Genomic DNA, 113,782 nt, shown 5'->3' on the forward strand with positions numbered 1-113,782 from the left:
GCGATCATCGCCGAGAGCAGACCGTCACGGTCGCCGAACCACTTGTAGAGGCTTTCCTTGGAGCAATTGGCGGCACGCGCCACCCCCGAGGTCGTCAGCGCCTTCTCGCCGCCATCGACAAGCAGCCGCAGCGCCTGCTCCAGAACGGCGTTCTGGCGCGGCGAAAATTCGCTCGGCTCTGCAGTATCCACAGACACGGTCACGGCTCCCATATACGTACCGTACGGTACGGTTCGTGAGCTTTATGCGGCAAATCGATCGGGCCGTCAAGCAGGCCCGGCAGATTTTTATACGGGAAAGGCGGGCGCCGCACCAGAATTGGATAGGCGGATACCGGGCGGAGACTGCATAATGTTGCAGAACCTCATTGCCGGAAGCCAGTCATGTCTCGCCTTTCTGCCGCCCTTCTCCTGGCCGGAGCAATGCTCCTGGCAACGGCGCCATTTACCGGCCGCGCCGCCGCGCAATCGGACAACGAGGTCTATGACCGCATCGAGGAATTGCACGGCGATGCCGCGGGCTTCGACCGGCCGCTGCGCCAGCTCGTTCTGGCGATGCGCTCCGGCGACGCCGAGACCGTCGCCGTCCTTGCCGAATATCCGCTGACCGTGAAGGCCAATGGCGAGACCTACGATGTCGAAAACGCCGAGGATTTCATCGAGAACTTCGGTGATTTGGTGACGCCGGAGACCCGCCGCGCCGTCAGCCGCCAGCAATATGAGGATCTCTTCGTCAGCAGCGAAGGCGTCATGCTCGCAAACGGCGCCGTATGGATGGGCGCGGTTTGCGACGACAACGCCTGCGACGAGAGCCATTGGGCGATCATCGCCATCAACAATTAGCCCGTCGCGCTTGTCGCGCAGCGAGGTCAGCCATCTCTGCGAAACTTGCGCGCCAGCGTCTGAAGCTCCTTGAACGCTTCGTAACGCTTGCGGTGGAGATCCGAAATCTCACCCTGCGACGGCTGAAAGCGTATTTCCACCCTGGTGAGTTCGCTCATCGCCGCGCGCACATCGGCAAATTGGCGGCCGGCGACAGCGCCGAGGATGGCCGCCCCGAGCAGCACCGGCTCCTCGGCCTTGGTGGCGACCACCGGCTTGCCGCTCGCATCGGCGAGCACCTGGCGGACGAAATCGTGCTGGCCGGCGCCGCCGCTGATGACGATGTTTTCGACGGTCACCCCCGCCCCTGCCTGCGTCTCGATGATCTGCCTGAGGCCGTAGCCGATGCCGCAAAGCCCGGCAATGTAGAGCGAGAGCAGGCTGTCGACGTCCCGCTCCATGCCGAGACCGGCGATGACAGCCCGGGCATGCGGATCGGCAAAGGGCGCGCGGTTGCCGAGGAACTCGGGAACGACATGCAGCCCGGCCGCCAGCTTGACGGCATCGGAAGCATGGCCCGCCTTGCCGGCGGCCAAGTCGGCGAGCAGCACCGGCAGCGCAACGCCTGCGCCCTTCGCAAGCTCCCTCGCCTCGCCGGCGGCTGGATGGAAGGAGAGGAGATGGTCGATCGCCGCGCCGGCGGCACTCTGGCCACCCTCGTTCAGCCAGAGGCCCGGCACCATCGCCGAATAGTAAGGACCCCAGACGCCGGAAACGAAAGACGGTTCCGCCGTCGAGGTCATCGTGCAGGAGGAAGTCCCGAAAACATAAGCAAGATTGGCCTGCGGATCGGCGCCGACGGTTCCGACGCCGCCGGCATGGGCATCGATCAGCCCGGCGGCGACGGCCGTGCCCGGTATCAGGCCGAGGTCCTCTGCCGCAGCAACGGTCAGTCCTTGACCAAGCGCTGAGCCGGGCTCGACGATGGAGGTGCCGATGCGAGCAAAACCTTCGTCTGCCAGCACGCCGAGGCCGATCTGATGGAAATAGCTGCTGTCCCAGCGCTTCTCATGGGCGAGATAGGTCCACTTGCAGGTGACCGTGCAGGTCGAGCGCGAAAGGTCGCCGGTCGCCCGCCAGGTCAGGAAATCCGCAAGGTCGAAGAATTGCCAGGCGGCATCGAACACCTGGGGGCGGTTTTCCCTGAGCCAGAGAAGCTTGGGCGTTTCCATCTCGGGCGAGATTCGGCCGCCGACATAGCGCAGCACGTCATGCCCGACGGCGTTAATGCGTTCCGCCTGCGGGACGGCGCGATGATCCATCCACACGATGATGTCCCGGTCCGGGTCTTCCGAAGGGCCGACGGGCAGCGGCTTGCCGCCTTCGCCGAGAACGACGAGCGAGCAGGTGGCGTCGAAGCCGAGCCCAACCACGGACGCCGGATCGACACCGGCTGCGGTAACCGCCTCCCGCACGGCCGCGCACACGGCGCGCCAGATTTCGCTGCTCGATTGCTCGACGATGGAACCGGCTTCATGAAACAGGCTGATATTGCGCTTGGCGGAAGCAAGCATGCTGCCGGCCATATCGAACAGGCCGGCCCGGGCGCTGCCGGTGCCGACATCGACGCCGATGACATATCTGGCATCCGCTTCCGGGGTGTGGAATATGTCGCTCATGGTCTCTCGCTTCAGATCGCCTGCGATCGGGTTGATGGGCAGTTTCAGCCGGATTTCAAACTCTATGTCTGGAAGGATCGCCTCCAGGGAGGCTGACATTACGCAGTCGCGGCGCCATGGCAAGGAGGCCAACGCGCCGGGCAGATGCCGTCACAGTCTCCCTCCGACATTTTCGAGAATGGCGGTGAGTTCCCCCGCCCCTGTCGCAACGGCGCCTGCTCCGGCGGCATCGAGCGCGGCGCGGCGACCGGGCCTCGGATCAGCCGGATCGACGAAACCGATGGCCGTCATGCCTGCGGCGATTGCCGCCGCCACGCCGTGAACGCTGTCGTCGATCATGACGCATTTGGACGGGCGGGCCTTGAAGCGCTCAGCGCAATGCAGCAGCAGGTCGGGCGCCGGCTTCGGCCGGGAGACGAATTCGGCGCTGAACACGGCCTCGCCGAAGGCACTCCAGAGATCGAGCTTGCCGAGGCTGTTGCGCAGCCGCTGCATCGTGCTGTTCGAGGCGACGCATTTCGGACGGTCGAGGCTGTTGACGACCTCGGCAATGCCGGCAATCGGCGTCAGTGATCGGGCGAATTCCTGGAACAGATGACGATGCCACCTCTCGAACAGCGTCTCGACATCACTGATTGCGTATTCGCGTCGACACATTTCGGCGATGATGCTTTCCGAATTGCCGGTGAATTTGACATGGGCCTCCGCAGCGCTGATCGCAATACCAGCGCCTTGCAGTGTTTCGGCGAGTGTGCGGCTGGCGATCGGCTCGCTGTCGATCAGCACGCCGTCGCAATCGAAGATCACGAGGTCGATGCTGTCCATGGCGCCTCGCGTGCCGGGATGATCGATGCGGCTATCGAGCATGTCTCACCCCCGCGCCTGCAGGGCGAGATCCGGCCGGTCCGTGGTGATCTGCCGGATAGGTTTGGCAAGCCAGTATTCGAGATCGCTCGTTTCGTTCGGAACCCAGGCGCCGAGCCGGTCGAGCGCCACGAGATCGGTGATCTCGTCCCACTTCGCCTGAAGCAGCGATTTTTCGATGGCGATGATATCCGAGCATTGCTTCATCAGGCGGAGACCGTCCGTCAGACCGAGGCGCTCGGCCGACTTGGCGTCGAAAGACGACAGGGTGCGAATCCCGGGCGCGGCCTTGCGGATATCGGCAAGCACCTCGGGATGAAAGCTCGTCAGGATCGAGCGCTCCATTAGACCAAGCCGCTCGACGGCGGCGAATGCCTTGGCCGCCAGCCCCTCGTAAGGCGTCCCATCGGCGTGCGTCTTCAGTTCGATATGAAGCTCGAGCGGCGTGTCCTTGAAGACGGCAAGCACTTCCTCCAGCGTCGGGATCGCCTCCGCCTCGCTCTCCTTGAGGCGGATTTCCCGATGTTTTCCCATGCCGAGGTCGGCGACCAGGCCGCGCGCATCCGTCGTGCGTTCGAGCGTCGGGTCATGAATGACGAGCATTTCGCCCGAGCGCGTCAGGTGGGTGTCGAACTCCACGCCATCGACCGGCATTTGCGCAAGTTTTCGGAAGCCCGAAAGACTGTTTTCAGGCCAGAGATTGCGGCCACCGCGGTGGCCGATGATATGCACCATCGTCTGAATTTCCTTGAGATCTTCGTGTTATTTTCCGGAGTCCACCAGCCCCTTGGTGAACCAGCGTTGCATGAAGAGAATGACGGCCGCCGGCGGCAGCATGACGAGCAGTGCGGCGCTCATCGCAATGTTCCAGGCAGGGGCGGAGTCGGAGACCGGAACGAGCTGCTTCAGCCCGAGGACCGCCGTTCCCATCTCCTTGTCGGTGGTAAAAAGCAGCGGCCACAAATACTGGTTCCAGCCATAGAGAAACAGGATGATCGACAGGGCCGCGATATTGGCGCTCGACAGCGGCAGCAGAATATCCTTGAAGAATTTCAAGGGGCCGGCGCCGTCGAGCTTGGCCGCCTCGCAAAGCTCGTCGGGAACGGTCAGGAAGAACTGCCGGAACAGGAAGGTCGCCGAGGCGGAGGCGATCAGCGGCAGGATCAGGCCGGCATAGCTGTTGACCATGTTCCATTTCAGCGAGGCTTCGATGCTGTATCCGGTCAACCCTTCGACGACGCCGGAAAGGCCGATCGTGCCGGCCAGCCAGCGGATCGGCCCGGCGGCATCGGCGACCGCTTCATAGGTCGGGATGATGCGGACCTCGACCGGAAGCATCAGCGACACGAAGATCAGCCAGAACGCCGACATACGGAACGGGAAGCGGAAATAGGTGACGCCGAACGCGGCAATCAGCGAGATCGCCAGCTTGCCGACGACAATGCCGGCGGTGACAATGATCGAATTCAGGAACAGCCGCGAGAATTCGCCCTGCTGCCAGGCGGCGGCCAAGTTTTCGAAGAAATGCGAGCCTGGCAGCACCGGAAACGGCGCCTGCTGAACCTCCTGCAAGGTCAGCGAGCCGGCGACGAAGGCGAAGTAGAGCGGCAGGCAGACGAAGACCGCGCCGATCAACAATATGGCATGGCAGAAGATCGAAAGACCGAGATGGCGTTCGGGCATGGCTACACCTGGTAATTGACCTTGCGCTCGAGCGCGCGGAATTGAACGATGGTGAAGAGGATGGCGATCAGCATCAGCAATACGGATTGCGCGGCCGACGAGCCGAGGTCGAGCTGCACGAAACCATCCTGATAGACCTTATAGACCAGGCTGTTCGTCGCCCCCGCCGGACCGCCGCGGGTGACCGCATCGATGATGCCGAAGGTTTCGAACAGGCCGTAGACGAAGTTCATCACCACGAGGAAGAAGATCGTCGGCGAGATCAGGGGAAGCGAAATGGTGAAGAATCGCCGGACAGGCCTTGCGCCGTCGAGCTTTGCCGCCTCCAGCAGCGAGGCAGGCACGGCCAGCAATGCGGCGACGAGGAAGATATAGTCGTAGCAGACATTCTTCCAGACCGAAGCAATCGTCACCAGAAGCTGCGCATCGAAAGGCCGGCGATTCGGGTCCCATTCAAAGCCGAACCCATGCAGAAGCTGCGCGATCGGCCCCACCGCCGGATTGAACAGGAAGGCCCAGATCACACCCGATATGACAGGCGCGATCGCATAGGGAAGCAGGATGATGCTCTTGTAGATCCCCCTGCCCCTGATCACGAAATCGGTCGCAAAGGCGAACAGGCCGGCAAGCAGAAGCGTTGCGGCGTTCTGTGCAACGGTAAACCAGAGCGTGAACAGCGCGCTACCGCGATATTCCGGACTGGCGAAGAGATTGTAGAAATTTGTGAGCCCGACGAAAATCTGAGTGCCGCCGAAGGGATCGACCTGAACGAAGGCCAGCGACAGAGCCTTGTAGGACGGGATGAAAAAGAAGAACAGCAGGATCAGCAGCTGCGGCGCTACCAGACCGAAGGCAAGCCACGGCCTGTTGAAATGGGCGGACTTCAACCCGGCCTCCGAAGGCTGCGCGATCGAGCGCCCCGTCGACAGAATATCCGGAATGCGAAGGCGCCGGGCGGCGCCTTCCATCTTTCCCATGGTTCTACTTTGCTGCATGAAGCTGCTCATACTGGCGAAGGATCTGGTTGCCGCGCGCCGCCGCCGCATCCAGTGCCTGCTGCGGGGTCTTCTGGCCGGTCCAAACGCCCTGGATCTCTTCCACCAGAAGCGCCATCGACTGGTTGTGATTGCCGAAGCGGAAGCCGCGAGAATTGTCGGTCGGCGTGCCGCGCGTCAGCTGGAGAATGGCGATCTCGCGGGTCGGGTGATCCTTGAAATAGCCCTCGGACTTGGCCTGTTCATAGGCGGCGTTGGTCACCGGGACATAGCCGGTCTGCTTGCTCCACCAGACCTGCGTCTTCGGTGAGGCGAGGAAGTTCAGGAAGGCGGCGGCGCCGGCATATTCTTCCTCCGACTTGCCCTTCAGGACCCAGAGTGCGCCGCCGCCGATCGTGCTGTTCTTCGGCTCGATGCCTTCCTCATGCGGCAGGAACGTCGCGCTCCAATTGAATTTCGCACCGCTTTCGACGGCAGCATGCGCCGCGGTGGAGGCCACATAGGTCGAGCAGGTTCCCGAGGTGAAGAGCTGGTCGGGCGAGAGGCCCTGCCCGGCGATCTGCAGGATGCCGGCGTCGAGCCAAGTCTTGAGGCGCGTTACCTGGCCGACCACCAGCGGACTCTTGTTGAAGATAAATTCGGTGTCGAGGCCGCCGAAGCCATTCGCCTTGGTGCCGTAGGGCTGGTCCTGGATCGCCGCGTAGTTCTCGATCAGGCTCCAGTAGAAGTCATTCGCCAGCGCCATCTGGCACTTCGAAACGCCCTTCTCCTTGATGGCACGCAGCTGCTTGTCGAGCTCCTGCCAGGTCTCGCCCGGCTTGTCAAAACCGGCTGCCTTGAAGTGATCGGCATTGTACCAGAAGATCGGCGTCGAGCTGTTGAAGGGCATCGCCGCCGGCTTGCCGTCGACCAGATAGAAACCGGCGACCGGCGCGACGAAATCGTTCCAGTCGATCTTGTAGCCTTCCTTTTCCATCAGATCAGGCACCGGAATGATGGCGCCGGAATTATACATGGTCAGAAAACCGCGCTCGGCCGCCTGGATCAGCACCGGCTGCTGGCGGACGCGATAGGCGGCCACCATCGCCGCCATGGTCTCCTCGTAGTTGCCCTTGCCGATGCCAACGACCTCGTATTTGTCCTGCGAGGCATTGAAGTCGGCGATCAGCTTGTTAGTGATTTCGGCCAGGCGCCCGCCTGCCGCGTTCCACCATTCGATCTTGACGCGATCGGCTGCACTGGCCTCACCGGCAGCTGCCAATCCAAGCGTCGCCAGTGCAGCACCCGCCGCGAATGAGCGGATCACCCGCCGGAATCGGGCGCCCATCGAAGATTTTGCCGTCATTTCGTTTTCCTCTCCATAGCCGTTTTCGCCGACCGGCGCGCTTGCGCCGATCAACCCCTCCCAGAGTGGCGATAAAACAAGGTTGGGGTTACTTGTTACAAATGTCAATAGCATGTTACAAATGTATGACGACGCCGAAGGAGGATGCCATGGCAGCGATCGAACTCATCGATTTGAAGAAGAATTACGGAGCGGTCCCCGCGGTGAGAGGGGTCAATCTCAGTGTCGCCGACGGCGAGATGATCGTGCTGGTCGGGCCTTCGGGATGCGGGAAATCGACCATGCTGCGGATGATCGCCGGCCTTGAAGCCATAAGCTCCGGGCACTTGAGGATCGCTGGAAACGACGTCGGCCATGTCGATCCGGCCGACCGCAACATCGCCATGGTCTTCCAGAACTACGCGCTCTATCCCCACATGACCGTCCGTCAAAATCTCGAATACGGGCTCAAGAACCGCCGCGTGCCGCGCGACGAGATCGACCGGCGTATCGCCAATGCCGCCGGCATTCTGGAGATCGGCGAGTTCCTCGAGCGGCGTCCTCGCCAGCTCTCGGGCGGCCAACGCCAGCGCGTCGCCATGGGCCGCGCCATCGTCCGCGATCCCGCCGCCTTCCTGTTCGATGAACCTCTGTCCAACCTCGATGCGAAGCTTCGCGTACAAATGCGAGTCGAAATCCGCAGGCTGCAGCGGCAGCTGAAGACGACGAGCCTCTACGTCACGCACGACCAGCTCGAGGCCATGACGCTCGCCGACCGGCTGGTCGTCATGAACGGCGGCCGGATCGAGCAGATCGGCACGCCGATCGAGGTCTATCGCCGCCCCGAAACCGTCTTCGTTGCCGGCTTCATCGGTTCTCCGCCGATGAACCTCATCGATCTCGATGAGCTCGGCCCCTGCGACTTCCCGCTGCCGAGAGATACGGATCTTATCGGCATCAGGCCGGGTGCGGTCGATCTCGGTGCCGGGTCGGCGCGAGATCTCCAGTTCAACGCCCATGTCGAATTGATCGAGACCGTTGGTGATGAGAACAACGTGCATCTGCGCATCGACGGCAGCGATAAGCGCATCGTTGCGAGCGTTTCCACCGATCAGCGGATGCAGGAGGGTGAGTGCATTTCCTGTCATGTGCGAAGGGATGATCTGCATCCCTTCAACCGGACGACGGGGCGGCGAACCGATTGACCGGCTGATGGCGGGCCCCTGCGATTGACAAGCGCCGGGGATTTGAGATCCATGGCGTCGAAGCGGAGGCGCAGTTTATCGCATGTCACAGAACAGAAGTGCTTCTCTTGCGCCCGCAGCACTGCCCGACGAGCAGATGCAGGTCCGCGTCGTCTGGCTCTATTATATGGAGGGACGCACGCAGGGCGAGATCGCCGAAGCGCTGTCGACCAACCGGCTTCGCGTCAACAAGATCATCGCCGAGGCGCGCCGCTCCGGCCTCGTGACGATCACGCTCAATTCCCGGCTCACCTCCTGCGTCGCCCTGGAGCAGCGGCTGGCGGCGGAATTCAACCTCAATCGGGCGATCATCGTACCGACGCCGGAGGATGCGGAACTCATCCCCGTTCTGCTCGGCCAGGCGGCCGCCGATTATCTCGTACAGCTGGTGAACGGCGGCAACATCCGCGGTGTCGGCGTCGGCTGGGGAGCCACACTGCGCGAAATGGTGCGTCACATGCCTTCGCTGAGACGGCCTGAGCTCTGCGTCAATTCGGTCATGGGCGGGCTGACGCACGGCATCGAGATCAATACGTTCGACATTGCGAGCGACCTCGCCCGCCAGCTCAACGCCGAATGCGCCTATCTCGCAGCGCCGATCTATGCCGGCAGCCCGGAATCGCGCACCGCCATCATCAAGCAGGACGTTTTTGAAACGGCCTTTCGCCAGATCGAGGCCAACGACGTTATCGTGCTCAGCATCGGCGACATGACCGAACGCTCGCTGCTGATGCGCTACGGCCTGCCGCGCAGCATCAACATCGAGGAACTGGTCGCAGCCGGCGCCTGCGGCGATGTTCTCGGCCAGTTCGTCGACAAGAAAGGGCGGCCGATCGAACATGCGATCAACAGATGCGCGATCGCGCCCGAGCTCGAAGCCCTGCGCGCCATTCCGAAGGTCATCTTCGCCTCTGGCGGCCTGAACAAGGCGCAGGCCATCGCCGCCGTGCTGCTGTCGGGTCTGGGCAACGTGCTGATCTGCGATGAGGACACGGCCCGCCAGGCGCGGCAGCTTGCGCTCGATCTCAGGGCTGGCAGCGGCTCATAGAGCCGCCGCGCAATCGGCAGGAACCGAAAGAGGTTCTCCCGGCGCCGCCTTGTCGATCGCGTAGAGCTTGGCGAAACCAGCATCCTCGACCAGCGTTAGGCCGGCCGGCATCAAGGCGCCGACATAACGGTCGGGAATATCGGCGTTCGCGACCAGGATGAAATCGAAGCGGCTGCGCCAGTCGGAGAGATAAGGCGCATAGGCTTTGTGAACCTGCATCATCTCAGGGCAGGAAAGCACGCCAATCGATTCCAGATTGCCCTCGGGAACCGCGATCTCCGACCAGGGCGGCAGAACGGATAGCGGCTGCTTGCCTTTTGCCGTGAACAGCGTCGGCACGAAAGCATGCGACAGGGGTACTGCGAGCGTCGGCAGGTGCCGGAAGGTATCCAGCCCCCAGGAAAAATGCCGGTTGGAGTGGGCAAGTCCGCCCACCGCCTCGGGTTCATGCCCCAGAGGCAGCACGGCCGCACCGGCCGGCACCCTCTTCAGCACGGTCTCGACGGCAGCAACGTCCTTCTGTGCCAGCCACCAGTTCCAGCCGATCCAGCAGGTCCTGCCAAAGACCGCAAGATTGATGACGAGCGCCAGCAACAGCGCCTGCCGGCGCGTAAGATGAGCAAACGGGCACATCATCGCCATGGCGACCAGTGCCGCCATGGTCGGAAAACGCCAGCTGATCCAGCCGGTGCCGAGCATATGGCGGGGTGCGACGCAGGAGAACAGCAGCAGGCCGCCGGCGGTGACCGCAAGCCCCGCATGCACGCGGATGTCGCTCGCCCGTACGGCGCGCGTGCAGATCAAGATCAGCGGCAGCACCAGCACGACGTCCACCACCGGGACATAGGTCGTGATGGCGGAGAGCAGATTGAGGGCGATCAGGACGAAGCCGTCGTTCCAGGCAAGGCCAAGGCCGTCTTCACCGGCGTTGGGCAGGGCCGCTGTATGAAGATAGAGCGCGAGCGGCGGCAGAATACAAGCCCCAAGCGCCATCGCCAGCCGGCCGGCGAGCCTGGCGAGACCCGCCTTCGATCGCAGGACATCGAAACGCCAGGAAAATTCGAGGCCGCAGACAACAGCCATATAGAAGCCGAGCGAGAAGATGTGCATCACCGTCAAGAGCAGCGCGGCGGCAAGCCTCCAGGCAAACAGCAGGGCGAAATTTCGGCGCTGCAGCCGCAGATCGGCACAGGCGAAGAACAAGGCCATGCCGAGGCCGATCTGGAAATTGATGAAGCCGCCGATCATCGTGGCGCACCAGCCAAGCGACAGCATGGCGATCTGCCAATGATGCCGGCCGCCGAAGAGCGTCCGATGCAGGCTGATCGCGCCAAGCGGCGGCAGCACGATCGCCAGGAAGAGCAAGGCGCGAGCCAGCCGGTCGGCGCCGACAAGCGGCCCTATCCAGGCCGCCAGAAGATCGATCCCGACATTGGTGAAGGTGCGGTTCCAGTCGATCGCGTAGATCTCGGGAAACGGCTGCTCGCCGATGCCGCCCGAAAGCAGCCAGATGCGGGCGTAATGATTGGCGTAATCGAGAACCGGCGGGAAGCGGAACAACACCACGAGCGCAGCGGCGAGTGCGACGAAAGCAACGATCGCAACCGTGGAGTCCTGCCGGGCGGTCAGATCCTCAGGCCCGGCTGCCGCATGAACAGGCGCAGCAATTCGGCCCATCATCCGGCCCGGCTGTTCTTTTTCGAGCGCGCTTCGCCTGGTGCAAAGGCCGCATCCAGCGCGGCGCGCTTGTCGCCGGCGCCCATCTCGGAAAAAGCGGTCGGCAGCTCGGCATGTTCGCTGCCGCGCACGATCGTCTCGATCATGAACATTGGCCGCCTCTTGCTCTCCTGCACGAGACGGCCGAGATATTCGCCGATGATGCCGATGCAGATAAGCTGGATGGCGCTGAAGGCGCTGACGGCGGCCATGATCGACGACCAGCCCGTGACCGTCTCGCCCTGCAGCCAGCGAACGAAGGTATAGACGAGCAGCGCCATCGCGACACCGGCGCTGATCATGCCGAGCCATGTGGCGATGCGCAGCGGCGTCGTCGAAAAGCTGGTGATCGCATCGAGCGCGAAATTGATCATCTTGCGCAGCGGATATTTTGTCGTGCCGGCAAAACGCGCATCCCGCTCATAGGGCAGAGCCACCTGCCGGCCGCCGATCCAACTCACCATGCCGCGGATGAAGCGGTCGCGCTCCGGCATTGCCAGCAGAATATCGACGACGCGCCGGCGCATTAGCCGGAAATCGCCGGTATCGCGCGGAATGGTCACGGAAGCGAGCCTGGAGAGCGTGCGATAGAACAGCGAAGCGGTGGCGAGCTTGAACCAGGTTTCGCCCTCGCGGCGCGTGCGCTGACCGTAGACGACGTCGGCGCCGCGCTCCATGATCGGCATCATCATCAAAAGCAGTTCGGGCGGATCCTGAAGATCTGCGTCGATCAAAAGAACGCGCTCGCCCCGCGAAGCGGAAAGGCCCGCCGTTGACGCCAGCTGGTGGCCGTGATTGCGCAACAGACGAACACCGAGCACCTGCGGCACCTTTGCCGCCAGTTCCGAAATGATCTCCCAGGTGCCGTCGGAGGAACCATCATCGACGAGGATGAGCTCGAAGGCATCGCCGGCAACGGTCTGCGCGGCAGCAGAGGCGCGGCGGCAGAATTCGCGCAGGCCCTCTTCCTCGTTGTGACAAGGCGCGACGATGGAAAGAAACGGTGCTTGCGTCATGCGGACGACGGTGCCTGCTTGATTGATGGCGCCAGCCTAGCCGGGAAACGTCAAACATCCTTTAATACCGCGCTTGGCCGGAGCCGCCGACGTCATTCGGCCGCCATCATCTCGCGCACGCCGTCGATGTCGCGGGCCGGCGACGCCCCGTAGAGGCGGCTGTATTCGCGGCTGAACTGGGACGGGCTCTGATAGCCGACGCGATGACCGGCGGTGCCGGCGTCGAGCCGCTCGATGAGCATCAGCCGGCGCGCCTCGTGCAGGCGAAGCTGCTTCTGGTATTGCACCGGCGTCATTGCCGTCACCGACTTGAAGTGGTGATGGAAGGAGGACACGCTCATATTGACGCGCTCGGCGAGGTCCTCGATGCGCAGCGGCCGGGCGAAATTCTCCTTCAACCAGGAGACGGCCCGCGCGATTCTGTTGCTATGGCTGTCCGATGTGGCGATGTTGATCAGTCGCGCACCGTGCGGCCCGGTCAGCACGCGATAGAGGATTTCCTGCTCGATCAGCGGTGCCATGGCGGGAATGTCGGCTGGACGATCGAGCAAACGCAGCAGGCGGACGGCGGCATCCATGAGCTCCGGCGGCGCGACGTTCACCACCATGCCGCGCTGCCCGTCGGTATCGGCGGCCGGGCGGGGAATATCGATGCGGCTGAGCAGTTCCAAGAGCTTTTCCGAATCGATCGCCAGCCCCAGGCAGAGATGAGGAACCTCGGGGCTTGCCTCCGTGACGCGCCAGGCGACCGGCAGATCGAGCGAGGTCAAAAGATAATCCCCGGTCCCGTAGCTGATGCGTTCTGTGCCGAGCTGGAGGCTCTTGGCTCCCTGCAGCACGAAAGCAAAACAGGGCCGGTAGCTGCTGTGCAAGGGATCGCTGGGCTTGGAGCGGCGGCTGACATGAAGATTGCCGATCGCAGTCGAGAACTCGCCGTCGCCAGGCGCGAAGCGCATCGCGATGTCGACGATTTCCTGGTAGGGGCTGAAAGGCAAAGTCATGCAGCAACTCTTTCTGTCTGACGCCTGCTGAACGGCTCATATCCGAAACGGCTTCTATCTAGGTTCGCCCTGGCATTTCGAAAACGGGCCGCCCGCTCATTTTTGCAGGATCGTGCAAGAAGCTTGGAGGATCACTCTACCTCCCTCGCTGCGATCGGGGCAATAGTGCGTCATCCCGCTCAACCCCCCACCTCAAAATCGAAAAGGAAGGTTTCCATGCCTATTGCGAGAGGCTATGCCGCCACCGACGCTTCCAAGCCGCTGACCCCTTTCACCTTCGAACGCCGCGAGCCGAACGCAGACGACGTCGTCATCGACATTAAGTTTGCCGGCATCTGCCATTCCGACATCCACACCGTCCGCAACGAGTGGAAAAACGCGGTCTATCCGATCGTGCCGGGCCATGAGATCGCCGGCATCGTTTCGGCTGTCGGCTCCGCCGTCACCAAGTTCAAGGTCGGCGACCGTGTCGGCGTCGGCTGCTTCGTCGATTCCTGCGTCGGCTGCGCCGAACGTGACCTCGACCGCGAACAGTATATGCCGGGCCTCTGCGGCACCTATAATGACTTCGAAGCCGATGGCAAGACGCGGACGCAGGGCGGTTATTCCGACTCGATCGTCGTCAGGGAAGGCTACGTCATGTCCATCCCTGATAATCTTCCGCTCGACGCCTCCGCGCCGCTGCTCTGCGCCGGTATCACGCTCTATTCGCCGCTGCGCCACTGGAATGCCGGCCCCGGCAAGAAGGTCGCGATCGTCGGCATGGGCGGCCTCGGCCATATGGGCGTCAAGCTGGGTTCGGCGATGGGCGCCGATATCACCGTTCTCTCCCAGAGCCTTTCCAAGAAGGAAGACGGGCTGAAGCTCGGCGCCAAGGAATATTACGCCACCAACGATCCGGAGACTTTCACGAAGCTCGCCGGCACCTTCGACCTCGTCATCTGCACCGTCAGCGCCGAAATCGACTGGAACGCCTATCTCGGCCTGCTGAAAGTCGACGGTTCCTTCGTGGTCGTCGGCGCGCCTGAGAATCCGATCCCGGTGCATGCCTTCTCGATCATCCCCGGCCGCAAGAGCATCTCCGGGTCGATGATCGGCTCGATCAAGGAAACCCAGGAAATGCTCGATTTCTGCGGCAAGCACAACATCGTCTCCGAGATCGAGAAGATCAACATCCAGCAAGTCAACGAAGCGTATGAACGCGTCCTGAAGAGCGACGTCCGCTACCGCTTCGTCATCGATATCGCCTCGCTGGAGGCTTGAGGAACAAAAGCGGCTCCTTCGGGAGCCGCTTTTTTATTGGTGGCCGGCATCCGCCCTCATGCTGAGGTGCGATCCACAGCATCGCCTCGAAGCATCACCCACCGACGCCGCTCCAATCCGCCGCCATCGGAGCGCCCGCCCCGTGCTTCGAGGCTCCGGCCTTCGGCCTGCGCACCTCAGCATGAGGCTCTCTTGGCCTGCAACCGCAGCAAATATTCCACCGGATTGAACGGATCAGGCCCCGAACGCGGCCGCAGACGCGGCGGCCCTGATATCGGGGCATAGTGATCGAAAGCCGTCTCCATCGTCCCTGCCCCGCTCGTTAGCCCCGGCAATTGCTGCTGGACGCTTTGAACCGTCCGAGACGCCAGAGTACCTTCGAGCCGCGCCACCCCATCGGCAATCACCGAATCCGTCGTCGCCGCCGCGGATTTCGCCAGCAGGGTCAGTACGCCGCCCAGGCTCTCGGCCGGCGTTTCGAGATGAAAGCGGTCGACCGGTTCGCAGAGCACGGTTTGCGCGGCCGAAAGCGCCGTTGCCAGCACCCAGGGCGTCAGCTGCCGGAAGTCGGCGGCAGTGCTGGCCGGCGAGCTGTGGCGCGCTGCCGTCATCGCCACGTGGCAATCGATGACCTGCCAGCCGAAGATGCCCTGCTTCAGCGTTTCGAACACGGTTTCCTCGACCGCCCGGTAAAAGGCGACCGGCATCTGGCCGACATCCACTTCGAGCGCGAAGCTGTTGCCCGTCCCGGCAGGACGCGGCTCGACCCGCAGGCCGACGGTGGCAAGAAACGGATTGGGCTCCTTGAAGAGGATCTGCAGGCCGCTTCCTGTTGCCGCCGGCCTCTCAGCCAAAATGACCGTGCTTTCCTCGAAGCTCGCATCGAGGCCGAAATCCGCCAGCAGGGTCGATTGGATAACCTCCTTCTGCACCTCGCCGTAGAGCGAGACGAAGACCTCGTCGACATCTTCGTTCCGGTGCAGGTTAATTAGCGGATCCTGTTCGGCCATCTGGCTCAGCGCCAGCCACAGCGCCGCCCTCTCCGAAGGCCGCCGGGCAAGCACGCGGGTTTCGAGCGTCGGCGGCGCGAAGTGAGCCCTTCCGGTCGCACCCCGATCGCCGCCCACCGCATCGCCGATCCGGGCGCCGGCAAGCCCGCTGACGCGCGCGATTTGTCCGGCGGCAAAGCTCTCGGCGCCATGGCTGCGCCCGACCTGAAAGAGCTGGATTGCGGTCACTCTCTCCGGGCCATTCGGCAGATCGAGATATTGCCGCAGCCGCACCGTGCCCGCCGTCAGATACACATAGCACAGCTTCTCGCCGCCCCAGCCGCGCTCGATCTTGAAGATCCTGCCGGCGACCGGCCCATCCGGGTCCGGGCGCCGCTCGGGCAAGATCGCCGCGATGGCCGAGGCCAGCGCCGGCACGCCGGCGCCGGTCATCGCCGCGCCCGCGAAGACGGGATGCACCAAGCCGCGCGCCACCTGATCGGCCAGAGCACGGCCGAGCCTTTCCCCGGTCAGGCGCTCGGGGGCGAGCACATAATCATCGAGCAGCACTTCGTCGTTTTCCCCGAGCGCCTCGCAAAGCGCCGAAAAAAGTGGCTCGCTTCCCGGATCCAGGGGTTCCACCCGGGAAATTTTGCTGCCGGAATCGATGACCGAAGACATGGGGATCGGCTGAACGGCCAGCTGCACGGCGAGCGCCTCCATCACGTCCTGATACCTGGCGCCGAGGCGATCGACCTTGTTGATGAAAAAGACGAAGGGAACGCCGAGCCGCCGCAACGCCCGCACCAGCACGCGCGTCTGCGCCTGGACGCCCTCGACCGCGGAGACGACGACCACCGCCGCATCCAGCAATCCCAGCACCCGTTCCACCTCGGCGATGAAATCCGGATGGCCGGGCGTATCGATCAGGTTGACGGTCCTGCCGCCGATCGCAAACGACACCACCGCGGCCCGGATCGTGATGCCGCGCTGTCGTTCGAGTTCGAGCGTATCCGTCTGCGTATCGCCGCTATCGACGCTGCCAGGCTTGTCGATGACGCCGGCGTTAAAAAGCAGTCTTTCGGTGAGGCTAGTCTTGCCTGCATCCACATGGGCGAGGATGCCCAGATTCATAGTGCGCATGAACCACCAACTTCTCAGAAATTCGGATGTGATTTTCGTGAGAAGTGACTCGGCGCATTGGAACCTCTGTCCGTTGTTACGGCTGGATGCGGCATCCCGGTGGCGGGGAGACGCGGGCGGAATGCTACGGGTGGGTGGGGAGATGAGTCAAGGTTTGGCGCGCGCGTCGGGCACAACGATCAGCCCTCATGGTGAGGAGGCCCATAGGCCGTCTCGAACCACGAGGGCGGATGGCTGGGCGGCACGCGATATCGCCGGTAGAGATTCGGTGCATTCCCCCGCCCTCATCCCTGTGCCCTCAGGGCTTCGCCCAAGGGATGTCACAGGGATCCAGCAAGCCCAAGTCCTTAGGCGCGAAAGACCTTCGTTCATGGAAGTCATTCACGGCGCGGACGCGCCGTGGCTGGATTCCTGTGACATCCCTTGGGCGAAGCCCTTTGGGCACAGGCATGATAGAGGAGAGGTACGCCGTGTGGCACCCCCTCTCCCCGCCGTCCTCCAACTTGAGCCTACCCATCCTCCCGCATCGTCTCCCGCTGCGTGATCAGCCGCGCGCTGTGCTGGCCGCTCAGATAGATCCACAGCCAGTTCCAGGCGACGGCAAAGCGCGAGCGGGTGCCGATCAGGAAGTAGATATGGGCGATGCCCCAGATCCACCAGGCGATCCAGCCCTTGAGCTTGACCTTGCCGAAATCGATGATTGCCGCACTCTGGCCGATCGTTGCCAGGCTCCCCTGGTGCCAATATTTGAAAGGTGCTGGCGCCGGCTTGCCGGCCAGGCGAGCGCGGACGACTTTTGCCACATAGCCGCCCTGCTGCTTGGCGGCGGGCGCTATGCCAGGCACCGGCTTGCCATCCTCCCGCATGACAGAGGCCGTATCACCGATAATGAATACATCAGGCAGGCCCGGCGCGCTCAGATCCTTCTCGACGATGGCGCGCCCTGCACGGTCGGCCGGAATATCGAGCCACCGCGCCGCCGGTGAGGCGGTGACGCCGGCCGCCCAGACGATCGTGCGGCTGGGCGTGAAAGTCTCACCGATTCGGACACCGTCGGCGCTGCACTCGGTGACCGGCTTGCCAAGAAGGACCTCGACCCCCAGTTTCTCCAGCGCCTTTTGCGCATAGGCCGAAAGCTCCTCCGCAAAGGTAGGCAGCACCCGCGGGCCGGCCTCGACGAGCACGACGCGGGTCTTGCGCGTATCGATATTGCGGAATTCCTTCGGCAGCGTGAAGTGCGCGAGCTCGGCGATGATGCCGGCGAGCTCGACCCCGGTCGGCCCGGCGCCGACAATGGTGAAGGTCAGAAGCGCGTCGCGCACGGCGGGATCGGCCTCCAGCTCCGCTTTCTCGAAAGCGAGCAATACGCGGCGGCGGATCGTCGTTGCATCCTCCAGCGTCTTCAGCCCCGGCGCCACCGGCTCCCATTCGTCACGGCCGAAATAGGCATGCGTTGCCCCGGTCGCCAACACCAGCGTGTCATAACCGAGAGTCATGCCGTTGCGTAACGACACCGTCTTGGCGCCGCTATCGACACCGGTGACCTCGCCGAGCAGCACCGTCACGTCGGGCCGGTCGGCATAGAGGCGGCGGATCGGCCAGGCGATCTCCGAAGTGGAGAGAATGGTCGTCGCCACCTGATAGAGCAGCGGCTGGAAGAGATGATGATTTCGCCGGTCGACGAGCGTAATCTTCACGCCCGCGCCCTTCAATCCGTTGACTAGCTGCAGCCCGCCGAAACCGCCGCCGACAACGACGACATGGTGATCGCTCATGCCCTGCCCCTTTGCGCCATCTTGCTGAAGTCAATGTGGCCCTCGCGGCAAAGGATGCAACCGCCGTTTCGGAATGGCTCCCCTGCACCGATCGCAGTCGACAGAGCGTGTCGCGCAAAATACGCTGCGATTTTCGGGCGAGCACCGCATGTCGGATATTAAAGATTTAATGCACGAGGTGCGCATCTGCGCTGCGCCGTAAAGCCGAGATTATCACACAAGCCTGCAATCCCAGCCAGCAAAGCTGGCCGAGCGGAAGTCACGCGTAGTGATCGCTTGTCCGGCCTCAACTCTGCAAGCCGACATTGGTCGGCTTGCAAGCAGTTCCGAGCGCCGATGCGCAAGCGCCCATCAATAAGGACTGATGCACTGGCGACGGGGTCCATAATAGGGCTGGAACGTGTTGTCGAAAGCCCTGTACGAACGATAACGCGCGTAGCACCAGTTCACATGGCTGCCGCCCCGCCCATAATAGACGGTCGAAGCATAGTTCCGATAGGGCGGGGCATAATACCGTCCATAATAGCGGTAGGGCGGGCCATAGTAGCGGTAAGGCGAGCCATAGTAGCGGTAGGGCGGGTCGTAATACCGATAGGGTGGGTCGTAATACCGGTAGGGCGAGCCGTAATAGGGCTGTGACAATGCGCTGCCAATGATGGTGCCGACGGCTAGACCACCCAAGGCCCAGCCCCAATTATCCCGCCGATGATGCCCGCCTCTGCCACGCCACCGTATCTGCTCTATCTGTTGCTGCTGCGCCTCGATCTTGGGTGGGGTGATAGCGGGAAACGCCTGAGCCGGCGTGATCCCAGGGGCACCTATGATCAAGCATAACGCGGCGACGGTTAGCTTTCTCATGACTGTTCTCCTCTGTCCTCCAACTGGAGAAATATCCTCCCCTCATCCTGAACCAAAGGTGAACGCATATGTCGAAAACCGTTCCATAAAGAGACGAAATTAATCATGATCGATAGCCCGGGTTGTCGGCTTTTCAGGCAACGAGCCTGGCTTTTTCCCAGGATATTATGGACTTGCCTTGCGCTGTCCGGGACGCCCGGACTAGAGCAGTCTTTCTCCTGGCGAAAATGGCTATGAATATCGCTATTGCGCATAATACACAGCCCTCAAAATACCGGCTTACCGTGCGTAACCCACGGGTATCGCCATTCCCTGTTTCAATTCTTCCATCGAGATCGACGCTGAAACGTCGAAGAGTTCTAGCTTGCGCACGATCTGCTTATAAATCACGTCGTAATGCTCGACGCGCGGCAGCACGATCTTCAGGATGTAATCGTGGTTTCCGGTCAGCCGGTGCGCCTCGACGATCTCGGGGACGTCGCTGATGATCCGGCGGAAGGCTTCCGTCCATTCGTCGGAATGGTGGGCCGTCTTGACGAGGGCGAAAACCGTCGTCGGCACGCCCATGCGTTCGCGGTCGAGCACGATGATGCGCCGGGCGATATGGCCGCTTTCTTCCAGCCGCTGAATGCGCCGCGAGCAGGCCGATACCGACAGCGCCACGCGCTCGGCAAGATCGGTGACGGATATGCCGGCATTCTTCTGCAGCATGTCGAGAATGCGTTTGTCGCGATCATCAAGCATTGTGTAAAATGAACCCCGCGCTCTCAGTTTGCGCCATTTGGCCAATTGATGCAAAATAATAGCACGTCTCCTTGATAAAGGACAAACAATGCAAACACGCCGCGTGACCATTGCGGCATCATTTTCGAAACTCGAACATGGGAGCACGAAGAGATGGAAACGATCGGCCTGATCGGCGGCATGAGTTTCGAAAGTTCGGCGGTTTACTATCGCCTGGTCAACGAGATGGTGCGCACGCGCCGCGGCGGCCTCGCCTCGGCCGAACTCATTCTGCATTCGGTCAATTTCGAGGAGATCGTCGCGCTTCAGAAGGCCGGCGATTGGGCTGGAGCGGCCCGCCGTCTCGGCGACGTGGCCGAGCGCCTCCAGGCTGGCGGCGCCGGCTGCATCTTAATCTGCACCAACACCATGCATCTGATCGCCGATAAGGTCGCGGCAAAAATCTCCGTGCCGCTGATCCATATCATCGACGAGACGGCGAAATCGCTGCATGCCGCTGGCCACAAGCGGCCGCTGTTGCTTGCGACCCGCTACACGATGGAGCACGGCTTCTATACCGAGCGGATGAAAAGCCTCGGCCTCGATATCATGGTGCCCGACGCTGCCGACCGCACCACCGTGCACGACATCATCTTCAATGAACTCTGCGCCGGCCAGGTGCGCGACAGCTCGCGCGAGAAGCTGATCGACATCATTGACCGCGCCGTGGAGCACGGCGCCGACAGCATCATCCTTGGCTGCACCGAGATCTGCCTGATCCTCGATCCCGACCGCCTGCCGCTGCCGGGCTTCGACACCACTGCAATCCACGCAAGGGCGGCGGTCGATTTCGCCCTTGGCACGGAGGACGCAGAGGCGGAAGAGGCTGCGTGAGGCGCCTATAATTTAGTTGACTCAGTCAACTAAATGCATGACATATGTCTTCATGGGAGTTCTTTTGTCAGTTTGTTGGCGCGTCGGCCGCTCCTTCCGTCATGCTCGGGCTCGTCCCGAACATCTGCCGCCGTTCGATAGGGCAGCAGCTCCTCGGCACAAGGCCGAGGATGACGGCGAGCGAGGAGCGGGCCTTTGTCAACAATCCGGCGAGGTCTCCCCCTGGAGATCACTATGTCCGACACCGCCCTCATCGAAACCGCCCGCGATTTTAACCGCTTCTATACGAATTTCCTCGGCCTGCTGAACAAGGCCTATCTCGGCTCGCCCTACACGCTGACGGATGCCCGCATTCTCTTCGAGATCGGCTCGCATCGGGGCGTCAGCGCCGTGGCGCTCGCTCGCGACCTGCATCTCGACCCGGCTTATCTCAGCCGCATACTCAAGCGCTTCCGCGCCGAGGGACTGATCGAAACCAACCCCGATCCGGCCGATCTGCGTAGCCAGATCATCACCGTCACCGAACGGGGACATGCGCAATTCGAGGAACTCGGCCGGCGCGCCAATGCGCAGATCGCCGCCCGTTTCGACACGCTTGCGACCGGCGAGCCGGAGGCGGTCGTCTCCGCCATGGACAAGATCCGCGCCCTGCTCGACCCCGCTGCCAAACCCGCGCCCGCCGTCATCCGCCCCCACCGCGCCGGCGATATTGGCTGGATCGTGCAGAGCCAGGGGCGCTTCTATGCCGAGGAATATGGCTGGGACTTGCGCTTCGAGGCGCTGGTCGCCGAGGTCGCCGGCAAATTCCTCGCCAACTTCGACCCCGCCATGGAATATTGCTGGATCGCCGAACGCGGCGGCGTCAATGTCGGTTCGGTCCTCGTCACCAATGGTGGCGATGGCATCGCCAAGCTGCGGCTGCTCTATGTCGACAAATCGGCCCGCGGCCTCGGGCTCGGCAAGCTGTTGGTCGACGAATGCATCCGCTTCTGCAGGCAGAAGCGCTACCGCGAGCTTTCGCTCTGGACCAACGACATGCTGGAGACGGCCCGCGCCATCTATATCAAGGCCGGCTTTCACCTTGTCTCCGAGGAGAGACATCGTATGTTCGGCCCTGAATCCAACGGCCAGACCTGGGTCCTCGCCCTCTGAATTTGCTGCGTCGCAAAAGTTTCGCTTGATTTGGAAACGATCATTTCCTAATTAGGCGGACATGACCGACGCCGGCCTCACACCAGATGAAACAACGCGCAGCCGTGGCCGGCCGCGCGAGTTCGATATGGACGCAGCGCTGGATTCGGCCCTGCGGGTGTTTTCAGAACGCGGCTACCACGCCACCTCGATCAGCGATCTGACCGAGGCAATGGGCCTCGCCTCCGGCAGTATCTACAAGGCGTTCAAAGACAAGCGCGGCGTCTTCCTCGCCGCTTTCGGCCGTTATCGTCAACTCGGTCGGCGGCGTCTGGAAGCGATGATTGCGTCCGCGGCGACGGGTCGCGAAAAAGTCTTCCAGATGGTGATGTATTATACGGAGCTCTCTTATGGCGATGCCGGCCGCAAAGGCTGCCTCGTCGTCGGCGGCGCCAATGATTTCGCCCTGTTGGATGAGGAAACCGCCGCCCATGTCGCGACCGCCTTTGCCGCGGACGAAAAGCTGATGGCCGATCTCATCCGCACCGGCCAGGCCGATGGCACGATCCCGCAAACGGTGGACGCGGATGCCGCCGCCCTCGCCTTCCTCTGCCTCACCAAGGGCCTGCGCGTCATCGGCAAGACGGGACGCACCCGTCAGGAAATGATGTCAGCGGCCGAAGCCGCGATGAAGCTCGTGAGCTGAAAACAGGCGAGCGAATACCGGCACCCGGTCGAGGATCGGGTGTTGCAACCAGCATTTTTGCATTCAATCTTCCCGATCTTCGAACAATACCGGAGTTTCAAATGAGCATTTCAGCCACTACGCCGGATGAGGCCGTCTCACGGGCCCTCTCCCCCTGGCTCACCTTCCTTTTCGCCACTGCCTGCGGGCTGGTGGCAGCCAATCTCTATTACGGCCAGCCGCTTGCCGGGCCGATCAGCGCCGATCTCGGCTTCACGCCGGCCGCGACCGGGCTGATCGTCACGCTGACGCAGATCGGCTACGGCCTCGGCCTGCTGCTGATCGTGCCGCTCGGCGACCTCACCGAAAACCGCCGGCTGGTGCTGGCGCTGGTCGCCGTCTCCGCACTCGCCTTGATCGGTGCCGCGCTGTCGACGACACCCGCCATGTTCCTCACCGCCTCGCTGTCGATCGGCCTTGCCTCGGTCGCCGTCCAGGTGCTCGTGCCTTTCGCCGCGAACATGGCGCCGGATGCGACGCGCGGTCAGGTCGTCGGCAATGTCATGAGCGGCCTGCTCTGCGGCATCATGCTGGCCCGCCCCTTTGCAAGCTTCGTCGCCGAGGCCTCCTCCTGGCACATGGTCTATTACGTCACCGCGGCGCTGATGCTGGTGCTCGCCGTCGTCCTGCGCGCCAACCTGCCGGTCCGCGTGCCGAAGACCAAGCTCGGCTATGGGGAACTGCTCGCCTCCATGGCGCATCTGGCGCTGACCTCGCGGGTGCTGCAGCGCCGTGCGCTCTATCAAGCCGGCATGTTCGGCGCCTTCAGCCTGTTCTGGACGACGACGCCTCTGCTGCTCGCAAGCCCGGCCTTCGGCCTGACGCAAAACGGCATCGCCCTATTCGCACTTGCCGGGGCGGCCGGCGCCGTCGCCTCGCCGATCGCCGGCCGGCTTGCCGATCGCGGTATGACCAAGGTCGCCTCGACGATCGCCATGCTGCTCGGCATGGCCTCCTTCCTGATCAGCCATTTCGCCGCTGACGGCTCGCTCACCGCAATGATCTTGCTGACGGGGGCCGCGATCATGCTCGATTTCGGCGTGACGACCAACCTGGTCTGCGGCCAGCGTGCCATCTATGGGCTGAACCCGGAACATCGCAGCCGGCTGAACGGCCTCTTCATGGCCACCTTCTTCGCAGGCGGCGCGCTCGGCTCGGCGCTCGGCGGCTGGGCCTATGCCACCGGCGGCTGGACGATGACCGCCTGGATCGGCTTCGCCTTTCCGGCACTCGCCTTCATGCTGTTCCTGACGGAAGGGCGCGGCAAGGAAGCCTAACCATCGGCGGAATCAAAACGCGAGCGGGCGGCGCGCACCGCGTCATGGTTCGCTTCCGCCCAGTTCAAAAGCTGCGACAGCGGCTGGTAGAGCGAACGTCCGAGATCGGTCATCGAATATTCGACGCTCGGCGGCTTGGTCGGGAAGACTTGGCGATTGACATAACCATCCCTCTGCAGGTCGCGCAGCGTCTGCGTCAGCATGCGTTGCGAGATATCAGGCAGCATCCGCCGAAGCTCGCCGAAGCGGCGGGGCTCGGCCGCCAGCACTTCGAGCAGTAGCGTCGACCATTTGCCGCCGATCTGCTGCATCATGTCCCTGACCGGGCAATTGGAAAAATCGAGGCCGGCGAGATCGATCTCGCGCCGCATCCCCGGCATCCTGTTCTTGAGGCTGAGGACCTCGCTGCTCATGGGATGGTTCCTTTTCAGTAACGTACAGCCGAAAAACTGCCTCCTTTACACTGCGAAGTCAATTCCTATTCTAGCGTTAGTCTCTTTTTGAGACCATCATCAAACGCAGAAGGAAATGACGTATGAGCGAAACCATCCTGGTCACCGGCGCCGCCGGACAGCTCGGCCAGCGTGTCATCCATCACCTCATCCAAACCTACAAGGTCGCCCCCGGCAAGATCGTCGCGGCGACGCGCAGCCCGGAAAAGCTCGCCGAGCTTGCAAACAAGGGCGTCGTCACCCGCAAGGCCGATTTCGATGATGTGGCGGGCTTGGAAAAGGCTTTCGCCGGCGTCGACCGGTTGCTGCTCATCAGCACCGACGCGCTCGACACCCCCGGCAAGCGCCTCGCCCAGCACAAGGCTGCCGTCGCTGCCGCCACCAAGGCGGGCATCAAGCACATCGCCTATACCTCGATGCCGACGCCCGACGATTCCCTCGTGATCTTCGCGCCCGATCACCTCGGCAGCGAAAACGCCATCAAGGCAAGCGGCCTCGCCTATACGATCTTCCGCAACGCCTGGTATCACGACAATTACCTGCACGGCATGCCGCACAACCTGCAGGGCGGCAAATGGTACAGCGCCACCGGCGACGGCAAGATCTCGACCATTGCGCGCGACGACTGCGCCCTGGCGATCGCAGCCGCCCTTGCCTCCGGCACATCCGAAAGCGCCACCTATACGCTGACCGGCACCGAACTGCTAACCAACCGACAGGTCGCCGCCACCGTCTCTGAGGCCGCCGGCAAGCCGCTCGACGTGGTCGACGTCAATGACGAACAGCTCGGCCAGGGCATCCGCGGCGCCGGCCTCCCCGGCTTCATCGCCGACATGCTGGTATCGGCCGACGCCAACATCCGCGCCGGCAAGTTCGAGATCGTTACTGCAGACTTCATCAAGCTGACGGGTAAACAGCCGCAGCCGCTGAAGGATTTCTTCGTGGCGCATAAGGCCGCGTTGACGGCTGCTGGCAGCGCTGCCCATTGAACATTCTGCTCATCCCTGCGCTTGTGGCAGGGATGAGCGGTCTGGTTTTGAATGAGAAACTCGTACCTCAGATGAGTCACTCACGGCGCCGACGCGCCGTGGGTCGATTCTGTGACATCCCTTGGGACAAGGCCCCCCGAGGCGCAGGAATGGAGGATAGGAGGTGCCGTGGGACACCCCCCTCTGCCCTGCCGGGCATCTCCCCCACAAGGGTGGAGATTGGCTGGGCGCAATGGCTTCCCCAAACAACTACCGTATAGCTACTGCGGGAACGATGGTCCAACCTCTTGCCGATCTCCCTCCTTGTGGGGGAGATGCCCGGCAGGGCAGAGGGGGGTAACCCCAGGCGCTGCAGATGCGACAGCAAAACCAGTTGATGCCACCGTGCCGTCGCTGGACGATACTTTCAAACCTTCTGCCCGCACGCCCTGCAGAACCGCCGCACCGTTTCCGCCATGCCATATTCCAGCGCATCGGCGGTCAGCCCATGGCCGATGGAAACCTCGGCAAGATCAGGAATGCGCTTCACCAGATCAGGCAGGTTTGCGACCGTCAGATCGTGCCCGGCATTGACCGCAAGGCCGATCGCCACGGCCGCGTCCGCCGTCTTCCCCAACGCTTCGAGAATCGGGGCGGCCCGCTCCGGTGCGTCATAGCAGCCGCCATAGGGGCCGGTGTAAAGCTCGATCCGGTCAGCGCCCACCGCCTTGGCGATCTCGACCGCTTCGGCATCGCCGTCGCCATCGGCAAAGAGCGAGACGCGGCACCCCATCGTCTTCAGCCGCGCGACGACATCGGTGAGGAAAGCCTGATGTTTGCGGAAATCCCAGCCGTGATCGGAGGTTGCCTGGGAGGGATCGTCGGGCACCAGCGTCACCTGCTCGGGTGCGGCGCCGGCACAGAGATCGAGGAACTCGTCAGTCGGGTAGCCCTCGATGTTGAACTCGGCCTTGGGGAACTCATCGTCGATCAGGTTGCGGATGACGGGCAGGTCGGAAAATCTTATATGGCGCTGGTCGGGGCGCGGATGCACCGTCAGGCCGCTGGCGCCCGAGGCAAGCGCTATGCGCCCGAAGGTTTCGACGCTCGGCCAGGGCAGATCACGCCGGTTGCGCAGCATGGCGATGGCGTTGAGATTCACGGAGAGCTTGGCGGGCATGTTTGATATCCATCGGCGCTGAAACGGAGGTTCCGCTTTTAAGCCAAGTGCCCGGCGATGGCCAACGAGATTCGCGAATGGATCCTATACCGGTTGCTGATGGGATGCCGTAGGGTCGAGGTTCGCTGGCCACCGCCGCGCCGACAGCAGTAATTCTCGTCGCCCCTGAAGATGGCCGGCCGATGCCGCAAGGCGGCGGATGTTTTACTGCAGCACACGGCAACAGCCTGCGATTGATGCCGTCGCGTTGCTATCCCATTTAAAAGAGATTATTTTTAGCACTTCTAAAAAAGATCGTTCACGCATAACGTGGACATTGTGTCGCGTAAACGTACGCCGCGTACTGCTTCTTTCCCCCTGTAAGACGCTCAGAGGAAACCCCACTCGCCGCGACCGGGAAGCAACTGGCAAAATCCGCATGAGGTGCAACAACATGCCCTAGGAGGGTTCATGCCAGACGGCTCCAAACGCCTGTTTGCTACCGCCGGTATCACTTCGGAGGCCCGGTCGAAATACCGGTTCCTGCCTTCGGCCGCGCTGCCGCCGGATCTGCCTGATGGTCCCGTGCCTATTGCCGATATGGCAAACGCATTCGGCGTTACGCACAGGACATTGCATTTTTACGAAGAAAAGGGATTGATCTCGGCCAATCGCATCGGCCTGATGCGGGTCTACGGCCAGGACGACGTGATGCGCATGGCCGTCATCACCGTCTGCCGCGAGACTGGCATGCCGATCGCCGTCATCCAGGAATTGATGCACGAACTGCGCGGCGCCGATTCGCAGGAAACGGCCGAAGCGATGTTCCGCGAGGCCCTGCAGGTGCGCAAGCGAGAGCTGACGGCCGAAATGTCGACGCTGCACCGCCAGCTCCAGCAGGTCGGCGATCTTCTGGATTTCGACGACGGCATGGAAATACAGCCACTCAACGACAATCAGGACAGTTCCAGCCTCACCTCCCAGGAACGGCGTTGCCTGGAACTGATGGCCGAGGGCTATTCCACCCAGCGCATCGCCCGGGCGCTCGACCTGAAGCATGACGAGACCCGCGACCTCGAAGCCGGAATCATCCTGAAATTCCGTGCCAACAACCGCTTCCAGGCGATCGCCAAGGCCGTTCTGCTCGGCATCGTGCAAGCATAATTCCGCTGACGGCCGCCACCGTCCCCTTCCCAACTGGGATCAACGCACGATCGTCAGCGTCTCCGCCGCGCGCGTGATCGCCGTATAGAGCCAGCGTTCCCTGGTGTCGCGAAAAGCCCAGCTCTCGTCGAAGAGCACGACGTCATTCCATTGCGAGCCCTGCGCCTTGTGGACGGTCAGAGCATAACCATAGTCGAACTCGTCATAGCGCTTGCGGGTGTTCCAGGGAATCTCGCCGTCGACATCCTCGAAGGCCTGTTTGAGCAGCTTGATCTTGGCCGCACCGCGATCCATGTCGTCGTCTTCGGGACGGACGAGGAGATTGATGCCCGGCTTCGTCGTTTCCTTCGACGAGGTCATCACCTGCCAGAGCGAGCCGTTGAGCAGGCCCTTGGCCGGATCGTTCCGCAGGCAGACGAGCTTGTCGCCGGTCTGCGGATAATCGGCGGAAAAACCCTTCAATTCGCGCAGGCGCTGATTGTAGCGCCGCCGCGTCCTGTTGGTTCCGACGAGCACCTGGTCGGCGTCGAGCACGAGTTGCTGCGTCACCTCGTTCTTCGAAATCACCTTGGCCGTGCCGTAGTCGCCATACATGATCTCGTTGCCTTCGCGCACCTGCATGGCGAGCTTGATGATCGGATTGTCGCGCGCCTGCCGGTGGATATCCGTCAGCAGGTAATCCGGCTCCTGATTGGTGAAGTAGCCGCCGCCCGAAACGGGCGGCAGCTGGCCGGGATCGCCGAGCACCAGGATCGGCGTGCCGAAGCTCATCAGATCCTTGCCGAGCGCCTCGTCCACCATCGAGCATTCGTCGACGATGATCAGTGCGGCTTTCGCGACGGGGCTCTGCCGGTTGATCGAAAACATCGGTGCGATCGAGGTCTTGCCGGTTTCCTCGTCTTCCACCGCCTCCTCACCGCGCGGGCGATAGATCAGCGAATGGATCGTCTTGGCGTTGGAGGCGCCGCGCGAACGCAGCACTTGCGCCGCCTTGCCGGTGAAGGCGGCAAACAGCACGTCGCCATCGACATTCTCGGCAAAATGCCGGGCAAGCGTCGTCTTGCCCGTTCCGGCATAGCCGAACAGGCGAAAGAGCGGCGAGCGCCCTTCGTTCAGCCATTTCGAAACAGCCTTGAGGGCTTCGTCTTGTTGCGGCGCAAATTGCATGACCAGACGACTTGGCAGGATTCGCCTGACTTAGGCAAGGCGGAAACTGACGCGGCACGGCCGATGGCGGCAGATCCCTGCACTCACCCGTTCCAGCCCCGGTCCGCGCCGCTTGCGCACATCGACGGGTCCTGCCCCATCGCATCCATCAGAAAATCCAGAACCGTCTTGACGCGCAGCGGCATGTTGCGTCGCGAGGGATAGACGACGGTGACCGGCAGCCGGCTCGGCTGGAAATCCTTCATCACCGTGATCAGCCGGCCGGCGGCGATGTCGGGCTTGGCGATGATGTGGGAGAGCACCGCAAGGCCTGCGCCGGCAAGGGCCGCCCTGTGAATGGCGACGGCGTTGCAGGCGGTCAGCCGCGGCGAGATCCGGACGGTCATGTCTTCCGAGCCGTTCGAAAAGGACCATATGTTGGCCTCGCCTGCCCTGCTGTAGCACAGGCATTCGTGATCCTTGATGTCCTTCGGCGCGCGGGGCGCCGCCCTGCGTGCGAGATAGGCGGGAGACGCGACGAGGAAGGCCGTCGTCCAGCCGATCCGCCGGCAGACGAGGCTGCTGTCGGCGACCGGGCCGAGGCGCACTTCGAGATCGAGGCGCTCCTCGATCATATCCGAGCTTTGCTCCCTGAAAAGGAGCTCGACCGAGAGCTTCGGATGGGCGGCGAGAAGATCGCCTAGCCGCTCGCTGAGATAGAGGCCGAGTGGTGCCGGAACGCTGAGCCTGACTTTGCCCGAAGCGATCGCTCCATCCGATCCGGCGGCATCGCCGAGCTCCTCCACCGCTTCGAGTATCCTTACCGCCATCGGCATCATCCGCTCCCCCTCCGCCGTCAGCGACAGGCCGCTCGTCGTGCGATGCAGGAGGCGGGTGTTGAAATGACCTTCAAGTGCCGCGACCTGTCGCGAGACTGCCGGCTGGGTCACGTCGAGATCATGCGCGGCGGCTGAAAACGAGCCCGTCTCCACGACACGCTGAAAGGTCCGCAATGCCGAAACGATATCCATGACAGGCCCCTCATACTTTTGCGCATAGGCGTTATACCGCCAGACTAAGCGAGAATGACTTTACAGTCCAGCAATTAAGGATATCTTCCATCCATAAGGATACCAAATGTCCTTAATAACGGGAGAAAGACATGACCCAGCGATTGAACTACGCCCAGCAGTCCCCCGAGCTTTTCAAGAAGTTCATGGAATTCAGCATGGCGCTGAGGAGCAGCGTGATCGACGAGAAGCTGCAGGCCCTGGTCGAAATCCGGGCTTCGCAGATCAACGGATGCGGCTTTTGCCTCGACATGCATGTGAAGCAGGCAAAGATCCATGGCGAGAGCGAGCTGCGGATCTATCACGTCGCCATCTGGCGGGAATCGAACCTGTTCATCCCCCGCGAGCGCGCAGCGCTTGCCTGGACCGAAGCCCTGACGAAGCTGCCCGAAGGCGGCGTTCCCGACGAGATCTACGAGCGGGTTCGCGGCCAGCTTTCCGAAAAGGAAATCTCCGACCTGACCTTCGTCGTCATGGCCATCAATGCCTGGAACCGCGTCAATGTCGGCTTCAAAACCGTGCCCGGCACGGCCGACAAGGCCTATGGCCTCGATAAGGCTGGCCTGAACTAACCCTCGCAATTCATTGAGAAGATTCAATTTTGACGCTGCCGCGCCCCGGAGCGAAGGGAGACCCGTTATGAAAATCGTCGTCATCGGCGGAACCGGCCTCATCGGTTCGAAAACTGTCGAACGCCTGCGCAAGCGCGGCCATGAGGTGATTGCCGCCTCGCCGAACTCAGGCGTCAACACCATCACCGGCGAGGGGCTGGCGGAAGCGCTGGCGGGCGCTCAGGTCGTGCTCGATCTCGCCAATTCGCCCTCCTTCGAGGACAAGACCGTGCTCGAATTCTTCGAGACCTCGGGACGCAATCTTCTCGCCGCCGAGAAGGCCGCAGGCGTCAAGCACCATATCGCCCTTTCAGTCGTCGGCACCGAGCGCCTGCAGGAAAGCGGCTATTTCCGCGGCAAGCTCGCCCAGGAAAAGCTGATCGAGGCCTCGGGCATTCCCTATACCATCGTGCATTCGACGCAGTTCATGGAATTCCTGAATGGCATCGCCCAATCAGGCACCATCGGCCAGACGGTCCGCCTGTCACCGGCCTATGTTCAGCCGATCGCTTCCGACGACGTCGCCGACGCCATGGCCGACGTGGCGCTTTCCGCCCCCGCCAACACCACGGTCGAGATAGCAGGTCCGGAACGGGCCCGCCTCAGCGAACTTGTCGCCCGCTACCTGAAGGCAGCGAAAGACCCGCGCACCGTCGAGGCCGACGCCGAGGCGCGATATTTCGGCGCGAGACTGAACGATCAGTCGCTCGTCTCCGACGACAACCCGCGGCTCGGTACGATCACCTTCGAAGAGTGGTTCGCCACATCAGTCCCGTCGAAGTGATTGACTTGCCTCAGGACGCGGCCGCTTGGGCGCGTCCTCTCCATCCCAGCAACACAGGAGATTCCCATGATCAGAGCATCAATCATCGCCGCCGCCCTCGCCTTTCTCACAGCGACCGGTGCCGCCGCCCATGACAGCAGCAAATCCGCGAAGGTGACGCTCGTCTATGAGCACGAACTGCCGAACGTGCCGGGCAAGAGCATCAAGGGCGTGCTGGTCGAATACGGCCCGGGCGGCTTCTCCGAAGGCCATACCCACCCGGAGTCGGCATTCATCTACGCCACCGTGCTCCAAGGATCGATCCGCAGCCAGGTCAATGACGGCCCGGTCAAGGTCTATCAGGCCGGAGAGAGCTTTTCCGAAATGCCGGGCGACCGCCATGGCGTCAGCGCCAACGGCAGCGAAACCAAGCCAGCCCGCCTGCTCGCCGTCTTCGTCGTAGATACCGATCAGAAAGAGCTGACCTTCCCACTGCAGAACTGATGGCCGGTCAATGCTCACCCGCGCAAGCCGATGCTTGCGCGAGTGGCCGACATGCTGAATCATGTGCCGCTCGCCCTCCCGGAGACAGAGAGAGATGATCTACGACGCGCTCTTCGGCAAGCCGCTGATATCCCTCATCGTGGTCGGCTTCGCCGGTATCGTCGTCTGGTACTTCCTCTCCAGCCAGCGGCCGACGACGCGGCTGGTGGTGCAGATCCTCTTCTTCGCGGTGATGACGCTGATCCTCGTCGGCAGTGGCATGGAACCGCACCGCTTTCAGGGATATCAGTCCGAAGACTCGCAGGCCATGCTCGTCATCGTCGCCAAGTCGCTCTGGTGGGTCCACCTGGCATGGGCCGTTGTCGGTTTCATCAGGCTTTATCTGGTGCTGGAGGGCAGTCCGCGCGAGGCCCGCCTGCTCCAGGATCTCGTCATCGGCGTCGTCTATATCGGCATGATGCTCTCGATCCTCGCCTTTGTTTTCGGCGTGCCGATCGGAACCCTTGTCGCGACATCGGGCGTGGTCGCCATCATTCTGGGTCTGGCGCTCCAGAACACGCTCGCCGACGTCTTTTCCGGCATCGCCCTGACGCTCGGCCGCCCCTATGTCATCGGCGACTGGATCCTGTTGAGCGACGGCACCGAAGGGCGCATCGTCGAGAGCAATTGGCGCGCGACGCACATCCTGACCCCTGGCAACAATGTCGTCGTCCTGCCGAACAGTTTTCTAGCGAAACTCGGCCTGACCAATGTCAGCCGGCCGGACGAGACGCATCTGCTGATCCTCACCATCCGCATCGCCCCGACGCGGATGCCGGCATCGATCCGCCAGGTCATGCTCTCCGCGCTCACGAGCTGCAATTCGATCGTGCGCGAGCCGCCGCCGGTCGTCGCCCTGAAGGGCCTGGATGCCACCGCGCTCGAAGTCGAGCTGCAGTTCCGGGTGACGAGCCCCAGCCAGCGCGTGCCGGCGCGAAACGAGGTGCTCGATCTCGTCTATCGCCATTGCAAATCCGCCGGCCTGCTTCTGGCCGTTCCACCCGCGGCCAATGTCGTGACCGCCGTCCTACCGACGGAAGAAAACGCCAAGCCGCCGAGCGTCACGCCGCTTGCGCTGATCGAAGCCATTCCGGTCTTTGCGACGCTGACGTCGGATGAAAAGCAGAAACTCGCCGAGACCACCACGGTCCGGCAGTTCCGCAAGGGCGACGTGATCGCGCGGGAGGGCGAAATGCTGCCCTCGCTGATGATGGTGCGCGCCGGCATCATCGTGGCGCGGCGCGAAGGCGAAGAGCGCGGGCGCTTCGCGCCGGGCGATTTCTTCGGCGAGACCGGCCTGCTCGCCGGCATGCAGGAGATCTGCGCCCTGGAGGCCCTGACCCCGGTGACGGTCTATGAAATCGACCAGGAGGCCTTCGCGCCGCTGCTCACCGAACGCCCCGCTTTGGCCGAAGAAATCGCCGAAGCCCTCGCCGGCCGCACCGAACGCTTCCGCGACGGCGCCGCCCTGCCCGCGGAACAGGCCCGCAACGCCCACGCCATCCTGAAGACCATCAGGACTATTTTCAGGGCGTAGAGATTCGCACCCTCTCAGCCGGCGCGCTTCAGCACCCATTCGAAGGTGCTCTGCCAGATGTCGGGCCGCACGTCCTCGGACAGGGTATCGACGAGATCGGAGAGCCGGACGGTTCTCAGCGTATTCCGCCAGGCTTCGTCGGCTTCCCACATGATGCGGGCGACGGCGCACGGCTTGCTGTCGCAATAGCCGGCCGGCCGGCACGGGTTGTTCTCGCGGATGTTCGTGCAGGTGAAGCTGCGCTCCTTTCCCTCGACCGCCTCGACGATGTCGAGGAAATTGATATCGGAGGGGGATCTCGCCAGCCTGTAGCCGCCGCTCGGGCCGAGCGTGGTATCGACGAGCGAGGCTTGCGAAAGGCTTTGCAGCGCCTTGGAGAGATATTCCTTCGGCAGACCATGAAGCTCGGCGAGCGCCTTGGTGGAAAGATACCTACCCTCGGGCAGGCCTGCGAGAATGGCGCAGCAATGCAGCGCCCACTCGACCTGGCTTTTCAGGATCATTCAGCAACTCATAATGGCCGGTTCTGCGAACCAAATTAAGGATACAGAATATCCGCAAAGCGGCATGATGTAAATGACCGGCAGCGACGGCGAGGATGTCCAGCTTCGCCGAGCAGATCGCATCCCTCGCTTGTATCGTGGTCTCCGCGACCTCTCTCCAGCCTGATCTTGAGTCGCGAAAAACTTTCGCTCAGCCGGGAATAAAACCGCCTCGTCCGGTGTCTCATCTCAGGTATCGCAGCATTGCGTGCCCAACCCGAGGAGAGACATCATGACATCCGTGAAATTCGTGTCCGTCGCAGCCGCAGCCGCCCTTGCCGCGACCGCTGCTTTCGCCGCCCCTCCCGTCAAGGAAGTCGAATCCGCCAAGGGCAAGGTGCTTGCCGGCGAAAACGACATGACCCTCTATACCTTCAAGAAGGACGCCAAAGGCGTTTCCAACTGCTACGACGATTGCGCCAAGAACTGGCCCCCGCTGATGGCGGCTTCCGATGCTAAGGCCGATGGTGCATATTCGATCATCGAACGCAAGGACGGCACGAAGCAATGGGCCAAGGACGGCATGCCGCTCTATTACTGGGTCAAGGACAAGAAGGCCGGCGACATCACCGGCGACGGCGTCGGCGGCAATTGGGATCTCGCCAAGCCGTGACGCCAAGAGAACCGGCGTGAAAACACCCGCACCCGAAACATTCGAGGGCCAGATCCTGGCCCTCCTGCCCTCGCTCAGGCGCTATTCGCGCAGCCTGACGCGCTCGGATGCCGATGGCGAGGACCTGCTCCAGGACTGTGTCGAGAAGATTCTGGCTCGCCGCGGCCAATGGCGCGGCCTCAACCTGCGCGGCTGGGTCCTGACCATCATGACCAATCTCTACCGCAACGGCCGGCGCGGCAAGGCGCGCGACGGCCTGATCGAACTCGACGCCGCGGAGGATATGGCAGCGCCCGAACTACCGGCCGATCCGCTGGAGAGCGCCCGGCTCAACGATGCGCTGAACAGCCTTTCCGAGGAGTACCGCGCCGTGCTGATGCTCGTCGTCATCGAGGGATACAGCTACAGCGAGGTCGCCGCCGCGCTCGATATCCCGATCGGCACGGTGATGTCGCGCCTGTCGCGCGCCCGCCGGCGCGTCGCCGAGCATCTGAAGGCCGATAACGTCATTACGCTTCGGAGACCGAAATGAACGAGACCAACCCGATCGTCACCGAAGCCGATCTCCACGCCTATGCCGACGGGCAGCTGACGGAAACGGCCCGCGCCCGCATTGAGGCCTACCTTGCCGACAATCCGGATGAAGCGGCGATGGTCGCCGAATGGCAGGTCCAGAACTCGGGCATCCGCTCGCTTTTTACCGGTTACGAGAAGGCCAGGGACATCGATCCCCTGCTCGTCGCTCCGCTGCGCGCCGTCTCGCCCGCGCGGCAGCGCTGGGCAGCAGCAGCCGCGGCCCTCCTCGTATTCGCCCTCGGCGCCGTCAGCGGCCACTATGGCCCTGTCTTTTTGGAAAAGCCGGAACTGCAGCTCGCCGGCTCCGAAACCTTCCCGAAACAGGCCGAGACCGCCTTTACCGTCTATGCTGCTGAGGTCCGCCATCCCGTCGAGGTCTTTGCCGACGAGGAGGCCCATCTCGCCACCTGGCTCGGCAAGCGCCTGGCGATCCAGAACCTCAAGATCCCCAACCTGCAGCCGCTCGGCTTCAAGCTCGTCGGCGGCCGCCTGCTGCCGGTCGACGGCAGGCCGGGCGCGATGTTCATGTACGAAAACCAGGCCGGCGAGCGCCTGACCGTGATGGTCGGGCGCAACAAGGAAAACCGCACGACGAGCTTCCGCTTCGCCTCGTCCGGCAATCTCGAAACCTTCTACTGGGTCGACGGCGAACTCGGCTACGCCGTCACCGGCGAAATCTCGCGCGAGTCGCTGCGCGCGGTGGCCGAGGAATGCTACAAGCAGTTTCCGTCGTGAGATCAGCGCAGCGGATCGTTGGCGAGCTCGATCGGGTGGCCATGCGGTGTGGCTTCGGCGGCCCGCTGCCAGCTTTGCTGCAGGTCGAGAATGGCGGATGCGTCGGCCACGCCGCGGCTGACCAGCAGCTCCGAAAGCGCCGCCACCCAGCAGTCGAAATAGTCGCTGCCGTCTTCCGCCCGTCCGGGCTGGTGCAGTTGCCGTGAAAGGCTTTCCGCCCATTCGCTCCAGGAAAACAGCCCCTTCTCATGCAGATGCACGGTCATGGCGAAAGCCTCGGCCGCCCAAGGCTCGGGAAAGACAGGTGCGCCCTCCGGAGATTTTGGCAGATCGGGCGACTGGCTGCGTTCGGAGGGTATTTCACACACGCTCAAGATAGCTCTCCCACGCATCGATCGAGACCGTCAGCGACGGATCCGCGCCCTCGCCCCAGATCTCGCCGCCGTCGAAAACGACGGTATAGAGCCATTGCGGGTTCTCGCCCTTGCCATGCGCATTATCGTCAGGAAAGACGAAGGAGCCCTGCACCGCTTCGACGACGCCGGCCTTGGCGCGGGCATAGCGCGGCAATCTCGTATGCGTCGCCGGATTGAAATTCTTCGTCTTCACCCGCTCGCCGACCGCAAAGCGTGGCTCGCCATCCACCGGCCTGTCGCAAGGCCCGCCCTTGGCAAGCACAGCCGGCACCCTCTCCGCCTTCAACACCCGTTTCGGCGTCGAGCCATCCTGCAGCTTGTGGCCGGACAAGAGCTCCTCGCGCGTTACAAAGCCGTGGTGCGCAAGCAGCGTCTCGACGCCGCGGATCCAGATCTCGTAATAGCTCGCCGCGAGGTAATCTGCCGGCGGAATATTCTCGCGCGCATGCCGGCTTTCATCGATCGTCCATGCGCCCAAAGCGCCGCAGGAGAGCGTGATGCCGAGCGCCCGCTTTTCCCATTCCGCATGAAAATAGGGCTCGTCCCTTTCGGGCGCGACAGGCCCGAAACCCATCTGCCCGCCGAGATCATGCGGTCCGTTCATGGCAACGCCTCCGGGCTGCCGGCGACTGCCGTACCGATCATCGCGTCGCGGCTCACAAGGCCCGCAAGTGCGGCCTCCTCCATGCCCTCCGTTCCCTCGGGCCGCTCTGGGATCACGAGATAACGCAGCTCCGCCGTCGAATCCCAGACGCGGATCTTCTTGCCCTCCGGCAGGGTCAACCCGAATTCGGCGAGCACGCCGCGCGGATCGATCACCGCCCGCGAACGATAGGCCGGCGCCTTGTACCAGACCGGCGGCAGGCCGAGCACCGACCAGGGATAACAGGAGCAGAGCGTGCAGACGACGAGGTTATGGGTCTCGGCCGTATTGAAGACCGCGCGCATATGCTCGCCCTGCCGGCCGGTATAACCGAGACTCGCAATCGCCGCCGTCGCATCGCGCCTCAGCCAGTCGGAGAAATCAGGATCGCTCCAGGCTTTCGCGACGACATGCGCGCCGTTCCTCGGCCCGACCTTGGTTTCGTAAGTCTCGACGATTGCGTCGATGGCATGAGGGTCGATCAGCCCCTTCTCCGTCAGCAGCGTTTCCAACGCCTTCACGCGGGCCTGCATGTCCGAGTAATGATTGTCATGATCATGCCCGTGGGCATGGTCGCGGTGATGGTCGTGATCATCGTGCAAGGCAATCTCCTCCAAAACGGTGGCTGGGTATCCCCTTCTCTCGAGCGGGGAGAGAAAGGACGCCGGCAAGGTCCTCGCCCTTGTCTCCATAAAACCGTCTCTTCCCACTACCATACACCACAACCCCGCCAAGCCCTCCTATCCCACTCAAACTTTTCCGCTAATCTCCCGTCATGAACATCCTGATTCTCGGCGCAACCGGCTTCATAGGCTCCATCGTCGCGGCCCGGCTGGTTGCGGACGGCCACGCCGTGACCGGACTTGGCCGCTCTCCCGCGCGGGCGCGTCTCAAGCAGCCGGCGATCGATTGGCGGCAGGCCGATTTCTCGCGGATGACAAAGCCCGAGGACTGGGAAGGCCTCCTCGAACACCAGCACGCCGTGGTCAATTGCGCCGGCGCGCTGCAGGACGGGCTCTCGGACGATCTTGCGGCGACCCAGGCCGATGCGATGCTGGCGCTCTATGCCGCGGCGAAACGCTTGCGTCCCCTGATCGTCCAGATATCGGCAAGGACGGCGGGTGCGGCAGGCGAACTGCCCTTCCTCGCCACCAAGCGGCGGGCCGACGAAGCGCTGGCGGCAAGCGGCCTGCCTTATCTCATCCTGCGCCCTGCCCTGGTTCTCGGCCGCAACGCCCATGGCGGCTCGTGGCTCGTCCGGGCGCTCGCCGCCTTTCCGCTGGCGCTGCCGCTGGTCCATGCGGAAAGCCCGGTCGAAACGCTTTCTGTAGATGATGTGGCGGACGCCGTGTCGCGGGCGGTCGCAGGCGACCTTCGCGGCGATATCGATCTCGCCGCCAGCGAGGTGCTGACACTCGCCGAACTCGTCCGCCTTCACCGGCAATGGCTGGGCCTGGCGCCTGCCCGCGTCTTTTCGCTTGCTGCCTGGCTTACGCGACCGGTGACCTGGCTTGCCGATATGGCGGCCTGCTCGGCTGGCGTTCGCCCCTGCGCTCGACGGCGATGACAGTGATGTCCGAGGGCATACGAAGCAAGGGAGAAAGCGGCCTCGCCGTGACATCGGCGGCGGCGACGCTCGCGGCCAATCCCTCCGGCGTGCAGGATCTCTGGTTCGCCAGACTCTATCTCCTGAAGCCGCTCGTCATATCGGGCCTGTCGGCCTTCTGGCTGCTCTCCGGCCTGATCCCGCTGCTTTCGATGGAAAGGGCCTCGGCGCACTTCCTGCCCTTCATGCCGGAAGCGGCGGCAACGGCGCTGACGCTTGTGACCTGCCTCATCGATGTGGCGCTCGGCGCCGCCATGCTTGTTCGCCCGCTCGCCAGACGCGCCCTTCTCGGCATGCTCACCGTCTCATTGGCCTATCTCGCCGGCGGCACCCTTCTCGAACCCACGCTCTGGCTCGATCCGCTCGGCCCCCTCGTCAAGGTGCTGCCGTCGGTCCTGCTGACCCTGACGGCGCTTGCCACCCTGGATGAACGTTGATGCTCGAGCAATGGCTGCTGCTTGCCCATGTCATCGGCGCGACCGTGCTTTTCGGCACCGGCGCCGGCATCGCTTTCTTCATGGTGATGGCGCACCGCACGCGTGATCCCGCCCTGATCGCCCATGTCGCCGCAACCGTGGTCATCGCCGATACGATCTTCACGGCCACCGCCGCCATTGTCCAGCCGGTGACCGGCTATCTCCTCGCCCGTTGGCTGAGACCTGTCGGAGGGCTGGATCGCGCTGTCGCTGCTGCTTTACGTCGTCACCGGCCTGTTCTGGCTGCCGGTCGTTCGGATCCAGATCCGTCTGCGCGATCTCGCCCGCGCTGCCGCGGCATCGGCGAGCGCCCTGCCGCCCGCCTATTTCAGCCTCTACCGCATCTGGTTCGCCTTCGGCTTTCCGGCCTTCTTCTCCGTCATCGGCATTTTCTGGCTGATGCTGACGAAACCATCGATCGCATTATTTTAGCATCGGCCAGAGGCTCGCCACGAGAAGCACCGCCATGGTGATGTTGAACCATTTCAGCCGCGCCGGATCGGAAAACCATTCCCTGAGCGCCAAGCCGAAGCCCGCCCATGTCGAAACGCTCGGCACGTTGACCACCGCGAAAGCCAGGCCGACGATCAACACGCTGGCAAGATAGAGTTCGGGATTGGTGTAGGTCGCCATCGCCGTAACCGCCATCACCCAGGCTTTCGGGTTGACCCACTGGAAGGCCGCCGCCGAGAAAAAGGACATCGGCGCAGCGCTGTTCCTGCCTTCGCTCAGCGAACGCGAGGAGGCGATCTTCCAGGCGATCCAGACGAGATAGGCGCCGCCGGCGAACTTCAGCACCGTATAGACCAGGGCATCGTATGCAGCAGCGCCCCGAGCCCGAGGTCGACGCCGATCAGCAGCGAGAAGAAACCCGCGCCGATGCCGAACATATGCGGAATCGTCCTGCGGAAGCCGAAATTCACGCCCGAGGCAAAGAGCATCATGTTGTTGGGCCCCGGCGTGATCGACGTCGTGAAGGCAAAGAGAACAAGGGCGAGAAACGTATCCAGCGGAATGCGACCTCCCAAAGCCGGCTCTTTTCCGCGGCCTGCTTTATTTAGGTCAGCGTAACTGCCCTAAACTCTTGACGCCATTACATCATTGTCATGGTGACAGGATTAGGTGAAAGATAAGAACGCTGCGCAATCTCCTGAAAAATGGAAAAAATCATGCAGGACGACCCCATCCCCTCCGTCAAATTCCCGAACGGCACGGAAGTGCCGGCGCTCGGCCAGGGAACCTGGGCCATGGGCGAGGATGCCGGCCATGCCAGGATCGAAATTGAAAGCCTCAAGGCGGGCATCGATCTCGGCATGACGCTGATCGACACCGCCGAAATGTATGGCGACGGCGGCGCCGAGGAGATCGTCGGCCAGGCGATCAAAGGACGGCGCGACGAGCTCTTCCTCGTCAGCAAGGTCTATCCTTGGAATGCCAGTCTGAAAGGCACGGTCGAAGCCTGCGAGCGCAGCCTGGAACGGCTCGGCACCGACCGGATCGATCTCTATCTCCTGCACTGGCGCGGCAACTATCCCCTTACCGAGACCGTCGCCGCCTTTGAAATGCTGAAAGCGTCAGGCAAGATCGGCGCCTGGGGCGTCTCCAATTTCGACACCGACGACATGGAGGAGCTGCTCAGGGTTCCCGACGGTGGCAATGTCGCCGCCAACCAGGTGCTCTACAATCTCTCCCGCCGCGGCATCGAATATGATCTCCTGCCCTGGTGCCAGAGCCGCGCCATTCCCGTCATGGCCTATTCGCCGATCGAGCAGGGACATATTCTGCATCATCCCGAACTCATCCACATCGCCAAGGCCTATCAGGCAACGCCCGCCCAGCTGGCGCTCGCCTTCCTGCTCGAACGCGACGGCGTCATCGTCATCCCGAAGACGTCGAATGCCGAGCGCGTGGCTGAGAACCGCGATTGCGTCTCGCTTGAGATCACCGATGAGGACTGGCAGGCGCTGGACGCCGCCTTCCCGCCGCCGGCAAAGAAAAAGCCGCTGGAGATGCTATGATCTCCAGCGGCCCGAACTGCTGACAAGCCCGCCAACCCCTCTTTCGTCATGCTCGGGCTTGTCCCGAGTATCTGCGCCGCTCGATACGTGGGCAGATCCTCGGGACAAGGCTGGACAAGGCCGAGGATGACGCCGAGGAAGGGATGAAGCTGTACCTCACATCCCCTGCGCGCCGCGGTTCATCGCCGCGATGCCCGTGCGGCAAACTTCGATGAGGCCGAGCGGTTTCATGATCGCAATGAACTGGTCGATCTTCGAGGACTTGCCGGTGATCTCCAGAATGAAGTGATCAATCGTCGCATCCACCACCTTGGCGTGGAAGGCATCGGCAAGGCGAAGCGTCTCGGCGCGCATCTCGCCCTCGCCGATCACCTTGACCAGCGCCACCTCACGCTCGATCGGCCGCTCCTGGCCAAGTTCGCGGGCGCGCACCGTCAGATCGACGACGCGATGAACCGGCACGATGCGATCGAGCTGCGCCTTGATCTGCTCCAGCACGTGCGGCGTGCCGCGGGTGACGATGGTGATGCGCGAAAGATGCGCCTGGTGCTCGGTCTCCGAAACCGTGAGACTTTCGATGTTGTAGCCGCGGCCGGAGAACAGGCCTATGACGCGGGCAAGGACGCCCGGCTCGTTATCGACGAGCACCGAAAGCGTGTGGCTCTCGATTGCCGTCGTTTCCGGCGAGATGAAGTAGGCAGAGCCCGTGGGCTGAAGATGTGCGTTCATGGTCCTGGGTTCCTACCTTATTGTTATACGAGCTGACGGCCCTTGGCATCGATCGCGTTGGCGACCGCTTCATCCGTGGCTTCGTCGGGCAGCAGCATTTCATTATGGGCCTTGCCAGAGGGGATCATCGGGAAGCAGTTGGCGAGATTGGCGACGCGGCAATCGAAGATAACCGGCTTCTTGACCTCGATCATCTCGACGATGGCGTCGTCGAGCTCATCCGGCTTGTCGCAGCGCAGGCCGACCGCGCCATAGGCTTCCGCCAGCTTGACGAAATCAGGCATCGCCTCGGTATAGGAGTGCGACAGGCGATTGCCGTGCAGCAGCTGCTGCCACTGGCGCACCATGCCCATGTACTGGTTGTTCATGATGAAGATCTTGATCGGCGCATCATACTGGATCGCCGTCGACATTTCCTGGATGCACATCTGGATCGAGGCGTCGCCGGCAATATCGATGACGAGGCTGCCGGGATGGGCGATCTGGACGCCGAGCGCCGCCGGCAGGCCGTAGCCCATCGTGCCGAGGCCACCCGAGGTCATCCACCGGTTCGGCTGTTCGAAGCCGAAGAACTGCGCCGCCCACATCTGATGCTGGCCGACCTCGGTCGTGATATAGGTGTCGCGGTCCTTGGTATGCGCATAGAGACGCTCCAGCGCATACTGCGGCATGATCACGTCGTTGCTCTTGGTATAGGCGAAGGAGTTGCGCGCCCGCCAGCGGGCGATATCGCTCCACCAATCGGCGAGACGATTCTTCTCCGGCTTCTTCGACAGAGCCCGCCACAGGCGGACCATGTCTTCCAGCACATGGCCGACATCGCCGCGGATGCCGATATCGACGCGGACGTTCTTGTTGATCGAGGACGGATCGATATCGATATGGATCTTCTTCGAGTTCGGCGAGAAGGCGTTGAGACGGCCGGTGATGCGGTCGTCGAAGCGGGCGCCGATGCAGACCATGACGTCGCAGTCATGCATCGCCATGTTGGCCTCGTAGGAGCCATGCATGCCGAGCATCTTCAGCCAGTTCTTGCCCGAAGCCGGATAGGCGCCGAGGCCCATCAGCGTCGAGGTGATCGGGAAATCGGTGAGCTCGACCAGTTCGCGCAGCAGCTTGGAGGCCTCAGGGCCGGAATTGATGACACCGCCGCCGGAATAGATGATCGGCCGGCGCGCATTCGCCATCAACTCGATTGCGGCATGGATCTGGTTGAGGTCGCCCTGGATCTTCGGCTGATAGCTCTTCTGGATCGGGTAATCGGCGGGCGGCGTATAGGTGCCGGTCGCAAACTGCACATCCTTCGGAATATCGACGACGACGGGGCCTGGACGGCCGGACTGGGCGATGCGGAAGGCCTCATGAATGATAGCGGCGAGCTCGTTGACGTCCTTGACCAGCCAGTTGTGCTTCGTGCAGGGCCGGGTAATGCCGACCGTGTCGCATTCCTGGAAGGCGTCGGAGCCGATCAGCGGGGTCGGAACTTGACCGGTCAGGCAGACGAGCGGGATCGAATCCATCAACGCGTCCTGCAGCGGAGTGACCGCATTGGTGGCGCCAGGGCCTGAGGTGACGAGCATGACGCCGACCTTGCCGGTGGAGCGGGCGTAGCCTTCGGCCGCATGACCGGCCCCCTGCTCGTGGCGGACGAGGATGTGCTTGATCTCCTCTTGCTGGAAGATCTCGTCGTAGATCGGCAGGACTGCGCCGCCGGGATAGCCGAAGATATGTTCGACGCCGTTTTCCTTCAGCGCTCTGAGAACGATCTCCGCTCCCGTCATCCGATTGCCTGCCGCCTGATTGTCCGTGCTCATCTGTCTGTTCCGTTTGATGCTGGGATTGCGTTTGTGGCCGGAAGCCCGAATTTCGGGCATAAAAAAAGGCCCCGGAGGAGCCTGTCATCTAGCGCATGGGTGGCTACCGCCGGATGGTTACACCATCCTGCCCATGCGCTTTCCCACCACGATAAGAGCCGTTGCGATTTTCATGGTCGGAAGTGATAGACAGAAAATTTCGCAGCGTCAACGCATGCCGCAATAAAAAACTGCCCCGTGCCTGCGCCGCTGAAATCGACAGGATGAAGGATTTATTAAAGGATCGACGTTATCCTTTAACGCTACTGTAGGAGTAGCCCGTTGCTCAACAACGACTTGCGCATGTCTGGCAAGGCAGGCGAGCATGATCGCCGCGATGGCCTCGCGCCGGGAAATCGCTTTCTCGGCCGCGTCGTTGCATGCAGCGGCGCGCGGGCGACGATTGCCGCCGTCGCCGTTGAGGGCAACACCGATCTCACCGAACTCTGGTCCGTCGGCCGGCTGATCTCGATCAGCGTCGGCCGCAACCGCGTCGTCGCACTCGTCTATCAGATGAATACCGGCAGCCATGCCTGGGGCGAAGGCGAGGACAATGATTTCAAAATCGAGACCGAGCTGCTCGGCGAAGTCCGCGTCGACGAGGACGGCCGCGAGGAATTCTCGACCGGCATCTCGCGTTATCCCTATCTCGGCGCCATCGCACACCGCATCCGCGCCGCCGACCTGATGCGCATCTACGATGCCGGAACGGGCACGACCGCCGTCATCGGCAAGCTGACCCAGGACGAAAGCATCGATGCGGCGATCCACATTCCCTCGATGCTCTCCAAGCATTTCGCCGTCGTCGGCTCGACCGGCGTCGGCAAATCGACGGCCGTATCGCTACTGCTGCATAAGGCGATCGTGGCAGATCCGAAGCTGCGGGTGCTGATCCTCGATCCGCACAATGAATTCGCCGCTGCCTTTCCCAAGCACGCCGTCACCATCGATACCGATACGCTCGACTTGCCATTCTGGCTGATGCGGTTGGAGGAATTCGCCGAAGTCGTCTTTCGCGGCCGCCCGCCGGTGCCAGAAGAGCTCGACATGCTGCGTGACATCATGCCGGAGGCCAAGCGCGCCTTCCGCGGCAGCGACAACTCGCTGGTGCGCCGCACGACGGAAAAAAGCTCGATCACCGCCGACACACCGGTTCCCTACCGCATGGCCGATCTGCTGGCCCTGATCGACGAGCGCATCGGCCGCCTCGAGGGCCGAGCGGAAAAACCCGTCCTGCGGTCGCTGAAGATGCGCCTGATCGCCGCAATCAACGATCCGCGCTATCACTTCATGTTTTCCAACAACACGATCAGCGACACGATCACCGACACCATCGCGCAGATATTCCGCATTCCCGGAGACAGCAGGCCGATCTGTACCTTCCAGCTTGCCGGCATTCCTTCCGAGGTGGTCAATTCGGTCGCCTCCGTGCTTTGCCGCATGGCCTTCGAGGTGGCGTTGTGGAGCGACGGCGCCATCCACATGCTCGTCGTCTGCGAGGAAGCCCACCGCTACATCCCCTCCGACCCGAGCCTCGGCTTCGTGCCGACGCGCCAGGCAATCGCCCGCATTGCCAAAGAAGGCCGAAAATATGGCGTCTCGCTTGGGATCATTACCCAGCGGCCGGGCGAGCTTGATCAAACGATCCTGTCGCAGTGCTCGACGCTGTTTGCCATGCGCCTGGCCAACGACCGCGACCAGGAAATCATCCGCTCGGCCATCCCGAATTCATCGATCTCGACGACGAGCTTCATCTCCTCGATCGGCAATGGCGAGGCAATCGCCTTCGGCGAGGCGATCAGCGTGCCGATGCGCATGCGCTTTTCCCGCGTCGAAGAAAATCTGCTGCCGAAGGCTGCCAGCGCCAACAGCAAGCATAGCGAGGAAGATCCGGATACGGTCGATCTGCGCAAGATCGTCACCCGCATGCGGGCGGTGACGGTCGGGCCCGATATTTCGAATTTCCAGCAGAGCTTCGGCGCATCGGCGGCAGGTTCCGACGAGGCGGATGACGTCGACGAGGCTCTCGAGGCCAAGCCCTACGCACCGCCTCCACCGGCCTCGCCGCCGCCGGTATCGGCGCCCCTCGAATCCTACCGGCGCGAACTGCTGCCGCAGACGCCGGGGCTGGACCCGGCCGCACCTCCACCCGTCGATCCGCGGCTCGATGCGCTGCGCCGCGAGATGCGCCGCGAGGAACCGATCTTTCCGCGACCTGCGCCGCCGACCGACCAGCCGGCCATCACCCGCCGGGAACCCGGCTCGTCGCTGCGCGAAAGCATTCTGAAAAAGCCGTTGAGCAGCCTTTACAACAAGGACTGAGTCTTCCGCCCACCCTCCAGAGCGATCAGCGGCTCGATGACATCGAGCACACGCTGGCGGTCCGCTGATTTCAGCGGCAAAAGCGGTCGCGGAAGCTCCGCCCGGGCGAGTGAGAAATGCTCGAGCAGCATATAGACCACGCGGATGCTTCCGAATGCCTTGAAGGTTTGCCATAGCGGCTCGAAGAACTTATCGAGCCGGCGTGCCTCATCGACGTCGCCGGCCATGGCGGCCTTGGTCAGGCCGAGAGCCGTGCGCGGCAGCAAACCGCCGATGACGCTGTACCAGGCGTCTGCGCCGTAAAGCAGCGCATCGGCCGCGCCCCAATCGCCACTGTAGCCGACCGCAAGATCGGTCTTCTCCCGCAAGGCCGCAAGTTCCCCTGACAAATCGCCGTCAAAAGGCAGCGGCATCTTGACGGCCCTGATCGTTTCGATATCGGAGAGGCGCTGGAGAAGCTCCCGGCTGAAGGTGAAATGGGTCGTGCCCGGATTGTTGTAGATGCAGACCGGCAGCTTCGTTGCCTGCGCGACCGCCAGGAAATGCTCATAGGCTTCTTCCTGCGTCAGCGGCGTATAGGAGACCGGCGCCAGCAGAAGAGCATCCGCACCGGCCGCCTCGGCATCCCTGGCAAGATCCACGGCGTGGTCCGTTCTGAGAGCCCCGGCCCCGACGACGAGAGGAATACGGCCGGCGACGCATTCGGCCGCGGCCTTGACGGCGCGCAACCGCTCCTCGCGCGTGAGGTAAGCATAGATCCCGGTGCTGCCGAGAAGCCCGATAGAGGCGACGCCCGCGTCGCACAAGCGTTCCAGAAGGCGGCCGAGGGCTTCGGTGTCGACGCGGCCGTCGATATTCGCGGGCGTTGCCGGAAAGGCGGAAAGGCCGTGAAAGGGAGAAGCCGAAGACATGATTTGATCCTGCAAAAGCGTCAGTTTGAGAACAGCAGCCGCGATCCGGCGCCCGCGAAAAACACGGCGAGGCCTGCCTCGATCCAGCGGCGCGCCCTGGCATAGCCGCGCACCATCGGTGCTGTCGAGAATAGCAGGGCATAACCGGCGAATATCGATATCCCGAGCAGCACACAGCCGCCGAAAGCCGTCACCGCGATCTCGGGCGAAGCGCCCGGTTTGAGGCCGAGCGACATGATCGCGACCCAGGCCAGAACCGCTTTGGGGTTTCCGAGATGCATCAGGATCCCACGGCGGTAGAGCACGCCGAAGTCCGTCGACGGCCGGGCTGGCTCGCCTGCCGGCGTATCCGCGGCAGCGGCCGAGCGAGCCGCCCTCCAGGCGAGCCAGAGGAGGTAAAGTCCGCCGGCGATCTTGAGGAATAACAGGGCATGAGCATAGCCTACCAGCAGGGTCGAAATGCCGGTGACGGCAATCAGTCCCCAGCATGTCGACATCGATATCACGCCGGCGGCAAGCGCTAGGGCCGGTCGGCGCCCCTGGCTCATCGCGACATTCATGATCGCCATGTTGCTTGGCCCCGGGCTTCCGGCTGCGACGATATAGGCGATATAGACGACGAGAAGATCCTGCATGTCCGCTTTCCTGAAGTCGCTGAGGCCTTCCTTCTCTTCTAAAATTGGTTCATCATGAAGCGCCATTTTCAAGAATCTTCATGGACCATTTTGCAATGTCGAAGCGGCGGGCCACCATCGAAATTCCGTCTCTCCACGGCATCGATAGAAAGGCCCATGTCGGCCGCCGGCTTGCACAAGCCCTGCGGAACGCCATTGCCTGCGGCGAACTGAGGCCAGGCGAGCGTCTCCCTTCGACGCGTAGCCTTGCCGCCTCTTTGAAGATCGCCCGCGGCACCGTCGTCGAAGCCTTCGACCAGTTGACCGCCGAAGGTTATCTGGAGGCGAGAGTGGGCGCGGGAACCCGTGTTGCCGCCGCCCTGACGGACATGGCGCCGGCACTTCCGCCGCCGCCCCCCGCGCCGGCGTCCGCAGAGGCGATGGATCTGCCTGCCCCGGCTGCCCGGCTAATATCGATCGCCCGTGCGCTGACCCCTCACCCGCCCGTTCCCTTCGCCATCGCCGTGCCCGCTTCCGGCATTGCGCCCGACGACAATTGGCGTCGTGTCGGCAATCGAATGCGCGCCTCAAGACGGGCCGCACCCTCGGGCTACCACGATCCGATGGGTGTGCTCGAGCTGCGCATAGCCATCGCCGACCACGTCCGCCGCGCGCGGGCTGTTCATTGCGAACCAGAGCAGGTCATTGTTACGTCAGGCACCCAGCAAGGCCTCTACATGGCTGGACGAGTTCTTCTGTCGCGTGACGACCCGGTATGGGCCGAGGATCCCGCTTATCCCGGCCTGACGGCAGTGCTCGACGATCTCGGCGTTCGGACGCATCGAATCCCGGTCGACGCACAAGGAATGAGTGTGGAACGTGGCCTCGAACTCTGCCCGGAAGCGCGCGCCGCATTCGTCACGCCTTCACACCAATATCCGGTCGGCATGCCGCTCAGCATGGCGCGGCGCAACGCTCTGATCGCCTGGGCCGACCAGAACCGAACCTGGATCGTAGAGGACGACTACGACAGCGAACTGCGTTATGCCGGACACCCATTTCCCTCCATGCAGGGGCTGCGTCCGTCGCGCGTCATCTATCTCGGCACCTTCAGCAAGGTGCTCTTTCCGTCGTTGCGCCTCGGTTACGTCATCGCGCCGGCGCCGCTTGCAGAAGCCTTCGCCGGCGCACGCGCGATTCTTGACCGGCATTCGCCGATATCAGAACAGCACGTTCTGGCCGCCTATATCAGGGAAGGTTATTTCGAGGCCCATATCAGGCGCATTCGGGGACTTTATGCCGAACGCCGCGCTGTTCTGCTCGCAGCGCTCGAGCGGGTTCTGCCGGAAGGGTGCCATGTTCAGCCGAGCGATCAGGGCATGCACATCCTTCTATGGCTGCCCGAGGAAGCCGACGACGTGCGGCTGGCGGCGCGCGCCCTTTCGGCCGGCCTCGCAGTGCGGGCGATCTCCCCCATGTATGGCGCGCAGCCGGCACGCCCCGGCTTGATGCTGGGTTTCGGCGGCTTTCCGCAGGAGCATCTGCAGGCGGCGGTGGCCGAACTCGCCAAACTGCTGCAGGTGCGCGGCGCGTAACTGCATTGAAGGAGCAGGCCCTGACTTGCGCGCTATAGGGCCAGCCGCTCCCAGCTCTCGTCCATCTGATTGCGGAACCAGGTCATCTGCCGCTTGGCGTATTGCCGCGTCGCCGCAGCTCCCGTCTCCAGCACCTCCTCGCGCGTCATCTCACCCTTCAGCATCGCCGCGATCTGCGACACGCCGATCGCCTTCATGACAGGCGCCTCGGCCGGCAGGCCGAGGGCAAGCAGCGCCCTCACCTCGTCTTCGGCGCCCTGCTGCAGCATCTTTTCGAAACGGCCGTTGATGCGGGCATGCAACACCGCCCGATCCGGCAGCACGACAATCTTTCGTGCCTTCTCGGCATGGATAAGAACTGGTCCGGACCGTCCCTGAAAATCGGCGATCGACCGTCCCGTCGCCTTGATCACCTCCAGCGCCCGGACGATGCGCTGACCGTCCTGGCGGTTGAGGCTTGCCGACATGGCAGGGTCGATCGCATCAAGTTCGGCATAGAGCTGATCCGGCCCCTCCTCCAGCAGCCGCGTCCTGAGTTTCTCCCGAAGCGCCTCGGGTATCGCGGGCATTTCGGAAAGGCCGCCGGTCAGTGCCTTGAAATAGAGCCCAGTGCCGCCGACGAAGACCGGCGGCTGCCCGGCGGCTTTCAAGGCCGGCAACAGCGCCGAGACGTCGTGCAGCCAGGCGCCGGTGGAATAGGCGGCCCCTGCCGGCACGTGGCCGTAGAGATGATGCGGCACGCCTTGCATCTCTTCTTCCGACGGGCGCGCGGTCAGCACCCGCAAGGTGTCATAGACCTGCATGCTGTCGGCATTGACGACCGCGCCGCCACAGCGCTTTGCCAATTCGACGGCGAGCGCGGACTTGCCGCTGGCGGTCGGCCCGGTTATCAGGATCGCGTTCTCTACGCTCAGAAGGTTTTCCATCATGGCCCTCGTTGCCACGCTTGTTGCCAATCCGTCAAATCCTGTTCTGACCCCCGGTATCGCCGAACAGGCTGCCGAGGCCGTGGAAGCCTCCGGTCTCTATTGGCTGGCCGACGGCGTCGCCTGCGACATCGCGCTGCGTGACGGCAGGGATGCGCACGCAGCCGAGGCCAATATCCTCGCCGTCATCGCCAGCGCACCGATCGACCTCGTCATCCAGGAGCAGGAGATCCGCCGCAAGAAGCTGCTCATCGCCGATATGGATTCGACGATGATCGGCCAGGAATGCATCGACGAACTCGCTGCCGAAGTTGGCCTGAAGGAGAAGGTCGCCGCCATCACCGCCCGCGCCATGAATGGCGAAATCGCCTTCGAGCCCGCGTTGCGTGAGCGTGTCGCTCTGCTGAAAGGCCTGCCGATATCGGTCGTCGACGAGGTCATTGCCCGGCGTATCACGCTCACCCCGGGCGGCCCGGAGCTGATCGCCACCATGAAGTCGAAAGGCCATTACACCGCCCTCGTCTCCGGCGGCTTCACCGTCTTTACAAAGCCTATCGCCGCCACGCTCGGCTTCGATGAGAACCGCGCCAACACGCTCCTCGAAGATGACGGCATCCTCTCCGGCTTCGTCGCCGAACCGATCCTCGGCAAGCAGGCGAAAGTGGATGCGCTGAGCGAAATATCGGCACGCCTCGGCATTTCGCCGAAGGAGGCGATCGCCGTCGGCGATGGCGCCAATGATCTCGGCATGCTGCAGCTCGCCGGCTCCGGCGTCGCCCTCCACGCCAAACCCACGGTCGCCGCCCAGGCGCAGATGCGTATCAACCACGCTGACCTGACGGCGCTGCTCTATATCCAGGGATATCGGAAGACGGATTTTGTGACGGGCTGAATGCTCAACTCACTATCGCTGGACGGGTCACCAAATCAAAACGGTCGAGCACTGTCGAATGCGTCAGCATGAAATTTGGCGCAGCGCTTACCCCACTCTCCCTCATCCCTGTGCTCGTCACAGGGATCCAGCGCGCCCAAGTCCTTGGGCGCGCTGGGCCTCTCTTACCTCTATGAGACTCACTCACCGCGTAGACGCGCGATGGCTGGATTCCTGTGACAAGCACAGGAATGACGGAGGAGAGGTTGAGCGACAACAGGAAGGCGGCGCTAGGCGCCGCGGTTCCCCTACTCCATCGGCACCGCCACGAACCGCAGATCGCCGTTAGCCGATGCGATCATCAGCTGGGCGTTGCGGCGGCCCTCCTGTTTCAGCGATTTCACCTTGTCTGCGACCGCGCCCGGCGACTTCATGAATTCCTGCGCCACCTCGACGATCACGTCCCCTGGCTTCAGCCCCTTTTCGGCCGAGGCGGAGCCGGGCGCCACCTCCGTCACGACGACGCCGTCGACGCTCTCGGCAATGCCGAAAACCTTGCGTGTCTCGGGGCTCAATAGCGACAGCGACAATCCGAGCACCTCCTTGGGTGTTGCCGCATCCGGCGATACCTGGCCCTGGTGCTGGTCGGGCGCCGGTGCGCCCGGTACGGGCTGCATCTGATCGCCGGTATCCGGCTGGTCCAGGTCGTTGTTCTCGTCCGGATCAGGGGTGATCACGCCGTCCTGCGAGCCATCGGGCGCTGCATCACCGGATGCAGCCTGATCGCTGTCCTCGAGGCGGCCAAGCTTCACCTTGACGGTCTGCTCCTTGCCGTCGCGCAGCACTACGACGTCGACTTCCTTGCCGACCGTGCTTTCCGCCACGACACGCGGCAGATCGCGCATTTCATTGACCGTCTTGCCGTCGAATTTCAAAATCACGTCGCCCGCCTTGATGGAGCCGTCGTCGACGGGGCCGCCCTTGATGACGCCGGCGACCAGTGCACCCTTGGCCGTGTCGAGCCCGAGGCTGTCGGCGATATCGTCGGTCACCGGCTGAATGCGAACGCCGAGCCAGCCGCGCCGCGTCTCGCCATATTCGCGCAGCTGCGCAACGACGCCGGAGGCGAGTTCCGACGGCACCGAGAAGCCGATGCCGATCGAACCGCCGCTCGGCGAAATGATCGCCGTATTGATGCCGATGACTTCACCTTTCATGTTGAAGAGCGGGCCGCCGGAATTGCCCTTGTTGATCGCCGCATCCGTCTGGATGAAATTGTCATAGGGGCCGGCATTGATGTTGCGGCCACGCCCGGAAATGATGCCGACCGTCACCGAGCCGCCGAAGCCGAAGGGATTGCCGATCGCCATCACCCAGTCGCCGATGCGCATCTCGCTGGAATCGCCGAATTTAACCGCTTTCAGCGGCGTCTTCGGCTCGACCTTCAGCACCGAAAGATCGGTCTTCGTATCCGTGCCGATCAGCTTCGCCTTGAGCTTCGAGCCATTGGCGAAATTGACCTCGATGTCGTCAGCGCCCTCGATCACGTGGTTGTTGGTGACGATATAACCGGTCGGGTCGATGACGAAGCCGGAGCCGAGCGAGCTGACATTGTGGTTGGGGCCTCTGCCGTCCTGCTTCTTGTTGAAGAAGTCGTTGAAGAACTCCTGGAATGGCGATCCGTCGGGCGCGCGCGGCGCCGGACCGACCCCTTCGTCATCCTTCACATTCTGAGAGGTCGATATGTTGACCACGGCATCGAGCAAGCCCTCGGCGAGATCGGCGACGGAAGCCGGTCCGTTGTTCGGCACGACGCCCTGAAGCGGCGGAATCTGCTGCGGTGCCGCGGATGCGGGTGGTGTCGGCGCCGGAGCAGCCGGAACAGGCGCGGCAACCCCGGGTGCTGCTGTTTCAGGCGTGGCTTGCGCAAAAGCAATCCCGCTCGTGCCGGCTTGCGCCAGAATTGCGGCGCTGGCCATAAGCGCGAGCGTTCGTCTGAAGGGCGAGCCAATCGTGGGGGCCATCAAGCTTCCTCATAAGCGGTAAATGCGCACATTGAGCATCAGCATAAGGCGGAATGATGGAGGGCGAAATCACCTTTTCGCGAAATCCCCGTGCAATCCGACGGACCGTCATAAAAGCCCGGCCTTGGCTCTTGGAAACTAAAAAGGGCCGGCGGCAGGCCGGCCCTTTCTCGATCGTGGCGGGAAACCAATCCTGCGTTCTCAGTTCGCCGGCTGGGCAGGCGCTGCCGGAGCGGTTGCTCCGGGTGCTGCGGGAGCCGGCGTTGCCGGTGGCCGTTGAGCGGTCCCCGCTGCGTTGTCGAAATAGCGAAAGAATTCCGAATCCGGTGACAGGACGAGCGTCGTGTCCTGCGATGAAAGCGCCGCCGAATAGGCCGCCATCGAGCGATAGAACTCGAAGAAACCCGGATCCCTTGAGAAGGCTTCGGCGAAGATGCGGTTGCGTTCGGCATCGCCCTGGCCGCGCAGGATCTCCGAATCGCGCTGAGCACCCGCAGTGAACTCAACGACTTGCCGATCGGCGATGGCGCGACGGCGCTGGCCTTCCTCATTGCCCTGAGCCCGAAGAAGCTCAGCTTCCGCCAGGCGCTCGGCCCGCATGCGGTTGAAGGTACGCTCGGAAACGTCCTGCGTCAGATCCGTGCGGCTGATGCGCACGTCGTCGAGCGTGATGCCAAGCGTTTCCGCATCGGCCTGCAGCTCGTTGCGAACCTCGAGCATCATTGCCACACGCTCCCGGGAAAGCGCAGCTTCGATGCTACGAACGCCGTAAACCCGGCGCAGTGCGGAATCGAGGCGTGTGCGAAGCCGGGCTTCCGCCGCCTCTCTGTCGCCTGAGACCGTTTCGCGGAAACGGCGAGCATCGTTGATGCGGTAGATGATGAAGGCATTCACCTCGTAGAATGCACCGCCCGAGACCTGAACACGTATATTGTCGAGGTCGAAGCGCAGCTCCTGCTTCGGCACGTACTGCACCCGGTCGGCATCGGAAAAGGCGAAGGGCAGTTTGAAATAGATGCCCGGGTCAGTCTTGACCGACTGGATTTCACCGAAGCGAACGACGATAGCCTGTTCGCGGGCATTCACCACGAATACCGATGAATAAAGGCCGACAAGCACGACTGCCAAAACGATCAGAATTACGGGAAGTCTGTTCGACATGGGTCTCAACCTCCCTGCTGCTGTTGTTGTTGCTGCGTCGGCCTGTTGATCTCGTTGAGAGGCAGATAGGGCACGGCGCCAGCCTTTTCGTCTATGATCACTTTCTTGGAACCCTTCAGCACCTGTTCGATGGTTTCCAGGAACAGCCGCTCCCGCGTCACGTCCGGAGCTTTGGAATATTCGTCGTAGATCGAAACGAAGCGTTGCGCTTCACCTTCGGCCTCCTTGACGATCCGATCCTTATAGGCCGCTGCCGCTTCGCGGATGCGAGCCGCGTCACCGCGGGCCTGGCCGAGCTTCTGGTTCGCGTACTGGTTCGCCTCTTCGACCAGACGCTGCTTGTCCTGGTCGGCGCGCTGCACTTCCTCGAAGGCATCGGCCACATCACGCGGCGGTGCTACGTCCTCGATCGTCACGCGGTTGATCGCAATGCCGGCGCCGTAGCGGTCCATCGTGTCCTGGATGATGTTGCGCACCTCGGTTTCGATCGGTCCGCGATTATCGCGGAAGGCATCCTGCGCCGGGCGCCGGCCGACGATTTCGCGCATGGCGCTTTCGGAAACCTGCTGCAGCGTTTCAGCCGGATTTTCGAGACGGAAAAGATAGGATTTCGGGTCATTTATCGTGTAGAGCACCGAGAACTGCACGTTGACGATGTTCTGGTCACCGGAAAGCATGAGGCCAGCCGTCGAATTTGTGTTGTTGCGTCCGCCGATATTCTGCTGCTGCTCCGTCACCTTCACGATCTCGACCGTGTCTATCGGCCAGACGTGGAAATGCAGGCCGGGCATCGAGATTTCCTCCCGCGGCTTGCCGAAGCGAAGTTCGACGCCGCGCTCATCCGGCTGGACGGTGTAGATGCACTGGATCAGCCAGAAGACGGCAACGATCGCCACGACGATCACCGCTACGCCGCCGTTGAAACCGCCGGGAACGATGTTGCGCAGCTGGTCCTGGCCGCGCCGGATAATGTCTTCCAGATCGGGCGGTCCGCCCTTGCCGCCGCTGCCGCGCGGCCGGTTCGGCCCCTGACCCCATGGTCCCTGATTATTACCGCCGCCGCCCCAAGGGCCGCCGCCGCCATTCTGATTGCTCCAGGGCATCAAAACCTCGTTGTTCGTTAAGTCTTCCCCGCATCCGGGACCGTGGGGGCTGACCGGCCGATGCGTTGGTCACCGTTATAAGTATCACCGCACCGGCTTTCAACGCAGCGTGAGAAACTTGGTCAATTTAATTGGAAAATAGTTCGTTTTCAGGCGTGACGGCGTTCATAGACGACGTATCGGGTGGGATAGCTGTCCTTCTCGCCGGACGGAACCACAATCGTCTCTGCCGCCTGCCAGACGGCCGGATCGATCGCCGGAAATGCCGCATCCCCTTCGAGATCGGCCTCGACATGGGTGATGCACAGCCGGTCGGCAAGATTGATCGCCTGAGCATAGATCTGGCCGCCGCCGATGATGCAGATCTCGTCGCCGGCGGTTTCGCGTGCCAGCCTTTCAGCCGCGTCCATCGCCTCGGGCAGCGAATGCGCCATACTGACATCGGGATGATCAATTGCCGCTTGCCGCGAAATCACCACGTTCGGCCGTCCCGGCAGCGGCTTGCCGATCGAATCATAGGTCTTGCGGCCCATCACGACAGGCTTGCCCAGCGTCAGTGCCTTGAAGCGCTTGAGATCGCTCGACAGCCGCCACGGCATGTCGCCGTCGCGGCCGATGGTGCCGTTGCGGGCAACGGCGGCGATGATGGTCCTGCGTATATCGGCCATGAAATGTCCCGGATCAGACGGCGATCGGCGCCTTGATGCTGGCATCGGCCTCGTAGCCGATCAGCTCGAAATCATCGAAGGTGAAGCCGAAAATGTCCTTCGCATCGGGGTTGATGCGCATGAAGGGCAGCGGCTTCGGCCGGCGCGTCAGCTGCAGCTTCGCCTGGTCGAAATGGTTGTGGTAGAGATGCGCATCGCCGAGCGTGTGGACGAAATCGCCGGGCTTTAGCCCGGTCACCTCAGCCACCATCATTGTCAGCAGCGCATAGGAAGCGATATTGAAGGGCACGCCGAGAAAGATGTCGGCTGAGCGCTGGTAGAGCTGGCAGGAGAGCCTGCCGTCGGCCACATAGAACTGGAACAGGCAATGGCAGGGCGGCAGCGCCATATTGTCGACTTCGGCCGGATTCCAGGCCGAGACGATGTGGCGGCGCGAATTCGGGTTGTTGACGATGCCTTTGACCAGATTGGCGATTTGATCGATATGGCCGCCGTCGGGTGCCGGCCAGGATCGCCACTGGGCACCATAGACCGGGCCGAGCTCGCCGTTCTCGTCGGCCCATTCATCCCAGATCGAGACGCCGTTCTCCTTGAGATAGCGGATATTCGTTTCACCCTTGAGGAACCACAAAAGCTCGTGGATGATCGAGCGCAGATGCAGCTTCTTCGTGGTCAGCACGGGAAAGCCTTCTTCGAGATCGAAGCGCATCTGGTAGCCGAAAACCGAGCGGGTACCGGTGCCGGTGCGGTCGCCCCGGTCGGAGCCCTTTTCCATCACATGCTTCAGGAGATCGAGATATTGCTGCATGGCGCGCTGATTCCGTTTTCTCCAATTTAAGCCTTCACCTTCAGGAAACCAATCGCCAGCCGGCATTTTCCCGTCCTTTCTGCTGCCGGAGGTAAAGCTTTTATGACGTTTGCCCTTTCCTTGGGCGAAGGAAATCACTATATCAACCCTGCCGGCTTTCGGGTCGGCTATGGCAATAAATGAGCGGTGTAATAAACCTATTGGACCCGGGGGCGGTACCCGGCGCCTCCACCAAAAACCGGCGGCATGGAAGGCCGGCTTTTGATGGGGGCGAAACAGGATCGACAAGGGTGTAAAGATCGACTTTTTGCTCGGCATTGTACCGCCGTTATCGGGCTAAAATTGTAGTTGCAAACGACAACTATGCGGAAGCTCGTCTCGCTGCTTAATCGCGGTGTGACACTTCAATCAAAGTCCTAGTGGTTCGCACCTCTAGGCGGGGTCCGAAGGCACCTGGCAACAGAAGCCTTCACCTTCTCCCTGCTGACGAAATCATGTATGCTGCGAAAAAACGTGACTCGGCTCCGGCCTTTCCCAAGGCGCCCGGACGTGGCATATAACCTTGTGAAAAGACTTCCGAACCGACGAAAGACAGGAAAAGCATGGGGCAGGATCATATCCGCTACGACATACTGGCGCAGGATGCACTTCGCGGCGTCATCCGCAAGGTTTTGGCGGAAGTCGCAACGACGGGCCGTCTGCCCGGCGACCATCACTTCTTCATCACCTTCCTGACGGGTGCGGCCGGCGTACGAATTTCCCAACACCTGAAGTCGAAATATCCAGAGCAGATGACCATCGTCATCCAGCACCAGTTCTGGGACCTGAAGATCACCGAGACGCATTTCGAAATCGGCCTTTCCTTCTCCGACGTTCCCGAAAAGCTGGTCATACCGTTCAATGCGATCCGCGGCTTCTACGATCCCTCCGTCAATTTCGAGCTCGAATTCGACGTGCCGCTCGCCGATGGCGAGGAGCTGCCGTCCGGTGAGATCACCGCCTATCCGGTCGATGCGGCAGGAAAGCCCGACGAAACCGCCGGCGCAAAACCGGCCGAGGGTGAAGAGAAGAAACCGGGTTCCGTCGTCTCGCTCGACTCCTTCCGCAAGAAGCAGTGATTTCAAAGGGAGGCCCAGCCTCCCTTTTTTAAGGGATTTCAGCCACCGCATGAGCGCCGAAATCATCAATCTGCGCCAGTTCCGCAAGAAGCAGGCCCGCTCCGAGAAGGAGAAACAGGCCGAGCAGAACCGTATTTCCTTCGGGCGCACCAAGGCCGAGAAGCAGCTCACCCGCAGCCTGAACGAGAAGGCCGACAAGGCGCACCGCGACGGCAGGATCGAGACGGACGACGACGGCGCATGAGGCTTCACGTAAAGCTTGAAAAGACGAAAACGAATCTGCGATCAGCCACTTGCCCGATTTGCTTGAATCGACCCTCGAAGCCGATTGCGATGTGAACGTCCTTCATGATCCGCAAGCACTCGGCAACACTGCATGGCCATCGCACCAGTTTTTCGCTGGAAGATGAATTCTGGGCCGAACTGAAGACGATCGCGGCAGGCCGCTCTATGTCGCTGGCCGCCCTGATTTCCGAGATCGACGACCACCGCCAGCCAGACAGCAACCTGTCCTCGGCGCTACGGCTCCATGTGCTTTCCTGGGCAAAGGCCGGCGGTGGCCGCCAGCCGTGACGCAGATATCAAGGCGATTTCAATGACACGAAGACCTGCAGCGCCTCAGGTCAATCAGATCTCGCGCGCCGTCATTGCGCCTGAACGCCCGGCACCTGATCGAAATTGAGTGGACCGGGCTGCGCCTGCCCGCCGCGCCGCGCCGCTTCCGCAGCCGCCCTCGCCTGCGCATCGGCCTTGTCCCTGGCTTCCGCCGCGCGCGCGGCCTCCGCCTCGGCGGCCGCCTTCTGCGCCGCCGCTGCTTGTGCCAGTGCGCGCAGCCGCTCTTCCTCCGCCTGCCGTTGCCGCTCGATCTCGGCGGCCCTGACGCGCTCGGCGTCATTGAACCGATAGAGCGCGGCCTCGCGACGCAGCCGCTGCTTTTCGAGCACGATCGCCTGCAGCCGCTCGACGCGCCGCCGTTCGCGTTCGAAGGCGCGCAGGGACAGGTAGCTGGTGATATCGGTCACATCCATCGTCTTGCCGGGGGACGGCAACAGGCCGGAAAAATTCAGCCTGAGCGCCGGCTCGGCGCCGGGAAGCGTTTCCGTACCGGGATTGAGGCCGATACCGACCGTCGCACTGATCCGCTCTTCCGGCAGCGCAATCTGTGCGTCGGCGGTGACGCGGGCCAGATCATTGGCGACGGTGACATTCTGTACCCTCAGCGTCCCGTCGGTAATGTTGAAGGGAACTCCGAGCGGCGGCAGCTTCGCCTCGCCGTTGCTGAGCAGCGTCTCGACGATCGGGTGCACCTTGCCGGCATTGATCTGTTCCTGCATCGTGTCGGTCGCTGCAAGCAGCGGCGGAAGGATGGCAAGGTTCAATCCGCGTATGCTGGTGTCGCCGAGCCGCAATTCACCCGAACCGTTGAGCGAGCTGGCGATTTCGCTGACCGTCTTGCCCGAGGCTTCCATCGACAGCGACAGGCCGAACTTACCATTGGCGATCGGCGCACCGTCACGCAGCCAGACGACGCCGGCAAGGTCGGAATCGGCAAGCGCAAGCTTCGTCTGCAGAAAACCGGTGCCGTCGGCATTGGTAAAAAGCAGGTTGCCGGAGAGCTTGCCACCGTCCCAGTTGCCGGCCATGTCGTTGAGCTGCAATTCGTTGCCCTTATAGGCGACGTTGCTGGTAAAATCGGACACCGCCGTTTCCGGCAGGCCGGGCCAGAATTCCTTGGCCGAAAGCTTCACCTTGACGTCGACATCCTTGAAGACGGGCAGACCGAGCGGGGCCTTCGTCAAGGCGCCACTGGCGGGATCGACGATCTGGCCGAACACTGCCTCGCCGAGCCAGCCGGCGTCGGCTTTGGAGATCGTCAGCGCGCCGCTCGCCGTCGTCTTCGCGGCCTTCCGGTCGAAGCTCAGCGCTCCTGAAAACTCGTTGTCGGCCGCATGCCCCTTGATATCGGACAAGGCGATCTTGTCGCTGTCGACGGCGGCATTGACCTGCAGGCTGAACGGCAATCCCGTTCCGGTTTGCGGCAGGGCGATGCCGTTCATGATGAGATAGTGGTCAATATCGGCGCTATCGAGCGAAAGCGCGACCTGACCATTCATGAAACTCTCCGGCCGGACATCGACCTTGCCGTTGGCGGTAAAGGAAGTCCGGTCGGTGGCAAAGGTCAGCGCCGCATCGGCGGGATCATTGCCCGATGCCTTCACCTTGAGCGTCAGGCGGCCGTTGGCGCCGACATCGACCGGCAGCGGGTCGAGCCCGGCCTGGCCGAAGAGGATGGACGGCACGGCGTTTTCGAGCGTCGCCTCGAGGCTCGTCGTGCCGTTGCCGGTCAGCGCCAGCAGATCGGACATGCGATAGTCGAGATTGACGCGGCTGCCATTCGCCACACCGGCCAATGTCACCGTCAACGCATCGCCTTCGTCGCCGCCGAGCGTCAGCGCCCCGCGCAATGCCGTATTGCCGTACCAGCCGGCATTGCGCACCAGCCGGTCGAGCACCGGGTGGTGCGGCAGATGCTCGCGCAGCATGGTGAAGAAGCCGCCGGGATCGGCCGACTTGAAGGTGATCTCACCCGCACCCTTGTAGTCGAGCAGCGAGCCTTCCGCCCGGCCCGTCGCCGTCAGCTCGGCACCGGCGAGATTCTTAACCGACAGCCGGTCGACCGCAAGCGCCCCGTCGGCGATCGTGAAGGTGGTTTCGACATTCTCGGCTTCGACACCGAAGGCGGTGAACTTGTCGGCCTTGAGCTGGGCGGCGATCTTGTGATCGAGGACATTGTCGCCGGTGTCCTGCCCGGTCGCGAGCCCGGCCAGCGCCTGGAGCGCGTCGAGATCGAGCGTGTCGCCATTCAGCGACACCGACAGGGTCGGCGTCTGGCCGGAAACCGCCTGCCGCTCCAGCCGGCCTTTCAGCGTCGCCGATCCCATGGCGATTTCGAGATTTTCGAAACGCTGCAATTCATGAGTGAGGCTGACATTGGCGGAAAAGCCCGCTTGCCGCAATTGCCGGATGGCCGGGTCGACCGAGCCGGCAAGCCAGGAGGCAAGCCCCGTCGGCTGGTTAGAGGCCACTACGATCTGTCCGTTGAACGAGGGCTCGCCCTGGAGCAGGAGCTTGCCCTTGCCTTCCACCTGGGTGCGTCCCGGAAGCGTGCCGATAGCGCTGTCGATCATCCAGCCCGTTCCGGCCGGCTCCAGCTCCAGTTGCACGTCGCGCAATGTCGTGTCGCCGGCGACGATCGCCGGCAGCTTGACGCTTGCCTTGCCCGGCACTTGCGGGATCGGCACCTGCGCGACGATGTCGATCAGCGAATTCAGTCGCTGCCGCGCCGAAACCGCGGGATCACGCGTCGTCTTACCGGCCGCGCCTTCATTGCCGATGCGGTTGACATCGATTTGCTGACCGTCGGCCGTCAACAGGAATTCCGGCGCATTGCCGGTGTCGAGCGTTGCCTCGCCTGTTATGACATAGGGATCGTCCGTCGGGCCGATCTCCATGCGGTATTCCGGGATGCGGATGCGTTCGTTGGTGAGTTCGAATCGGCCCTTGACCCGCGGCGGCTGCTCGTTCTTGTTGGCCGATTTGGCGCTGTTGCGGTTTTCGATCGCCGCTGAAAGCTGGCCCTGGTAATTCGGCTTGCGATCGACGAGCTTCAGCTCGCCGTCAAGATCGATACTGACCGGGTGCTTATCAGGGGAAAGCTTCGTGCGCATGCGCAGCACGCCCTTCTCGTCCGGCTGGCTGCTCGAGATCGAGAAACTCCCATGTTCGCCGTCGAGCGCCGCATCACCCTCGATGCGCCAAGGGCCGGCGAGCGATTTGGCCGACATCTCTGCATTCAGGCCGGTGATGCGGCGCGCCCGACCCGACTGGTCGTCGATGAATTCGACTTCGCCGCCGCTGACATGCACATTTTCGAGAACAACCGTCTTTGCGGGAATTTCGGCGCGGCTGCCGCGCATCCAATCGAGTGTGCCGTCCTTGAGCAATCTCAGACGCACCTTCGGATTGACGACCCGCATATCGAAGATCAGCGCCTCGCCCGACAGGAAAGGCGCAAGCTCCGCATCCATGGAAAACTGCTCGACCCTGACGATCGGCGTGCCGTCCGCTTCCTGGCCGACGCGCAGGTCATGCAGCGTGACCGATGGAAACGGCAACAGGCGGGCATCCACCGTGCCGTGGACGGTAACTTTCTTGCCGATGATGCGGCTTGCCTGATCCTCGAAGTTCTTGCGGAAATCCGTCCAGTCGATGAACAGCGGCGCAAGCAGCGCCACAAACAGCGCTACAACGATCACTCCCCCCAGAAAGACGAGGAACCGGCCTACCAATGCAAGGATTCTCCATTCGGGATTCTATTGCCGACACTAGCGCTATTCATGCCGGGGGCAAGGCCCAAGTTCATGAGAATATTCCGTTTTCAGCCGTGATGGAAAATCTTGCCGGGATTGAAGATGCCGTCCGGATCGAGCGCCTGCTTCACCTGTCGCATCAGATCCACCGTCCCTCCCAGTTCCTGCTCCAGAAAGGCCATCTTTCCCTGCCCGATCCCATGTTCGCCAGTGCATGTCCCGTCCATGTCGAGCGCTCGCCGGTTGAGCCGCTGCACGAAGCTCTCGGCCCTTGCAATGTCGTCGGCGCTGTTGTCATCGAACAGCAGCAGCACGTGGAAGTTCCCGTCGCCGGCATGACCGACGATCGGGCCGAGCAGCCCGTGTTCCTCAATATCCGCCTGCGTCTGCGAAACACAATCGGCAAGCCGCGATATCGGAACACAAACATCGGTCGAAAGTGCGGCAAGCCCGGGCGCCAGCGCCCTGGCCGACCAGTAGGCATCGTGGCGCGCCTTCCAGAGTTTGGTCCGCTCCTCGGCATTGGCGGTCCAGAGGAATTCGCCCCCACCGCATTCTGCGGCAATCTCGCCAAAGGCTGCCGATTGCAGCGGCACGGTTTCGTCGGTGCCGTGGAATTCGAGGAACAGCGTCGGGCTTTCGGCATAGGAAAGCCCGGAATAGGCGTTGCACGCCCGCATCTGCACAGCATCGAGCAACTCGATGCGCGCCACCGGAATGCCCATCTGGATCGTCATGATGACAGCATCGCAAGCCGACTTGATGCTCGGAAAGGCGCAGACGCCACCAGCGATTTTCTGCGGGATCGCCTGCAGGCGCAGCGTCACCGAGGTCAATATTCCGAGTGTGCCTTCGGCGCCGACAAAGAGCCGCGTGAGATCGTAGCCGGCCGAGGATTTGCGGGCGCGCCGGGCGGTACGGATTTCCTCGCCATTGGCTGTGACCACCGTAACGGCGAGCACATTGTCCTTCATCGTCCCGTAGCGTACGGCATTGGTGCCCGACGCCCGTGTCGACGCCATTCCGCCGATCGAAGCATTGGCACCGGGATCGATCGGGAAGAACAGGCCGGTATCGCGCAGGTGGATATTCAGGGCCTCGCGAGTGATACCGGGCTCGACCGTGCAGTCGAGATCCTCGGGATTGACCTCGAGCACGCGGTTCATGCGGCTGAAATCGATCGAAATACCGCCATTGGCGGCATTGACCTGTCCCTCCAGCGAGGAGCCGGTACCGAAGCCGATCACCGGTACCTTGTGGGTCGCGCAGACCTTGACCGCCATCTTCACATCCTCGGCGCTCTCGGCAAAGAGCACGCCGTCTGGCGGCTGCGACGGAATATAGGTGGTCGTGTGCGCATGCTGTTCGCGGAAGGATTGGCCGGTCTGGAAGCGCTCTCCGAAGCTCTGCTTGAGAATGCCCAGCACAGCGGCAATGCCCGCCTCGTTGCGTGTGCCGGCCTTTGCGTCCTTCAGCGCCATCTCTTTGATCTCCCTGCCATTCCAAGAAACCACGTCGTGTTTCGTGGGACCAGGCAGGGTATGCGGCAAGTCAAAGCGGCTGTCCAGTTAAGAATGGGAGAAGATTTCATTCCCCTTTTGTCATAGGATGGTCCGCTTTGTCCGACACCTCAGACGATCGGCGGATTGAGTCGGGCGAAGCCCTCCTGCCGTCGATATGGGAAATAGGGATAGGGCGCCGTCGCGGCGCTGACTGCATCGAGCCTTTCGATCTGCTCCTTCGACAGGCTCCAGCCGACGGCACCGAGATTCTGCCTGAGTTGCTCTTCGTTGCGGGCGCCGATGATGACGCTCGACACCGTCGGCCGGCCGAGCAGCCAGTTGATGGCGATCTGCGGCACCGTCTTGCCGGTCTCCGTTGCGACGGCGTCCAGCACCTCGACGATGTCGTAGAGCTTCTCGTCGTCGACAGGCGGGCCGAACTGCGCCGTCTCGTGCAGGCGGCTTGCCGCGGGCAGCGGCTCACCGCGGCGGATCTTGCCGGTCAGCCGCCCCCAGGCGAGCGGGCTCCAGACGAGAGCGCCAACCCCCTGGTCGGCGCCGAGCGGCATCAGCTCCCATTCGTAATCCCGCCCCGCCAGCGAATAATAGACCTGATGGGCGACATAGCGCGGATGGCCGTGGCGCTCGGCGGCGGCGAGCGATTTCATCAGTTCCCAGCCGGCAAAATTGGAAGCGCCGATATAGCGGATCTTGCCGGAGGCGATGAGCCCGTCGAGTGTCGCCAGCACCTCGTCGACCGGCGTCGAGCCGTCGAAAGCGTGAAGCTGCAGAAGATCGATGTAGTCGGTCCCAAGCCGGCGCAACGCATTCTCGGTCGCGCGGATCAGCCGCGCCCGCGACGTTCCCCAGTCCTGCGGCCCCTCGCCCGTCGGCAACGCCGTCTTAGTCGAGATCAGCACGGCATCGCGCCGGCCGCGGATCGCCTGGCCGAGCACCTCCTCGGAAGCACCAGCCGAATAGACGTCCGCCGTGTCGAAAAGATTGACGCCAGCTTCGAGACAAATGTCGACGAGCCGTCGCGCCTCCTCGGCATCGGTATTGCCCCATGCGCCAAACAGCGGCCCGCTGCCGCCGAAAGTGCCGGCGCCGAAGCTCAAGACCGGCACCCTCAGGCCGGATGCACCGAGATTTCTATATTCCATGGCTCTGTCTCCTGTGTTTATCCTGAGATAGACTCGGCCCCTGCGGTGATATAGATTGCCTATCAGCAAAGCATTTGTGATTTGAATTCATCATGGGCCGCCAGGACATCAACCGCTCCGGCGAGATGGAAGTTTTCGTCAGCGTCGTCGAGCGCGGTGGCTTTTCGGCGGCCGCCACGGTGCGGCGCATGACGCCGTCCGCCGTCAGCAAGCTCGTCGCCCGGTTGGAGGCTCGCCTCGGCGTTCGCCTCGTCAACCGCTCCACCCGCAGACTGCAGCTGACACCGGAGGGCTGCGCCTTCTACGAGCGCAGCATCGCCATCCTTGCCGATATCACCGATGCCGAACGCCAGGCCTCATCCGGCGAGGACGCGGCAGGCCGCATCCGCATCAACACCAGCGGCTCCTTCGGCAATCATGTGCTGGCGCAGCTCGTGCCTGCCTTCATGGCGCTTCATCCCGCTGTGACGCTAGATATTGCCCATACCGACAAGGTGATCGATCTGATGGAGGAGCGCGCCGACGTCGCTATCCGCGCCGGCCCCTTGAAGAGTTCCAGCCTGATCGCCCGCAAGCTCGGAACAACCGGCAAGATTATCGTCGCCTCACCTGGTTACCTCAGGCGTCACGGCGAACCGCGCACGGTCGCCGATCTCCGTCGCCATTGCCGTATTGGCTTTTCCTATGCCCGCGCCATCGAGGGCTGGCCGATGCGGGAGAACGGCGAGACGGTGACGATCCCCATCACTCCAGGCATTCAGGTCGCGGACGGCGAGGCCATGCGGCATCTCGCACTATCCGGCGCCGGCTTAGCACGACTGGCCGCCTTCACTGTGCGCGCCAATATTGAGGCAGGTCGCCTGGTACCGGTCCTCGAAGAGGCAAACCCCGGCGATCTCGAGGAGTTCTACGCCCTTTATATCGGCCAGGGTGGTCCGCTGCCGGCGCGCGTCCGCGCCCTCCTCGATTTTCTCGCTGGCCATGTGCGCCTCTGAGGCATCGGACAAGGCGACTCCATGAAAACAGCGACTTAAGCCGATCAATTGAATCAAACTCGCATCAAAAGGCACCGAGAGGCAGATTTCGCAATTGACCGCATCCGGGGCACCCCTCTATACCCGGGCCTGCGCCAGCCGACGGTTGCTGCCGGCCTCTCTTCGTCACGCCGGAGCTTCCTCCCCCCTTCAGCCTCAGGGCTTGGCGCCGGCTAGGAAAGATACGGGACACATGCCATCCAGCCGCCTGCTGCGCGATGCCGGCCTGCCGAAATGGGCGCTGTTGCTGGCGCTCTCGACCGCCTTCACCGCCTTCCTCGAGCTCTTCGGGCTGCCCGCCTCGCTGTTGATCGGACCGATGGTCGCCGCCATCGTGCTGGCGCTCACCGTCGGCAAGGGAAAGCTTCGCATCCCGCTCTGGCCGCTGCAACTCGGCCAGGTGCTCGTCGGCCTGATGATGGCGCGTACCATCACCCCCGATATTCTCGGCACCATGGCAAAGGATGCGCCGCTCTTCCTGCTGTTCATCTTCTCCGTCATCGCTATTGCCACCGGCCTCGGCTGGCTCCTGACGCGCTGGCAGGTGCTGCCCGGAACGACCGCCGTCTGGGGCTCCTCGCCGGGCGGCGCCTCGGCGATGGTCATCATGTCGGAAGCCTATGGCGCCGATGCCCGGCTCGTCGCCTTCATGCAGTATCTGCGTGTCGTCTTCGTCGCCGTCGGCGCCTCGGTGATCTCGCGTCTTTGGGTGGCCGCCGATGGCGCCGAGCCGCCGCCGCTCATTCTCTTTCCCGAAGTCGACTGGCCTGCCCTTGCAGCGACGATGGCCCTTGCCGCCCTCTGTGCCTATACGGTGTGGCGCCTGCGCATCCAGGGCGGGATGATCATCGTGCCGCTCTTTCTCGGCGCTTTCCTGCAAGGCATCGGCCTGATGAAGATCGAGCTGCCGATGTGGCTGCTCGCCATCGCCTATGCGCTCGTCGGCTGGAGCATCGGCTTGCGCTTCACCCGCTCGATCCTTTCGCATGTGGCGCGCGCCCTGCCGAGGGTATCGGCCTGCATCGTGCTGCTGATGGCGCTCTGTGGCTGCATGGCCGTTGCTCTTCATGTCTTCGCCGGCATCGATCCGCTGACCGCCTATCTCGCCACCAGCCCCGGCGGCGCCGATTCCGTCGCCATCATCGCCGCCTCCAGCGATGTCGACGTGCCCTTTGTGATGGCGATGCAAACCGGCCGCTTCCTTGTCATCCTGCTGATCGGCCCGACCCTCGCCCGCTTCATTGCCCGCCGCTCCGGCCCTGCGGAAAATCCCGTTTGAAGCGCCCTCAACCCATGAACCTGTGCCTAGCTGCCGGGACTGCGCGCCAACGCCGCCCACTGCCCGGGCGTCATGCCGTAGGCCTTCTTGAAGTGGCGGTTGAGATGGCTCTGGTCGGCAAAGCCGGTGGCCGCCGCCGTGTCCGAAATGCCCTCACCCGCGCCGATCATGACGCGGGCCTGCTGCAGCCGCCGCATCAGGAGGTAGCGATGCGGGCTGGTGGCGAAGGCCGCCCGGAAATGCCGCGATAGCGCGAAACGATCGAGCCCGGTGACCGCTTCCAGTTCGCCGGAATGAACCGGCCGTGTGGCATGCGCTTCAAGATAATCGCGCGCCGCCCGTGTCTGCCGCCAGGCGATCGCCCCGAGCGGCCGGCGCGGCAACCGCGCGTGCCGTGACAAGCCGCCCGTCACCCGCGACACGAAATCGTCGACGAAGAGCTCATCCAGTTCGCGGTCGAGTTCGCCGAGGGCGGCAAGCAGCACGCCGGCCAGCGCCGGATCGCCGATGACCGGTTCATCGACGAATGGCAGGCCAAGGCCTTCCGCCTCCAGGCATTCGAGCAGCAGCGCCGGCTCCAGATAAAGCATGCGGTATTGCAGCCCGTCCTCCGTTCCCGCCCCGCCGTCGTGTTCCTCGTCGGGGTGCAGCACGATCACCTGCCCCGGCAGGCTGAAGCGCCGTTCGCCGCGATAACGAAAGGTCTGCACGCCTTTCACGGTGACGCCGAGTGCATAGGTGTCGTGCCGGTGCGGCTCGAAGGCATTGCCGGAGAATTGCGCGCCGATGCGCTCGATGCCGGGAAAGGCGGGTGCGGTCAGAATGCCGTTGCCGGATGGCCCCGTGCACAAACGTTCAAGACCTTCGAAGACCTGCGGATGTAGATCCTGGCTCAATGCCCTCGATACTCCTATTCCATGCAGAGGTGAAAAACTGTCCGATGTTTGATACCAAAATCGCCGTGGTCCTGCGAAACAATCTTGCCGCCTGGCAGAAGCTGAACGTCACCGCCTTCCTGATGACCGGCGTCGCCGGCGGGCATCCCGAGATCATCGGCGAGCCCTACCGCGACCGTGCCGGCAATATCTACAATCCCTTGTCGATCCAGCCGATCATCGTGCTATCGGCCGACGAGGCGACGATGTCGGCAATCCACCGCCGCGCGCTGGAACGCGATGTCACCGCCTCGCTCTTTATCGAGGAGATGTTCGCGACCGGTCACGACGCCGCCAATCGCGCCGTCTTCGCCGAATATGCGCCCGACGATGCCAAGGTCGTGGGCATCGCGTTGCGCGCCGAAAAAAAAATCGTCGACAAGGTCACCAAGGGCGCGACGATGCAGCATTGAACACATGTCGGCGGGCCCGGCACAAGATACGACGCACGTTGACGCTTTAACAGAAAGGGCCGGGCGCGACCCGGCCTTTCCTATACTCTGTCGAAACAGGCTCAGCCCTGGGTGATCGGCGCGATCTGGATTTCGACGCGGCGGTTCTGGGCGCGGCCCGCCTCGCTTGCATTGGAGGCGACCGGCTGGGACGGGCCGAAGCCGACGGCGGAGACGCGGCGCTGGTCGATGCCCTGGCCGCCGAGATAATCGGCAACCGAAAGCGCGCGGCGCTGCGACAGATCCTGGTTATGCTGCAGGCTACCGGTCGAATCCGTATGGCCGTTGACGTCGATCAGCGTGCGGTTGAACTTGCGCAGCACGATCGCCACTGAGTTGAGCGTCGGATAGAAGCCCGGCTTCACCGCATCCTGATCGACGTCGAAGGTGATGTTCGAGGGCATGTTGAGGATGATGTTGTCGCCGTTGCGGGTCACCGAAATGCCGGTGCCTTCGAGTTGGGCGCGAAGCTCTGCTTCCTGCTGGTCCATGTAATTGCCGATCGCACCGCCGGCGAGCGCACCGATGCCGGCGCCGATCAGCGCCGCATTGCGCTTGCCATGCCCGCCGCCGCCGACGGCGACACCGACGAGAGCGCCGCCAAGCGCACCGAGCGCCGCACCGCCCGCCGTGTTGGAAACCTTCTGTTCACCAGTATAGGGATCGGTCGTCGTGCAGGCGCTGAGATAGCTTGCTGCGACAGCCAGAAGTATGAATTTCTTAATCATTGACAGGATGGTCTCCGTTCGAAGCTGCTGCGAGCAAATGGCAAGGATTGCGGCAAGAAAATGAAACTATTCTCTTGATAGGGGAATTTCAGGCGCCGAAACAGCGGCCATGTTGCTTGAATGCGCTGATATCACCAGTTTTGCAACTCGATCAAGCTGACGGGCGGCAGTCGCGACGATCAGGCCTCATGGTAGGGAAGCCCGGGGGGCGTCTCGAACCACGAGGGCGGGTGCCGATACCGCATGAGTGCCGGTGGCCGGCCCCGTCCTTCGAGGCCCTGCGGGGCACCTCAGGATGAGGCCGGAGAGAGGTTACCGCTTGCCCAAGGGAGAATGCAGTGCCTTGCCGCCGATAGCCTCGCGGCAGGGCACAACAACTAGCCCTCATGGTGAGGAGGCCTGCAGGGCCGTCTTGAACCCACGAGGGCGGGTGACTGGGTGATCGCACCTTTAGAAATTCTGGAACAGCTGCCGCACCGTATCGTAGGTCGCGTTGGCGATGTTCAGCGATTGCAAGCCGAGCTGCTGCTGCGTCTGTAATGCTTTGAGCTTGCTGGCCTCCTCCTCCATGTCGGCGTCGACGAGCCGGCCGATGCCGGCGGTGATGTTGTCGTGCAGCTGGGCGGCGAAGTCGTTCTGCAGCTCGATGCGTTTTTCGAGCGCGCCGAAGGCCGAACCCACCGTCGTCAGCTGCGTCAACGCCGCATCAACGACACTGATCATCTCGCCGATCTGTCCTTTCGTCGTGGCGGCAGACAGCGAAATGGCGACCTGCCCTGTGGTGGTACCGTTCTTGCTGGTCATCAGCACGTAATTCTGCGAAGCGCCGAGCTCGGTGGCGAAATGGTCCGAGGTCAGCACGCCGTATTCACCCGTGCCGGTGGCGCGGTCGTCGATCAGGTAGCGTGCGTCCTTGGAGGTCGTGGCGCCGACCGGCGTGTTGTCGATATGATAGCTCAGCATGCCGACCGAAACCGTGCCGTCGGCATTGCGGATGAAGGAGGCCGGGATCTGGCGCGGCTGCGTCGGCGTGGCATCGTTGGTGAGGATCACCCAGTTGTCGCTGTTGAAGGTCGCCGATTCCGAAACGCTGCGCAGCTGCTCCTGCAGCTGCTTGAGCTCTTCGTTGATCTTGTTCTTGTCGACCCCCTCCTCGGTGGCGGCAACAAGCTTGGCCTTGATCTCGGAAACGATGTCGATGACGTTCTGGACGCCGGTATAGGCCGTGCCCATCGTCGCAGCCGCCATGCCGAGCGCGTCCTGAATGGCCGAAACGGCCTTGTTGTCGGTGCGGGCGGTGGTGGCGATTGACCAGTATACGGCGTTGTCGGCCGCTTTGGCGACACGCATGCCTGTTGTGATGTGGTTCTGCGTGACCGTCATGTTGCGATTGATATCGCGCAGCACATAGAGCGCCGCATCGATGGAGACGCGCTGATAAATACTCACGGGAACTAAACTCCAAAGCCACAACAGAACGCAACTGAACAGGAATGAACCTTCCGCGCAGACACTCATGTCCGGGGTCGCTGTGCTCCAGCGCATGCAGCCTTCAAAAGACGAAGAAGACCAGTCGGTTCCTGGTCACGATCATTGCCGCTTATACTTAAAAAACGGCTAATCTTCAGACGAAATTTATCTTATTTCCCAAGACTTCATACACCAAAGAACGCCGCCGGACGGGAATCCGGCGGCGTGCTCAATGCAAATGGAAGGCCTATTCGGCGGCCTGCAGCCGTTCCTCGTCGGGCGCCGGCCGCGGCCGCGTGGCGACCGACATTTCCTCGTGCAGGCGCGCTTCCTCATGGGCATGCGGCTTGGCGAAGCGGGCAAGCAGGAGATAGGCGACCGGCGTGATGAACAGCGTCACCAGCGTGGCGAAGCCGAGGCCGCCAACGATCACCCAGCCGAGCGCCACGCGCGCTTCCGCACCGGCGCCATGGGCAAAGACCAGCGGCACGCCGCCGAGAATGGTGGCGATCATCGTCATCATGACTGGGCGAAGGCGCAGCGCGCAGGCCTTCTCGATCGACGAGCGCACGTCCTCGCCCCTGTCGCGCAGCTGATTGGCGAATTCGACGATCAGGATGCCGTTCTTTGCCATGACGCCGACTAGCAGCACCAAGCCGATCTGGCTGTAGATGTTGAGGCTGGAGCCGGTGATGACGAGCGCGAAGACGGCGCAGGCAAGGCCCAGCGGCACCGTCGACATGATGATCAGCGATGACAGTACGCTTTCGAACTGCGCCGCCAGCACCAGGAAGATGATAACGATAGCGAAGCCGAAGGTCAGCGCCATGCCGTTCGAGTTCTCTTCCAGCGTCGCAGCCTCTGCAAGCGGCAGCAGGCGCGCGCCCGGCGGCAGCAACGGCTCGGCGAGTTCGGTCACCTGCTTGACGGCATCGCCGAGCGACATGTTGTTCTTGAGCCCGGCGGTGATCGCGACGGAGGCGAGCTGCTGCTCGCGGTTCAGCTGTGGCGCGACCGAGCCCTCCTTCATCGCGGCGATGACCGACATTGGCACGATCTTGCCGTCGCCGGTCTTCAGGAACACGTTTTCGAGGTCGGTCGGATCGTCGATTGGCCGCGTCGTCGAGGTCAGAAGCACAGGATAGGATTCGCCGTCGACGAAGACGTCGACCACCGAGCGTCCTTCGAGCAGCGACTGGATCGCCGTCGAAAGCCCCGTAATGTCGATGCCGAGATCCGAGGCGCGCTCGCGGTCGATCGCCACCGACACCTGCGCCTGGGTGGGTTCGTTGGTCAGGCGCGGCGTATCATATTGACCGGTGGCCTCGAGCGCCTGAACCAGCTTGGCGGCCGCCGCCGTCAGCGCCTGGTGATCATTGCCGACCAGCGCCATCTGGACGCCGCTGCCGGCACCGCGGATACGCAGGCTGTTGGAGGAGATCGCATTGCCGCGCAGCGCCGGCACCCTCGCGGCAGCTTGGTTGATGTCGGCGACGATCTCGGCCTGAGTCCGGTCACGTTCACCCCAGGGGGCAAGTGTCAGCACCATGAAACCGCTGTTCAGCGAGCCGCCCTGGCCGGAGATCGAGAAGACGTTGCGGATGTCGCCGCTGTCGACCAGCGGCTGCAGATATTCCTCGACGAGCTGCATCTTGTCGCGCGTATATTCGAGACTCGATCCCTGCGGCGTCGTCAGCCGCATCATCACCATCGACCGGTCCTCTTCCGGCGTCAGCTCGCTCTTGACCGTGGAAAAGGCGATGACCGCTGCAGTGGCAAAGATCACCGAAAACAGGATGACGACTATGGGCGCGTTGAGACAGCCATGCAGCGCCCATTTATAGAGTCGGGCAAGCGCGCCGCCGAAACGGCCGAGCGCACCGTGATCCTCGATCATCGGCTTCGTCAGCATGCGCGAGGCGAGCATCGGGCAGAGCGTCAGCGCCACGATCGATGACAGCCCGACCGAGAAGGCGAGCACGAAGCCGAATTCGCGGAACAGGCCACCGACCTGACCCGGCAGGAAGGAGAGCGGAATGAACACCGCCGCCAGCGTCGCGGTCGTGGCGACGACGGCGAAGAACACCTCGCGCGTGCCGAGCACGGCGGCCGCCCGCGGCCCCATGCCCTCGGCGCGGCGGCGCACGATGTTTTCGAGCACCACGATCGCGTCGTCGACGACGAGGCCGGTCGCCAGCACGATGGCAAGCAGCGTCAGGATGTTGATCGAGAAGCCAACCATGTAGATCGCCGCCAGCGTCCCGATCAGCGCCACCGGCATGCTGACCGCCGGGATCAGCGTCGCCCGCCAGTCGCGCAGGAAGAGATAGATGACGGCGGTGACGATGACGGCGGCAAGTAACAATGCCAGCACCACCTCATGGATCGCGCCCTGGATGAAGACGGCGTCGTCGCTGGTGATGGCGATCGTCGTTCCCTCCGGCAGCGTCTTCGACAATTGCTCGACGGCGGCCTTGATGCCGGTTGAGATGTTCAGCGTGTTCGACTGCGCCTGGCGGATGATGCCGAGGCCAATGCCGGGCTTGCCGTTGGAACGCAGCGCAGTATCCCCGTCGCGCGGCCCAAGCGTCACCGTCGCGACGTCGCCGAGGCGGACACGGTCCTGCAGCATGACGTTGGAAAAATCGGCCGGCGTCTGCAGGTTGGCGGTGGCGCGCACGACGATATCCTGCGTCGTGCTCTTCAGCGAGCCGGCCGGCACATCGAGCGCGGCATTGTCGAGCGCCTTCGTCAGGTCGCCGATCGTCAGTCCGCGGCTTGCCAACGCGCCCTGGTCGACATCGACACGGAAAACCTTCTCCTGATCGCCATATTCCTCGACATCGGCCACGCCGTCGACGGAGGCCAGCCGATCGATCACCTCGTTCTCGACGAGCTGCGTCAGGTCGTCCATGTTGAGGTTGGTGGAGGTGACGGCCAGGCGCATGATCGCCGAGGAGTCCGAATCCGCCTTGACGATCTGCGGCGCATCCGCCTCGTCGGGCAGGTTCTGGCTGATGCGACCGATTGCGTCGCGCACGTCGTTGGCGGCGACTGCGAGATCGATCGCATCGGAAAATTCGAGCGTCACCCGGCTCTGGCCGAAGGAAGAGGTGGACGAGATCGATTTCAGGCCGCTGACGCGGGCAACCGCCCCCTCGATCACCTTGGTCAATTCCTGGTCGATCGTCTGCGGCGATGCACCGTCGAAAGTGGTGCGCACGGTGACGACGGGACGGTCGACATCCGGCAGCTCGCGGACTTCGACGCCGACATAGGCGGCAAGGCCGGCGACGACCATCAGCGTGTTGAACACCAGCGCCAGGATAGGCCGGCGAACGAAAAGCGCGGTGAAGCTCTGCTTGCCCGACGATCCGCCCTGATGAAGCTCGGTCACGTTCATTGGGTCGCGACCTCCCCGTTCGCGGCGACATCGGCGGAAACACGCACCGCCCCGCCCTCACGCACCCGCTGCAGGCCCTGCGTCACGATCTTGTCGCCATCCTTGAGGTCGGCCTTGACGAGAATGAAATCGGGATTGCGCTGCACGATGCTCACCCGCACCTTATGCGACTTGTCGTCAGTCACCTGCCAGACGAATGAGCCCTGCGAATCCCACTGCACGGACTGCGGATCGACCGCTGGATATTTGTCGCCGGGAAATTTCATGCTGACGCTGAAGGACATGCCGGCGCGCAACTCGTCCGACGAGTTGTCGATCCGGGCGCGCAGGCGCAGCGTGCGGCTCGCCGCATCGATGCGGTTGTCGACGGCCTCGATCACCCCGGAGAACACCTGCCCCGGCTTTGCGACCGACATCGCCTCGACCGGCTGGCCGACCGCAACCGTATTGGAGAAGCGCTCCGGCACCCAGAAATCGACGAGGATTTCCGAACGGTCGTCGAGGGTGACGATCGGCGTCGTCGTCGTGACGTTGTCGCCGATATTGACCGGCACGATGCCGACAATGCCGTCGATCGGCGCGATGATATTGCGCCGGGCGAGGTTGAGCTCGGCCGCCTGGAGCTGCAGGCGGGCGCCCTGCTCGGCGATCTCAGAATCGAAGACGTCCATGCGCGACACGCTGGACTTGATGTTGTGATAGAGATTGGATTTTTCGACGGCGGCCCTTACCGCCACATCCGCCTGGCCGCGGGCGATCACCTGCTCCTCGCTGTCGAGCTTGGCCAGCACCTGACCGGCCTTCACCCTGTCGCCCGACTTGATGAGAATTTCGCGAATAGTCCCGGATGCCTGTGGCGTCACCGCGACCGAACGGATCGCGTCACCTGTGCCGATGGCGTTCAGTCGATCGTTGACGACGCCCTGGACGACAGCCTCGGTCGCGACGAGAATCGCGCTGTTGCGCCCGCCATTGCCGCGGTTCCGCCCCTCGCCCTGGCCACGGCGCTGGCTTTGCGTCCCGGCCGGAGTGCCGGCATCGGCCGTCTCTTCAGCCTTCGGCACAATCTTAGAAACGAGGCTCTCTGGAATGCCTGCATCGCGCATCATATCGCCGGCACCCGGCGCAAAGAAAACCCATGCGGCAAAGCCGGCAATAATGACGATGAGCGAAAGTATAAACTGCTTCCAAAAGGCCATTCACGTCTCCGGAGGGACTCGAGGTTGGACCAGGGTCGGTTGAAAGAGGCGCTGTGGGATCGAAGTCCCCCAGGGATCAAGAACCCCTGTTGATGCGACAATATCGCGCGTTTACAGCTTAGCGGCAAGCATCAGCACCCGGCATTACCGATTTGTAATATCAGCAAAGAATGGAAATAACCCGGACGCTCACTTTTGCTTGAACGAAGCTCGCAAACGTCTTGACGAAGCCGGTTTCGAGGCAAGATTGCTCGGCAAAACCAGTGACGGTGAATGTCTACCGACGCATTGACCACCGCAGGCCGACTACCGCGGCCAGTCCCAAGACCGGCCACACCGCCCAGAAGCGTCCTTCCCAGGTGAAGAGGTTGATGCCGATGATGCCGAGTGCCACGATCGCCAGCGCCGCGAGCTTACGATCGAAGAGGATCTGGTCACGGTTCCAGGCCAGCGCCGCAACGACAGCGAGCACAAGGACGGGAAAGCGCGCCCAAAATACGCCCTGCCACGACAAAAGATTGATACCGATCAGTACGGCGGCGATGACGCCGAGTACGGCAAACAGCCTTTGTCCGCCGGGAGCCGGCCTTGCCTCCTCCGTGACCGCGAGTGCGGGCGATGGCCGGGCAGCGGCAGGTCGCTCGGCAGACGGCGCCTCGTCGCCGATCCTCACTGCATAGCTAGGCACGCCTTCTTCGACATTCTTGACCATCAGCGGCCCGAGAAACTCGAAACCGACCGCCACCTTGTTGCGAACCTGGTCGTAGACGGTGCTCGATATGACAATTCCGCCCGGCGCGGCCGAGGCCTGCAACCGCGCGGCGATATTGACGCCGTCGCCATAGATGTCGTCGCCCTCGACGATCACATCGCCGAGATTGATGCCGATACGGAACAGCATGCGCCCGTCGTCCGGGCGGCGGGCGTTGAAGCCGGCAAGTTCGTTCTGTGTATCGACGGCTGCACGCACGGCCTCGACCACGCTCGGGAAATCGGCGATCAGCCCATCGCCCCAGGTGTTGACGACACGGCCGCCATGGCTTTCGATCAGCCGCCCCATCGCCTCCCGGCAGCGCTTCAGCGTCGCAAGCGTCCCCTCCTCGTCGGCCCCCATCAGACGCGTATAGTCCTGCACGTCAGCACAAAAGATCGTCGTCAGCTTGCGCCGCGTTTCACCCATGGTCCTTCGTCTCCGCGCTGTCCGACCCGGAGGGATCGCAACGAAAGCAGATTACGAAGGCTTTGCCTTTGTTGCCACCGGTAATTGCCGATCGATCATCCATCATTCCTGATGTAAGCGGTTCAGCTTCTTTCGCCCATCCAGTCATCGACCTTTAAAGGCCCAGAAATGCGAGCAAAAGCCTTGTCACGCGTGACGAGGGTCGCCGCGGTCACGACGGCATGAGCGGCAATCATCATGTCCAAAGGCGCCAGAATGGTGCCTTTGGCTTCACAGGCGGCGCGCAGGTCACCATAGGCTCGCGTGACGTCGTGATCCTAGGGGAGAACATCGACCCTGAGAAGGGAATTGCCTTACCCGCTCGGATAGCGCCTTCGGATAGCCTCGCTTGGCAAGACCGTAGAACAACTCCCCTTCCGTGATCGATGAGATGACGATCTCGTCCATTGGAACAGCCGCCAGTCTTTTAAGTATCTCCGGCCGATCGCCTTTGATGGCATGACTGGCGACATCGGTGTCCAGCATCCATGCCGTCATTCCTTCCAACCTTCGAACGGATCACGATCTTGCGAAGGCTGGCTACGATCGGCCGGGTCCAAGGAAATCGTCCGGAATCGGATCCTTCCGATGGAGTTCGAAAAGACCATCCCATGACTTCGGCTTGCGCGATAATATGACATCACCGGTCTTCGGATCACGACGAACGAACACTTCGCTCTCCTCAAAGCGAAACTCCGCAGGGAGCCTTACCGCTTGGCTGCGGCCGGTCGTAAAAATCTTAGCCGTTTTCGTTGCCATGATAGCCTCCCCATTGCGATAGCTATCATGATATATATCATCGACATGCAACAGACAGCATGTCACCGGTGGCCGCGATTATTGAACGATCTTGCGCGGGCTCGCCGTGTGCTCCCTCGCCACCGTATTGGAACCGTCGATCTCCTGGAGCAAGACGTCGTAGCCCCAGAGATCGGCGAGATGCTGCAGGACGAGTTTCGTGTCGTTGTCCTGAAGATAGCAGCCGTTCATGACGATGTGCTGCAGCAACAGCCGGCGGTCGCCGGCGAGGTCGACATCGACGATGTCGATGGCCGGATCAGTCCAGCCGATATCATATTCGCGCGAGAGCTGGCGGCGGATGCGCAAGTACCCGCGCTCGTTGTGGATCGCCGAAACCAGCACACCCTCGGCCTGTTCCGGATCGTCGTAAAGATGGAACAGGCGCAGCTGCCGGATGAGGTTCGGGCTCAGGAACTGGCTGATGAAACTCTCGTCGCGGTAATTGGCCCAGACGTCGCGCAGGACCGCCATTGCATCGCCGCGGCCGGCGATGTCGGGGAACCATGCGCGGTCCTCCTCCGTCGGCTTCGTGACGATCCTCTCAATATCCTGCATCATCGCAAAACCAAGTGCATAGGGATTGAAACCCGAAAACCGCCGGTCGTCATAGCTTGGCTGGAAGACGACATTGGCGTGCGACTTCAGAAATTCGAGGAAGTTCCCATCGCTGATCTGCCCCCGCTCGTGAAGCCGGTTCATGATCTGGTAATGGACGAAGGTGGCAGTTCCCTCATTCATGACCTTGGTCTGCCGCTGCGGATGGAAATATTGCGCGACATGGCGGACGATGCGAAGAATCTCGCGCTGCCACGGCTGCAGCCGCGGCGCAGACTTCTCAAGAAAATACAGGATGTTGTCTTGCGGGAGGCCGAGCGCGGCACGGCGCTTTTCCAAGCCGATGTCACCTGCCTTTTTCGCCTTGCCGACGGGAACCGTGCGCCACAGGTCGTTGAACATCTGCTCTTCGTGGGCGCGGCGCTCCTGCTGCCGCTTCTCCTCCTGGCGAAGGTCGGTCGCAGTCTTGCCCGCGTATCGATGCACCCCGTGCGACATCAGCGCATGCGCTGCATCGAGCGTCCGTTCAACCGCCGTCTCGCCATACCGTTCTTCGCAGCGCGTGATATAACCCTTTGCGAAATCGAGGTAATCGAGAATTCCCTCCGCATCGGTCCAGAGCTTGAAGAGATAATTGTTCTTGAAGAAGTGATTATGGCCGAAGGCCGCATGGGCGGTGACGAGCGTCTGCATCGTCGCCGTGTTCTCTTCCATTAGATACGAAATGCAGGGGGAGCTGTTGATGACGATCTCGTAGGCAAGGTCGCGCATCCCGCGCCGGTAGAATGTTTCGTGATGCGCGAAGTGTTTTCCGAAGGACCAATGGCGGTAAAAGAGCGGCATGCCGGTTGAGGAATAAGCATCCAGCATCTGCTCCGAGGTGATGACCTCGATCTGGTTCGGATAGACGTCGAGGCCGAGTTCGCCGAGCGCAATCGCCTCGCAGGCATCGTGAATGCGCTGCAGCGTTGCGAAGTCCCAGTCGGCACCCTCGAACAAAAGCCGGTCTTTCGGCCTCACCGTCATGGTCATGGCGTCACCCTCGACTGTGCGTCACGTTTCTGGAAGAGATCGTGGAAAACGGGGAATATCTCGCCTCGCCGGCAGACCTTGCGCATTGAAAGCGGCAGCGCTTCGGAACGGATCCCGTCATAGAGCATCCAGAGCGGTGACCGGGATACGGAAGAATCGCCGCCTTCCTCGCCCACCTCGATATAGGCAAAATACTGGCACAACGGCAAAATCTCGCGCAGCAGCTGCCCGGTCAGGTTGCCGTCGGAATGGGCGTTGTCGCCATCCGAGGCCTGGGCACCGTAAATATTCCACTCGGCCGGATCGAAACGCGCCGCGATGATCGCCCGCATCGCTGCAAGGGCGCTGGAAACAAGCGTGCCTCCCGTCGCCGGACCGTAGAAGAAGGTTTCCTCGTCGACCTCTTCGGCCCTGTCGGTATGACGGATGAAGACGATTTCCACTTTCTTGTAGCGTTTCGACAGAAAAAGGTAGAGCAGCAGATAGAACCGCTTCGCCAGGTCCTTCATGTGCTCCGACATGGAGCCGGAGACGTCCATCAGGCAGAACATCACCGCTTTCGCCACAGGCTTCGGCTCGTTTTCGAAGCGGCGATAGCGAACGTCGAGCGGATCGATATAGGGAATGCGCCGGCTTTTTTCCGTCAGCGATTTGAGCTTTGCCTCAAGCGCCAGACGGCTCTCGTCGTCTTCGCTTTCCTCGATCTGCCGCTGCAGCGCTTCGATCTCTTCGCGGCGTGGGCGTCCCAGGGCGACGCGGCGCATCATCGCAAGTTTCGTCGTGCGGCCAACGGCAATGTTGGACGGCGATCCTGACACGGAATAGCCGGCACGGAAGGGAGTTTCCTCCTCGGTTTCGGCCAGACGCCGCTTGGCGAGGTCGGGCAGTTCCAGATCGTCCAGGAACACATCGAGGAATTCCTCGCGCGTCAGCACGAAACGGAAGCCGTCCTCGCCGTCGCCTTCGCCCGCATCCTTGGGTTTTCCGCCCCTGCTTCCCGGCGGGCGCGGAAGAATGTCGCCTTCGACGAAGGCCCTGTTTCCGGGCAGAATATGATCGCGGATGCCGCCATCGCCCCTCCGCAGGTTCGGCTCGGCCATCCCGTCGATCGGCAGGCTGATTTCCCCGCCGTCGAGCACATCGCGAATGTTACGGTTTTGCAGAGAACGTTTGACCGCCTGCTGCACGGCGCCCTTCATGCGTCGAAGGAACCGCTGCCGATTTTCCAGACTTTTACCGCGCGGATTCAGCCGCCGGTCGACAATGTGCATAATGGCTCCGCATTAACTTGCCTGTTTGACGCGCATGTACCATTCCACAAGGCGTCGAACCTGCCTCTCGGTGTAACCCCGCGCGGCCATGCGCGAGACGAATTCGCTGTGCTTCTTTTCGGTTTCCGAATCCTTCTTCGATCCGAAGGAAATGACCGGCAAAAGATCTTCGACCTGCGAGAACATACGTTTCTCGATGACTTCCCGGATCTTCTCGTAGCTCGTCCATGACGGATTTTTTCCGCCGTTGGCTGCCCTCGATCTCAGCGAGAACTTGACGATTTCGTTGCGGAAATCCTTCGGATTGGCGATTCCCGCCGGCTTTTCGATTTTCGTTAGTTCCTGATTGAGGAGCTCGCGGTCGAGAAGCTGGCCGGTATCGGGATCCTTGAAGTCCACATCTTCGATCCAGGCATCGGCATAATCTACGTAGCGGTCGAACAAATTCTGTCCGTAGTCTGCATAGGATTCAAGATAGGCCTTCTGAATCTCATTGCCAATGAACTCTGCGTAACGTGGCGCAAGATCGGCCTTGATGAATTCCAGATAGCGCTTCTCGACATCGTCGGAAAATTGCTCGCGACGGATCGCCTGTTCCAGCACATACATCAGATGGACGGGATCGGCGCCGATATCCGTGGTGTCGTGATTGAAGGTCGATGCGAGAACCTTGAAGGCGAAACGGGTCGAGATCCCGTCCATGCCTTCGTCGATGCCGGCAGCGTCGCGGTACTCCTGAACGCTGCGGGCGCGCGGATCGCTTTCCTTCAGGCTTTCGCCGTCATAGGTGCGCATCTTCGAGAAGAAGGTCGAGTTCTCATGCTTGCGCAGGCGGGATAGCACGGAAAAACGAGCCAGCATTTCGAGCGTAGCCGGGGCGCATGGCGCATCCGCCAATTCCGATCCCTCGATCAGCTTTTCGTAGATCTTCTGTTCTTCCGTCACCCGCAGGCAATAGGGGACCTTGATGACGCAGATACGGTCGATAAAGGCCTCATTGTTCTTGTTGGCCTTGAAGGTCTGCCACTCCGCCTCGTTCGAATGCGCAAGGACGATGCCGGAGAAGGGTATGGCGCCGATATTCTCGGAGCCGATATAGTTGCCCTCCTGCGTCGCCGTCAGCAGCGGATGCAGCATCTTGATCGGCGCCTTGAACATCTCGACGAATTCGAGAATGCCCTGGTTGGCGCGGTTGAGCCCGCCCGAATAGCTGTAGGCATCGGGATCGTTCTGGGAATAGGTTTCCAGCTTGCGGATATCGACCTTGCCGACCAGCGACGAGATGTCCTGATTGTTCTCGTCGCCAGGCTCGGTCTTGGCAATTGCGATCTGGCGCAACCGCGAAGGTTGTATCCTGACGACGCGGAATTGCGAAATATCGCCGCCGAAGTCGTCGAGCCGCTTCAGGCACCATGGGCTCATCAGACCGTTCAGCCGCCGCAGCGGGATGCCGTACTGCTCCTGGAGGAGTGAGCCCATTGTCTCAGGATCGAAGAGGTTGAGCGGGCTTTCGAACACGGGGCTGATCTCGTCGCCCGCCTTCAGGACGTAGATCGGATGAACCTCCATCAACTGCTTCAGCCGCTCCGCCAGCGACGATTTGCCGCCGCCGACCGGGCCGAGCAGATAGAGAATTTGCTTGCGCTCTTCGAGTCCTTGCGCCGCGTGCCGGAAGAAGGAAACAATGCGTTCGATGGTCTCTTCCATGCCGTGAAAGCCGGCAAAGGCTGGATAGACCCGGATGGTCCGGTTCATGAAGATCCTGCCGAGGCGCGCATCCCTGGCGGTGTCGACCATTTGCGGCTCGCCTATGGCTGCGAGCAGGCGCTCCGTCGCGTTGGCATAGGCGATCGGTTCTTGTTTACAGAGGTCGAGATATTCCGAGACCGACATGTCGGCCTCGCGGCGCGCTTCATAACTGCGCGTGAACGCATCGAATACGGATTCACTCAGCATGGGACCTCCATTAAGGTTATGCCGCAGGCTCTAAGCCGTATAACCATCGAGATGGCCACGGCGTTCCTAAGAATCAATAGTTTCGTAGGTATATTCGACGCTCACCGGCTGTTTGTAGCAATGCACAAAAAATTGCATGCACCGGTATTTTTTTACTCTGCGAAACTGTTTCATATTGTAGTTGAAAAAAGGCCCATTGCGATATCAGCACATTTAGCGACGTGACATGAATGTCAAAAAGGTGTGCAATGGCGCCGGTGATTCGAGAATGCGAGAAAACAGCGATCGGCAGCCGATCAGGGCAGCCCCGATCGGGCGGATACCGATGCGCCGCCGGCAAATTCAGTAAATTTCAGGGGAAAATGGCGCGCGTGGCGATCACGCGCCCCGATTCGTAATCGCGCCTCCGCCGGCCTCAGCCGTTGAACGCCCCCTCCAACGCAGCAAGATCAATCTTGATCATGCCGAGCATCACCTCGGTGACGCGCTTGGCCCGCTCTCGATCGCTGTCGGCGACCATCTCGGAAAGGGCCCGCGGCACGATCTGCCAGGAAAGGCCCCAGCGGTCCTTGAGCCAGCCGCAGGCTTCAGGCGTGCCGCCATTGGCGAGAAACGCATCCCAGATCCGATCGATCTCGGCCTGGCTGTCAAGCAGAATGGCAACCGAGAAGGAATGGTTGAAGCTGTCGAGCGGGCCGGCCCTCATCGCCAGGAAGGCTTGATCGCAGAGCGTGAATTCGATCAGTTCGACGCTGCCCGGAGGCCCGCTCGGGGTTTCCGCCGGCAATATCGTGGTGCGGCCGATCCTGGAATCCGGAATGACCGATACGTAGAATTCGACGGCTTCGCGCGCCTGCTCCGCGAACCAGAGATTTGAAACGACCTTCGGCATGAACAGCCTCCTGTTGGCGAGGGTTGCCGGACTCCTGTCCGATGCCCCGAGGACGTCTCGCTGGCATCGGTTCCGACAGGCTGCGCTCGGATTTTTTTGCTGCGCCGCCGTACGACGATCGCAGTCACACCCAGCGGCGGCCCTGCCGCCCGTGTCGGTCTACAATCGCGGTGGTTCAGGAATGAAAGCAGAACATCTTTTCTGGTCTTTCCCTCCCGAATCACTACATTACGCGCCATGAGCAATAGTTTCGACGATATTCCCTTCTTCGACGAAGAGCCGGGCGAGATGGCGCGCAAGCCGCAGCCGGCTGCCGCACCCGTCGGAAGGGCGCCCGCGGCCGGCGGGATCGCCGCCCGCGCCATGGCGGCGCGCGACGGCGGCAAGCGACCGGATTACCTCGCAGGCCTTAATCCCGAACAGACGGAAGCCGTAGAAACCTTGGAAGGTCCGGTTCTCGTCCTTGCCGGCGCCGGCACCGGCAAGACACGGGTACTGACGACGCGCATCGCCCATATCCTCAATAGCGGCCGCGCCTTCCCCTCGCAGATTCTCGCCGTCACCTTCACTAACAAGGCCGCCCGCGAGATGAAGGAGCGCATCGCCCTGCTCGTCGGCGGCGCCGTCGAAGGCATGCCCTGGCTCGGCACCTTCCATTCGATCGGCGTCAAGCTTCTGCGCCGCCACGCCGAACTCGTCGGCCTCAGCTCCGATTTCACCATTCTCGACACCGACGACGTCGTCCGTCTGATCAAGCAGCTAATCCAGGCCGAAGGTCTCGACGACAAACGCTGGCCGGCCAAGCAGTTCGCCGGCATGATCGACACCTGGAAGAACAAGGGTCTCGGCCCCGCCGATATCCCCGAAGGCGACGCCCGCGCCTTTGCCAATGGCCGCGGCCGCGATCTCTATTTCGCCTATCAGGCGCGCCTGACGACGCTGAACGCCTGCGATTTCGGCGACTTGCTGATGCATCCGATCGCGATCTTCCGCAAGAACCCGGATCTGCTCAAGGAATATCACGGCCGCTTCCGCTACATCCTCGTCGACGAGTACCAGGACACCAACACCGCCCAATATATGTGGCTGAGGCTGCTGGCTCAGCGCGCCAAGGGCGAGCCGCAGAATGTCTGCTGCGTCGGCGACGACGATCAGTCGATCTACGGTTGGCGCGGTGCCGAGGTCGACAATATCCTGCGCTTCGAGAAGGATTTCCCCGGCGCCAAGGTGATCAAGCTCGAACGCAATTACCGCTCTACCGAACATATCCTCGGTGCCGCCGCCCATCTGATCGCCCATAATGAAGGCCGCCTGGGCAAGACGCTGTTCACCGACCGCGCCGATCCCGATGACGTCAAGGTGCAGGTCCACGCCTCCTGGGATTCGGAGGAGGAAGCTCGCGCCATCGGCGAAGAAATCGAGCAGCTCCAGCGAACCAAGCATCTGCTGAACGACATGGCGATCCTCGTGCGCGCCTCCTTCCAGATGCGCGAATTCGAAGACCGCTTCGTTACCCTCGGCCTCAACTACCGCGTCATCGGCGGCCCGCGCTTCTATGAGCGCTTGGAAATCCGCGATGCCATGGCCTATTTCCGCCTGGTGGCGCAGCCCGCCGACGACCTCGCCTTCGAACGCATCATCAACACGCCGAAGCGCGGCCTCGGCGATACGACGGTGCGCGCCCTGCACGATTATGCGCGCGCCCGCGACATCCCGATGCTGGCGGCAGCGGCCGACATCATCGAGACGGACGAGCTGAAGCCGAAGGCGCGCAAAGCCCTCTTCGACGTGATTCAATCTTTCCGCCGATGGCAGGAACTGCTTGAAAACACACCGCATACCGAACTAGCCGAGCAGATCCTCGAAGAGTCCGGCTATACCGACATGTGGAAGAACGACAAGAGCGCCGAAGCGCCGGGCCGCCTGGAAAACCTCAAGGAACTCATCCGCTCGATGGAAAGCTTCGAGTCGATGCGCGGCTTCCTCGAACACGTCTCACTCGTCATGGACGCCGAGACCAACGAGAATCTCGACGCCGTCTCGATCATGACGCTCCACTCCGCAAAGGGCTTGGAATTCGACACCGTCTTCCTGCCCGGCTGGGAGGAAGGCCTGTTCCCGCACCAGCGCTCGCTGGATGAGAGCGGCCGCGCCGGCCTGGAGGAAGAACGACGGCTGGCCTATGTCGGCATTACCCGCGCCAAGCGCCGCTGCCATATCTGGTTTGTCTCCAACCGCCGCATTCACGGCCTCTGGCAATCGACCCTGCCCTCGCGTTTCCTCGACGAACTGCCGGACACCCATGTCGAGGTCGCCGAGATGGAGCAGAGCTACGGCGGTTACGGCCGCGGCGGCTACGGCCAGTCCCGCTTCGACAAGGCCGAGCCTTTCGCCAACTCCTATTCCACGCCCGGCTGGAAACGCGCCCAGGCCAACAGGACCGACGCCACGCGCGACAACTGGGGCACCCGCTCCGGCCACGCCGTCGAACGCATCGGCTATGGCGAAAGCGGCCCGAAGGGACGCACGATCGATGGCGAACTGGTGGCGAAGTCGACCTCGTCGGAGCCGTCGCGCTTCACTCTCGGCGATCGCGTATTCCACATGAAGTTCGGCAATGGCAACATTACCGGCATCGAAGGCAACAAGCTGACGATCGACTTCGACCGTGCGGGGCAGAAGCGGGTGCTGGACGGCTTCGTCGAGCGCGTCTGACCGCGCGACGATACCGCAGGGACAGTCACCCGAACATCCGCATACTGCTGAGCCCGAGGATATCGTTCAGCAGGGCGATCCCCATTCCGATGGCGACGATCGACAATCCGATCAGGAACAGCCGGCGTGCCCGGTCGTATTTGACGGCGAGCAGCGAGTCTCGCGCCAAGAGATCGGCAAACACCTTCACCTGAATGGCGATGCCGACGGTCAGGAATGCCATCGGCAGCAGATCGACGCGGCTCCAGTCATTCGGGTTGGAAACCCACAGACTGATGAAGTTGAGCGAGAAACCAAGAATGATCCCGGTTGCCGTTAACGATCCGTTGCGGAAGGTTGCATCGATCTTTTCATCTGTCAGGGGTTCGGACATGGTCTCGGTCTCGGCTTGCTAGTGGGGCAAGAAAGGCAGAAATCAGGGCGGCCGGCAAGGCCGGCCTCTTTGCCGGCTTATTGAGACGCAACCGCACCTATCGCATTGGTTGAATTAGTAAATCCTTTTCCGCCGACTGCTACCACCAGTAACAGAATTAACGCTTGCATGCGGGCTCCCGGGAATTCACTAGTTGATGCATCGGTGCACTTGGCATTTGCATAGCAATAACGCGAAGGGATTGGCCTTGATGAAAGCGCTGCTGCTCGTCGATATCCAGAACGGCTTCTGTCCGGGTGGAAACCTGCCGGTGCCGGACGGCGACAAGGTCGTGCCCGTCGCAAACAGGCTGATCGACAGCGGCAAATATGATCTGATCGTCGCCTCCCAGGACTGGCACCCGCCTGGCCACGGCAGCTTCGCCTCTGCCCATCCGGGTGCCGCCCCCTTCGAGATGGGCGAATTGTCCGGCAAACCGCAGATGATGTGGCCCGACCACTGCATCCAGGGCACGATCGATGCCGAACTGCATCCGGAGCTCAAGTCCGAAGAAATCGACCTCATCCAGCAAAAGGGCGAGGATCCCAGGATCGATAGCTATTCGGCCTTCCGCGACAATGATCGAGACGCTTCGACCGGCCTTTCCGATTTCCTCGAAGATCAAGGAGTGACCGATCTCGACGTCTGCGGTCTGGCGACCGATTACTGCGTCAAATTCTCCGCGCTCGACGCACTGGAGATGATGCCGGGCGTGCGCGTGCGGTTCATCGAAGACGCAAGCCGCGGCATCACCCCTGAAGGCGTCGCCGCTGCCGTCGAGGAGATGCGGGCGCATGGCATCGCCGTGATCAACAGTGCGGATGCCTTGCGCGAATGAACCGCCGATCTTCTATTTCAACAGATAGGCATCGAATGTCTCATCGCTGCCGGCAACGGGGCCGAAACGCTTGACGAGGGTCGTCTCGCTCTGGAATGCGGAAATCTCCTCCGGCGTCAGAGACAGCAGCCAGCTGTAACTTTCGCGCAATGAGACGGGCGCGGCAATTCGGTCAAGCCGCTGTGAGAGAAGGATGACGATGGGCGCGTGCTCGCTCTGCTGCAGTTGCCGCGCCGTCTGCACTATATCGGCAAGGCTGAGCGAAAGCCGCGCATTGCGGGTATACCGCACGATCGCGCCGAACCGTTGCTCCCGTAGAAGGTAGGTGCGATTGGGGATGTAATAGGGCAAGGGTTCCACGAGATAATCGGGATCCGCCATGACGATCGCATCCTTGAGATCCGGGCGCGATTGAATGAACGACCCGAGCTCCCGGGCTCGGCTCAGCGGAATGTCGGTGAAGAGGAACTGATGGACCTTTTCGATACCGGAGGCGACCTGCAGCGCCAGCAATATCATGAAGCACAGACGCCCGATCTTGACGACGCCACCGACTGACTCGACACCGGCAATGCCCGCGGCTGCCGACCGGGAGCGGCGGACCAAGGCAATCATGCCGATCATGAAGACCAACCATAGGGCCTGATGTCTGTAGCTACCTGGGTAGACGAGCGTAAAAAGCAGCGAAAACCCTAAGAGAACCGATGCGGCCGCGAGCATCGCCGGCCGCCGATTGGCCAGCCCAAGTAGACTGCCATAGATGAGCACCGCCATCAGCGAGGCGAAAACCCGGGCGAGCGATGGATCAGCCACGACCAGCCGAAGGATCCTGTCGGGGTAGAACTCCATGAAATAGGAACTCGCCCCGGCAAAGGCATAAAGGACCAGCGGGGCGAAATTCTTGCCTGCGAGATCGTTCTGCCCGGCATCGTTGAAGGTGGGATAGACTGTCATCACGCACAGAACAACGCCGAACGCAGCAATGGCGGTGGCTGTCGCAAAGGCCCGATATGCTGACAGAGAAGGTGTTGGACGCGCCAAGACCAGATCGAAAATCCAATAGGCAAGAAAGCCGCCGACCAGCACGACCGAGTGCACATTGGTATTTGCCAGCAAGGCAAACAACAGGCCGAGCACCATGCCGTTGCGCATTCCCCTCTCCCAGCTCAGGACGATAAGGAAGACCAAAAGCATGCTGATGCCGTAATTTCGCGACATCGCGGCGTAGTCGAAAACCGAAAAGCTGCTGAACAACGACAGCAGCATGATCGATCGCGGCAGTTCAAGCCTGAAAACAAGAAGGTAGGCCGAGGCGGCCGCGATCGTCAGCGCAACGATTTTCAGGACGACGGGAGAGCCGACGACAAGATGAGCAGCGCGCAACAGGATATACCAGAGTGCTGGATGACCTTCGCCATGCATCTGGCGAAGCATATCGATGAAACTCGCTCCCTGAAGGGCGAGCGACAAGGCGCGAACCTCATCGCGCCACACGGCTTCTGACCAGCAAAGCGCGGATGCCAGCGCAAACCAGACCACCAAGATCAACGTCTTGCAGAGCGTTGTTGATCGAGCTTCATCGATTTTAGAGACAATAACAGCCAACGGAAGCAACCCGGTCATCGAAAATGCCGTGACGATAGCGGCGCCCCGATAATTTGACGTTAAGGTGAAATATCCTGCTGGAGTGATCCGTCCGGTGTCGGTTCGGCTTATACCGATCCGTCCTTGCTTCTGAACGAACCAAACATGGGAGTTGAGAGATGAGAAAGCTTGTAACTGCGGCCTTCGTGAGCCTGGACGGCGTTATGCAGGCGCCCGGCGCGCCCGAGGAAGATCCGACCGGCGGCTTCAAACTTGGCGGCTGGACCGTCAATTACTGGGACGAACCGATGGGAGAGTTCATGGACGGGATTTTTACCGATCCCTTCGCTCTGCTGCTCGGCCGCAAGACCTACGAGATCTTCGCCGCGCATTGGCCCTTTGTCGGGCAAGACGACCCCATCGGTAAGGTCTTCAATGCTGCGACCAAATATGTCGCGACGACATCACAAGAGCCGCTCACCTGGGAGAATTCCCTTCCGCTGCGCGGCGATGCCGTCGCCGAAATCGCCCGCCTGAAGGAGCAGGACGGCCCCGACCTGCTCACGCAGGGCAGCAGCGGACTGCTGCAAACGCTGCTGGCGCACGACCTGATCGACGAACTCCGGCTCCTGACCTTCCCGCTCATCCTCGGCCCCGGGAAGCGCCTGTTCGGCGCGGGTGCCACGCCGGCAGCCCTGAAGCTCACCGCCAACTCGGTATCGACAACGGGCGTCATCATGAGCGTCTATCAGCGCGCCGGCGAGATCAAACCCGGCAGCTTCGCGATGCAGGAGCCCTCGCAGGCCGAACTGGCGCGCCGGGAGCGCATGAAGCGCGAGGCCTAGAGCCTTTCCTGGTCAGATTGAAGCATTCTGTTGGCTCAAACGGAGTCGGATGGTCGACCGGCCGACGCGTGTCGTAGCCTGGCTCTACGGCCAAGCCGGCCGGTCGATCAGCCGGCCGGTTTCAGCCAACCCTCCCGCAGATTTGCCAGGCAATCTGCAAGACTGAAAATCGCCGGACTCACTGATCGCTTCGCCCCGGCGAAGCGGTGCGGCCGGTGGGCCGGGCATCTCTAGCCAGGATGAGAGGCGATCGGCTCGGACGAACCTTGGGGTATGCCCATCGCCAATCGCCTATGCCCTGACGAAAACCTGCTCCGGCAGAATGCTTCAATCTAACCAGGAAAGGCTCTAAGGCGGGCCGCTCAGGCGCCCGCGGCCTTGTTCTTCTCGTCACGCTCGAGCAGATAGATGTCCTCGGCGAGGTCCTCCATCTTCTTCGAAAGGGCGGCGTGTGCATCACGAAGACCCTGATTGTAATAGTGAGCGCCGATCTCCTCGGCGAAGAAATCGAGCAGGAACTCCGCCGGCAGCGCGCCGATCGGCTGGTCGAGTTCCGTCTCGAAATAGCGGCGGATGCGCGAGACGATCGCCGCTTTCGCTTCCTTGGTAAATTCGATCTTCTTCATGGGCACCTCTCCGCCGGTTGCGATCAGCACGTTGATGCTTCAGCGAAATCGATTGATCAATCAACGAAATTCAATTGCCGTTGCAGGTCGCAGACCATAAGGGAAAGCTGGATTTCCAACAGGATCACCCAGATGAATCGCGCCGACTTTGTTGAAGGTTTGCGGGGCGGCTCCGCCGTTGCGCTGGCGTCGGCGCCCTTCGGTGCGCTGTTCGGAGCGCTCGCGGTCGGAAACGGCATGTCGCTTTCCGAAGCCGCCTTCATGAGCGCCACCGTCTATGCCGGCGCCAGCCAGATGGTCGGCATCGAGCTCTTCGGCCACAATGTCGACGCCTGGCTGATCGTGCTGTCGGTCCTCGCCGTCAATTTTCGCCACGTGCTCTATTCGGCGGCGCTGGCGCGCTATATCGGCCATTTCACGCCGGTGCAGAAATTCTTCACCTTCTTTCTTCTCGTCGATCCGCAATTTGCCGAAGCGGTGAAGCGCAGCGAGGCCGGCAAACAGCTGACCTTCGCCTGGTATTTCGGCTTCGGCATCATCATCTACATTCCCTGGGTGCTGATCAGCGTCGCCGGCGGCATGCTCGGCGGCTTCATCGGCGATCCGAAGGCGATCGGCCTCGATATCCTGCTGCCGGCCTATTTCCTCGGCATCGTCCTCGGCTTCCGCAAGCGCGACAATTTCCTGCCCGTAGCACTCGTCAGCGCGGTGGCTTCCGTGCTCGCCTATCGCTATGTCGGTTCGCCCTGGCATGTAAGCCTCGGCGCTGCCGCCGGCATCGTGCTTGCCGCCCTGCTGCCATTGGCGCCGCAAGAGCCCGATCTCGAAGCGGACGCCCTTCAATCCGAAGTGCACGAGGTCTGAGCCATGGAATTCGATCTTCACATGGCGCTCGTCATCCTCGCCGCCGCTGCCGCCACCTTCGCCACCCGTATCGGTGGCTACATTCTCATTACCCGGATGAAGAGCATTCCGCCGCGTATGGAGGCGGCGCTGAATGCCGTCCCGGCGGCCGTGCTGACGACGCTGGTGGCTCCCGCCTTCTTCATCGGCGGCTGGGATTCGAAGCTGGCGCTGATCGTCGCCCTCTTCGTCGGCCTGCGCGTCTCCCACAGCTGGATGCTGGTCGCCGCCTGGGTCGTCGTGATGATCTGGCGCCACGCCGGCGTTTAGCACCGCCGGGATGGACCCTCCTAATATTCCAGCGGAAGCGTCGCGTTTTCAAGCCACGCCCTGACATCGTGATCGTGGATCAGCGGCATCAGCGCCTCGCGCGTGCGGCGGTGATAGTCGTTGAACCAGTGCAGTTCGTCATGGGTCAGAAGCTCGGGGATGACCAGGCTGCGGTCGATCGGGCAGAAGGTCAGCGTCTCGAAGCCGAGCATGGCCATATCGCCGCCCTCGATCTCCTCGGCCCCGCGCACATAGATCAGGTTCTCGATGCGGATGCCGAAGCTGCCCGGCCGGTAATAACCGGGCTCATTCGAAAGGATCATGCCGGGCAGCAGTTCCTGCGTCGAAAGCCTGGAGATGCGCTGCGGCCCTTCATGCACAGAGAGATAGGAGCCGACGCCATGGCCCGTACCATGGGCGAAATCGGCCCCCGCCCGCCACAGCGCGATGCGCGCAAGCGGATCGAGATCGCAGCCGCGCGTACCCTTCGGGAAACGCGCCGTGCTGATCTGGATCATGCCCTTCAGCACCAGCGTGAAGAAGCGGCGATGCTCCTCCGAAACCGCGCCTATGCCGACGGTGCGGGTGATGTCGGTTGTGCCGTTGATATATTGCGCGCCGGAATCGATCAGGAAGAGTTCGCCGGCCCCAATCATTCGATTGGTCTCGGTCGTCACGCGGTAATGCATGATCGCCGCATGTTCGCCCGCACCCGAAATCGTATCGAAGGAAATGTCCTTCAGCGGGTTCTGCATGCTTTGGCCGACGCGGGCACGTGCCGCTTCGAGCCGCTCTGCGGCTGCGATCTCGCTCACCGTGCCGGGTTTTTCTTGCGACAGCCAATAAAGGAATTCCACCATCGCAGCGCCGTCCTGCAGATGCGCGGCAGCCGAGCCGTTGATTTCGACGTCGTTCTTCACCGCGCGCGGCAGCTTGGCGGGGTCGATACCCTCCACTGCCTCTCCGCCCGCCTTGCGAATGACCTCGGCGAGCGCATAGGAAGCGATATCGGGATCGATCAGCACACGGCCGCCATCCCTGGAAACAGCGGCGAGCCGCTCTTCCAGAGCCGAAGGCGGCAGCTGGGTGCAGATCTGCCCGAGATAGGCCTCCGGTTCGATGCCGGTCTTGCGCTTGTCGAGAAAAAGTTCGGCCCCCCCGTCGGCATGGATGATGGCCCGCGCCAGCGGATGCGGCGTGTGCGGCACGTCGGCGCCGCGGATGTTGAAGATCCAGGCGACCGACGACGGATCAGCGATCAGCACCGCCGCGAGTTCCTTCTTCTTAAGATTGGCGGCGATCGTGGCGATCTTGTCGCTCGCCAGCACGCCGGCCTGGGCGACATTCTGGATGGTCACGGCGCCGAGCGGCTCGGCCGGCCGGTCGTTCCATAGCCTGTCGAGCGGATTGTGCGGCAGGAAGACGAGGCTGCCGCCGATCTCCGAAAGCGCCCTTTCCAGACGGCGCACTTCGGCGCCTGCATGCAGCCAGGGATCGATGCCAAGCCGCAGACCCTTGCCGCCGTTTGCGGCAAGCCAGACATGCGGCGGCTCGTTGACGAGATCGCCGCCCGAAAACGTCGAACCGTCGACCTGTTCGGCAAGCTGCGTCACATAGCGACCGTCGACGAAGACGATCGCCTGGGTGCGCAGGATCAGCGCAACACCCGCCGAACCGGTGAAGCCGGTCAGCCATGCCAAGCGCTCGGAGCAGGCGGGAACATATTCACCGTTGAATTCGTCGGCGCGCGGCACGAGGAAGGCGTCGATGCCGAGCGAATCGAAAGTGGCGCGCAACGCCGAAACCCGATCCTTGCCGAAGTGCGGCGTGGAGGTAACCTCGAAAGACTGGAACATGCTGGAAACCCGAATGATTGAAACGAATCCGGTTAATGGGATGCCGGCCATGTTAGCGAAATTTCAATCGATGGGGAGAAAAAGCGTCGAAACGAGTCGAAGTCGCTGCAGGCGCCCAATATTTTGACAGAACTGTGACGCCAAAGTTAATTTGGCACGCTTTATGCATTGGCCGCATGGCTCCCATGAGCAAAACCCTCTGCCTCCGCATTTCAGAATAGCTATATAGGCGCCATCGAACGGTTCGGACGAACCAGCAAACAAAGGATTTTTGAAATGACCGCCTCTCTCTCGCGCTTCGCATACAGCAGCCCGGTGCAGGCTGGCGAACGCCAGACCGTGCGTCACGTGATCGGCGGCCGCCGCCCGCAGAGCGAAGACAGCCTCAAGCTGCTCGGCGCCGGCCAGCGCGTCACGCGCCACCAGGGCGCCCCCAGCTACGCGTTCTAAGCCTGAAAGCCCGTCCGTCTCCTCCCTCCCGGACCGGCCTATTGGAATGCAGTAGAGCCCGCTCGAGCGCTCCTCCTTCGAGCTCGCGGGCATTGGCCGGATAAACCGGTCCAAGGCGGTGCCACCGGCACCGCCTTTTTTGTTTTCGTCGGTAGGGTAGGAACCGCCCCCTGCAACGGGAATGGAGCTATTCCACCGGGCCACCGTGTTCAAATTGGCCAGAGATCGTATTCTTTGGTGTAGCTGGCGGACGGGCCTGACATGAGCGTCTGCACTTTCCCCCGGACGCGCCATCGGACAGGCACTCACCTGGCAATTCCGGCGACTCAAGACCGATCCAAATGGATCGTCACCCAGCCGTTCCGCCAGATGGTCCTGACATGCCGGAGTCTCGCACCGCTATAGGCGGCGATCACCTTCCATCGCTGCGCGGCCAGAATCCCCGAAAGAATCACCGACCCGCCGGGCGCAAGGTGGGCGGCGAGCTGCGGCGCCATCCGGATCAGCGGCCGGGCAAGGATGTTGGCGATGATGAGATCAAAGGGACCATGCTCGGAAAAAGCAGTCGAATGAAAGCCTGGTGCGGTTCTGGTCACGATGCCCGAGGCAATGCCGTTACGGCGGACGTTGTCGGCGGCGACCCGCGTGGCGATCGGGTCGATGTCGGTGGCGAGCACAGGTATGTTCTTGAGCTTGCGCACGGCGATCGCCAGCACGCCGCTGCCGGTACCGAGGTCGAGCGCGTTGCGGACGGGGCGCGACCGGACTACACGATCGATCACCTCAAGGCACCCGGCCGTCGTGCCGTGATGGCCGGTGCCGAAAGCCTGGCCGGCATCGATCTCGATGGCGATGTCGCCGGGACGGACCTTGTCGCGGTCATGCGAGCCGTGCACCAGAAAGCGCCCTGCCCTGACGGGCTTCAGCCCCTCCAGCGACTTCACCACCCAATCGACGTCGGGAATGACCTCCCGCAGCAGCTCAGCATCAGGAAAGGGGCTTTTCAGCGCCGTCTCGACACGGGAGCGCACCTGCGCCTCGTCCTCTGCCATCATGTAGACGGAGGCTTCCCAGATATCCCTCTTCTCATCGACCTCGGTGGTGCCGATGGCAAAATCTTCTTCGCCGAAGACCTCGCTTAGAAGGTCGAGAATCTGTTCGGCCTTGCTCTCGGTCGTCGATACGTAAAGGCGGATTTCACTCACGATAGGCGGTCTTTCCCGTTTCCGTTGCCCGCCACCGGTCGGGCCAGCGCCCTATCAACCCTTGCGGACGAGATTCTCCAGCTTCTTTACCGCCGTGTCCGGGTTTTCGCCATAGGCGATCGTTCCGGAAAACCGCCCGGCCGAATCGAGCAGGAAGACCGAGGCTGTATGATCCATCGTATAGTCCCCGTTCGGATCCTTCTCGTCGACCGGTACTTTTTTGGCGTAGACACGGAATCCTTTGATCACCTCGGCGATCTTATCGGGCGGGCCTGAGATGCCGGTGATGCGTTTTGAAACATTGGAGACGTATTCGTTCATGATCTCGGGCGTGTCGCGCTCCGGATCGACGGTCACGAAATAGGCCTGCAGCTTGTCACCCTTGGGATCGACCTTCTCCATCCAGCCGTTCAACTCGAACAGCGTCGTCGGGCAAACTTCCGGGCAATGGGTGAAGCCGAAGAACAGCGCCGTCGGTTTGCCGCGCAACGCCTCTTCCGTGATCGGTCGGCCGCTCTGGGAGACCAGTGTGAACGGCACGCCGAAGGGCGGTTCCGCCACGACCTGGGACTTCATGGGATAGAATTTGACCGCGCCGAGAACGCCGGCAAGTATCAGAACACCGACCCAGACGGCGATGCGGAATGTCTTCATTGGCGTGATCCTCGATCCAGGCAGATATGGCCGCCCCTGCCGGCGTGATTATAGTCTCGGCCGAAGGGGCGCAATTCAAGAATATGTTTTTTGACCTGTGATTAATTGTCTCGAAGGCAGAGGCCGTTCGTTACGGGAAGTCAATCGAACTGGAACTGGCATCCATCAAAAAGCGGCGCAGTTTGAACGACTTGCCGCCAAATTGAACAGACAATTTCAACAGAAACATCATTAGGAAAGGCTTAAATCGTCGTCTCTATATTTAGCACTGCGTACGGCCCATTGAGCCGTTTTGACATGAAGTCTGCCGAGTGGCGAAAACCCGGACGTCCGCATGAGGATAGGAAAAACATAAACCCGAGCGGTTTGTGAAGGGGTCATTTCATGACGAATTCAGCAGTGCGCAAGAGCCTATCGGTCAGCCAGAGGCTCTGGACGCTCGGTGGTGCGGCTTTCATCGGTTTCGGAACGATGCTCGGCGTCGGCTGGTACGAAAACATGCGGGTCGAAGCGGCCCTGCACCGCGCCGGCGAGATCCAGCAAAACGTCAATCATCTCGGCGACATGCGGCTTGCGAACCTGACGATGGTTTTGGCCGCCATGGACATCATCGTCGACAAGGATAGCAAGGTCGTCGAGCCTGAACGCATCAAACTGATCGGTGATTCACTCGCTGCCCTTTCCGGCGGCTCAAAGGAAATGCGCCTTCTTGCCAGAGAAATGCACGACGAGGCACTGTTGAAGAGCTATGACGCCGACGTTGCCGCAATCGGCAAGGCAATACAGGTCGATCTGATCGCGCTGGTCCAACAGGGAGCTCCCGATGCGGAATTCGACAAGATCGACGACGCGATCGACGGCGCCGGCGAGGATCTGACCGCAACGCTCGACAAGCTCGCCGCTGACGGCACCGTCTTCGCCAGGCAGCATGTCGAGCTCGCCAATGCCGTATCGCGGGAGGCCCTCATTCTGCAGGTCGGCCTCGGTATCTTGGCTATCCTCACCATGGGCGTCCTGCAATATGTCCACGGCGGCTCGATCCGCCGCGGCATCGGTGCCGTTCGGGAAAGCATGCAGCGCATCATGAGCGGCGATTTTGCCAGCGAGGTTCCGGAAAAGACCCGCGGCGACGAAATCGGCGAAATGGCTCGCGCCGCTGACGGCTTCCGCCTCGCCGCCATCGAAAAGCGTGACCTCGAAGCCCAGACCCAGACCGACCGGAAGCGCAGCGATGCCGAGCACCGCGCCCGCGAAGCCGCCAAGCTTGCCGACGCAGAGGCCCTGAACGCCGCCGTCGCCGCTCTCGGCGCCGGCCTCACCCGTCTGTCGGGCGGCGACGTCACCGTTACGATCGACCAGCCGTTCCGCGAAGAGCTGGAGCGTCTGCGCCTGGACTTCAACCAGACGACGGCGACGCTGCGCAAGGCGATGGGCGATATTGCCCTCAACAGCAGCTCGATCGAAGCCAACAGTCGTCAGATGCGCGCCGCAGCCGACGATCTCGCCAAGCGCACCGAGCAGCAGGCCGCTTCGCTCGAAGAAACCTCGGCCGCCCTCGACCAGATCACCGCCACTGTCCGCAATGCGACCAACCGCGCCGAGGAAGTCGGCCACATGGTTTCGCATACCCGTGAGAATACCGCGAAATCGGACATCGTCGTCGGCGATGCGATGGCCGCGATGGAACGGATAGAAGGTGCCTCCCGCGAAATCGGCAAGATCATCAACGTCATCGACGAAATCGCTTTCCAGACGAACCTCCTGGCGCTCAACGCCGGCGTCGAGGCGGCGCGTGCCGGCGAGGCCGGCAAAGGCTTCGCCGTCGTTGCCCAGGAAGTGCGCGAACTCGCCGGCCGTGCCGCGGGTGCGGCCAAGGATATCAAGGCTTTGATCGGAAAATCCGGCGAGGAAGTGAAGATCGGCGGCGAACTGGTGACGGCCGCCGGTGAAGCGCTTCGCCAGATCGGCGAAGATGTTCTGCGCATCGACGAACACGTTAAATCAATCGTAACCTCTGCGCGCGAACAATCGGTCGGATTGAACGAAATCAATACATCGATCAGTCAGATGGATCAGGTCACGCAGAAGAACGCGGCCATGGTGGAAGAGACGAACGCCGCAAGCCACACGCTCGCTATCGACGCGGAAAACCTGACGCAGCTGATCAAGCAGTTCAAGACCGGCGAGGGCATGACGGCCCGGCAAACGCCGCGAGAAGCAACCGCCGCCTCGCATTCGAGACCTTCTCCCGCACGCAGCCTGATTGGCAAGGTCGCGGGCGCCTTCAACGGCGGCTCTGCCGCCAAAGTCATCGCCTCTCCCGCCGGGGACAACTGGGAAGAATTCTGACCATGAACAACAACGCCATCAAGCAGTCAGGCGCCTATCTCGAAATCGTTTCGTTCCATCTGGGTGATCAGGAATTCTGCATCGACATCATGGCCATCCGCGAAATCCGCGGCTGGGCGCCGGTGACGCCGATGCCGCATACTCCGCCGTACGTGCTGGGCCTCATCAACCTGCGCGGCGCGGTGATCCCAGTCATCGACATGGCCTGCCGCCTCGGCATGAAGATGACCGAGCCTTCCGAGCGCTCGGCGATCATCGTCACCGATATCGCCGGCAAGCTGGTCGGTCTGCTGGTCGAGCAGGTTTCCGACATGATGACCATCAAGAGCGAAGACCTGCAGCCGCCGCCGGAAATCATCCCGGAAGCCCAGCGCGCCTTCTGCCGCGGCATCGTCGCACTCGAGAAGACCATGGTCTGCTTCCTCAACCTCGATACCGTGATTGCGGACGAGCTGAATCAGGCGGCTTGAAATTTCTTCACACTGACGTTGGAAGGCCCGGTTCGTCCGGGCCTTTTTCGTTGAAAAGGCCGGTTACCGCCAATCTGTGTGAGCGGCACAGGACACTTTCTCCTCTCTCATCTCTGTCCTCGGGCTTCGACCCGAGGGATGTCACAGAGATACAGCCACCGCGCGTCCGCGCGGTGTATGACTCACTTGCAGCAGATAAAAGGGTCTCTTGCGCCCAAGGACTTGGGCGCGCTGGATTCCTGTGACGGGCACAGGAATGAGGGCGAGGAGGAGGCAACGACCTGCCCAAAATCGAATCTGCCCTCGCCCTATTGCGGCTTCCCATTCTTCCAGGTCACGTTCTGCCCATAGAGCGGAACCGTCGAAATCGACATCTTCGCCGAGCCATCCGTCAGCTCCCTGGAATGGGCGAGATAGATTAGCGTGTCGTTCGCCTTGTCGTAGATGCGGTTGACGACCAGCGTCTTCCAGATCAGCGACATGCCTTGGCGGAACACTTCGCTGCCGTCTTTGGACAGGTCGATATTGCCGACCTCGATCGGTCCGGTCTGCCGGCAGGCGATGGAATTGTTGGACGGATCTTCGAACCAGTTGCCTTTCTTGAACCTGTCGATCAGGCTGCGGTCGAAATAGGTGACATGGCAGGTGACACCCTTCACCTCGGGATCGGAGACTGCCTCGACGATGATGTCGTTGCCGATCCAGTCGACCCCGACCTTGCCGACGACTTCAGCCGGAGCGGCGCCCGCCGAGACTGCTAGGAAAGACAGGGTGGCGAGGAAAAGATTACGCGGCTTGGACATGGCTGCTCCCTGGGAGCGCCGCGCGTCCGACGGACGTGCCAAAAGCGCTCCATCGCTTGATTTGCCGCATTCTAGATAAGTGCGCACCCATGCTTTGCAAGAAAGGCTCAGGCCTTTCGGCAGGTGCAGGGGGCATAGCCGCGCGCCGTCAGCCGCCCCGGCGTCATGCCGATCAGGGCCGGGATCGCCTCGACGGCTTTCGCCTTGACCGCCTTCGCCATCTCGATCGCCGCCGCTGCGCAGACCGCGGCATCCTCGGCGGCGTTGTGATGCATGAAGCGCAGGCCGAGATGCTCGGCGATCAGGTTCAGCCGGTGCGATAGAAAGTGCGGCCAGATCCGCTGCGCCATCTTCAGGCTGCAGAGATAGGTCAATTCGGGATAGGATTGCCGGTAGGGATCAAGGCTTGCCCGCCAGACGCTGAAATCGAAAGCCGCATTATGCGCAATCATCGTCGCGCCCCTGAAATCGTCATGGAACTCGTCCATCACCTCCGGAAACTCCGGCGCATCCTCGACATCTTCCGGCCGGATACCGTGGATCGCGATATTCATCCCGGAAAAACGCATATCGCGCGGCCGGATCAGCCGCTCCTCGACGCGTGTCACCCTGCCCTCCTCGATCCAGGCAAGGCCAACGGAACAGGCGCTGCCGCGCTGCTCGTTCGCCGTCTCGAAGTCAATTGCGATCGTCTTCAATGCCGCATCCGAATCGTTTCACCAACCGCAGGAATAGCGCTCGGCTTGCGGCGGTGCAAATTGCCCACGCGCGTCGGTTGACATTTCACGACAGATATCCAAAATTGCTACCCATGATCGGTTCCGTGACCATGGCAGCGCTTATCCATCACACCACGACCCTTGAAGGGTATGCGGGAGCAATGGCGCGTTAACGGCGACCCGATCATCCCGAAACCCTGCCGAGGCGAGCAGGGTTTTCGGAAACCGGCTCTCCTCCTGAAACCAACGGAGAGCACCCAATGTCCGAAAATGATGAGAATGAGCCCCGCGACCGAGCGCGCCTGCCGGATGGCGTCGTCGTGCGCGCCGTCCGCCTTTCCGACGCGGAAGAAATGACCGATCTCATGAATTTGCCGGGCTACCGGGCCGGCACGCTGAGGCCGCCATACCAAACGATCGAAGAGGTTCGCAAGCGCATGGAAAACCCCTCGCCGGGCGCGCTCAATCTCGTCGTCACGCTGAACGGCAAGATCGTCGGCAATTGCGGCCTCAACCGCCTCGGCGGCCGCCGGCAGCACGTCGCCAGCGTCGGCATGGGCGTGCATGACGATTTCACCGGCCGCGGTTTCGGACGCATCCTGCTCGGCGCCATGGTCGAGGCCGCCGACGACTGGCTTGACGTCAAGCGACTGGAACTGACCGTCTATACCGACAACGACGCCGCCATCGGCCTCTATGAGAAATTCGGCTTCGAGCGGGAAGGCCTGCTGAGGGCCTTCGGCTTTCGATCGGGAGCGTATGTCGACGCCTATACCATGGCGCGGTTGAGACCTTGAGCGAACCAGGCTGACGGCTCGCCGTCAGCCTCTCACCCGCTGATCAGCGCCAGCCACTCGTCCTCATCCATGGTCTGCACGCCGAGTTCGCGCGCCTTGTCGAGCTTGGAGCCGGCGCCGGGACCGGCGACGACGATGTCGGTCTTCTTCGAGACCGATCCCGCCACCTTGGCGCCAAGGCTTTCCGCCCTCGCTTTCGCCTCGTCACGCGTGAATTTTTCCAGCGAACCGGTAAAGACCACGGTCTTGCCGGCGACCGGGCTTCCTGCCGTCACCGGCTGTTCAGCCTCCTGCGGCGTCACTTCGTCGAGCAGGCGGCCAATCACCTCGACATTGCGCGGCTCCTTGTAGAATTCGACCATGGCGCGCGCCACGACCTCGCCGATGCCCTCGATGGCGTTGAGGTCGTTCCAGGCATCGCCGGACAGCGGTGCAGCCTCCTGCATCGCTGTCGCAAAGGCTTCGTAAGTGCCGTAGGAGCGCGCCAGCAGCTTCGCCGTGGTCTCGCCGACATGACGGATGCCGAGCGCATAAATGAAGCGGTGAAGCGCGATGCTGCGCCGTTCGTTGATCGCGGCATAGAGCTTGCCAACACTGACCCTGCCGAAGCCGTCGATATTCTCCAGCTTGGTCAGCGATTGCTGCTGGCGCTTCTCCAGCGTGAAGATCTCGGGCGCCGTGCGGATCTGCAGCGACGCGTCCTCGTGTTCGAAGAAGAAGTCGATCTGCTTCGAACCGAGCCCTTCGATATCGAAGGCGTTGCGCGAGACGAAGTGCTTCAGATGCTCGGTCGCCTGCGCCCGGCAGATGAAGCCGCCGGTGCAGCGGCGCACCGAATCCATCTTGCCGGTCTTCTCGTTGACCTCGCGCACGGCATGCGAACCGCAGACCGGGCAGGTCTTCGGAAATTCGTATGAGCGGGCGTCGGCGGCGCGTTTTTCCATCACCACGTCGAGGATCTGCGGAATGACGTCGCCGGCACGCTGGACGATCACAGTATCGCCCTCGCGGATATCGTGCTCCTCCGGCCGGATGCGCTCACCGCTATTGCCGATGCCCTTGATGTAATCCTCGTTGTGCAGCGTCGCATTGGTGACGACGACGCCGCCGACCGTGATCGGCTTCAAGCGCGCCACCGGCGTCAGCGCGCCGGTGCGGCCGACCTGGATCTCGATCTTCTCGACCTCGGTGAAGGCCTGCTCCGCCGGAAACTTGTGGGCCGTCGCCCAGCGCGGCGAACGCGAGCGGAAGCCGAGGCGCTGCTGCAGTTCGAGGCTGTCGACCTTATAGACGACGCCGTCGATGTCGTAGTCGAGATCCGGCCGCTCGAGGCCGATCTCGTCATAATGGGCCAGAATGTCGGCGACCGAATTCAGCCGCTTCATCAGGGGATTTACGGGAAAGCCCCAGTCCTTGAAGGTCTGCACCATGCCGAACTGGGTGTCGGCGGGCATCTCCGCCATCTCGCCCCAGGCATAGGCAAAAAACTTCAGCTTGCGGCTGGCCGTCACCTTGGCGTCGAGCTGGCGCAGCGATCCGGCGGCCGTATTGCGCGGATTGACGTAGGTCTGCCTGCCCTCCGCCTCCATCTGCCGGTTGAGGGCAAGGAAGTCGCTCTTGGCCATATAAACCTCGCCGCGGATCTCCACCACGGCGGGAACGCCCTTCGGCAGCTCATTCGGAATCTCCGCGATGGTGCGGATATTGGCAGTGACGTTCTCCCCGGTCGTACCGTCGCCGCGCGTAGCGGCTGTTACCAGCCTGCCGTTCTCGTAACGAATCGACATCGACAGACCGTCGATCTTAGGCTCCGCCGTAAAGGCGATCGACTGGTCCGGCAGGCGGCCGAGGAAGCGATAGACGCCGGCGACGAAATCCTGCACGTCCTCCTGTGAAAACGTGTTGTCGAGCGACAGCATCGGCCGCGCATGAATGACCGGCGAGAAGGTGACGGAAGGAGCGGCTCCGACATGCCGCGACGGGCTGTCCTCGCGGATCAGCTCGGGAAACCGCGCCTCCAGCGCATCGTTGCGGCGCTTCAGCGCGTCGTAATCGGCATCCGATATCTCCGGCCGGTCCTCGCCGTGATAGAGCGCATCGTGATGCGCGATTTCCTTTGCCAGCCGCTCAAGCTCGGCGGCAGCCTCTTCGATCGTCAACGCATCGACGGCGGAACCTTCGGTGGACATGCAACCTCACTCCAGGGAATCTGGCCAGAATATCTGCATTGTTTTTAGAGCAAAATTTCCGGATGAAAAGAGAGGCCGGATATGCTGCATGCCGGGTCGCCCGCTATCGGATAGAGCCGCCCACCTCTCGCCCTCATCCCTGTGCTCGTCACACCCGGCGGATCGCCAAGCGCCGCCTTCAGCACCGGCATGAAACACTACAGCTCGCCGACTTGCCGGCCTATTTCCAGTCTCGCGCATTGCGCAACCGAACGCCGCTGACGTGCAAGCCGGTGTTCCAGAGGTCCCTCAACGGCCGAAGGTTATCGACCACCCGGAGATCCACCTTGCGTGGCGCAAACTCCTGGTCGAGCTGCGACATGGCGGTCCGCTTGACGGGAACGACGCGTCTGCTGGACACCCACATGCCCGCCTCGAGCCTTTCCAGCCAATGACGCTCGACGAAGGCAACCGCGCGCCAATCACCGAGCCAGCGCCGCCGTTCGGCCCCCGGCGTATCCGGCGTCCCCCACATTAGGATACGCGGACAGTCTCGCGGAAAGAGGTACATAAAGTCATGATCGCCATCGATCGCCCAGACGCGCGGGGCATTCAGCCATTCCCGGCCAACCAGGCGAACCGAGGGAATGAGAACAGGGCGCGGCTCGAACACCGCGATATCCGGATCATCGCTGAAATGAAAAAGGCGCATGGCAAACGGATCGCGTCGGATCGGAAAGATGCGCATAGCGCGAAGCGCGGTGCTTGTCACCCTAGAGCCTTAAATCGGGTTAGGCGATCAGCCGTTGCCGGCAAGCAGCCGCTTGGCGGCCGCCCTCGCCTCTTCGGTCACCGAAGCGCCGGCCAGCATGCGGGCGATCTCTTCGGTGCGGTCCGTCTGCGCCATCGTCGCCACGCGCGTGGCGATCTTTTCCGAACCGTCGGTCGTCGGTCCCTTGGAGATCAACAGATGCGTTGCCGCCCTTGCCGCGACCTGTGGCGCATGCGTCACCGACAGCACCTGCACCCGATCGGAGAGCCGCTTCAGCCGCTGGCCGATCGCATCGGCCACCGCACCGCCGACGCCGGTATCGATTTCGTCGAAGACGAGCGTCGGCGCCGATCCACGATCGGCGAGCGCCACCTTCAGCGCCAGCAGGAAACGCGACAGTTCACCGCCGGAAGCGACCTTCATGATCGAGCCTGGCCGCGTGCCCGGATTGGTCTGCACATGGAATTCGACGACATCGATGCCTTCGGCAACGGCCTCCTGCGCATCAGTGTTGATCTCGACCATGAAACGGGCGCGCTCGAGCTTCAGTGCCGGCAGCTCGGCCATGACGGCCGCGGCCAGCGCCGTGCCGGCATGATGGCGCTTGTCAGAGAGCGCACGCGCCGCGGTATCGTAATTCTCCCGCGCCAGCCCGACCTCGGCTTCGAGGCGCGCAAGCTTCTCTTCGCCCGCATCGAGATCGGCAAGATCGGCGATCATGCGGACGGCAAGCGCCGGCAGCTCGGTGACCGGCACGGAATATTTGCGCGAAGCCGCCCGGAGGGCGAAAAGCCGCTCCTCCACCCGCTCCAGCTCGCGCGGATCATATTCGGTATTGCGTAGCGCCGCCTCGACTTCCATCTGGGCGTTGGAAAGCTGATCGAGCGCGGCATCGAGCAGCGTTACGGTGTCTTCGAGCAGTCCCGGCGCCTCATGGCTCTTGCGCTCCAGCCGGCGTACCAGCGAGGCGATATGGGGCACCGGCGAGGCATTGCCGTTCAGGAACTCGGAGGCTTCGGCGATGTCGCCGGCGATCCGCTCGGCCTTCATCATCTTCTGCCTGCTTTCGGCGAGTTCGTCCTCCTCACCGTCCTGCGGCGAGAGTTTCTCGAGCTCTTCGACGGAGGAACGCAGATAGTCGGCCTCGCGCGCCGCGCTTTCCACCTTCTCGCGGTGCTTCTTCAGCGTCCGCTCGCTGTCGCGCCACAGACGATATAGCCGCGAGACTTCTGCAACTTCATCGGTCAGTCCGCCGAAGGCATCGAGAAGGGTACGATGGGCGTTGGTATCGACCAGGGCGCGATCGTCGTGCTGGCCATGGATTTCGACCAGCATCTGGCCGGCCTGGCGCATCAGTTGCACGCTGACCGGCTGGTCGTTGACATAGGCCTTGGTGCGCCCGTCCGCAGATTGCTGGCGGCGGAAGATCAGATCGCCCTCGTCGTCGATGCCGTTTTCACGCAGCAGCGCACGGGCACCATGATCCATGCCGACGTCGAACACCGCCGTCACCTGGCCCTTGTCTTCGCCATGGCGCACCAGGCCGCCGTCGCCACGCCCGCCGAGCGCCAGCGAAAGACTGTCGAGCAGGATGGATTTGCCCGCCCCGGTCTCGCCCGTCAGCACGGACAGGCCGGTCTCGAAGGCAAGATCCAGCCGCTCGATCAGGACGATATCGCGGATCGAAAGCTGGATCAGCATTGGCCTTAGGAACCGAGCAGGAGTTTCTTGCCTGCCGCAGCGATCCACGAGCCCTTGTTTTCACGCGGCTCGGCGCCACCGGTCTGCAGCAGCTTGTAGGAATCGGCGTACCACTGGCTGTCGGGATAGTTGTGACCAAGAACCGCTGCCGCAGTCTGCGCCTCATCCACGATGCCCATCGCGTAATAGGCTTCGACCAGACGGGCGAGCGCCTCTTCGATCTGGTTCGTGTTGGGATATTTCTCGACCACGATGCGGAAGCGCGAGATGGCGGCGAGATATTCCTTCCGCTCCATATAATAGCGGCCGATCTGCATTTCCTTGCCGGCCAACTGGTCGCGCGCATAGCGGATCTTCGCCTGCGCGTCGTCGACATATTCGGAGTTCGGGTAATTGTCGACGACGGCCTGCATCGCTTCGATCGTCTTGGCCGAGGCGCGCTGGTCCTGCGTCACGTCGACGATCTGTTTGGAATAGGTGAGACCGACGAGATACTGCACATAGGCGGCATCCTGGGACTTCGGATATTGCGCCATGTAACGGTTGCCCGAGGCAAGCGCATCATCGAGCTTGCCCTGGCGGTATTTGACGAAGGTGCTCATCACAAGCGCCTTGCGCGCCCACTCGGAGAATGGATTCTCGCGGTCGATGGCGTCGAACTTGCGCGCCGCTTCCGCCATGTTGCCAGCCTTCATGTTGGCAAGGCCCTGGGTGTAGAGCACGTCAGGCGGGTCGGTTTCGAGGCCGAGCTTGGTGATGTCGATATCGGGGTCCGACTGGCAGCCGGATATCGAGGCGCCTGCGCTTAGCACCAGAAGCGATGCGAACAAAGCGCGCGCTGTCTTCATCATACCTTCAGATCCTGCATAAGCCATTCGAAAGAACCCCACTGCCGCCGCTCGCTCCATGGCAGCCACGCCTCGCTGGCGTTTCTAGCCACAAATGTGCATCGAGAGCAACGCAATGATAAGGCATTAACGCATTTTTGTGGCAGCCGCGGCCGGAATGACCGGCTTTTCACCTTCTTTCCGACCTGTTGCAGCTAAGCACCTGCCGTAAATGCCAATCGCTGCAGACTCGGGACGACATAAAAAAACCGCCTCCGGGAAAGAGGCGGCCTGGTCTTAAGAATATGCTGGAGGTCATGCCGACCAGGGAGCGAATTCCGAAGCGCTGACGGCGATCATTTCCCGAGCAGCGACGCGCTGGCGCGGCGTCGACGTCTCGACAACTTCGTAAGCGGAGGGATCGGCGAGCAGCGCCTTCAAAGCATTGGCATTCATCTTGTGGCCGCCACGATAGGAACGGTAGCAACCGATGAATTGGACGCCGGCGAGCGACAGGTCGCCGACGGCATCAAGCGTCTTGTGGCGGACGAACTCGTCCTTGGCGTAGCGCAGCCCTTCGACGTTGATAACGGTGTTGTCGTCGGAGATGACGACGGAATTTTCGAGCGACGAGCCGAGCGCATGTCCGGAAGCCCAGAGCCGCTCGACATCGCGCATGAAGCCAAAGGTGCGGGCGCGGGAAAGCTCGGTCTTGAAGACCGCGGCGCTCATGTCGCCGGCCCATTTCTGCCGGCCGATCAGCGGGCAGTCGAAATCGATCTCGACCTCGAAGCGCGTGCCGTCATAGGGACGGAATTCGCTCCAGGAACCGCCATGCTCGATTCGCACCGGCTTGGTGATACGGATATAGCGGCGCTTGACGCCGAGCGAGACAAGACCGGCCTGCTCGATCGCCTCGACGAAAGGCAACGAGCTGCCGTCCATGATCGGCATTTCGGCGCCCTGCACTTCGATCATCACATTGTCGAGGCCGAGCGCATAGATGGCGGCCATGACATGTTCGATCGTCGCGACCGAATGCGCCGGCGAAAAGCCGAGCACGGTGCAGAGGTCGGTATTGCCGACCTGCGACGAGACGGCTTTGAGTTCGGTGATGTCGCCATTGTCATGCAGGCGCTGGAAAACGACGCCGGTGTCCGATTCGGCCGGGTTCAGCGTGATCGAGACATTGGCACCCGAATGGACCCCGATGCCCGAGAGCGTCACGGGACGCGATACCGTCGTTTGAAAACCCAGCAAGCCAATTGCCATAAATTCTGCCTTTATTCTTCCGCTCCAGCGATCTGTTCCACGGTGCGGTTTTCATTCGTTCTGCAGAAGGAGCCTCGTTGAGGAGTCTCCTAGGGCAGTTTCCTTGCACCATACTTACGTGCGCCGGCGCTCTAATCCAAATCACTGTTTCTTTCGGTTTGTTACGAAGTCACACGATTGATATCGCTCAGCAATTCCGGCCTGAAAAACGCAAATGCCCGGGACCTGGATCCCGGGCATGAACGGTGTCGAATCGCAGCCTCAGTTCGACTGGCGACGCAGGAATGCCGGGATTTCCAGCTGGTCGTCTTCCTGCATCATGCGGGCCTGCGGAACCGCACGACCCTGATCGTCGAGATTACCGCGGCGCGGTGCGTAGAGGCTTGCTTCCGGCGACAGCGGACGGCGCTGCTGCGAAGCGGCAGGAGGTGCGGCGGTCATGTCAGCGGCAACCGCATCGTCGTCGCGGCGCCCCAGCGAATTGGTGATTCGCTTGAGCAGGCCCATTGGGCCGCGCTCTTCCTGGCCATGCGCAGAAGCCGCCTGCGTGCGGTGGTCGAGTTCGGCCTGAACGACCGGCGGGAAATCCTCCACCTTCGGCATGCGGACGGGTTCAGCCGACTGACGGATGACCGGCTCCTGCCGGACCGGCTGCGGCTGGATCGGCTGCTGCTGGATGGGCTGGCTCATCACCGGCTGGCTCATCACCGGTGCCGGAGCCTGCTGCTGCACCTGAGGACGCATGGCCGGAGCCTCCGGTGCAGGCGCGAAAATCTTGCTTTGCGGACGGAAGACTTCCTGCTGCGCAGCAGGCTGCTGAAGCGGTGCGGCGGCACGCGGGGCCGGAATCTCGAGCTCGCGTTCCATCTCGGCTTCGCGGATGGTCTGGGCGATCGGATCAATGGCCTTTGGTGCCTGCATCACCGGCGCAGGCTGAACTGCGGCCGCTGCCGGAGCAACAGCCGCGGAGGGACGGATAGCGGGCTTGGCAGCCGGCTGGAAGTTGCGCTCGGCGGCTTCGCTGATCGCCCGGTCGATACCGGTCGCAACGACCGAGACGCGGATGATGCCTTCAAGCGATTCGTCGAAGGTGGCGCCGAGGATGATGTTGGCGTCCGGATCGACTTCCTCGCGGATACGCGTTGCAGCTTCGTCGACTTCGAAGAGGGTGAGGTCGCGACCGCCGGTGATGGAGATCAGCAGGCCCTGAGCGCCCTTCATCGAGGTTTCGTCGAGCAGCGGGTTGGCGATCGCCGCTTCGGCTGCCTGCAGCGCACGGCCGGCGCCGGAGGCTTCGCCGGTGCCCATCATCGCGCGGCCCATCTCACGCATCACCGAGCGGACGTCGGCGAAGTCGAGGTTGATGAGACCTTCCTTCACCATCAGATCGGTGATGCAGGCAACGCCCGAATAGAGAACCTGGTCGGCCATGGCGAACGCGTCGGCGAAGGTCGTCTTGTCGTTGGCAATGCGGAAGAGGTTCTGGTTCGGAATGACGATCAGCGTGTCGACAGACTTCTGCAGTTCCTGGATGCCCATCTCGGCCAGACGCATGCGGCGGCCGCCTTCGAAATGGAACGGCTTGGTGACGACGCCGACCGTCAGGATGCCCTTGTTGCGGGCGGCCTGCGCGACGACAGGAGCAGCACCCGTGCCGGTGCCGCCGCCCATGCCGGCGGTGACGAAGCACATATGCGTGCCGTTCAGGTGATCGATGATCTCGTCGATGCACTCTTCGGCGGCCGCGCGGCCGACTTCCGGCTGCGAGCCGGCGCCGAGGCCTTCGGTGACGTTGGCGCCGAGCTGGATGATGCGCTCGGCCTTCGTCATCGTCAGCGCCTGCGCATCCGTGTTGGCGACGACGAAGTCGACACCCTGGAGGCCGGCGGTGATCATGTTGTTGACGGCGTTGCCGCCGCCGCCACCAACGCCGAACACGGTGATGCGCGGCTTCAGCTCGGTGATGTCAGGCTTTTGCAGCTTGATGGTCATGGTACCTGTTCCTTCTCTCTCTGGCCGCATCGCCACGCCGGCCAATTACTCAATTTCAGAAGCTTTCCTTCAACCACTGGCCCATGCGGGCTATGCGGCTGTTATTTCCCCCAAGCGACATGAGCAGCCCGCTCTGTGACGCATGTGTCTCCATGTCCGCGACCTGCGGATAGATCATCAGGCCGACGGCCGTCGAAAAGGCCGGGCCCTTGGCGGCCGTCGGCAGCCCCGACACGCCCATCGGGCGGCCGATGCGGACGTTACGGGCAAGAATGCGCCGCGCCACTTCGGCAAGGCCGGTCAACTGGCTCGCGCCACCCGTCAGCACGACGCGCTTGCCGACGATCGGGCTGAAGCCGGAGCGCTGGATCCGGTCGCGGATCAGTTCCATCGTCTCTTCGATTCGCGCCGAGACGATGCGCGAAACCAGCGCCCGCGGCACCTGCGACGGCTGGTCGCGATCATCCTCGCCGATCGGCGGGATCGAGATCAGCTCGCGCTCGTCGGAGGAATTCGAAAGCGCCGAGGCATGCACGACCTTCAGCCGTTCCGCATCCTCGATGCGGGTCGAAAGGCCGCGCGCCAGGTCGGTGGTGACGTGATGGCCGCCGAGGCCGACGGCGTCGGTGTGAACAAGCTTGCCCTCGGCAAAGACCGAGATCGTCGTCGTGCCGCCACCCATGTCGATCGCCGCGCAGCCGAGCTCGACCTCGTCGTCGACGAGAGCGGCAAGGCCGGATGCATAGGGGGTAGCGACGATGCCCTCGACCGAGAGATGCGCGCGATTGACGCTGAGCTCGAGGTTCTTCAGCGCCGAGCGCTCCGCGGTGACGACATGCATGTCGACGCCGAGCGCATCGCCATACATCGCCAGCGGATCGCGGATCCCGCGCTCGCCGTCAAGCGAGAAGCCGGTCGCCAGCGAATGCAGCACCGAACGGTCCTGGCGCAGCGACTGCTGGCAGGCGGCCGAGAGCACCTTCTTCAGATCGTTGAGCTCGACTTCCTGGCCGCCGAGATCGATGGTAGCGGTGTAAATGTCGCTGCCGAGGCGGCCGGCCGTCAGGTTGACGATCAGGCTCTCGACGGTCAGCCCCGCCATGCGCTCGGCCGCATCGACGGCGAGCCGGATGACGCCTTCCAGCGCGTCGAGATCGGCGATGACGCCGGTCTTGATGCCGCGGGAGCGCTGATGGCCGATGCCGATGATCTCGATATTGTGCGTGCGGCCCGGCAGGATCTGGCTTTCCTCGCGCGGCGTCAGCCGGCCGATCATGCAGACGACCTTGGTCGAGCCGATGTCGAGCACCGAAACGATATGCGACCGCTTCGACGAAAGCGGCTTCAGGCGCGGCAATCCGAAATGGGATGAACCGAACAAGCTCATATATTCTGCCCCGCCTTCTTCAATTCTTTCGTACGCTCCGTTACTGCCGCCTGCCGGCGAACCGCCGCTTCCGGCGTCAGCTGGATGGCGGTTCTGTCCGGCAATCTCAGATCGACCGCGGCGATGTCGCGCTCCAGCAGCTGATGCTGCTCGTCGAACTTCGCAAGTGTGGCCAGCGCCTGGTCGATGCCGTCTTCCGGCAGCTTGACGACGACGCCATTGTCCATGTGCAGGTCCCAGCGACGGCCCGATATCCAGACATAGGCCTTCACGCGCGCCTTCACGTCGGGCCATTTCGAGAAGGCCTCGTCGAGCGAAGCCGCTGCCGTTTCCGCATCGCGGCCAACGACGAGCGGCAGCGCCGAAAACTTGTTGTCCCGCAGCGGCGCAATGACGCTGCCGTTCTTTTCGATCAGCGAAAGCTCCTGCCCGTGCTGCCAGATCGCATAAGCCTGGCGTTCCCTGAGCTTCACCTCGATCGTCTTCGGGTAGATCTTGCGGACCTCGACATTCTCGACCCAGGGAAGATGGGCGATCTTCCGGCGGGCGGCATCGACGTCGAGCGCGACCAGCGATGTCGTGCCGTCGAGGCCGATCAGCTGCAGGATTTCGATTTCGGAGGTTTCGGAATTGCCGGAGACCTTGACATCCTCGATCGCAAAGCCCGCCGCCGTCGTCGTCGCCTGAGCGACGGCTTCCGTGTGACCGCCGAGCGACATGCCGTAAAGCCCCGTCGCGCCTAAGAAAGCCAGCGCTGAAACCGTGCCGGTATGGGCCGGGATATAGATGCGGCCACTGCCGAGGCTGATCAGGAAGCGAGTGACGCGGCGCAACGGACGCGGCAGGACGAATCGCTCTTCGGCTTCCACGGTCGGAAGCACGGCATGATGGCTGGGGCGCCCTACCTTCTTGACCATCAACGCAAACAAGACGCGTCCTCCACCATCCACCGGAGAAACTCACCAAAGGAATAGCCGGCATGGCCGGCCATTTCGGGCACGAGCGAGGTTGGAGTCATGCCAGGCTGGGTATTGATCTCCAGCCAGATGATTTCGCCGTCATCGGAGAAACGATCGTCGTAACGAAAGTCGGACCGACTGACGCCGCGACAACCGATTGCCTGATGCGCCCTTACGGCCAATGTTTGTATTTTTTGGTAAATATTCGGTGAAATTTTCGCCGGGATGACGTGTTTTGAACCGCCCGCGGCATACTTGGAATCGTAATCATAGAAATTGTGTCCCTGCGGCACCACCTCGGTGACACCAAGCGCCGTCTCGCCCATGACGCCGCAGGTGAGCTCGCGGCCGTAGACGTAGCGCTCGACAAGCACTTCCTCGCCATAGTGCCACTCGGGCGAGCTGACGACCTGCGGTGGATGCGCCTGATCTTCCGCGACGATGACGACGCCGAAGCTCGAGCCCTCGCGAACCGGCTTCACCACATAGGGCGGCTTCATCGGATGCGTCGAGGGAAAGGCAAAACGGTTGATAACCCGCGATTCGGCAACCGGAATGCCGGCGGCGGCAGCAACAAGCTTCGCCTTGTCCTTATCCATTGCCAGCGCCGAGGCAAGCACACCCGAATGCGTATAGGGGATTTCGAGATATTCGAGGATGCCCTGGATGGTGCCGTCCTCGCCAAAGGGCCCGTGAAGGGCATTGAAGACGACATCAGGCTTCAGCGCCGCGAGCTTTTCGGAAACGTCGCGCGCGACATCGATGCACGTCACCTGGAAGCCTTCCGCTTCGAGGGCTGCTGCGCAAGCCTTTCCCGAGGAAAGGCTGACCGGCCGTTCCGAGGAAAATCCGCCCATCAGGACAGCGACATGCTTGCGACTCATCAACACCCCCAAAAATAACTTCCACTTTTGAAATCGACGCTTGCGCGAAGCTGTCTGCGCCGTTTCGGGCCTTTGTCCGATCTGCATGCATTAGAGCATCATTATGGTTAATGAAGTGTTTACTTTCGTTAACTCCTGCCCCGGAAATTCGCGTTCCTTTACCTTTTGCTCATTTCGCCACCATTCCCACGCCGTCCGGGGAGGGACTCGAGCCGAGGAGGAAAATCCTATATTTTCAACAGGATATCGTGTCGCGCTGAATCACGATGGGCTCAGTCAAGGGAGTGCGATGTCATCGCTCAACGGCGGCCGGCGGCTTGATTGATTAATGCGGAGAGGGGCGATGCGCGATCCGCCCTGCTTTTTTATTGATGCGGATCTGACTTCCGGTTAGCGAATGCGCATGGATGAGCAGGGAGAAGATCATGCGATGCCTCGTCACCGGCGCTGCCGGCTTCGTCGGTAGTCCACTTGTCGAGCGGCTGCACGCAGAGAAGATTTGCGATCTTGTGGTCACCACCAGATCCGAAAGGTCTGCCTTTCCTGATGACGTCAGGCATTTTCCGATAGACATAACCGACAGGACCGACTGGGCGGCGGCGCTTGCAGGCGTCGACGTCGTCCTCCATCTTGCCGCCCGCGTTCACATCATGAACGATCGCGCAGCCGATCCGCTGGCGGAATTTCGCCGGACGAACACTGCCGCCACACTCAACCTCGCCGAACAGGCCGCCCGCGCCGGCGTGAAGAGATTCGTCTTCGTCAGCACCATCAAGGTCAATGGCGAAGACAACGATCGGCCGTTCCGGCATGACGACACGCCGAAGCCGATCGATCCCTACGGCATTTCGAAATTGGAAAGCGAAATCGGCCTGCGTGAAATCGCTGCCCGCACCGGCATGGAAATCGTCGTCATCCGCCCACCGCTGGTCTATGGCCCCGGCGCCAGAGGCAACTTCGCTCTTCTCGTCGGGCTCGTCCGCAAGCGGATACCGCTCCCTTTCGCTTCCCTGAAAAACCGCCGCACATTGGTGGCGGTGCAAAATCTCGTCGATCTGATCATCACCTGCGCGGCGCATCCCGCCGCCGGCGGCAAGATTTTCCTTGCCGGAGATGGTGAGGACCTGTCGACC

Annotated in this window: 99 protein-coding genes, 1 other RNA gene and 5 pseudogenes (2 of these 105 cut by a window edge); 40 read left to right on the plus strand and 65 right to left on the minus strand. The window is 62.3% G+C overall.

What is annotated here, in order from left to right:
- A protein-coding gene (locus tag A7X77_RS09210) for a TetR/AcrR family transcriptional regulator (protein ID WP_038689891.1) crosses the window boundary here: on the minus strand, positions 1-212 show its start. The gene continues 454 nt to the left of window position 1, outside the view; the window shows 212 of its 666 coding nt (coding positions 1-212); it begins with the start codon at positions 210-212; its stop codon lies off the left edge, out of view.
- Positions 213-383: 171 nt separating this feature from the next.
- Here A7X77_RS09210 and A7X77_RS09215 point away from each other — a divergent pair, with 171 nt between their 5' ends.
- On the plus strand, positions 384-842 hold the full coding sequence (locus tag A7X77_RS09215) for a hypothetical protein (protein WP_064682634.1): 459 nt from the start codon (positions 384-386) through the stop codon (positions 840-842).
- A 26-nt stretch (positions 843-868) separates the two neighbouring features.
- Here A7X77_RS09215 and A7X77_RS09220 read toward each other — a convergent pair whose 3' ends face one another.
- From A7X77_RS09220 to A7X77_RS09245, 6 genes are all read right to left on the minus strand, one after another.
- Positions 869-2,500, minus strand: a complete 1,632-nt coding sequence (locus A7X77_RS09220) for an FGGY-family carbohydrate kinase (protein ID WP_064682754.1) — start codon at positions 2,498-2,500, stop codon at positions 869-871.
- Between the two features lie 150 nt (positions 2,501-2,650).
- On the minus strand, positions 2,651-3,367 hold the full coding sequence (locus tag A7X77_RS09225; RefSeq protein ID WP_064682635.1) for an HAD family hydrolase: 717 nt from the start codon (positions 3,365-3,367) through the stop codon (positions 2,651-2,653).
- 3 nt (positions 3,368-3,370) lie between these two features.
- A complete protein-coding gene (locus tag A7X77_RS09230) occupies positions 3,371-4,099 on the minus strand; it encodes a glycerophosphodiester phosphodiesterase family protein (RefSeq protein WP_064682636.1) in 729 nt (242 codons plus the stop codon).
- Positions 4,100-4,126: 27 nt separating this feature from the next.
- Positions 4,127-5,047: an ABC transporter permease subunit gene (locus tag A7X77_RS09235; protein ID WP_064682637.1), complete on the minus strand. Its 921-nt coding sequence runs from the start codon at positions 5,045-5,047 to the stop codon at positions 4,127-4,129.
- A 2-nt stretch (positions 5,048-5,049) separates the two neighbouring features.
- Complete coding sequence (locus tag A7X77_RS09240) at positions 5,050-6,015, minus strand: ABC transporter permease subunit (RefSeq protein ID WP_064682756.1); 966 nt, start codon at positions 6,013-6,015, stop codon at positions 5,050-5,052.
- A gap of 13 nt (positions 6,016-6,028) precedes the next feature.
- A complete protein-coding gene (locus tag A7X77_RS09245; protein WP_064682755.1) occupies positions 6,029-7,387 on the minus strand; it encodes an extracellular solute-binding protein in 1,359 nt (452 codons plus the stop codon).
- Positions 7,388-7,536: 149 nt separating this feature from the next.
- Here A7X77_RS09245 and ugpC point away from each other — a divergent pair, with 149 nt between their 5' ends.
- Both ugpC and A7X77_RS09255 read left to right on the plus strand, forming a co-directional pair.
- Positions 7,537-8,571, plus strand: coding sequence for a sn-glycerol-3-phosphate ABC transporter ATP-binding protein UgpC (ugpC, locus tag A7X77_RS09250; RefSeq protein ID WP_064682638.1), 1,035 nt, complete (start codon positions 7,537-7,539; stop codon positions 8,569-8,571).
- Positions 8,572-8,653: 82 nt separating this feature from the next.
- Positions 8,654-9,658: a sugar-binding transcriptional regulator gene (locus A7X77_RS09255; RefSeq protein ID WP_064682639.1), complete on the plus strand. Its 1,005-nt coding sequence runs from the start codon at positions 8,654-8,656 to the stop codon at positions 9,656-9,658.
- Here A7X77_RS09255 and A7X77_RS09260 read toward each other — a convergent pair.
- The 3 genes from A7X77_RS09260 to A7X77_RS09270 form a co-directional block, all read right to left on the minus strand.
- Entirely contained in the window at positions 9,653-11,335 is a 1,683-nt protein-coding gene (locus A7X77_RS09260) for a hypothetical protein (RefSeq protein ID WP_064682640.1), read from the minus strand. The genes A7X77_RS09255 and A7X77_RS09260 overlap by 6 nt on opposite strands.
- A complete protein-coding gene (locus A7X77_RS09265; RefSeq protein ID WP_064682641.1) occupies positions 11,335-12,390 on the minus strand; it encodes a glycosyltransferase family 2 protein in 1,056 nt (351 codons plus the stop codon). Before A7X77_RS09265 ends, A7X77_RS09260 begins: the two co-directional genes overlap by 1 nt.
- A gap of 92 nt (positions 12,391-12,482) precedes the next feature.
- Positions 12,483-13,391 carry an AraC family transcriptional regulator gene (locus A7X77_RS09270; protein ID WP_064682642.1) on the minus strand — a complete coding sequence of 303 codons (909 nt, stop codon included), beginning with the start codon at positions 13,389-13,391 and terminating at the stop codon, positions 12,483-12,485.
- Between the two features lie 216 nt (positions 13,392-13,607).
- Between A7X77_RS09270 and A7X77_RS09275 the strand changes: the two genes are divergently transcribed.
- Positions 13,608-14,654 carry an NAD(P)-dependent alcohol dehydrogenase gene (locus A7X77_RS09275; protein ID WP_064682643.1) on the plus strand — a complete coding sequence of 349 codons (1,047 nt, stop codon included), beginning with the start codon at positions 13,608-13,610 and terminating at the stop codon, positions 14,652-14,654.
- 176 nt (positions 14,655-14,830) lie between these two features.
- On the opposite strand, the gene A7X77_RS09280 is transcribed toward A7X77_RS09275, so the two are convergent.
- From A7X77_RS09280 to A7X77_RS09295, 4 genes are all read right to left on the minus strand, one after another.
- Positions 14,831-16,786: an elongation factor G gene (locus A7X77_RS09280; protein ID WP_064682644.1), complete on the minus strand. Its 1,956-nt coding sequence runs from the start codon at positions 16,784-16,786 to the stop codon at positions 14,831-14,833.
- A 509-nt stretch (positions 16,787-17,295) separates the two neighbouring features.
- The gene (locus A7X77_RS09290) at positions 17,296-18,561 is read right to left on the minus strand and encodes an NAD(P)/FAD-dependent oxidoreductase (RefSeq protein WP_064682646.1); all 1,266 of its coding nucleotides are present in this window, start codon (positions 18,559-18,561) and stop codon (positions 17,296-17,298) included.
- Positions 18,562-18,912: 351 nt separating this feature from the next.
- Entirely contained in the window at positions 18,913-19,419 is a 507-nt protein-coding gene (locus A7X77_RS32115; RefSeq protein ID WP_082928791.1) for a BA14K family protein, read from the minus strand.
- Positions 19,420-19,698: 279 nt separating this feature from the next.
- Entirely contained in the window at positions 19,699-20,163 is a 465-nt protein-coding gene (locus A7X77_RS09295; protein WP_064682647.1) for an Lrp/AsnC family transcriptional regulator, read from the minus strand.
- A 153-nt stretch (positions 20,164-20,316) separates the two neighbouring features.
- Here A7X77_RS09295 and A7X77_RS09300 point away from each other — a divergent pair, with 153 nt between their 5' ends.
- From A7X77_RS09300 to A7X77_RS09315, 4 genes are all read left to right on the plus strand, one after another.
- Positions 20,317-21,036, plus strand: coding sequence for an aspartate/glutamate racemase family protein (locus A7X77_RS09300; RefSeq protein WP_064682648.1), 720 nt, complete (start codon positions 20,317-20,319; stop codon positions 21,034-21,036).
- 234 nt (positions 21,037-21,270) lie between these two features.
- Positions 21,271-22,188, plus strand: coding sequence for a bifunctional helix-turn-helix transcriptional regulator/GNAT family N-acetyltransferase (locus tag A7X77_RS09305; protein ID WP_064682649.1), 918 nt, complete (start codon positions 21,271-21,273; stop codon positions 22,186-22,188).
- Positions 22,189-22,249: 61 nt separating this feature from the next.
- On the plus strand, positions 22,250-22,873 hold the full coding sequence (locus A7X77_RS09310; protein ID WP_064682650.1) for a TetR/AcrR family transcriptional regulator: 624 nt from the start codon (positions 22,250-22,252) through the stop codon (positions 22,871-22,873).
- Positions 22,874-22,974: 101 nt separating this feature from the next.
- Positions 22,975-24,189 (plus strand): MFS transporter, encoded by a 1,215-nt coding sequence (locus A7X77_RS09315; protein ID WP_064682651.1) that lies wholly within the window; start codon positions 22,975-22,977, stop codon positions 24,187-24,189.
- Here the strand turns inward: A7X77_RS09315 and A7X77_RS09320 are convergent.
- Positions 24,186-24,602: a winged helix-turn-helix transcriptional regulator gene (locus A7X77_RS09320; protein WP_064682652.1), complete on the minus strand. Its 417-nt coding sequence runs from the start codon at positions 24,600-24,602 to the stop codon at positions 24,186-24,188. The genes A7X77_RS09315 and A7X77_RS09320 overlap by 4 nt on opposite strands.
- 122 nt (positions 24,603-24,724) lie before the next feature.
- On the opposite strand from A7X77_RS09320, the gene A7X77_RS09325 reads away from it, so the two are divergent.
- Positions 24,725-25,630 (plus strand): SDR family oxidoreductase, encoded by a 906-nt coding sequence (locus A7X77_RS09325; protein WP_064682653.1) that lies wholly within the window; start codon positions 24,725-24,727, stop codon positions 25,628-25,630.
- Positions 25,631-26,036: 406 nt separating this feature from the next.
- Here A7X77_RS09325 and A7X77_RS09330 read toward each other — a convergent pair whose 3' ends face one another.
- Positions 26,037-26,789 carry a pyridoxine 5'-phosphate synthase gene (locus A7X77_RS09330; protein WP_064682654.1) on the minus strand — a complete coding sequence of 251 codons (753 nt, stop codon included), beginning with the start codon at positions 26,787-26,789 and terminating at the stop codon, positions 26,037-26,039.
- A gap of 450 nt (positions 26,790-27,239) precedes the next feature.
- On the opposite strand from A7X77_RS09330, the gene A7X77_RS09335 reads away from it, so the two are divergent.
- Positions 27,240-27,932, plus strand: a complete 693-nt coding sequence (locus tag A7X77_RS09335; protein WP_064682655.1) for a MerR family transcriptional regulator — start codon at positions 27,240-27,242, stop codon at positions 27,930-27,932.
- Between the two features lie 39 nt (positions 27,933-27,971).
- Here the strand turns inward: A7X77_RS09335 and A7X77_RS09340 are convergent, their stop codons facing one another.
- On the minus strand, positions 27,972-29,099 hold the full coding sequence (locus tag A7X77_RS09340) for an ATP-dependent DNA helicase (protein ID WP_064682656.1): 1,128 nt from the start codon (positions 29,097-29,099) through the stop codon (positions 27,972-27,974).
- 83 nt (positions 29,100-29,182) lie between these two features.
- Complete coding sequence (locus A7X77_RS09345) at positions 29,183-30,109, minus strand: LysR family transcriptional regulator (RefSeq protein ID WP_064682657.1); 927 nt, start codon at positions 30,107-30,109, stop codon at positions 29,183-29,185.
- Positions 30,110-30,240: 131 nt separating this feature from the next.
- Here A7X77_RS09345 and A7X77_RS09350 point away from each other — a divergent pair, with 131 nt between their 5' ends.
- The 4 genes from A7X77_RS09350 to A7X77_RS09365 all read left to right on the plus strand — a co-directional run bounded on the left by A7X77_RS09350 (position 30,241) and on the right by A7X77_RS09365 (position 33,602).
- Complete coding sequence (locus tag A7X77_RS09350) at positions 30,241-30,720, plus strand: carboxymuconolactone decarboxylase family protein (protein WP_064682658.1); 480 nt, start codon at positions 30,241-30,243, stop codon at positions 30,718-30,720.
- Between the two features lie 67 nt (positions 30,721-30,787).
- A complete protein-coding gene (locus A7X77_RS09355) occupies positions 30,788-31,543 on the plus strand; it encodes an SDR family oxidoreductase (protein ID WP_064682659.1) in 756 nt (251 codons plus the stop codon).
- Between the two features lie 66 nt (positions 31,544-31,609).
- Positions 31,610-32,026, plus strand: a complete 417-nt coding sequence (locus tag A7X77_RS09360) for a cupin domain-containing protein (protein WP_064682660.1) — start codon at positions 31,610-31,612, stop codon at positions 32,024-32,026.
- 94 nt (positions 32,027-32,120) lie between these two features.
- On the plus strand, positions 32,121-33,602 hold the full coding sequence (locus A7X77_RS09365) for a cyclic nucleotide-binding domain-containing protein (RefSeq protein WP_064682661.1): 1,482 nt from the start codon (positions 32,121-32,123) through the stop codon (positions 33,600-33,602).
- Between the two features lie 14 nt (positions 33,603-33,616).
- On the opposite strand, the gene A7X77_RS09370 is transcribed toward A7X77_RS09365, so the two are convergent.
- On the minus strand, positions 33,617-34,105 hold the full coding sequence (locus tag A7X77_RS09370) for an RrF2 family transcriptional regulator (protein WP_064682662.1): 489 nt from the start codon (positions 34,103-34,105) through the stop codon (positions 33,617-33,619).
- A 271-nt stretch (positions 34,106-34,376) separates the two neighbouring features.
- Between A7X77_RS09370 and A7X77_RS09375 the strand changes: the two genes are divergently transcribed.
- The 3 genes from A7X77_RS09375 to A7X77_RS09385 are packed head-to-tail and all read left to right on the plus strand — an operon-like array spanning position 34,377 to position 36,068.
- Positions 34,377-34,757, plus strand: a complete 381-nt coding sequence (locus tag A7X77_RS09375; protein ID WP_064682663.1) for a COG4315 family predicted lipoprotein — start codon at positions 34,377-34,379, stop codon at positions 34,755-34,757.
- A 16-nt stretch (positions 34,758-34,773) separates the two neighbouring features.
- Positions 34,774-35,289 carry an RNA polymerase sigma factor gene (locus tag A7X77_RS09380; RefSeq protein ID WP_064682664.1) on the plus strand — a complete coding sequence of 172 codons (516 nt, stop codon included), beginning with the start codon at positions 34,774-34,776 and terminating at the stop codon, positions 35,287-35,289.
- Complete coding sequence (locus A7X77_RS09385) at positions 35,286-36,068, plus strand: anti-sigma factor family protein (protein WP_064682665.1); 783 nt, start codon at positions 35,286-35,288, stop codon at positions 36,066-36,068. Before A7X77_RS09380 ends, A7X77_RS09385 begins: the two co-directional genes overlap by 4 nt.
- Before the next feature lie 2 nt (positions 36,069-36,070).
- Here the strand turns inward: A7X77_RS09385 and A7X77_RS09390 are convergent, their stop codons facing one another.
- The 3 genes from A7X77_RS09390 to nthA are packed head-to-tail and all read right to left on the minus strand — an operon-like array spanning position 36,071 to position 37,729.
- Positions 36,071-36,442 (minus strand): nitrile hydratase accessory protein, encoded by a 372-nt coding sequence (locus A7X77_RS09390; RefSeq protein ID WP_064682666.1) that lies wholly within the window; start codon positions 36,440-36,442, stop codon positions 36,071-36,073.
- The gene (nthB, locus tag A7X77_RS09395; RefSeq protein WP_064682667.1) at positions 36,429-37,088 is read right to left on the minus strand and encodes a nitrile hydratase subunit beta; all 660 of its coding nucleotides are present in this window, start codon (positions 37,086-37,088) and stop codon (positions 36,429-36,431) included. Before nthB ends, A7X77_RS09390 begins: the two co-directional genes overlap by 14 nt.
- The gene (nthA, locus tag A7X77_RS09400) at positions 37,085-37,729 is read right to left on the minus strand and encodes a nitrile hydratase subunit alpha (protein WP_064682668.1); all 645 of its coding nucleotides are present in this window, start codon (positions 37,727-37,729) and stop codon (positions 37,085-37,087) included. The genes nthB and nthA overlap by 4 nt, the downstream gene beginning before the upstream one ends.
- A 173-nt stretch (positions 37,730-37,902) precedes the next feature.
- On the opposite strand from nthA, the pseudogene A7X77_RS09405 reads away from it, so the two are divergent.
- A pseudogene (locus A7X77_RS09405) lies at positions 37,903-39,170 on the plus strand (SDR family oxidoreductase).
- Positions 39,170-39,641: pseudogene (locus tag A7X77_RS09410) on the plus strand (DUF2269 family protein). The pseudogenes A7X77_RS09405 and A7X77_RS09410 overlap by 1 nt, the downstream one beginning before the upstream one ends.
- Here A7X77_RS09410 and A7X77_RS09415 read toward each other — a convergent pair.
- A pseudogene (locus A7X77_RS09415) lies at positions 39,633-40,225 on the minus strand (LysE family translocator). The pseudogenes A7X77_RS09410 and A7X77_RS09415 overlap by 9 nt on opposite strands.
- Before the next feature lie 153 nt (positions 40,226-40,378).
- Between A7X77_RS09415 and A7X77_RS09420 the strand changes: the two are divergent.
- Complete coding sequence (locus tag A7X77_RS09420; protein ID WP_064682757.1) at positions 40,379-41,227, plus strand: aldo/keto reductase; 849 nt, start codon at positions 40,379-40,381, stop codon at positions 41,225-41,227.
- Between the two features lie 156 nt (positions 41,228-41,383).
- Here A7X77_RS09420 and ilvN read toward each other — a convergent pair whose 3' ends face one another.
- Both ilvN and A7X77_RS09430 read right to left on the minus strand, forming a co-directional pair.
- Positions 41,384-41,956, minus strand: a complete 573-nt coding sequence (ilvN, locus tag A7X77_RS09425) for an acetolactate synthase small subunit (RefSeq protein ID WP_010034065.1) — start codon at positions 41,954-41,956, stop codon at positions 41,384-41,386.
- Between the two features lie 23 nt (positions 41,957-41,979).
- Positions 41,980-43,770, minus strand: coding sequence for an acetolactate synthase 3 large subunit (locus A7X77_RS09430; protein WP_082928792.1), 1,791 nt, complete (start codon positions 43,768-43,770; stop codon positions 41,980-41,982).
- Positions 43,771-44,091: 321 nt separating this feature from the next.
- On the opposite strand from A7X77_RS09430, the gene A7X77_RS09435 reads away from it, so the two are divergent.
- Positions 44,092-46,131 carry an ATP-binding protein gene (locus tag A7X77_RS09435; protein ID WP_064682669.1) on the plus strand — a complete coding sequence of 680 codons (2,040 nt, stop codon included), beginning with the start codon at positions 44,092-44,094 and terminating at the stop codon, positions 46,129-46,131.
- Here A7X77_RS09435 and A7X77_RS09440 read toward each other — a convergent pair.
- Positions 46,116-47,042, minus strand: a complete 927-nt coding sequence (locus tag A7X77_RS09440; RefSeq protein WP_064682670.1) for a dihydrodipicolinate synthase family protein — start codon at positions 47,040-47,042, stop codon at positions 46,116-46,118. The two genes, A7X77_RS09435 and A7X77_RS09440, sit on opposite strands and share 16 nt — an antisense overlap.
- 20 nt (positions 47,043-47,062) lie before the next feature.
- On the minus strand, positions 47,063-47,677 hold the full coding sequence (locus A7X77_RS09445) for a LysE family translocator (RefSeq protein WP_064682759.1): 615 nt from the start codon (positions 47,675-47,677) through the stop codon (positions 47,063-47,065).
- Between the two features lie 95 nt (positions 47,678-47,772).
- On the opposite strand from A7X77_RS09445, the gene A7X77_RS09450 reads away from it, so the two are divergent.
- On the plus strand, positions 47,773-49,251 hold the full coding sequence (locus A7X77_RS09450) for a PLP-dependent aminotransferase family protein (protein WP_197486820.1): 1,479 nt from the start codon (positions 47,773-47,775) through the stop codon (positions 49,249-49,251).
- Positions 49,252-49,283: 32 nt separating this feature from the next.
- Here the strand turns inward: A7X77_RS09450 and miaA are convergent, their stop codons facing one another.
- Positions 49,284-50,180, minus strand: a complete 897-nt coding sequence (gene miaA, locus A7X77_RS09455) for a tRNA (adenosine(37)-N6)-dimethylallyltransferase MiaA (RefSeq protein WP_197486815.1) — start codon at positions 50,178-50,180, stop codon at positions 49,284-49,286.
- Between miaA and serB the strand changes: the two genes are divergently transcribed.
- On the plus strand, positions 50,179-51,069 hold the full coding sequence (serB, locus tag A7X77_RS09460; RefSeq protein ID WP_064682673.1) for a phosphoserine phosphatase SerB: 891 nt from the start codon (positions 50,179-50,181) through the stop codon (positions 51,067-51,069). The two genes, miaA and serB, sit on opposite strands and share 2 nt — an antisense overlap.
- A gap of 287 nt (positions 51,070-51,356) precedes the next feature.
- Here serB and A7X77_RS09465 read toward each other — a convergent pair whose 3' ends face one another.
- The 5 genes from A7X77_RS09465 to A7X77_RS09485 all read right to left on the minus strand — a co-directional run bounded on the left by A7X77_RS09465 (position 51,357) and on the right by A7X77_RS09485 (position 56,812).
- Positions 51,357-53,072 (minus strand): DegQ family serine endoprotease, encoded by a 1,716-nt coding sequence (locus A7X77_RS09465; RefSeq protein WP_064682674.1) that lies wholly within the window; start codon positions 53,070-53,072, stop codon positions 51,357-51,359.
- A gap of 201 nt (positions 53,073-53,273) precedes the next feature.
- Positions 53,274-54,233 carry a protease modulator HflC gene (gene hflC / locus A7X77_RS09470; RefSeq protein WP_064682675.1) on the minus strand — a complete coding sequence of 320 codons (960 nt, stop codon included), beginning with the start codon at positions 54,231-54,233 and terminating at the stop codon, positions 53,274-53,276.
- 5 nt (positions 54,234-54,238) lie between these two features.
- On the minus strand, positions 54,239-55,336 hold the full coding sequence (hflK, locus tag A7X77_RS09475) for an FtsH protease activity modulator HflK (protein ID WP_064682676.1): 1,098 nt from the start codon (positions 55,334-55,336) through the stop codon (positions 54,239-54,241).
- 149 nt (positions 55,337-55,485) lie between these two features.
- Positions 55,486-56,004, minus strand: coding sequence for a dihydrofolate reductase (locus A7X77_RS09480; protein WP_064682677.1), 519 nt, complete (start codon positions 56,002-56,004; stop codon positions 55,486-55,488).
- Positions 56,005-56,017: 13 nt separating this feature from the next.
- Positions 56,018-56,812: a thymidylate synthase gene (locus A7X77_RS09485; protein WP_064682678.1), complete on the minus strand. Its 795-nt coding sequence runs from the start codon at positions 56,810-56,812 to the stop codon at positions 56,018-56,020.
- Between the two features lie 111 nt (positions 56,813-56,923).
- Here A7X77_RS09485 and ssrA point away from each other — a divergent pair.
- From ssrA to A7X77_RS09505, 4 genes are all read left to right on the plus strand, one after another.
- Positions 56,924-57,286: a transfer-messenger RNA gene (gene ssrA / locus A7X77_RS09490) on the plus strand.
- Between the two features lie 128 nt (positions 57,287-57,414).
- Complete coding sequence (locus tag A7X77_RS09495; protein ID WP_064682679.1) at positions 57,415-57,930, plus strand: SspB family protein; 516 nt, start codon at positions 57,415-57,417, stop codon at positions 57,928-57,930.
- A gap of 49 nt (positions 57,931-57,979) precedes the next feature.
- The gene (locus A7X77_RS09500; protein ID WP_011426047.1) at positions 57,980-58,174 is read left to right on the plus strand and encodes a DUF4169 family protein; all 195 of its coding nucleotides are present in this window, start codon (positions 57,980-57,982) and stop codon (positions 58,172-58,174) included.
- Positions 58,175-58,278: 104 nt separating this feature from the next.
- Positions 58,279-58,503: a ribbon-helix-helix domain-containing protein gene (locus A7X77_RS09505; protein ID WP_064682680.1), complete on the plus strand. Its 225-nt coding sequence runs from the start codon at positions 58,279-58,281 to the stop codon at positions 58,501-58,503.
- A gap of 71 nt (positions 58,504-58,574) precedes the next feature.
- Here A7X77_RS09505 and A7X77_RS09510 read toward each other — a convergent pair whose 3' ends face one another.
- From A7X77_RS09510 to A7X77_RS09520, 3 genes are all read right to left on the minus strand, one after another.
- Positions 58,575-62,279, minus strand: a complete 3,705-nt coding sequence (locus tag A7X77_RS09510; RefSeq protein WP_064682681.1) for an AsmA family protein — start codon at positions 62,277-62,279, stop codon at positions 58,575-58,577.
- A gap of 89 nt (positions 62,280-62,368) precedes the next feature.
- Positions 62,369-63,781 carry an FAD-binding oxidoreductase gene (locus A7X77_RS09515; protein WP_064682682.1) on the minus strand — a complete coding sequence of 471 codons (1,413 nt, stop codon included), beginning with the start codon at positions 63,779-63,781 and terminating at the stop codon, positions 62,369-62,371.
- A 149-nt stretch (positions 63,782-63,930) separates the two neighbouring features.
- Positions 63,931-64,965, minus strand: a complete 1,035-nt coding sequence (locus tag A7X77_RS09520) for an aldo/keto reductase (RefSeq protein ID WP_064682683.1) — start codon at positions 64,963-64,965, stop codon at positions 63,931-63,933.
- A gap of 92 nt (positions 64,966-65,057) precedes the next feature.
- Here A7X77_RS09520 and A7X77_RS09525 point away from each other — a divergent pair, with 92 nt between their 5' ends.
- Both A7X77_RS09525 and A7X77_RS09530 read left to right on the plus strand, forming a co-directional pair.
- Complete coding sequence (locus A7X77_RS09525; RefSeq protein ID WP_064682684.1) at positions 65,058-65,960, plus strand: LysR family transcriptional regulator; 903 nt, start codon at positions 65,058-65,060, stop codon at positions 65,958-65,960.
- Between the two features lie 232 nt (positions 65,961-66,192).
- Complete coding sequence (locus tag A7X77_RS09530) at positions 66,193-67,278, plus strand: AbrB family transcriptional regulator (protein WP_064682685.1); 1,086 nt, start codon at positions 66,193-66,195, stop codon at positions 67,276-67,278.
- Between the two features lie 26 nt (positions 67,279-67,304).
- Here the strand turns inward: A7X77_RS09530 and A7X77_RS09535 are convergent, their stop codons facing one another.
- Positions 67,305-68,174: an AraC family transcriptional regulator gene (locus tag A7X77_RS09535; RefSeq protein ID WP_064682686.1), complete on the minus strand. Its 870-nt coding sequence runs from the start codon at positions 68,172-68,174 to the stop codon at positions 67,305-67,307.
- 44 nt (positions 68,175-68,218) lie between these two features.
- Between A7X77_RS09535 and A7X77_RS09540 the strand changes: the two genes are divergently transcribed.
- Complete coding sequence (locus tag A7X77_RS09540; RefSeq protein ID WP_064682687.1) at positions 68,219-68,626, plus strand: DUF2000 family protein; 408 nt, start codon at positions 68,219-68,221, stop codon at positions 68,624-68,626.
- A 101-nt stretch (positions 68,627-68,727) separates the two neighbouring features.
- Here the strand turns inward: A7X77_RS09540 and A7X77_RS09545 are convergent, their stop codons facing one another.
- From A7X77_RS09545 to A7X77_RS09590, 11 genes and pseudogenes are all read right to left on the minus strand, one after another.
- On the minus strand, positions 68,728-69,393 hold the full coding sequence (locus A7X77_RS09545; RefSeq protein WP_004673336.1) for an OmpA family protein: 666 nt from the start codon (positions 69,391-69,393) through the stop codon (positions 68,728-68,730).
- 450 nt (positions 69,394-69,843) lie between these two features.
- Positions 69,844-70,842 carry a flagellin gene (locus A7X77_RS09550; protein WP_064682688.1) on the minus strand — a complete coding sequence of 333 codons (999 nt, stop codon included), beginning with the start codon at positions 70,840-70,842 and terminating at the stop codon, positions 69,844-69,846.
- 268 nt (positions 70,843-71,110) lie between these two features.
- Positions 71,111-74,266 (minus strand): efflux RND transporter permease subunit, encoded by a 3,156-nt coding sequence (locus A7X77_RS09555; RefSeq protein WP_064682689.1) that lies wholly within the window; start codon positions 74,264-74,266, stop codon positions 71,111-71,113.
- A complete protein-coding gene (locus tag A7X77_RS09560; protein ID WP_064682690.1) occupies positions 74,263-75,465 on the minus strand; it encodes an efflux RND transporter periplasmic adaptor subunit in 1,203 nt (400 codons plus the stop codon). The genes A7X77_RS09555 and A7X77_RS09560 overlap by 4 nt, the downstream gene beginning before the upstream one ends.
- A gap of 277 nt (positions 75,466-75,742) precedes the next feature.
- On the minus strand, positions 75,743-76,645 hold the full coding sequence (locus A7X77_RS09565) for an adenylate/guanylate cyclase domain-containing protein (protein ID WP_064682691.1): 903 nt from the start codon (positions 76,643-76,645) through the stop codon (positions 75,743-75,745).
- A gap of 122 nt (positions 76,646-76,767) precedes the next feature.
- Positions 76,768-77,182, minus strand: a pseudogene (locus A7X77_RS32125) (type II toxin-antitoxin system VapC family toxin).
- Positions 77,179-77,443 (minus strand): annotated as a pseudogene (locus tag A7X77_RS09570) (antitoxin). The pseudogenes A7X77_RS32125 and A7X77_RS09570 overlap by 4 nt, the downstream one beginning before the upstream one ends.
- A gap of 78 nt (positions 77,444-77,521) precedes the next feature.
- On the minus strand, positions 77,522-79,072 hold the full coding sequence (locus A7X77_RS09575) for a SpoVR family protein (RefSeq protein WP_064682693.1): 1,551 nt from the start codon (positions 79,070-79,072) through the stop codon (positions 77,522-77,524).
- The gene (locus tag A7X77_RS09580) at positions 79,069-80,343 is read right to left on the minus strand and encodes a YeaH/YhbH family protein (protein WP_064682694.1); all 1,275 of its coding nucleotides are present in this window, start codon (positions 80,341-80,343) and stop codon (positions 79,069-79,071) included. The genes A7X77_RS09575 and A7X77_RS09580 overlap by 4 nt, the downstream gene beginning before the upstream one ends.
- Before the next feature lie 12 nt (positions 80,344-80,355).
- Entirely contained in the window at positions 80,356-82,299 is a 1,944-nt protein-coding gene (locus tag A7X77_RS09585) for a PrkA family serine protein kinase (protein ID WP_064682695.1), read from the minus strand.
- A 415-nt stretch (positions 82,300-82,714) separates the two neighbouring features.
- A complete protein-coding gene (locus tag A7X77_RS09590; RefSeq protein ID WP_064682696.1) occupies positions 82,715-83,191 on the minus strand; it encodes a VOC family protein in 477 nt (158 codons plus the stop codon).
- 237 nt (positions 83,192-83,428) lie between these two features.
- Here A7X77_RS09590 and A7X77_RS09595 point away from each other — a divergent pair, with 237 nt between their 5' ends.
- Entirely contained in the window at positions 83,429-85,906 is a 2,478-nt protein-coding gene (locus A7X77_RS09595) for an ATP-dependent helicase (protein WP_064682697.1), read from the plus strand.
- Between the two features lie 25 nt (positions 85,907-85,931).
- On the opposite strand, the gene A7X77_RS09600 is transcribed toward A7X77_RS09595, so the two are convergent.
- Positions 85,932-86,279: a hypothetical protein gene (locus A7X77_RS09600; protein WP_064682698.1), complete on the minus strand. Its 348-nt coding sequence runs from the start codon at positions 86,277-86,279 to the stop codon at positions 85,932-85,934.
- Between the two features lie 250 nt (positions 86,280-86,529).
- Between A7X77_RS09600 and pncA the strand changes: the two genes are divergently transcribed.
- Positions 86,530-87,156 carry a bifunctional nicotinamidase/pyrazinamidase gene (pncA, locus tag A7X77_RS09605; protein WP_064682760.1) on the plus strand — a complete coding sequence of 209 codons (627 nt, stop codon included), beginning with the start codon at positions 86,530-86,532 and terminating at the stop codon, positions 87,154-87,156.
- 12 nt (positions 87,157-87,168) lie between these two features.
- On the opposite strand, the gene A7X77_RS09610 is transcribed toward pncA, so the two are convergent.
- Positions 87,169-88,761 (minus strand): hypothetical protein, encoded by a 1,593-nt coding sequence (locus A7X77_RS09610; protein WP_064682761.1) that lies wholly within the window; start codon positions 88,759-88,761, stop codon positions 87,169-87,171.
- Between the two features lie 158 nt (positions 88,762-88,919).
- Here A7X77_RS09610 and A7X77_RS09615 point away from each other — a divergent pair, with 158 nt between their 5' ends.
- Entirely contained in the window at positions 88,920-89,585 is a 666-nt protein-coding gene (locus A7X77_RS09615; protein ID WP_064682699.1) for a dihydrofolate reductase family protein, read from the plus strand.
- A gap of 362 nt (positions 89,586-89,947) precedes the next feature.
- On the opposite strand, the gene A7X77_RS09620 is transcribed toward A7X77_RS09615, so the two are convergent.
- Positions 89,948-90,211, minus strand: coding sequence for a DUF2164 domain-containing protein (locus tag A7X77_RS09620; RefSeq protein ID WP_064682700.1), 264 nt, complete (start codon positions 90,209-90,211; stop codon positions 89,948-89,950).
- A gap of 132 nt (positions 90,212-90,343) precedes the next feature.
- Between A7X77_RS09620 and A7X77_RS09625 the strand changes: the two genes are divergently transcribed.
- Positions 90,344-91,075 (plus strand): AzlC family ABC transporter permease, encoded by a 732-nt coding sequence (locus tag A7X77_RS09625; RefSeq protein ID WP_064682701.1) that lies wholly within the window; start codon positions 90,344-90,346, stop codon positions 91,073-91,075.
- Positions 91,076-91,078: 3 nt separating this feature from the next.
- Entirely contained in the window at positions 91,079-91,384 is a 306-nt protein-coding gene (locus tag A7X77_RS09630; protein ID WP_064682702.1) for an AzlD family protein, read from the plus strand.
- Between the two features lie 20 nt (positions 91,385-91,404).
- Here the strand turns inward: A7X77_RS09630 and A7X77_RS09635 are convergent, their stop codons facing one another.
- Positions 91,405-93,240 carry an aminopeptidase P family protein gene (locus A7X77_RS09635; protein WP_064682762.1) on the minus strand — a complete coding sequence of 612 codons (1,836 nt, stop codon included), beginning with the start codon at positions 93,238-93,240 and terminating at the stop codon, positions 91,405-91,407.
- 276 nt (positions 93,241-93,516) lie between these two features.
- On the opposite strand from A7X77_RS09635, the gene A7X77_RS33440 reads away from it, so the two are divergent.
- The gene (locus A7X77_RS33440) at positions 93,517-93,690 is read left to right on the plus strand and encodes a hypothetical protein (protein WP_197486816.1); all 174 of its coding nucleotides are present in this window, start codon (positions 93,517-93,519) and stop codon (positions 93,688-93,690) included.
- 326 nt (positions 93,691-94,016) lie between these two features.
- Here A7X77_RS33440 and A7X77_RS09640 read toward each other — a convergent pair whose 3' ends face one another.
- Entirely contained in the window at positions 94,017-94,895 is an 879-nt protein-coding gene (locus tag A7X77_RS09640; protein ID WP_064682703.1) for a 50S ribosomal protein L11 methyltransferase, read from the minus strand.
- 54 nt (positions 94,896-94,949) lie between these two features.
- On the minus strand, positions 94,950-95,549 hold the full coding sequence (locus tag A7X77_RS09645) for an SCO family protein (protein ID WP_064682704.1): 600 nt from the start codon (positions 95,547-95,549) through the stop codon (positions 94,950-94,952).
- Between the two features lie 384 nt (positions 95,550-95,933).
- Between A7X77_RS09645 and A7X77_RS09650 the strand changes: the two genes are divergently transcribed.
- The gene (locus tag A7X77_RS09650; protein ID WP_064682705.1) at positions 95,934-97,898 is read left to right on the plus strand and encodes a methyl-accepting chemotaxis protein; all 1,965 of its coding nucleotides are present in this window, start codon (positions 95,934-95,936) and stop codon (positions 97,896-97,898) included.
- Between the two features lie 2 nt (positions 97,899-97,900).
- Positions 97,901-98,368 carry a chemotaxis protein CheW gene (locus A7X77_RS09655; RefSeq protein WP_004668786.1) on the plus strand — a complete coding sequence of 156 codons (468 nt, stop codon included), beginning with the start codon at positions 97,901-97,903 and terminating at the stop codon, positions 98,366-98,368.
- A gap of 308 nt (positions 98,369-98,676) precedes the next feature.
- Here the strand turns inward: A7X77_RS09655 and A7X77_RS09660 are convergent, their stop codons facing one another.
- Both A7X77_RS09660 and A7X77_RS09665 read right to left on the minus strand, forming a co-directional pair.
- Positions 98,677-99,171: a CreA family protein gene (locus tag A7X77_RS09660; protein ID WP_064682706.1), complete on the minus strand. Its 495-nt coding sequence runs from the start codon at positions 99,169-99,171 to the stop codon at positions 98,677-98,679.
- A 107-nt stretch (positions 99,172-99,278) separates the two neighbouring features.
- Positions 99,279-99,869, minus strand: coding sequence for a 3'-5' exonuclease (locus A7X77_RS09665; protein ID WP_064682707.1), 591 nt, complete (start codon positions 99,867-99,869; stop codon positions 99,279-99,281).
- 281 nt (positions 99,870-100,150) lie between these two features.
- Between A7X77_RS09665 and A7X77_RS09670 the strand changes: the two genes are divergently transcribed.
- Positions 100,151-100,687 (plus strand): GNAT family N-acetyltransferase, encoded by a 537-nt coding sequence (locus A7X77_RS09670; RefSeq protein ID WP_064682708.1) that lies wholly within the window; start codon positions 100,151-100,153, stop codon positions 100,685-100,687.
- A 32-nt stretch (positions 100,688-100,719) separates the two neighbouring features.
- Here the strand turns inward: A7X77_RS09670 and ligA are convergent, their stop codons facing one another.
- The 9 genes from ligA to A7X77_RS09715 form a co-directional block, all read right to left on the minus strand.
- Complete coding sequence (ligA, locus tag A7X77_RS09675; RefSeq protein ID WP_064682709.1) at positions 100,720-102,876, minus strand: NAD-dependent DNA ligase LigA; 2,157 nt, start codon at positions 102,874-102,876, stop codon at positions 100,720-100,722.
- Between the two features lie 220 nt (positions 102,877-103,096).
- On the minus strand, positions 103,097-103,567 hold the full coding sequence (locus tag A7X77_RS09680; protein ID WP_064682763.1) for a DUF6886 family protein: 471 nt from the start codon (positions 103,565-103,567) through the stop codon (positions 103,097-103,099).
- Positions 103,568-103,654: 87 nt separating this feature from the next.
- The gene (gene recN / locus A7X77_RS09685; RefSeq protein WP_064682710.1) at positions 103,655-105,328 is read right to left on the minus strand and encodes a DNA repair protein RecN; all 1,674 of its coding nucleotides are present in this window, start codon (positions 105,326-105,328) and stop codon (positions 103,655-103,657) included.
- A gap of 5 nt (positions 105,329-105,333) precedes the next feature.
- Positions 105,334-106,203, minus strand: coding sequence for an outer membrane protein assembly factor BamD (locus tag A7X77_RS09690; RefSeq protein WP_183837084.1), 870 nt, complete (start codon positions 106,201-106,203; stop codon positions 105,334-105,336).
- Between the two features lie 267 nt (positions 106,204-106,470).
- On the minus strand, positions 106,471-107,427 hold the full coding sequence (gene lpxC / locus A7X77_RS09695; RefSeq protein ID WP_064682712.1) for a UDP-3-O-acyl-N-acetylglucosamine deacetylase: 957 nt from the start codon (positions 107,425-107,427) through the stop codon (positions 106,471-106,473).
- A 261-nt stretch (positions 107,428-107,688) separates the two neighbouring features.
- Entirely contained in the window at positions 107,689-109,419 is a 1,731-nt protein-coding gene (gene ftsZ, locus A7X77_RS09700) for a cell division protein FtsZ (protein WP_064682713.1), read from the minus strand.
- A 55-nt stretch (positions 109,420-109,474) separates the two neighbouring features.
- The gene (gene ftsA, locus A7X77_RS09705) at positions 109,475-110,806 is read right to left on the minus strand and encodes a cell division protein FtsA (RefSeq protein ID WP_004668807.1); all 1,332 of its coding nucleotides are present in this window, start codon (positions 110,804-110,806) and stop codon (positions 109,475-109,477) included.
- Positions 110,803-111,735 carry a cell division protein FtsQ/DivIB gene (locus tag A7X77_RS09710; protein ID WP_064682714.1) on the minus strand — a complete coding sequence of 311 codons (933 nt, stop codon included), beginning with the start codon at positions 111,733-111,735 and terminating at the stop codon, positions 110,803-110,805. The genes ftsA and A7X77_RS09710 overlap by 4 nt, the downstream gene beginning before the upstream one ends.
- The gene (locus A7X77_RS09715) at positions 111,723-112,649 is read right to left on the minus strand and encodes a D-alanine--D-alanine ligase (protein WP_064682715.1); all 927 of its coding nucleotides are present in this window, start codon (positions 112,647-112,649) and stop codon (positions 111,723-111,725) included. Before A7X77_RS09715 ends, A7X77_RS09710 begins: the two co-directional genes overlap by 13 nt.
- 425 nt (positions 112,650-113,074) lie before the next feature.
- Here A7X77_RS09715 and A7X77_RS09720 point away from each other — a divergent pair, with 425 nt between their 5' ends.
- Positions 113,075-113,782, plus strand: partial view of a UDP-glucose 4-epimerase family protein gene (locus tag A7X77_RS09720; RefSeq protein ID WP_064682716.1) — the 5' portion only. 222 nt of this gene lie beyond the right edge of the window; the window shows 708 of its 930 coding nt (coding positions 1-708); the start codon lies at positions 113,075-113,077; the stop codon falls past the right edge of the window.

The organism is Rhizobium bangladeshense (assembly GCF_001662075.1).
Taxonomy (GTDB): Bacteria; Pseudomonadota; Alphaproteobacteria; order Rhizobiales; family Rhizobiaceae; genus Rhizobium; species Rhizobium bangladeshense_B.

What these genes read in the sequence shown, in the direction of transcription:
- A7X77_RS09625 (WP_064682701.1), top strand. Translation starts at nt 90,344, where the DNA reads ATGAATCGCGCCGACTTTGTTGAAGGTTTGCGGGGCGGCTCCGCCGTT.
- A7X77_RS09715 (WP_064682715.1), bottom strand. Translation starts at nt 112,649, where the DNA reads ATGAGTCGCAAGCATGTCGCTGTCCTGATGGGCGGATTTTCCTCGGAA.
- A7X77_RS09270 (WP_064682642.1), bottom strand. Translation starts at nt 13,391, where the DNA reads ATGACTTTGCCTTTCAGCCCCTACCAGGAAATCGTCGACATCGCGATG.
- A7X77_RS09450 (WP_197486820.1), top strand. Translation starts at nt 47,773, where the DNA reads ATGTCGAAGCGGCGGGCCACCATCGAAATTCCGTCTCTCCACGGCATC.
- A7X77_RS09235 (WP_064682637.1), bottom strand. Translation starts at nt 5,047, where the DNA reads ATGCCCGAACGCCATCTCGGTCTTTCGATCTTCTGCCATGCCATATTG.
- A7X77_RS09230 (WP_064682636.1), bottom strand. Translation starts at nt 4,099, where the DNA reads ATGGTGCATATCATCGGCCACCGCGGTGGCCGCAATCTCTGGCCTGAA.
- A7X77_RS09220 (WP_064682754.1), bottom strand. Translation starts at nt 2,500, where the DNA reads ATGAGCGACATATTCCACACCCCGGAAGCGGATGCCAGATATGTCATC.
- A7X77_RS09265 (WP_064682641.1), bottom strand. Translation starts at nt 12,390, where the DNA reads ATGACGCAAGCACCGTTTCTTTCCATCGTCGCGCCTTGTCACAACGAG.
- A7X77_RS09635 (WP_064682762.1), bottom strand. Translation starts at nt 93,240, where the DNA reads ATGTTCCAGTCTTTCGAGGTTACCTCCACGCCGCACTTCGGCAAGGAT.
- A7X77_RS09520 (WP_064682683.1), bottom strand. Translation starts at nt 64,965, where the DNA reads ATGGAATATAGAAATCTCGGTGCATCCGGCCTGAGGGTGCCGGTCTTG.
- A7X77_RS09330 (WP_064682654.1), bottom strand. Translation starts at nt 26,789, where the DNA reads ATGCCCGCCAAGCTCTCCGTGAATCTCAACGCCATCGCCATGCTGCGC.
- A7X77_RS09540 (WP_064682687.1), top strand. Translation starts at nt 68,219, where the DNA reads ATGTTTGATACCAAAATCGCCGTGGTCCTGCGAAACAATCTTGCCGCC.
- nthB (WP_064682667.1), bottom strand. Translation starts at nt 37,088, where the DNA reads ATGAACGGACCGCATGATCTCGGCGGGCAGATGGGTTTCGGGCCTGTC.
- ftsZ (WP_064682713.1), bottom strand. Translation starts at nt 109,419, where the DNA reads ATGACCATCAAGCTGCAAAAGCCTGACATCACCGAGCTGAAGCCGCGC.
- A7X77_RS09500 (WP_011426047.1), top strand. Translation starts at nt 57,980, where the DNA reads ATGAGCGCCGAAATCATCAATCTGCGCCAGTTCCGCAAGAAGCAGGCC.
- A7X77_RS09280 (WP_064682644.1), bottom strand. Translation starts at nt 16,786, where the DNA reads ATGCGCACTATGAATCTGGGCATCCTCGCCCATGTGGATGCAGGCAAG.
- A7X77_RS09555 (WP_064682689.1), bottom strand. Translation starts at nt 74,266, where the DNA reads ATGAACGTGACCGAGCTTCATCAGGGCGGATCGTCGGGCAAGCAGAGC.
- A7X77_RS09370 (WP_064682662.1), bottom strand. Translation starts at nt 34,105, where the DNA reads ATGATCCTGAAAAGCCAGGTCGAGTGGGCGCTGCATTGCTGCGCCATT.
- A7X77_RS09430 (WP_082928792.1), bottom strand. Translation starts at nt 43,770, where the DNA reads ATGAGCACGGACAATCAGGCGGCAGGCAATCGGATGACGGGAGCGGAG.
- A7X77_RS09560 (WP_064682690.1), bottom strand. Translation starts at nt 75,465, where the DNA reads ATGGCCTTTTGGAAGCAGTTTATACTTTCGCTCATCGTCATTATTGCC.
- A7X77_RS09260 (WP_064682640.1), bottom strand. Translation starts at nt 11,335, where the DNA reads ATGGGCCGAATTGCTGCGCCTGTTCATGCGGCAGCCGGGCCTGAGGAT.
- A7X77_RS09375 (WP_064682663.1), top strand. Translation starts at nt 34,377, where the DNA reads ATGACATCCGTGAAATTCGTGTCCGTCGCAGCCGCAGCCGCCCTTGCC.
- A7X77_RS09215 (WP_064682634.1), top strand. Translation starts at nt 384, where the DNA reads ATGTCTCGCCTTTCTGCCGCCCTTCTCCTGGCCGGAGCAATGCTCCTG.
- A7X77_RS09445 (WP_064682759.1), bottom strand. Translation starts at nt 47,677, where the DNA reads ATGCAGGATCTTCTCGTCGTCTATATCGCCTATATCGTCGCAGCCGGA.
- pncA (WP_064682760.1), top strand. Translation starts at nt 86,530, where the DNA reads ATGAAAGCGCTGCTGCTCGTCGATATCCAGAACGGCTTCTGTCCGGGT.
- A7X77_RS09340 (WP_064682656.1), bottom strand. Translation starts at nt 29,099, where the DNA reads ATGCAATTTGCGCCGCAACAAGACGAAGCCCTCAAGGCTGTTTCGAAA.
- A7X77_RS09275 (WP_064682643.1), top strand. Translation starts at nt 13,608, where the DNA reads ATGCCTATTGCGAGAGGCTATGCCGCCACCGACGCTTCCAAGCCGCTG.
- A7X77_RS09290 (WP_064682646.1), bottom strand. Translation starts at nt 18,561, where the DNA reads ATGAGCGATCACCATGTCGTCGTTGTCGGCGGCGGTTTCGGCGGGCTG.
- hflK (WP_064682676.1), bottom strand. Translation starts at nt 55,336, where the DNA reads ATGCCCTGGAGCAATCAGAATGGCGGCGGCGGCCCTTGGGGCGGCGGC.
- A7X77_RS09645 (WP_064682704.1), bottom strand. Translation starts at nt 95,549, where the DNA reads ATGAAGACATTCCGCATCGCCGTCTGGGTCGGTGTTCTGATACTTGCC.
- ligA (WP_064682709.1), bottom strand. Translation starts at nt 102,876, where the DNA reads ATGTCCACCGAAGGTTCCGCCGTCGATGCGTTGACGATCGAAGAGGCT.
- A7X77_RS09565 (WP_064682691.1), bottom strand. Translation starts at nt 76,645, where the DNA reads ATGGGTGAAACGCGGCGCAAGCTGACGACGATCTTTTGTGCTGACGTG.
- ugpC (WP_064682638.1), top strand. Translation starts at nt 7,537, where the DNA reads ATGGCAGCGATCGAACTCATCGATTTGAAGAAGAATTACGGAGCGGTC.
- A7X77_RS09530 (WP_064682685.1), top strand. Translation starts at nt 66,193, where the DNA reads ATGCCATCCAGCCGCCTGCTGCGCGATGCCGGCCTGCCGAAATGGGCG.
- recN (WP_064682710.1), bottom strand. Translation starts at nt 105,328, where the DNA reads ATGCTGATCCAGCTTTCGATCCGCGATATCGTCCTGATCGAGCGGCTG.
- ilvN (WP_010034065.1), bottom strand. Translation starts at nt 41,956, where the DNA reads ATGAACGCACATCTTCAGCCCACGGGCTCTGCCTACTTCATCTCGCCG.
- A7X77_RS09360 (WP_064682660.1), top strand. Translation starts at nt 31,610, where the DNA reads ATGATCAGAGCATCAATCATCGCCGCCGCCCTCGCCTTTCTCACAGCG.
- A7X77_RS09355 (WP_064682659.1), top strand. Translation starts at nt 30,788, where the DNA reads ATGAAAATCGTCGTCATCGGCGGAACCGGCCTCATCGGTTCGAAAACT.
- A7X77_RS09670 (WP_064682708.1), top strand. Translation starts at nt 100,151, where the DNA reads ATGTCCGAAAATGATGAGAATGAGCCCCGCGACCGAGCGCGCCTGCCG.
- A7X77_RS09320 (WP_064682652.1), bottom strand. Translation starts at nt 24,602, where the DNA reads ATGAGCAGCGAGGTCCTCAGCCTCAAGAACAGGATGCCGGGGATGCGG.
- lpxC (WP_064682712.1), bottom strand. Translation starts at nt 107,427, where the DNA reads ATGGCAATTGGCTTGCTGGGTTTTCAAACGACGGTATCGCGTCCCGTG.
- A7X77_RS09315 (WP_064682651.1), top strand. Translation starts at nt 22,975, where the DNA reads ATGAGCATTTCAGCCACTACGCCGGATGAGGCCGTCTCACGGGCCCTC.
- serB (WP_064682673.1), top strand. Translation starts at nt 50,179, where the DNA reads ATGGCCCTCGTTGCCACGCTTGTTGCCAATCCGTCAAATCCTGTTCTG.
- A7X77_RS09585 (WP_064682695.1), bottom strand. Translation starts at nt 82,299, where the DNA reads ATGCTGAGTGAATCCGTATTCGATGCGTTCACGCGCAGTTATGAAGCG.
- A7X77_RS09655 (WP_004668786.1), top strand. Translation starts at nt 97,901, where the DNA reads ATGAACAACAACGCCATCAAGCAGTCAGGCGCCTATCTCGAAATCGTT.
- A7X77_RS09580 (WP_064682694.1), bottom strand. Translation starts at nt 80,343, where the DNA reads ATGCACATTGTCGACCGGCGGCTGAATCCGCGCGGTAAAAGTCTGGAA.
- A7X77_RS09300 (WP_064682648.1), top strand. Translation starts at nt 20,317, where the DNA reads ATGGAAACGATCGGCCTGATCGGCGGCATGAGTTTCGAAAGTTCGGCG.
- A7X77_RS09305 (WP_064682649.1), top strand. Translation starts at nt 21,271, where the DNA reads ATGTCCGACACCGCCCTCATCGAAACCGCCCGCGATTTTAACCGCTTC.
- A7X77_RS09545 (WP_004673336.1), bottom strand. Translation starts at nt 69,393, where the DNA reads ATGATTAAGAAATTCATACTTCTGGCTGTCGCAGCAAGCTATCTCAGC.
- A7X77_RS09595 (WP_064682697.1), top strand. Translation starts at nt 83,429, where the DNA reads ATGAGCAATAGTTTCGACGATATTCCCTTCTTCGACGAAGAGCCGGGC.
- A7X77_RS09480 (WP_064682677.1), bottom strand. Translation starts at nt 56,004, where the DNA reads ATGGCCGATATACGCAGGACCATCATCGCCGCCGTTGCCCGCAACGGC.
- A7X77_RS09680 (WP_064682763.1), bottom strand. Translation starts at nt 103,567, where the DNA reads ATGCGCCTTTTTCATTTCAGCGATGATCCGGATATCGCGGTGTTCGAG.
- A7X77_RS09590 (WP_064682696.1), bottom strand. Translation starts at nt 83,191, where the DNA reads ATGCCGAAGGTCGTTTCAAATCTCTGGTTCGCGGAGCAGGCGCGCGAA.
- A7X77_RS09575 (WP_064682693.1), bottom strand. Translation starts at nt 79,072, where the DNA reads ATGACCATGACGGTGAGGCCGAAAGACCGGCTTTTGTTCGAGGGTGCC.
- A7X77_RS09505 (WP_064682680.1), top strand. Translation starts at nt 58,279, where the DNA reads ATGATCCGCAAGCACTCGGCAACACTGCATGGCCATCGCACCAGTTTT.
- miaA (WP_197486815.1), bottom strand. Translation starts at nt 50,180, where the DNA reads ATGATGGAAAACCTTCTGAGCGTAGAGAACGCGATCCTGATAACCGGG.
- A7X77_RS09465 (WP_064682674.1), bottom strand. Translation starts at nt 53,072, where the DNA reads ATGGCCCCCACGATTGGCTCGCCCTTCAGACGAACGCTCGCGCTTATG.
- A7X77_RS09385 (WP_064682665.1), top strand. Translation starts at nt 35,286, where the DNA reads ATGAACGAGACCAACCCGATCGTCACCGAAGCCGATCTCCACGCCTAT.
- A7X77_RS09485 (WP_064682678.1), bottom strand. Translation starts at nt 56,812, where the DNA reads ATGCAGCAATATCTCGATCTCCTGAAGCATGTGATGGAAAAGGGCTCC.
- A7X77_RS09365 (WP_064682661.1), top strand. Translation starts at nt 32,121, where the DNA reads ATGATCTACGACGCGCTCTTCGGCAAGCCGCTGATATCCCTCATCGTG.
- A7X77_RS33440 (WP_197486816.1), top strand. Translation starts at nt 93,517, where the DNA reads ATGACCGCCTCTCTCTCGCGCTTCGCATACAGCAGCCCGGTGCAGGCT.
- A7X77_RS09245 (WP_064682755.1), bottom strand. Translation starts at nt 7,387, where the DNA reads ATGACGGCAAAATCTTCGATGGGCGCCCGATTCCGGCGGGTGATCCGC.
- A7X77_RS09620 (WP_064682700.1), bottom strand. Translation starts at nt 90,211, where the DNA reads ATGAAGAAGATCGAATTTACCAAGGAAGCGAAAGCGGCGATCGTCTCG.
- A7X77_RS32115 (WP_082928791.1), bottom strand. Translation starts at nt 19,419, where the DNA reads ATGAGAAAGCTAACCGTCGCCGCGTTATGCTTGATCATAGGTGCCCCT.
- ftsA (WP_004668807.1), bottom strand. Translation starts at nt 110,806, where the DNA reads ATGAGCTTGTTCGGTTCATCCCATTTCGGATTGCCGCGCCTGAAGCCG.
- A7X77_RS09310 (WP_064682650.1), top strand. Translation starts at nt 22,250, where the DNA reads ATGACCGACGCCGGCCTCACACCAGATGAAACAACGCGCAGCCGTGGC.
- A7X77_RS09350 (WP_064682658.1), top strand. Translation starts at nt 30,241, where the DNA reads ATGACCCAGCGATTGAACTACGCCCAGCAGTCCCCCGAGCTTTTCAAG.
- A7X77_RS09345 (WP_064682657.1), bottom strand. Translation starts at nt 30,109, where the DNA reads ATGGATATCGTTTCGGCATTGCGGACCTTTCAGCGTGTCGTGGAGACG.
- A7X77_RS09690 (WP_183837084.1), bottom strand. Translation starts at nt 106,203, where the DNA reads ATGGCTTATGCAGGATCTGAAGGTATGATGAAGACAGCGCGCGCTTTG.
- A7X77_RS09225 (WP_064682635.1), bottom strand. Translation starts at nt 3,367, where the DNA reads ATGCTCGATAGCCGCATCGATCATCCCGGCACGCGAGGCGCCATGGAC.
- A7X77_RS09295 (WP_064682647.1), bottom strand. Translation starts at nt 20,163, where the DNA reads ATGCTTGATGATCGCGACAAACGCATTCTCGACATGCTGCAGAAGAAT.
- A7X77_RS09440 (WP_064682670.1), bottom strand. Translation starts at nt 47,042, where the DNA reads ATGTCTTCGGCTTCTCCCTTTCACGGCCTTTCCGCCTTTCCGGCAACG.
- A7X77_RS09240 (WP_064682756.1), bottom strand. Translation starts at nt 6,015, where the DNA reads ATGGAAGGCGCCGCCCGGCGCCTTCGCATTCCGGATATTCTGTCGACG.
- A7X77_RS09515 (WP_064682682.1), bottom strand. Translation starts at nt 63,781, where the DNA reads ATGGCGCTGAAGGACGCAAAGGCCGGCACACGCAACGAGGCGGGCATT.
- A7X77_RS09660 (WP_064682706.1), bottom strand. Translation starts at nt 99,171, where the DNA reads ATGTCCAAGCCGCGTAATCTTTTCCTCGCCACCCTGTCTTTCCTAGCA.
- hflC (WP_064682675.1), bottom strand. Translation starts at nt 54,233, where the DNA reads ATGTCGAACAGACTTCCCGTAATTCTGATCGTTTTGGCAGTCGTGCTT.
- A7X77_RS09335 (WP_064682655.1), top strand. Translation starts at nt 27,240, where the DNA reads ATGCCAGACGGCTCCAAACGCCTGTTTGCTACCGCCGGTATCACTTCG.
- A7X77_RS09420 (WP_064682757.1), top strand. Translation starts at nt 40,379, where the DNA reads ATGCAGGACGACCCCATCCCCTCCGTCAAATTCCCGAACGGCACGGAA.
- A7X77_RS09615 (WP_064682699.1), top strand. Translation starts at nt 88,920, where the DNA reads ATGAGAAAGCTTGTAACTGCGGCCTTCGTGAGCCTGGACGGCGTTATG.
- A7X77_RS09325 (WP_064682653.1), top strand. Translation starts at nt 24,725, where the DNA reads ATGAGCGAAACCATCCTGGTCACCGGCGCCGCCGGACAGCTCGGCCAG.
- A7X77_RS09495 (WP_064682679.1), top strand. Translation starts at nt 57,415, where the DNA reads ATGGGGCAGGATCATATCCGCTACGACATACTGGCGCAGGATGCACTT.
- A7X77_RS09525 (WP_064682684.1), top strand. Translation starts at nt 65,058, where the DNA reads ATGGGCCGCCAGGACATCAACCGCTCCGGCGAGATGGAAGTTTTCGTC.
- A7X77_RS09600 (WP_064682698.1), bottom strand. Translation starts at nt 86,279, where the DNA reads ATGTCCGAACCCCTGACAGATGAAAAGATCGATGCAACCTTCCGCAAC.
- A7X77_RS09650 (WP_064682705.1), top strand. Translation starts at nt 95,934, where the DNA reads ATGACGAATTCAGCAGTGCGCAAGAGCCTATCGGTCAGCCAGAGGCTC.
- A7X77_RS09630 (WP_064682702.1), top strand. Translation starts at nt 91,079, where the DNA reads ATGGAATTCGATCTTCACATGGCGCTCGTCATCCTCGCCGCCGCTGCC.
- A7X77_RS09255 (WP_064682639.1), top strand. Translation starts at nt 8,654, where the DNA reads ATGTCACAGAACAGAAGTGCTTCTCTTGCGCCCGCAGCACTGCCCGAC.